This is a genomic window from Mycobacterium sp. NGS61 (assembly GCF_059812325.1).
In genome coordinates, this window is sequence record NZ_JCALCL010000004.1 from 283,255 (window position 1) to 398,597 (window position 115,343).

The following is a 115,343-nucleotide window of genomic DNA, read 5'->3' on the forward strand; positions in this document are numbered from 1 at the left end:
CGACCAGAGCGCAGGGGCTTAGCCCGCAACCTCCGGGTGCGGCTCCTCGATCAGGAAAAGTCGATCCGCAAAGCGGCGGTGCAGAAAGTCTGCTGAAGGGTTAGGTGGGTATGACGCCCAGGCGCGTCGGGCTTTACAACCCCGCATACGAACACGATTCGTGCGGGGTCGCCATGGTCGTGGACATGCACGGCCGGCGCAGCCGCGACATCGTGGACAAGGCCATCACCGCGCTGCTCAACCTCGAACACCGCGGTGCCGCCGGCGCCGAACCGCGCAGCGGTGACGGCGCGGGGATCATGATCCAGGTGCCCGATGCGTTCCTGCGGGACATGGTGGACTTCGAACTGCCGGAGGCGGGCAGCTATGCCACCGGCATCGCGTTTTTGCCGCAGTCGGCCAAGGACGCCGCCACCGCCTGCGCGGCGGTCGAGAAGATCGCCGAATCCGAGGGTCTGCAGGTGCTCGGCTGGCGCAACGTGCCCACCGACGACTCGTCGCTGGGCGCGCTGTCACGCGATGCGATGCCCACCTTCCGCCAGGTTTTCATGGCCGGCGCCTCGGGCATGACGCTCGAACGTCGCGCCTACATCGTCCGCAAGCGGGCCGAACACGAACTCGGCACCAAGGGCCCCGGCCAGGACGGACCGGGCCGGGAGACGGTGTATTTCCCGAGCCTGTCCGGCCAGACGCTGGTCTACAAGGGCATGTTGACCACCCCGCAGCTCAAGGCCTTCTATCTCGACCTGCAGGACAACCGGGTGACCAGCGCACTGGGCATCGTGCACTCCCGGTTCTCCACCAACACGTTCCCGTCGTGGCCGTTGGCGCACCCATTCCGGCGGGTGGCGCACAACGGAGAGATCAACACCGTCACCGGCAACGAAAACTGGATGCGGGCCAGAGAGGCGCTGATCAAGACCGACGTCTTCGGTTCGGAAGACGACGTGGAGAAGCTGTTCCCGATCTGCACCCCCGGGGCGTCCGACACCGCGCGCTTCGACGAGGTGGTCGAGCTGTTGCACCTGGGCGGCCGGTCGCTGCCGCACGCCGTGTTGATGATGATTCCCGAGGCCTGGGAACGCAACGAGTCGATGGATCCCGCCCGGCGGGCGTTCTACGAGTACCACGCCTCGTTGATGGAGCCGTGGGACGGCCCGGCGTCGATCACGTTCACCGACGGCACCATCGTCGGCGCCGTGCTGGACCGAAACGGTCTGCGCCCGTCGCGAATCTGGGTCACCGACGACGGCCTGGTCGTGATGGCCTCAGAGGCCGGTGTGCTGGACGTCGACCCGTCCAAGGTGGTCAAGCGGATGCGGCTGCAGCCGGGCCGGATGTTCCTGGTGGACACCACCCAGGGCCGGATCGTGGCCGACGAGGAGATCAAGGCCCAGCTGGCCGCCGAGCACCCTTATCAGGAGTGGTTGGACAAAGGTCTGGTTCCGCTCGACAAGTTGCCGGCCAACAAATACGTGCGCATGCCGCATCACCGTCTCGTCATGCGGCAGCAGGCCTTCGGCTACACCTATGAGGAACTCAACCTGCTGGTGGCGCCGATGGCCCGCACCGGCGCCGAGCCCCTGGGCTCCATGGGTACCGATACGCCGATCGCGGTGCTGTCCAAGCGTCCGAAGATGCTCTACGACTATTTCCACCAACTATTCGCCCAGGTGACCAACCCGCCCCTGGACGCGATCCGGGAAGAGGTCGTCACCAGTCTGCAGGGCACCACCGGCGGAGAGCGCGACCTGCTCACGCCGGACGAGAACTCCTGTCGCCAGATCGCGCTGCCGCAGCCGATCCTGCGCAATTACGAGCTGGCCCGGCTGATCAATCTGAACCCGGAGGACGAAGTCAACGGGCGGCCACATGGCATGCGGTCCACAGTGATTCGCTGTCTGTACCCGGTCGCCGAAGGGGGCGCCGGGTTGGCCGCCGCGCTGGACGAGGTGCGGGCGCAGGCGTCGGCGGCCATCGCCGACGGGGCACGCGTGATCATCTTGTCCGACCGCAACTCCGACGAGGCGATGGCGCCGATTCCGTCGTTGCTCGCGGTGTCGGGCGTGCACCACCACCTGGTGCGGGACCGGACCCGTACGCATGTGGGTCTCGTCGTGGAATCCGGTGACGCCCGCGAGGTGCACCACATGGCGCTGCTGATCGGGTGCGGGGCTGCGGCGATCAACCCGTATCTGGTGTTCGAGTCGATCGAGGACATGATCGACCGCGGCGTCATCGAGGGCATCGAACGCAATAAGGCGCTGAACAACTACGTGAAGGCCGCCGGCAAGGGCGTGCTCAAAGTGATGTCCAAGATGGGCATTTCGACGCTGGCGTCCTACACGGGTGCGCAACTGTTCCAGGCGGTCGGCGTCTCCGAGGATGTGCTCGACGAGTACTTCACCGGTATGGCCTGTCCGACCGGCGGTGTCACGCTGGACGACATCGCCGCCGATGTCGCGACCCGGCACGCGCTGGCCTATCTGGACCGCCCCGACGAGCGTGCGCACCGCGAACTCGAGGTGGGCGGGGAGTACCAGTGGCGCCGCGAGGGCGAGTACCACCTGTTCAACCCGGAGACCGTCTTCAAGCTGCAGCACTCCACTCGCACCGGCCAGTATTCGATCTTCAAGGAGTACACCCGGCTGGTCGACAACCAGAGCGAGCGGATGGCATCGCTGCGCGGGCTGCTCAAATTCCGTGCGGGCGTGCGTCCTTCGATACCGATCGAGGAGGTGGAACCGGCCAGTGAGATCGTCAAGCGCTTCTCGACCGGGGCCATGAGCTATGGCTCGATCTCCGCCGAGGCGCACGAGACGCTGGCCATCGCGATGAACCGGTTGGGTGCCCGGTCCAACAGCGGCGAAGGCGGTGAGGACGTCAAGCGCTTTGACCCCGACGCCAACGGGGATTGGCGACGCAGCGCGATCAAGCAGGTCGCCTCCGGGCGGTTCGGCGTCACCTCGCACTACCTGACCAACTGCACCGACATCCAGATCAAGATGGCTCAGGGCGCCAAACCCGGTGAGGGCGGCCAACTTCCGGGGCACAAGGTGTATCCGTGGGTCGCGTCGGTAAGGCACTCCACACCCGGCGTCGGCTTGATCTCGCCGCCACCGCACCACGACATCTATTCGATCGAGGATCTCGCACAGTTGATCCACGACCTGAAGAACGCCAACCCGTCGGCGCGCGTGCACGTCAAGCTGGTGTCCGAGAACGGCGTCGGCACCGTTGCGGCCGGAGTCTCCAAGGCGCACGCCGATGTGGTGCTGATCTCGGGGCACGACGGCGGTACCGGCGCGACCCCGCTGACGTCGATGAAGCATGCGGGTGCCCCGTGGGAGTTGGGTCTGGCCGAAACTCAGCAGACCCTGCTGCTCAACGGTTTACGTGACCGCATCGTGGTCCAGGTGGACGGCCAGCTCAAGACCGGACGCGACGTGATGATCGCGACGCTCCTCGGCGCCGAGGAGTTCGGCTTCGCCACAGCGCCTTTGGTGGTGGCGGGCTGCATCATGATGCGTGTCTGCCATCTGGACACCTGCCCGGTGGGGGTGGCCACCCAGAACCCGCTGCTGCGGGAGCGGTTCGCCGGGAAGCCGGAATTCGTGGAGAACTTCTTCATGTTCATCGCCGAAGAAGTGCGGGAGTACATGGCTCAGTTGGGTTTCCGCACCATCAACGAGGCCGTCGGTCAGGCCGGGGCGTTGGACACCACCCTGGCGCGCGCGCTGTGGAAGGCGCACCGACTGGACCTGACCCCGGTGCTGCACGAGCCCGAGTCGGCGTTCATGAATCAGGATCTGTATTGCAGTTCGCGCCAGGACCACGGCCTGGACAAGGCGCTGGACCAGCAGTTGATCGTGATGAGCCGCGAGGCGCTGGATTCGCAGAAGCCGGTCCGGTTCTCCACCAACATCAGCAACGTGAACCGCACGGTGGGTACCATGCTCGGCCACGAGGTGACCAAAGCCTATGGCGGCCAAGGGTTACCGGACGGCACCATCGACATCACCTTCGAAGGGTCCGCCGGCAACAGCTTCGGCGCGTTCGTGCCCAGGGGCATCACGTTGCGCATCTACGGTGACGCCAACGACTACGTGGGCAAGGGACTTTCCGGCGGCCGGATCGTGGTGCGGCCGTCGGACAACGCGCCCGAGGGCTATGTGGCCGAGGACAACATCATCGGGGGCAACGTGATTCTGTTCGGTGCCACCAGCGGCGAGGTCTACCTGCGCGGTGTGGTCGGCGAGCGGTTCGCTGTCCGCAACTCCGGTGCGCACGCCGTGGTGGAGGGTGTGGGCGACCACGGCTGCGAATACATGACCGGTGGGCGGGTGGTCATCCTGGGCCGTACCGGCCGCAACTTCGCCGCCGGCATGTCCGGTGGTGTGGCCTATGTCTACGATCCCGACGAGGAATTGCCGAACAACTTGAACATCGAGATGGTGGACCCGGAAACACTGGACGACGAGGACGCCGAGTTCGTGAAGGGCATCATCGAGGCGCACGTCGATGCCACCGATTCCGCTGTGGGCCAACGCATTCTGGCTGACTGGCGGGGCCAGCAGCGCCACTTCGTGAAGGTGATGCCGCGGGACTACAAGAAGGTGCTGTCGGCGATCGCCGAAGCAGAACGCGACGGTGTGGACGTGGACAAGGCGATCATGGCGGCGGCTCATGGCTGACCCGACCGGCTTCCTGAAGTACACGCACCGCGAGCTGCCCAAGCGGCGGCCGGTCCCGTTGCGGTTGAAGGACTGGCACGAGGTGTACGAGGAGTTCGACGTCGACACCTTGCGGCATCAGGCGACTCGCTGCATGGACTGCGGAATTCCGTTCTGTCACCACGGTTGTCCGTTGGGCAACCTGATCCCGGAATGGAACGACCTGGTACGACGGGGCCACTTCCGCGATGCCATCGAGCGCCTGCACGCGACGAACAACTTCCCCGACTTCACCGGTCGGCTGTGCCCGGCGCCATGCGAACCGGCGTGCGTGCTCGGCATCAATCAGGAGCCGGTGACGATCAAGCAGATCGAGCTGGAGATCATCGACCGGGCCTTCGACGAGGGCTGGGTGAAACCGCTGCTGCCGCACTGCGATACCGGCAAAACCGTTGCGGTGGTGGGTTCGGGCCCCGCCGGTTTGGCGGCGGCTCAGCAGCTGACGCGGGCCGGGCATCATGTCACGGTGTTCGAGCGGGAGGACCGGATCGGCGGGTTGCTGCGTTACGGCATCCCCGAGTTCAAGATGGAAAAGCGTGTGCTGGACCGGCGGCTGGAGCAGATGGCGGCCGAGGGCACCGAGTTCAAGGCCGGCGTGAACGTCGGGGAGGACCTCACCGCCGAGCAGTTGCTGGCCGATTTCGATGCGGTCGTGCTGGCCGGGGGCGCCACCGCCTGGCGCGACCTGCCGGTGCCGGGCCGGGACCTGGACGGCATCCACCAGGCGATGGAGTATCTGCCGTGGGGCAATCGGGTCCAGGAGGGGGACGACGTACTAGGCCCCGACGGCGAGCCGCCGATCACCGCCAAGGGCAAGAAGGTGGTGATCATCGGCGGCGGCGACACCGGTGCCGACTGTCTGGGCACCGCCCACCGTCAGGGCGCGGCCAGCATCCACCAGTTCGAGATCATGCCGCGTCCGCCGGAGACCCGCGCCGAGTCGACGCCCTGGCCCACCTATCCGTTGATGTACCGGATCGCCTCAGCCCATGAAGAGGGCGGCGAACGGGTGTTCTCGGTCAACACCGAAGAGTTCATCGGCAAGGACGGGCACGTCACCGCGCTCAAGGTGCACGAGGTGACGATGCAGGACGGCAAGTTCGTCAAGGTCGAGGACTCCGACTTCGTGCTCGAAGCGGACCTGGTGTTGCTGGCGATGGGTTTCGTCGGCCCCGAGCAGCCGGGGTTGCTGACCGACCTCGGGGTCAAGCTCACCGAGCGTGGCAACGTTGCCCGCGGCGACGATTTCGACACTTCGGTGCCGGGTGTGTTCGTGGCCGGCGACATGGGCAGGGGTCAGTCCCTGATCGTCTGGGCGATCGCCGAGGGTCGTGCCGCAGCGGCCGGGGTGGACCGTTTCCTGATGGGATCCACCGCCCTGCCGGCGCCCATCAAGCCGACCGCTGCGCCACTGCGCTAACCACACCAGTCACATCTGAAACATTTGATAAATCGTCGGCGTGCCTTCCGGCGTTTGCCAGAGCCTCAGGTGTCTAATAACTGACTGTGGGCCGCATCACACAGTCCCAATACATAAGGCACATTTCGGGTCGCCTTGAGCCCCTATCGCGTTAACCCGATCGCAGGAGTAGTTATCGTGCACATGAACCCAGTTCCCAGGTCAAAGATGGGTCGAATCGCGTGGTCGCTGTTTCGCCACCCCGTCAAGAGCCGCGAGTTTCCGGCGCGCAGTGAGCGGCTGGTGACTACCGAGGACCTGCTGCGCTTCGCTGTCTAGCCGCCGAGTGTTTGCTCAGCTCAGCAGCCCGGACTCCCGGATAGCTTGGGCGAGCGGCTCGATCACGGCGGGGTCGTGCGGCGGAGCGATGTAGACGATGCCGAGATCCAACCCCTCGGCACCCAGCGCGGCCGCCGTCTCGATCACCTGGTGGTAGTCGCGGTCGGACCCCAATCCCAGGTGCGCCGAGAGCGTGATTTCTGTCGGGTCCCGTCCGATGTCGGCACAGCGCGCATGCAGCACGTCGCGTTTGCGGGCGAACTCCTCGGCGGTGCCGCCGGCGAAGTTCCAGTGCTGCGCATAGCGCGCAGTGATCGGCAGGGTCCGCTTCTCTCCGCTGCCCCCGATGGCGATCGGCGGGTGCGGCCGCTGCGGTCCCTTCGGCTCGTTGCGGGCGTCCCTGAGTTGGTAGAACTTGCCGTCGAAGGTGGTCGTCTCCTGACTGAGCAGGCTGACCAGCACCTGGCAGGCCTCCTCGAACCGGTCGAAACGCTCTTTGAGACCGCCCAGTTCGATCCCGTACGCGCCCGACTCCTCTTCGTTCCAGCCGGCGCCGATACCCAACTCGAGCCGCCCACCGGAGATGACGTCGAGAGTGGCGGCCATGTTGGCCAGCACCGCGGGGTGGCGGTAGTGGATACCGGTGACCAGGGTGCCCAGCCGTAGCCGCGTGGTGGCCTGGGCCAGCGCCGTCAGCGTGGTCCACCCTTCCAGGCACGGACCGGTGGAGTCGGAGAAGATCGGATAGAAGTGGTCGAAGGTCCAGCCGGACTCGAAGACGTCGATGTCGTCGGCGGCCTGCCAGACAGCCAGCATGTCCGACCAGGTGGTGTTCTGCGGTGAGGTCTTGAAGGCGAATCGCATGAGTCCGAAGGTAGTCCGGCAACTAGACTCGTCCGAACGATGACCCTCGGACTCGACACCACACTCACCCTGCTAGCGGCGGGCCTGATCTTCCTGTTGGCACTGGGCCTCGGAGTGTGGAAGTACCAGCAGGTCATGGTGTCCGAAGAGCACCGCGCGCACCCGTACGTCGACATCGCGCACCGCGCGGCGCTGCTGTACAGCTTCGCCACGCTGTTGTTCGCGGTGTTCGTCGAACTCAGCGCGTGGCCGGCCTGGGTGAACCTTGCCGCGACCGGCGTGGCGGTGTTCTTCTTCGTGGCCGCCATAGCCAGCTACATCCTGCACGGCGCGCGACGCGACACGGAGAACCAGTTCGAGCCGCCCGTGCCGGGTACACGATTGGCGATGACCCTGCTGATCGTCGGGGAGATGGGCGGTTTCGCCGTGGTACTCGCCGGCTTTGTGGTGAAGCAACTGCTCTGATGGACCCGGTGGCCGCGCTGCGCGAGATCGCGTACTACAAGGACCGAAGCCGTCAGGATTCCCGACGGGTCATGGCCTACCGCAATGCCGCCGACATTCTGGAGAAGCTCGACGAGGCCACGCTGGAGCGCCACGGCCAGGACAACAGCTGGCAGTCGATCCCGGGAATCGGGCCCAAAACCGCCAAGGTGATCGCGCAGGCCTGGGCCGGCGATGTACCCGAACAACTCGTCGAATTGCGTTCTAGCGCAGAGGATCTCGGCGGTGGCGAGATACGTGCGGCGCTCCGGGGAGATCTGCATCTGCATTCGAACTGGTCGGACGGTTCCGCGCCGATCGAGGAGATGATGGCGGCCGCCGCGGCGCTGGGCCACGAATACTGTGCGCTGACCGATCATTCGCCGCGGCTGACGATCGCCAACGGGCTGTCCCCGGACCGGTTGCGTAAGCAGCTCGATGTGATCGACGAGCTGCGGGACCGGTTCGCGCCGATGCGAATCCTGACCGGCATCGAGGTCGACATCCTTGACGACGGCAGCCTGGACCAGGAGCCCGAATTGCTCGACCGCCTGGACATCGTGGTGGCCAGCGTGCACTCGAAGCTGTCCATGGATGCCGGCGCGATGACCCGGCGCATGGTGCGTGCCGTGTCCGACGGTCACGCCGACGTACTGGGCCACTGCACAGGGCGACTGGTCTCCGGCGGGCGCGGGATCCGGCCGGAATCGAAGTTCGACGCAGAGAAGGTGTTCACTGCCTGTCTCGAGCACGGCACCGCCGTTGAGATCAACTCGCGACCCGAACGGCGGGATCCACCGACGCGGCTGCTCGAGCTGGCCCGGGACATGGGCTGTGTGTTCAGCATCGACACCGACGCGCACGCACCCGGCCAGTTGGACTTCCTCGGCTACGGCGCGCAGCGGGCCTTGGACGCCGGTATCGACGCCGAGCGCATCGTCAACACCTGGCCAGTGGAACGATTACTGGAGTGGACTAGGTCCTGAAGCTGGTCCTCAGCATCGCCAATAGCCGTTCACGTGAGTCCCGTTCTTCTTCGTGTAACCGTTGACCCAGGTGCAACCGACTCCGGGTGCATTCGGCGGATTAGGCAGATTGACATCGGTCGGCGGCAATGGAACCGCGGGTGGCGTGGCGGCGGGTGACGGACTGGCCGATGTCGACGAGGACGGAGTGGACGACGGGGTGCGCGACGCCGCCGGACAATACTGCGACTGTGGATAGTCGACGCAAAGTTGCCGGTCCACATGCGTCCATTGACCCCCGGAGCAGAGCGAATACGTGCCGCCCGATGCCGGCGTGACCGCACCGTCCTGACAGTCGGCGTGGGCAGCCGGGACCGCGAACCACACCGCGACACTGCCGGCGAGAACCACGCCGACCTGAAGAATCGAAGTAATGCGCATGCCTGGCAACTTACCGGCGACGGGTGACATGGCCGGAACGAATACAAACGCCGGCGCCCGGCCGTCAATCCGGGAGGTGCGGCATTTCCAGCCCAGGGTCGCGGCCGACCAGCACCGCGCGGGTGAGTGCGGACCTGCCGTAGCGACGGTGGACTTCGTCCACCGCGGCATCGACTGACACAGAATGGCCGGCGAAGGGCAAGGCCAGCTGTTCGGTGCCGTTGCGGTCGATGCCCGAAACGGCGAAACCGATGAGCGTCAAACCCTTTTCGGCAATCAACGGATCCGCTGCCGTCACGAGTCGCCGCGCTGTGGCCAGGATCGGCTGCGTGGCGGCGGTAGCCCACGGCATGGTCTGGGACCGTGTCACCCGACCGAAGTCGTCGAACCGCAGTCGCAGCACCACCGTGCGTCCGGTGCGTCCGGCGGCGCGCATCCGGCCGGTGATCCGGTCGATCAGATTGACCACCACAGCATCGACCTCGGCGGGTGACATGGTGGCACCGGCGCGGCCCAGCGCGCGTTGGGCGCCGACCGATCGCCGCCGCACCCCGGTGTTCACCCGGCGGCGGTCGATGTTGCGGGACAGCGCGTAGAGCTGGCGGCCCATCGCGTGCCCGACCATGGACCCGAGCATCGATTCGCTGAGCTCGGACACTTGGGCCACCGTGGTGATGCCGTGCGCGCGCAGCTTGTCCGCGGTCACCGCGCCCACACCCCACAGTCGCCGCACCGGCAGCGGATGCAGGAAGGCCAGCTCCTGATCGGGTGCCACCAGGAGCAGCCCGTCCGGTTTGGCTTCCTGACTGGCCACCTTGGCCAGGAATTTGGTGCGCGCGATCCCGACGGTGATGGGCAGACCCACCCGCTCGCGCACATCGGCGCGCAGTCGCGCCGCGATCTGCACCGGGGTCCCACTGACCCGGCCGAGCCCGTGGACGTCGAGGAAGGCCTCGTCCACCGACAACGGCTCCACGATCGGGCTGCAATCGCCGAACACTCGGAACACGTCGTCGCTGGCCTGGGAGTAGGCGCGCATCCGCGGCGGCACCACCACGGCGTGTGGGCACAGCCGCCGGGCTTGCGCCCCGCCCATCGCGGTGCGCACTCCGTAGGCCTTGGCCTCATAGCTGGCGGCCAGCACCACGCCGCCCCCGACGATCACCGGGCGGCCCCGCAGTGCCGGGTCGTCGCGCTGCTCGACGGACGCATAGAACGAATCCAGGTCCGCATGCAGGATGGACGCCTCACACCGCACGAACATATGTTCGCACGGGGCACCGACAGGGTGGTGAGCCCGCGCGCCGGCGGAGCCGGGCTACCGGCGCTCGCCGTAGATACTGCTGACCCAGATGTGGACCAGCGTGTCCAGCACATTCTCTTCCGGCACCGACGGCGCCTCGGCGGCGAACGACGCGAACAATGTCCGCTCGTTCATCAGGTTGAGCGCGGTAGCCAGTTGGTCACTGGGCAGAGTTCGGGGCGCCGCTCCGCGATCGCGTTCGGCCTCGATGCCCAGCGCGGTGAAGGTGATCCACTTCTGCATGAACGTCGACCACAGTTCCCGGATCTCAGGACTGGTGTCGCGGGCGGCCATGCTGGCGCGCGTCACCGCTTTGTGCGCACCGAACGTCTCGAAGAACACGGCGACGCCGGTCCGCCACCGGTTGTCCCCGTCCTCGGCCAACTTGTCGGAGAGTCCCTGCAGCGCGGTATCGGCCTTCTTGACCACGCGGTCCAGCAGTGTCAGCAGGACAGCTTCTTTGGACGGGAAGTAGAAATAGAACGTCGGGCGGGAGATTCCGGCGCCTTTGGCCAGATCGTCGACAGAGATGTCCGCCAGCGACCTGCCCTTCAGCAGTCCCTCGGCGGTGGTCAGGATGGCCAGTTCGCGGTCGTCTCCCGAGGGTCGTGCACCGCGCCGGCCGCGGGGGAGCGCAGTCTTGGTGCCGGAGAAGGTCGCCACGCGGGCAGCTTACACCGCGTTGAGATAGTCGACAGCATGTCGACGCAGCGGATTCCGGCCGGCCGCACACCTGGCGACGGCCTCAACCCGGCAGCGGATGTTCTCCTGCTGCGACGACGACGATGCCGTCGTCGTCGCTGTAGGCCAGGTGACCTGGCGCGAAAGTCACCCCGCCCAACGTCACCTCGACATCGCGCTCACCGGTGCCGTTCTTGCTGCTCTTGCGGGGGTTGGTGCCCAGCGCTTTGATGCCGATGTCGATCCCGCGTAGCGCGGCGGAATCGCGCACTGCGCCGTTGACGATCAGCCCCGCCCAGCCGTTGGATCGGGCCAGCTCCGCGATCAGATCACCCACCAGCGCGGTATGCAGGGAACCGTCGCCGTCGACCACCAGCACCCCGCCCGCGCCCGGCTGCGACAGCACCGACTTCAACAGCGCGTTGTCCTGGAAGCAGCGCACGGTACTGATCGGACCGACGAACTGCGTCCGGCCACCGAACTGGCGGAATTGCAGGTCGCAGCTACGCACATCGGGACCGATGTCGTCCACCAGATCGGCCGTCGGCTGAAAGGACACGGGCGCTGTCAACGGCGGCGCAATTGGCGGACCAACAACAGCGCCAGCAGGCTCAGGGCGAGCGCCACCGCATACGGGACGGGCGACTGCAGCGAAGACGGTGCGGGCTCGTCGGCGGGCAGCGGGTTACGGGCCCGCTCGACAGTCGACTTTGCCTGCGCCGCAACATCTTTCGCAGCGGCCAGCTGTCCGTTGGTTTCGGCGTGCTGCGGCAGGTCCACGGGCGGCGCCGCCGGTGCCTCGACCGGTTCCGGCGCGGGTGCGATCTTCTTGGCGGCCGCCTTCTTGACCGGGGCTTTCTTGGCGGGCGCCTTCTTGGCGGGCGCCTTGGTGGCCTTGGCCGGTGCCTTCTTGGCGGGCGCCTTCTTGGCCGGCTGCTTCTTGGCCGGTGGCGTGGCGGCGGCTTCGCCCTCGGGTCGGTCCTGCGGATCTGCCATGCGGCCGCTCCTTTGCAGCATTTCGTTGCGTACGCGTACGGGGTCGCTCAGGGTCCCATCATGCCAGCCGGGCCGGGACCGGCTACGGCCTGCGCCGCGTCGCCCAGATGGCGGCGACGCCGACGGCCGCGACCGTCCCGGCCGCAAATGGCCAGATCGGCATGTCGGCGTCGGGGTCACGGGCGGACACCCAACTCGGGTCGGTAGCGGTGGCCGTGGTCAGAGCGGGCTGGGCCGCCGCACCGCCGGCCGTCAACATCGCGATGGCCGCCAGCACGGCGCACAGCAGACTCAGCCGCGACAATATCGACACCACCGGTGTCAGCCCAGCCCGAGACGGGCCAGGACGTCGGACTCGATGCCGTCGAGTTGCGAGGAGATGGCAGCGTGCGCAGCGCGGCGCCGCTGCGTCGGCATGTGCTCTGCGGCGGTGACTGCCGACGACAATTCGGCGAGCCGTTCACTGATCGCCGCGACGAACTGTTTGGTCTCCGGGTCTTTCGGCTTCTTAGCCTGCACGCTGCGCAGCGATTGCTCGGCGCCCGCGATGCGCGCCGACAACCGGGCACCGTGGCCGGAGAACTGCCCGATCTGCGCCAGCGGGACCCCGAGCCGGTCGGCACGCCGCTGATCGATCAACCCGCGGGCCGCGACGGCCGCGCGGTAGATCAGCGGCATTAATATCGGGGCCAGTAGGCGAGACACCGTCAACGTGCGGCGAATCCGGGTGGGCGACAACAGCTTGCCTTCGCGCACTGCCTTCAACTCGGTTTCGGCGACCTTCAACGCCGCCCGGTCGCTGTCCTTCTGGGCCTTCAGTTGGGCCTTGAACGCTTTGTCAGCGGACTTCTGGGCCGTCTTGATGCGGCGTCTTTCGTTCTTGGCCGCCAACCTGGCTTCCAGCTTGGCGCGGGCCTTGATGGCGCGGGCTTCGGCGCGACGTGTCGCGCGGCTCTTTCGCTTGCCGAACAGGCCCATTCCCGGCCGCCTCCCGCTATCTCTCGTGGGCTATCGCGTGTGCGCGCGAGCTCTGGGCCAACCCTAATCCGAGCAGGCTGCCGGCGGTCCGCCAGGTCAGCTAGGAGCCGAGGCCTTCGGCGCGGCGGAGCTCCTCGATCCGGTCCAGCACCTTTTGTTGAGCCTCCACCGGCAGGCCGTGCGCGCGAATCGCGATACGGCGAACACCGTCGTCCCGCACCGACGCGTAGAACTGCAACTCCTTATCGAGCTTTTCGTAGTAGTCGTCGTCGGTGAAGTAGGCCGGCTTGATGCGGAAGAAGTTGGCCAGCGCTGTCATGGTCGCGGACGACGGGTTCGTGCGGTTGCCGGAACGTAGCTGCGAGAGGTAGGGAGCCGACATCGTGATGCCCTCCGCCTTGAGCGCGGCGATCACCTCCGCGGAGGTGTGCGGCCCCCTGCCAGGTGGATACACCGTGTCGAACAGGCGGTTCAGGCGGGCAGCGAACGTCGTGCTCATCGATATGACCTCCACCGGGGCAATCGGACCAATCGGTTATCACTAGGTATTTGCTGATCATGGTAGCGACGTTGTCAGCCAACAACCAAGTGCAAACGTGGGCGTATTCGGAACCAGCACTCCGGGCGACCATGCAGGACACCCCCGACGAGCATCCAAACGATTGGGTCAGGTGTCCATGAATTGACCGGATTTCACAGGTTATCCGCAGAATACACGCTCAGAACGGGCGCAGCGCTGCCGTCCGCGCGCGCGCGAAGTACAGCGCGATCAGTCCTGCAGCGACGCGCCCCGCCGATCTCGGGCAACCAGCGGCCGGCGCGAACGTTTCGGCTGATCACTTTGCTGCCCGGTGCCGCGCAGGGGCGTGGGGCGCCCGGTACACACCTGCTGGCAGGGCCGCGGGACGCCGCGGCAAGACCACCGGTGCGGTCCGCGCCCGGGCCTCGACGCACCGGACCCGGGTGGTCGGCGTGCGCGTCTGTTCGGGGAACCGCCGGGACGGGTGCGGTCAGCGCCGCAGAGTTTGCGCCGCGGTCCCGCGACGCCGGGGCCGCGCCGTCAGGCGGCGAGCAGCATGGCCAGGATGGCGGTGTCCGGGTGGCTGATCGGGTCGACCCCGACCCGGCTCACCATCGAGGTGACGGTGCCGTCGGCCTCCGCCTCGACCCATGCCGCCCGGTGTTCCAACCCCAGGTAAGGCAGCCCGGGCAGCAGCACACAGCCGGACGCGGCGCCTTTGCACTCCGGCAACGACGGCATGGTCTCCGAGGGCGGGTGCAACATCAGCAGGGCGGGCGGCTGGTGTTCCGCGAAATAGCCCGGCTGGATGGCCTTGTCGCCGAAAACCGTACCCTCGGCCAGGACCAAGCCGACGGTGCCCGGTTCGGGTTCGTCGGGCAATTCTTCGCGTGCGCCGAAAACGGTTGTGGTGGACAGCAACCCGGGCAATGACGCGACCCGGACCGCGACCATCAGCAGCTGCGCCCATTCCTTGGTGGAATCGGGCCATCGCCCTGAGATCACGAACCCCTTCAGGTCGCCACGAGAATGAAAGGGGGCAACCCCGATAGGTGAACCGGACCCAGCGTCCATCTTGTCCTCCGAACCGCCTCCACCCGAAGTAACCACGTTGGTAGCTCGAAAAATCGCAACAGCACCGCAGCTGAAATGTAGCTCGAATATCCAAGGATGCGCGGGGTTTTGACGCCGTGCAACTCGACACGGCGCGCAACTGCGCAGCCGCAACGACAAGGGCGCCGCGCGTTGCCGCGCGACGCCCTGCCGTGGTGTCAGCCGATCAGGGGAAGATCAGCCCCGAACTCTTCGAGGTGGCAGCGGCGTACCGGTCCTGAACGTCGGCCCAGTTCACGACGTTCCAGAACGCCTTGACGTAGTCCGCTTTGACGTTCTTGTACTGCAGGTAGAACGCGTGCTCCCACATATCGACCTGCAGCAGCGGGATGATGCCGAGCGGCACGTTGGCCTGCTGGTCGTACAACTGGAAGGTCAGCAGCCGGCCACCCAGAGTGTCGTAGCCCAGCACCGCCCAGCCGGATCCCTGCAGACCGTTGGCTGCTGCACTGAACTGGGCGCGGAACTTGTCGAACGATCCGAACTGGTCGTCGATGGCCGCGGCGAGGTCACCGGTCGGCTTGTCACCGCCGTTGGGGGACAGGTTCTTCCACCAGATGGAGTGGTTGACGTGACCGCCCAGGTGGAAGGCGAGGTTCTTCTCGTTCAGGAAGATCGCGGAGTGGTCGTCCTTGGCGCGGGCCTCCTCGAGCTTGGCGACCGCGTCATTGAGACCTTTGACGTATGTGGCGTGGTGCTTGCTGTGGTGGATCTCGTTGATCTGACCCGAGATGTGCGGTTCCAGTGCTGCGTAGTCCCAGTCCAAGTCGGGCAGGGTGTATTCAGCCACGGCATTCCTTCCTCGATGAGCGACTCATCTGACGTGTAGTTCGCGCGATCCCGCCGCGCGGCGGCCTCACCCATTCAACCCTGCTCCAAGACTGCGGATGCCGCAAGGATGCCCGAACGGTTTCTGCGGATCCCGGGCTCAGGACAGCGCGATCAGCGCCAAGATGCTGAGCAGCGCCAGCGCGATCAAACCGGCACGCAGGGCAGCGACGACGTAGGCGTGATTCCACACGGGTGACCCCGAGTACGAACTCGACTGGGTAGAGCCCGGGCCGAACGAATGTGTCGCCATCGAACGCCTTCCAAACTGCATGTTCACCTCGCGTTGCCGGAACCGTCAGTGAGGTGAGTCACAATCATTGTCGCGCTCGCGATCATACGCCACGCGCACAGGTAGCAAAACCTACGCGAATGCGAAGAGGCACGTTTGGACCGTCGCGCATCCGGGTACCAGTACTCGTCGGTGTATTCGCTCTGACCACTTCCGGGCCTGTCTATCGCGCCCGTTGTTATCGCAATGTTATCCACAGTCACGGCCAATGCTGGCCGATAGAAGCGCCCGCTGCCGGTCCGCCCAGCTGGGGATAAACCTGTGGAAACTGTGGATAGCCATTTTTAGCTGTGGCCTGCGTCACTCACCGGGCGGCGACCCCGCAGCCCCCCGGTTACGCTGGTGCGGTGATTCAGGTGTGCTCCCAGTGCGGCACCCGGTGGAACGTGCGCGAACGCCAGCGCATGTGGTGCCCCCGTTGTCGAGGTGCCCTGATGGCGCCGCTGCCGGACGCGGCAGCCGCGGATTCCGGGTGGCGTCCGCCGGTCGCACCGCAGCTGCCCGCCGCTCCCGTCGCGCCGCGCACTCCACCCCGCCTCCCACCCGGTTTCCGCTGGATAGCGGTGCGTCCGGGCGCCGCGCCCCCGATGCGCAGGGGCCGCCGCCCGCTCGGTCCCACCCCGCGCTATACCGCGGTTCCCCGTTGGGGCCTGACCGACCGGGTGCCGCAGCTGGTCCCGGCTACGTCCGAGGCCCCGGCCAAGGCGGGCCCGAAGGCGGACGTGGTGCGCGTGGTCATGTTCGCCACGCAACTGGTGCTCGCCGGCGCGGCGCTGATGTACGCGGTGCGCTACGGGTTGCTGATCTACAACCGCAACGCGCTGCTCAACTCCCTGGTGGCCGGTGCCGCGGACTGGCTGGGCATCGCCGCCAGCGTGGCCGCCCTGGTCGCGCTGTCGGGCTGCTTCGCGGTGCTGGTCCGCTGGCTGATCGCCCGCCGGGCTGCGGCGTTCGCCCACCACGGGTTGACCGAGCACCGCTCGCCGCGCCGGATCTGGGCCGGCTGCCTGCTGCCGTTCGCCAACCTGGTGCTGGCGCCGGTGTACGTCATCGAACTCGCCCTGGTCGAGGATCACTACGACCGGGTGCGCAAGCCGCTCACCTTCTGGTGGCTGGCCTGGGTCGTCAGTTACGCCGTCTCGGTGTTCACCATCGCGACATCGCTCTCCAGCGACGCCCAGGGCATCGCGAACAACAACATCATGGTGGTGGTCGGCTACCTCGTCGCGGCGATCACGGTGGCCGCGGTGGCGCGGGTGTTCGAAGGTTTCGAGCGCAAGCCGGTCGAGCGACCGATCCACCGCTGGCTGATCGTCGAACCCGATCCGCCGCACCAGCCCGCAGCGGTCGAGCCAGAGGGACAGGAACCGGCGGCATAAGCGCATGACGCGGGCGGATGAGGTCCTCGCCGGGCACCCCTTCGTGGTGGCCCACCGCGGTGCATCATTTGTCCGTCCGGAGCACACGCTGGCCGCTTACGATCAGGCCCTCAGAGAGGGCGCCGACGGCGTGGAATGCGACGTGCGGCTGACCCGCGACGGTCACCTGGTCTGCGTGCACGACCGCCGTCTGGACCGCACCTCCTCGGGGGAGGGCCCGGTGAGTACTGCGACGCTGGCCGAAATGCGCGAGCTCGACTACGGCGCCTGGCACGACAGCTGGCGCTCGGACGGCGCGCACGGCGACACCAGCCTGCTGACCCTGGACGCGCTGGTGGGGCTGGTGCTGGACTGGCACCGGCCGGTGAAGATCTTCATCGAGACCAAGCATCCGGTGCGCTACGGCTCGCTGGTGGAGAGCAAGCTGCTGGCGCTGCTGCACCGCTTCGGCATCGCCGCCCCAGCCTCCGCGGACCGGTCCCGGGCGGTGGTGATGTCGTTCTCTGCCGCCGCGGTGTGGCGGATCCGGCGCGCCGCACCGATGTTGCCGACGGTGCTACTGGGCAAGACGGGTCGCTACCTGACGAGCAGCGCGGCCACCGCGGTGGGTGCGACGGCGGTCGGACCGTCGCTGGCGGCGTTGCGCGACTACCCCCAGCTGGTCGACCGGTCGGCCGCGCAAGGCCGCTCGGTGTATTGCTGGACCGTCGACGAGCGTGCCGACGTCGAGTTCTGCCGGGAGGTCGGGGTGGCCTGGATCGCCACCAACCATCCCGGGCGCACCAAGGCGTGGCTGGACACCGCGGCCGACAACGGCGGCTGAACCGCGGTTCGGCCGGACGGATTCACGGCTGCGGGTCCAGCGCGGACGTCGGCACCGGTGCATCGGTGGACAGCGCGTCGAACAGGGCGCGGGCCGCGTCGCGATTCCACACCACCACCGAGCCGGCACCGCTGTCGCTGAACTCGCCGATCGGCACGGTCGTGGCCGTGGTGCGGCCGTGCAGCGCCCAGCCGAGTCGGGCCAGGTCCCAGGCGTGGTCGCCGCGGTCCACCGTCAGGGCGGCGGCTGCGGCGCGCGGCACCGAGTACCAGCGCCAGGGGTTGAGCCACACCGCCGGGCTACCGGCGCGTTGCAGCACCGCGGACATGAACTGCCGTTGATGGACCATTCGATCCAGATCCGCCCGCGGGGTGGCCCGGGACCGCACGTAGCCCAGCGCGCTGCGGCCGTGCAGTTGTTGGCACCCGGCCGGCAGGTCCAGGCCGGCCAGTGGATCGCTGATCGGCTCGGCGGGGCACACAGTCACGCCACCGAGCGCGTCGACCAGTTCGGCGAATCCGCCGAAACCCACTTCCGCGTAGTGGTCGAGGCGCAGGCCGGTGGCCTGTTCGACCGTCTGCGCCAGCAACGCCGCACCGCCCATCGCGAATGCGGCATTGATCTTGTCGCGGCCGTGGCCGGGAATCGGCACATAGGAATCGCGCGGGATGGAGATCAGCGTGGCCGGACTCCCGGACCCGAAGCCGGGGAGGTGGACCAGCATGATCGTGTCGGTGCGGCCGGAGCCCACGTCGCCTCCGGTGGCGAGGTCCTGCTGCTGTTCGGCGGTCAGGTCCTGGCGGCTGTCGGAGCCGACGAGCAACCAGTTGGTGCCGCGGCCGGGAGTCGGCCGCTCCTGGTAGTCGACCAGCACGGTCGCGCGGTGCACTGCGGAGTCGAACCAGAGGGTCAGGCCCAGCACACCGGCAACCACCAGCAGCGACACGATCAGCAGGACCAGCGCCAGCGTCCGGAACCAGCGGCGTCCGGATGTGCGGCGTGGTCGCGGGGGGCTGGGCGCGGCCGGCGGGGGCCGTCGCGGCGCGGCCGGCGGGGGCGGCGTCACCGCGGGCGGCAGGGGTCGGCGGCGCAACACCGGGGCAGCTTCCGGCTGAATCGGTCGCTGCGCTGGTCGATCCCCGTTCACCCGGGACAACTTACGGGGCGGGCACCCGCGGGGGTAGCGAACCGGCGGCGTTATTGGCGCGCGCGCAACCCGTTGACGAACGGACAGCCCATCAGGACGCGGATTGCCTGGCTGAGACCGCTCATGTCGTCCACCGGCTTGTGAAACGGCAACCGGATGTCGCGGTCCCCGTCGGTGCCTTCGACGCGGAACCGTACGCCGTAACGGTCCAGTCCCAGCGGACGGACATGTCCGCGCCGCAATGGCGCCGGTAGCCGCGACACCAGCCGCGCGACGACGTCGTTGTGGGCGGTGGCCAGATGCCACAGCAGCGTGGACTCGATCTCGCAGAACGGGTCGGGGCGTGCCGTCAGCAGATCGGCGACGCTCACGGGCTCGGCGCCGGTCGCGTCGGTGACCACCACCGAATCGATCTCCAGGCGCAGCAGGGTGTAGCTGACATCGTCCGCACTGGGCGGAGCGGATTTCGGCGTCTGGACCTGCAGCAGCGCGGGGTTCGGATTTTCGGTGGCGATCAGGTCCAACAGTTTGGCCACCGCGCCGGGGGGGATCCGGTGCAGCCGGCCACGCACCCAGACCAGCGACCGGACCGGCTCCCGCACCGGCAACGGCGCGTAGTCGGTCAGTTCCAGCAGTGCCTGCGACCCGGACTCCACCTGGCATTCCGGCATGCTGCTGGGAACTGCGACGGCGAACGTGCCGTCGTACAGCAGGTGGTGCATGGGCGTGGACACCGGATCGGCATCCTCGACCGCCAACAGCGCGCCCCCGGCCCGGACGCAGGCGCTGCGAATGCGCTCTGCCGTGGTGGGCGTAGGGTGTGTGACCGGTAGCACAGTTACCTCCGTAGTTTTAGGTAAGCCTAAGGTAACTTAGGGTCGGGTAACTCGCAAGAGTCGGTGACCCACGCCGACGCGCCGTTAGGGTTGTCTCTGTGGCCCGCATCGCTTACCTCGGACCGGAAGGAACTTTCACCGAGGCTGCGCTGCTCCGAATCGCCGACACCGGGTTGATCCCCGGGTCTGACAGGGCAACGAGGCTGCCGGTCGAGAGCACCCCGGCCGCGCTGGACGCGGTGCGCGACGGCACCGCCGACTATGCGTGCGCCCCGATCGAGAACTCGATCGACGGATCCCTGGCGCCCACCCTGGACAGCCTGGCCATTGGATCGCCGCTGCAGATCTTCGCCGAGACCACGCTGGAGGTGGCCTTCTCCATCGTGGTCCGGCCGGGCCTCGACGCGGCCGACGTCCGGACGTTGGCGGCGTTCCCGGTCGCCGCGGCGCAGGTGCGGCGATGGCTCACCGCGCAGCTGCCCGGCGTCGACCAGCGACCCGCGTATTCGAACGCTGACGCCGCCCGGCAGGTGGCCGAAGGCCGGGTCGACGCCGCGGTGACCTCACCGCTGGCTGCCGCGCACTGGTCACTGCCGACCCTGGCGGACGGGGTGGTCGACGAGTCCGGTGCGCGCACCCGGTTCGTGCTGATCGGACCGCCGGGGCCGCCGCCGGCCCGTACCGGGGCCGACCGGACGTCGGTGGTGTTGCGGGTGCAGAACGCGCCGGGCGCCCTGCTGATGGCGCTGACCGAGTTCGGGATTCGCGGCATCGACCTGACCCGCATCGAATCCCGGCCCACCCGTACCGGGCTGGGCACCTACATGTTCTTCGTCGACTGTGTGGGTCACCTCGAAGACGACGCCGTCGCCGAGGCACTCAAGGCGCTGCACCGCCGTTGTGCTGATGTGCGCTATCTGGGTTCCTGGCCGACGGGCCAGCCTGCGGGGGTGCTGCCACCGGTGTCGGACGAGGCGTCGCGCTGGCTCGCGCGATTGCGCGCCGGCCGAGGCGAGGGAGCACCATGAGTGGCCGGCTGGTGTTGGTGCGCCACGGCCAGTCCTTCGGCAATGTCGAGCGCCGGCTGGACACGCTGCCCCCGGGGGCGGCGTTGACCCCGCTGGGCCGCGACCAGGCGCGCGCATTCGCGCGCAGCGGCTGGGCCGCGCGGCGCCCCCCGGCCATCCTGGCGCACTCGGTCGCCGTCCGGGCGTCGGAAACAGCCGCGGTGATCGGTGCTGAACTCGACCTGGCCACGCTCGAGCTGACCGGCATCCACGAGGTACAGGTCGGCGAACTGGAGAATCGCAGCGACGACGAGGCGATCGCCGAATTCAACGCCACCTACCGGCGCTGGCACCGGGGCGAGCTGAACGTGGCGCTGCCCGGCGGCGAGACCGCCCACGACGTGCTGGACCGGTATGTGCCGGTGCTCACCGATCTGCGAATGCGTTATCTGGACGACGACGCCTGGGACGGCGACATCGTGGTGGTCAGCCACGGCGCGGCGATCCGGCTGGCCGCGGCTGTGCTGGCCGGCGTGGACGGCTCGTTCGTGCTGGACAATCCGCTCAACAACGCCGAGTCGGTGGTATTGACTCCGATCACCGACGGGCGGTGGAGCTGTGTTCAGTGGGGTGTGAGCACCCCGCCGTTCTACCCGGAGACGCCGGACACGCCCGTCGGGCAGGCCTGCCAGGCCAGTACCGCGTCAGGCCCCGATCCAATGGGCTGATCTGCCGACATCGTCGGCCTGCGCGCAGGCGCAGCCGACCGCATCGCAGTCGACCACGAAGGCGTGCGTGAACAACTCGGGTATCGCACAGTCGTTCTCGGTGCATTCCGAGCGGGCCAGTGAGTGGACGATCAAGGTGCCGTGGCAGTGGTCCAAGCCTGCCCGGCAGTCGCGGCAGCCAGCGGTCATACGTCGTTCATAACACCGGGTGCCGACAAACGTCGGACACCCCGCCGAATCAACGGCCAGAAAGTCAAGCCCAGCCCAGCTCGTCGAGCCGGTCGTCATCGATCCCGAAGTGGTGGGCGATCTCGTGGATCACCGTGATCGCGACCTGGTCGACCACGTCGTCGTCGGATTCGCAGACGTCCAGCAGCGCGTCGCGGTAGATCGTGATGGTGTCCGGCAGCGCACCGGCGTAGTCCGAATCCCGCTCGGTCAGCGCCACCCCTTCATAGAGGCCGAGCAAGTCGTCGTCGTCGGGATGGCGGTCGGCGACCAGGACGACGACGTTGTCCATCGCCGCCGTCAGCTCGGCGGGAATCAGGTCGAGGGCGTCGGAGACCAGTTCGTCGAATCGCTGCGGGTCCATCCGGACGGCCACGTCGGTCAGCTCGGGGGCGGCTCGGCGGGCGCCGGACCGTCGGGTGCCGGGGCCGGCGGCGGTCCGCCTCCGTCCACCGGCGGGGGAGCCTGGGCCGGCGGAGCCTGGGTGGCCGGTGAGGAGGGGGCCCGGGTGGGCGTCACCACGGGCTGCTGGTTGGGCAGGTGCTGATTGCCCGGCGGGGCGGTGGGTGCCTGCTGTTGTTGCGTGGGTGCCGACGACGGTTGGCTGGGCACCTGCACGGGGATCTGCGGGAGGGTGAGTCGCTCCTGCGGGATGTCGGGTGGCGGCACCGGTTGCTGGCCGTTGATCAGCAGCGGGCCCTTGGCGCTGTTGAGCAGCGTCGCCCAGCCGCCGTTGCCCAGCGTGGCGCCGATGCTGCAGGCGACCTCGCGGCTGCCGGCCGCCCAGCTGGGCAACGACACGGTCGGATAGATCAGGGTCAACGTGGTGGTGCGCAACTTGACCGGCGCCAGGTAGGCGTCGGTCATCCGGGTGCAGGTGTCCTTGATGAACCCGTCCTGGTCGGCCTCGGCGGGAAACGCGTCGGGGAACCTCTCGGCGAGGTTCACGGTGCCGGTGACTTCCATGGCATGCGGCGCCGTGCAGTCGACCGGAACGTCGACCGGTTGGTTAGTGGCCGAGTCGATGCCCACACAGGTGCCAGCGGGCCAGACCTTGGACTGGTCGATGTCGGCGACCTTGCCCTTGAACGCGACCTGCAGGTTGTTCGGGCCGGGCAATTGCAGTCCACACAGCATGCGGCGTTCGCCCGCCTGACGCCAGGCCCGGTCACCCGACCACAGCATGCTCACGGTGAACTTGCTGTTCGGGTCGAACTTGGGGCCCAGGTAGCGGCGCACCGCCGGCTCGCACTGCTCGGTGTTGATCTGCTGGATCCGCGCCGGGGACGGGGGAGCGGCGCTGGGCCCGTATTCCGATCCGGGGAAGGTGCGCAGGTCCACGGCTTCGGCGACCTCGAAACGGTGGTCCTGGGCGCAGCTGACGATGGACGCGGATTCCGGAGTGCCGTCCGGCCAGTTCAGGCAGTCGCCACTGTCGGCCCGGCTGAACGCCCCGTTGCTCTTGGAGCCGGTGCTGGGGGCGGGATCGCTGTTGAGGTAACCGGCGAGGCGTCCCCCGCTGCCCACCGACGGAAGTACGGTCACCAGTCCGGCGATCAGCAGGGCGCCCAGCGCGGTGAGCAGCAGGGCCCGCCGGGTCGCGGTCGCCTGCAAGCCGCGCGGCCAGCGGAAGCCCCTGGACGACTCCGGCGACTCGCTGGCGGGTGCCGCTTCCTCGGAGTCCTCGACGGCCACCGGTTCGTCGGCCGGCGACTCCTCGAGCCCGTCGGCGGGTGGCGGTTGTTTCTTTCGCAGATCGAGCATCGGCTCCATTCTGACAGGACCGCGCTGGGACTGTTACCGATGTTGCAGATGTGAGACCCGGGGCGAACTGCGACGATCTGCTGCGACCGCGGTGTGCCGGCAAAAGTAGTCTTGCGGCCGTGATCGACCTGAAGCTGCTCCGGGAAGACCCTGACGTCGTGCGCCGTTCCCAACTCAGCCGGGGTGAAGACCCCGCGCTGGTGGACGCTCTGGCGAATGCCGACGCGGCCCGCCGGGCGGCGATCTCGACCGCGGACGCGTTGCGCGCCGAACAGAAGCTCGCCAGCAAATCGGTGGGCAAGGCGTCACCGGAGGAACGCCCCGCCTTCTTGCAGCGTGCCAAGGAGATCGCCGAGCAGGTCAAGGCCGCCGAGGCGGACCAGGTCGCGGCCGAGGCGGCGTTCACCGCGGCCCACATGGCCATCTCGAATGTCGTCATCGACGGTGTCCCGGCCGGTGGCGAGGCCGACTTCGCCGTCCTCGACGTCGTCGGCGAAACCCCGGCGTTGGACAGCCCCAGGGATCATCTGGAACTCGGCGAGTCGTTGGGCCTGATCGACATGCAACGCGGCGCCAAGGTCGCCGGGTCCAGGTTCTACTTTTTGACCGGTCGCGGGGCGCTGCTGCAACTGGGTCTGCTGCAACTCGCACTGCGGGTGGCGGTGGAGAACGGCTTCATCCCGATGATCCCGCCAGTGCTGGTTCGTCCGGAGGTGATGAGCGGCACCGGATTCCTGGGTGCCCACGCCGACGAGGTGTACCGGCTCGAAGCCGACGACCTCTACCTGGTGGGGACCTCGGAGGTGCCGCTGGCCGGGTACCACGCCGGCGAGATCCTCGACCTGAGCGCCGGTCCGTTGCGCTATGCGGGGTGGTCGTCGTGTTTCCGTCGGGAGGCAGGCAGCTACGGCAAGGACACCCGCGGCATCATCCGGGTACATCAGTTCGACAAGGTCGAAGGCTTCGTCTATTGCCGGCCCGAGGAGGCCGAGGCCGAGCACCAGCGCCTGCTGGGCTGGCAGCGCGAGATGCTGGCGCACATCGAGGTGCCGTACCGGGTGATCGACGTGGCCGCCGGCGACCTGGGCTCCTCGGCCGCGCGCAAGTTCGACTGCGAGGCGTGGGTACCGACCCAGGGCACCTACCGCGAACTGACGTCGACGTCCAACTGCACCACCTTTCAGGCGCGGCGGTTGGCGACTCGGTACCGGGACGCGAACGGCAAACCCCAGGTGGCCGCCACCCTCAATGGCACGTTGGGCACCACCCGGTGGTTGGTTGCGGTGCTGGAGAACCACCAGCAGCCGGACGGCAGCGTGCGGGTGCCGGCGGCGCTGGTGCCCTACGTCGGGGTCGAGCTGCTGGAGCCTGCCTAAACTGCGCAAACCCCTCAGCTAGCTGCGGATATGTCGTTATGATCCGCGGGGAGGTGAGCGGCATGGGCTGGTTGACTGCGTGGTGGCGGCAGCCGGATCACTACGACCAGCTCGGACTCCTTCTGCAGGTGCGCGGGATGGCTGGCCGTACCCGGGCCGCGATCGCGGCGATCGGATTGGCGCTGGTCGCCGCGATTTTCGTGACCTTCTTCAGCACGACTGGACCGCGCGGGCCAGTTCAGACAACCTGTGCGCTGGTCGCGGCCGCCGCCGCCGCCACGGGGGCGCTGCTCTGGGTGTGGCGATGGCCTACCCGCACCCAGGCGGTGTGTTTCACCTTGGTGGCCAATGCCAGTATCGCGCTGGCCGTGCTGGCCCAGAGCGAGCCCCTCGGCGCCATGCTGGCCTGCACCACCTTCGTCACGATGGCCGGCTACATCGCGCTGTTCCATGCAGCGCCGCTGATGGTCTACAACTTCGTGGTCGCCGCTGCCACCGGGATCGTCGAGGCGTGGCTGATGGTCCCGATCTACGGCGTTGTCTCGGCTGCGGGCGCGTTCTCGTTGGTGATCATGCTCAACCTCGGGGTGCCGTTCGGCATCCAGGCCGTCGCGCATGTGCTCGGCATCGATGCGATGCGGGCCGAGCACGACCAGCTCACCGGGCTGTTGAATCGCCGCGCTTTTCATCGGCGCACCCGGCGACACTTGGAAGGGGGCCGTCCGTTGCCCGGCCAGCTGGTGATCACGGTGATCGATCTGGATCGCTTCAAACAGCTCAACGATCGGTTCGGGCACAGTACCGGCGACGCCGCACTGGTCGCGGTGGCACATGCGTTGCGGGCGCACACCGACGACACCGCCGTCATCGCACGGGTGGGCGGTGAAGAATTTGTCATCGCCGATATCTGGCGGCCGGCCGAAGTGGACCGGCGAGCGCAGCGGTTGTGCGACGCCATCGCCGCGCTGCCCTTCGGCATCACCGCCAGCCTCGGTACGGCTGCGGTCGACACCGCACGGCGGGTACCCGCCGCCCTGGACATTCCGGCCCGGATCAACGAGCTGATCTGTGCGGCCGACGCCGCCATGTATGTCGCGAAACGCCGTGGGGGTAATCAGATCTGTCACCACGGCACCCAATACCGCAGCGACGAACTCAGTGCCTAGACCGCTACTTTTTCCGCGGCGCGCTGGTGGCGGTGCTGGCGCTCGATGGTGGCGAAGTAGAACGCGAAGGCGAACGCGAAGCTGGTGAACAGGCTGCTGACGAAATACAACCACGGCCGCTTGAGGCCGCGCCGGTAACCGTCGATGATCGAAAACAGCGGCAGCAGAATGACATTGGCGATCGTGTAGTCCTGCCCGGCCGAACCCGCGGCGGGGTTGACGAACATCAACTGGATGTACTGGGTCCAGCTGCCGGGACCCCAGAGGGGGTTGTGCACTCCGGTGATCCCGTGCGGGGCGTAACCCTGGACGAAGCGGAAGTTGAAGTACCAGCCCAGCGCGATCGAGGCGATACCGACGACGTAGTACACGATTTCGAGGGGCGAGAAGGACGGCCCGGCGGCCGGTCTGGCGTAGACCGCAGGATTCGATCTGACGATCCACCAGATGACGGCGATACCGAGGACAGCGTGGGCGAGGAGCGACACCATGGGCGCAGTCTCACCCCGCCGTCAAAGTTTTGTCAATATTGACAGAACCAATTCAGGTATCTTGCTCAAATGGTGAGACCCGCGCAGACGGTGCGCAGCGAGCGCACCCGCGAAGCGTTGCGCCAGGCCGCAATGGTGCGTTTCCTGGCCCAGGGCGTGCAGGACACCTCCGCCGAACAGATCGCCGCGGACGCCGGTGTCTCGCTACGCACCTTCTACCGACATTTCAGTTCCAAGCACGACCTGCTGTTCGCCGACTACACCGGCCTGAACTGGTTCCGCTCGGCCCTGGACGCCCGGCCCGTCGACGAACCCGTCATCGACTCCGTGCAGGCAGCCATCTTCGCGTTCCCTTACGACGTGGAAGCGGTGACCAAAATCGCCGCGCTGCGCGGTGGCGAGATCGACCCCGGCCGCATCGTGCGCCACATCCGCGAGGTCCAGGCCGACTTCGCCGACGCCATCCAGGTGCAGCTACAGCGCCGCAGCCGAGCCGCCGACCAGCCGCGTGATTTTCAACTGCGGACCACCGTGACCGCCCGCTGCATCGCCGCCGCGGTGTTCGGCGCGATGGAAGCCTGGATGGTCGGGGACGACCGGTCGCTCGGCGAACTCGCCAGGATGAGCCAACTGGCGCTGGCGACGGTGCGCGCCGGCCTCGACGACACCTGGGCGTCCTGGTTACCGTCTGTTTCGTCATAATTGACAAAACTTTGTCCGCGTGACAGCCTCCGGTGCGGGAGGTCGCCATGTCTGACACGGGTAGTGACTACGACGCGATCGTGATCGGCGCCGGGCATAACGGGCTGACAGCGGCGGTGCTGCTGCAGCGGGCCGGGCTGCGGACGGTCTGCCTGGACGGCAAGCTCTACGCCGGCGGGATGGCCGCCACCGTGGAACTGTTCGACGGGTATCAGTTCGAGATCGCCGGTTCGGTGCAGTTCCCCACCTCGGCGCAGGTGATCAGCGAACTGGGGCTGGATGCCCTCCCGACCGTCGACCTGGAAGTCATGTCGGTCGCGCTGCGTGGCATCGGCGACGATCCGCTGGTCCAGTATTCCGACCCGATGAAGATGTTCGCCCACCTCAACGAGGTGCACGGCGCCGACGCCGTCGCCGGGATGGGGGGACTGCTGATGTGGGCCCAGGCGCCGACGCGGGCGCTGGGCCGGTTCGAGGCGGGCACCCTGCCCAAGACCTTCGACGAGATGTATGCCTGCGCCACAAACGAATTCGAGCGGTCCGCGATCGACGACATGTTGTTCGGTTCGGTGACCGAGGTGCTGGACCGTTACTTCCCGGATCGCGAAAAGCACGGCGCGATCAGGGGTTCGATGACCATGCTGGCGGTCAACACCCTGTATCGCGGCCCGTCCACCCCGGGCAGCGCCGCCGCGCTGGCCTTCGGGCTCGGCATCCCCGAGGGCGACTTCGTGCAGATGAAGAAGCTGCGTGGCGGCATCGGCGCGCTCACCGCGCATCTGACCCACGTGCTGGAGGCGGCCGGCGGTGAAGTGCGGTTGCGGACCAAGGTCACCGAGATCCTCATCGCAGCCGGCCGGGTGACCGGCGTGCGCACCGAGTCCGGCGATACGCTGTCCGCCCCGATCGTCGTCTCGGCCATCGCACCCGACGCCACGGTCAACGACCTGATCGACCCCGCACTGCTGCCCGCCGACATCCGGGACCGGTATGCGCGCATCGACCACCGGGGCAGTTATCTGCAGATGCACTTCGCGCTGGACGAGGCGCCACAGTTCGCGACGCCGTACGAGGCGCTCAACGACCCGAGCCTGCAGGCATCGATCGGCATCTTCTGTACGCCGGAAGAGGTTCAGCAGCAATGGGAGGACTGCCGTCGCGGGATCGTGCCGGCCGATCCCACGCTGGTGCTGCAGATACCGTCGGTGCACGATCCCGACCTGGCGCCGGACGGCAAGCACGCGGCGTCGGCGTTCGCGCTGTGGTTCCCGATCGAGGGCGGCGTCGATTACGGGCAGGCCAAGGTCGAGATGGGGCAGCGAGTGATCGACAAGATCACCCGGCTGGCGCCCAATTTCGAACGCAGCATCATCCGGCACACCACCTTCACGCCCAGGCACATGGGAGTGATGTTCTCCGCACCCGGCGGCGACTACTGTCACGGGCTGCTGCACTCGGATCAGGTGGGGCAGAACCGGCCCGGACCCAGAGGATTCATCGGGCAACCCATTCCGGTCGAGGGGCTGTACCTGGGTAGCGCCGGCTGCCACGGCGGACCGGGCATCACCTTCACCCCCGGCTACAACGCCGGTCGGGCAGCCCTGGCCGATCGCTAGCCGCGAGCGTTCAGCAGTTCCTCGAAGCAGGCCAGGAACTCCTCAGGACGCGCCGGGGTGAAAGCCGGCTTCGAGCCCGGTATGTCCAGCGTGATCAACACCGACTTCAGCGGCCGGTACAGATCCAACGGCAACCAGCGGCGAAAGTCCGGACTGCCCCACACGTTGAAGCGCACCGTGAACAGGCCCAGCGACTCGACCTTGTAGGACCGGATCTGGTCGAGGCTGATCACCTTGGCGGTGCCGGACGGAAAATGGTAGCGGCGCAACGCGATCGCCATTTCGTCCAGTTGCACCACGCCGTCGTCGTAGCACAGGTCCGCCATCGTGCTCATGCCGGAGAACTCCTCAGCTCGTGACCGCGCGTGGTCAGACAACGACCGTCGTCCAGCCGCCACTGCCACCCGTGCAGGTTGCAGGTCAGCGTATTGCCTTCTATCACACCGAATTTGGACAAGTCTGCCTTCAGGTGCGGGCAGCGGCGCTGAAACTCCCAGCCGTCCACGGTGATCGAAGCGGAGTCGTCATGCGACTCGGCGAACCAGCCGTCGGCGTAGGCGATCCGCTCCTCGGTCAGGCACTTGAAGAACGTGTACAGGTATTCGTTGTAGCCGCCGACCCGCCAGGCCCGGAACCGGGTGGACAAAAAGATGGTGTTCACCCAGTCGGGTTCGTTGTCGCGCAGCACGGTGCGTACCAGTTCGGGCGCGATGGCAAAGCCGTAGCGCACCTTCTCGTCGGGAATGCGTTCTCGCACCGCACGTTTCGGGAAATCCAGCACCACGGTCTCGGGGCCGATCACCAGCTCCACCGGATAGCCGATACCGTCGCAGATCTCGTTGCTGGCCAACATGATCGGTTCGAACAGCGCCCGTAGCGGCTCCAGCAGTGGCTCACCCGTCGGCGGCGCCCAGGTGGCCTTCTCGGCGGCCAGCACCGGCGCCATGCGCTCGGCGAAGTCGGCGATGTAGGCCGCCTTGCCGGTGGTGAAGATCGCCTCGACCTGCTCGGTGGGCAGCGGATGAGTCAGCGAATCGAGGGTCGCGCCGGTGAAATCCGCGACCGACCCGGGCATCATCAACAGACCACCGTCGTGCCCGTGGCGGCGCATCTGGTCCAGGAACACCATCTGATCCGGGAAGATGTTGGCCGGATCGTCGCGGTCGTCGTTGAGGTGACGCAGTTCCGGATCCAGGAAGCATGGCGGGCCGGCCGACGGCACCACCCAGGTCGCTCCCACCTGGGCGATGTACTGGCGCGCCCGGTCCATCTGCCGCTGCCGCTTCTGGGTGCCGAACGCCTCCTTAGCGCGCGCCGGCATGTCGTAGACCATCGGGTACCAGATCGCGCCGGAATACTGCAGCAGGTGCACGTCGATGTCGCCGAAGTCAGCGGCCAGCACGTCCAGATCGACCGGGCGTGCGTCGTTCATGTTGAACACGGTGGTGTCGCCGTCGGAGACCACCAGTGCCGAGTCGCCGATCGGACCGTCGGCGGGGGCCCGCAGGGCGATGATCATGATGTCGAGGTCACCCTTGGGCCCGGACAATCGGTGTTGCACGGAGTCGGTGGTCTCGAAGAACCGGCGGAAGCCCAGCTTCTCCAACTCGTTGCGCAGGTCCGGCACCGGGAAGTCGGGCAGCAACACCACCGCGTCCTTGTTGACGTGGGCGGTCAGCAGCTTGGCGTCGAAGTGGTCTTTGTGCAGGTGCGACACGTACAGGTAGTCGCAGTCGCCGAGGGCGTCCCAGTCCAGCCCGCTGTTGTCCGGGAACGGCACCCACGACGCGAAGTACGCCGGGTTGACCCACGGGTCGCACAGAATGCTGCCCGCGCGGGTCTGGATCCGAAAGCCGGCGTGGCCGACGCTTGTGACCTGCACAGATACCTCTCGGGGGGCGGTTTCTTTCGTCACGAGCTTACGTGAATCACCGGGTCGGGTCCTGCCACAGCCGTTAGTGGTAGTGGATGCGCAGCGGGTCGGCGGCACCGCCGTGGCCGGTCAGGAGTGCGCGTCCCAAGTCAGGGCTCGCCACCTCTGTGCCAGCTCGGCGCACTAGGCTGGATTGCTGTGGAACCGGCTTACGGCACTGCCATCACGATTGCCCGCCTGATATTCCGAGTGCAGGGACTGAAGATCACTGTCACCGGGGTGGAGAATCTACCGACCACCGGGGGTGCCGTCGTTGCGATCAACCACACCGGGTACCTGGACTTCACGCTGGCGGGCCTCCCGGCCTATCGGCAGAAGCTCGGCCGCAAGGTGCGGTTCATGGCCAAGCAGGAAGTGTTCGACCACAAGTTCACCGGGCCACTCATGCGTGCCTTCCGCCACATTCCGGTGGACCGGGAAAGCGGGGCCGCCTCCTATGCCGCGGCCGTCGAGAACCTGAAAGCCGGCGAGCTGGTCGGGGTGTATCCCGAGGCGACCATCAGCCGCAGTTTCGAGATCAAGGAGTTCAAGTCCGGAGCGGCCCGCATGGCGGTGGAAGCGGGGGTGCCCATCGTTCCGCACGTCATCTGGGGCGCCCAGCGGATCTGGACCAAAGACCACCCGAAGAAGCTGTTCCGGCCCAAGGTGCCGATCCAGGTCATCGTCGGTGAACCGATCGAACCCACCCTGCCCACCGCCGAATTGACCGCCCTGCTGCATTCCCGGATGCAGCATCTGCTCATGCAGGCCCAGGAGCAGTACGGGCCGCACCCGGCGGGTGAGTTCTGGGTGCCGCATCGGCTCGGCGGTGGCGCCCCTTCGATGGCCGAGGCGGCGCAGCTGGATGCCGAAGAAGCGGCGATGAAGGCGGCGCGCCGGGAAGAGCGAGCTCATCCCACCGGTTCCGCAGAGCACTGACCCGTGGCCGAACCCGTCTACCGCGCCAGCGAATTCGTAGCCAGGACGTTCCTCCGGCTCACCGGAAGCCGCGTCACCTACCTCGGCGACGAGAACGTGCCGGCCCAGGGCGGGTGTGTGGTGGCGATCAACCACACCAGCTACATCGACTGGGCGCTGGCCGCGCTGGCTTTCCGCAGGCCCGGGGGGCGGCGGGTGCGGCCCATGGTCAAGATCGAACTGCAGCAGGTCAAGATTGTCGGCTTCATGATGAAGCACAACAAAGCCATCCCGGTGGACCGCAGCGCCGGGGCCGACGCCTACGCGGCCGCGGTGGAACGGTTGCGCGAGGGTGAGGCGGTTGCCGTCTTCCCGGAGGCCACCATCAGCCGCAGCTTCGAGCTCAAGGACTTCAAGAGCGGCGCCGCCCGGATGGCCATCGAGGCCGACGTGCCGATCGTCCCGATCGTCGTCTGGGGCTCCCAGCGCATCTGGACCAAAGGCCTGCCGAGGCAGATCGGCCGCAAGAAGGTGCCTATCACCGTGGCGATCGGCCCGCAGTTGCAGCCGTTGCCGGACGTCACCGGAACCACCGAACTGTTGCACGAGGCGATGACGTCACTGTTGCACCAGGTGCAGCAGAACTATTCTCATCCAACTGGCGAAAATTGGGTGCCACACCGCCTCGGCGGTACGGCGCCGACCTTGCAGGAGGCTGCGCAGATGGATGCTGACGACGCGGCGCGTGCCGCCGGGCGCAAGTCCCAGCGGCCGCGCTCGGGGTGAAGGGAGAAGTCGATCATGGCTGAGCCAGTCTTCCGGTTTCTTGAGTATCTCGTGCCGTCGGCCATGGCGCTGAACGGCAACAAGATCACCTACTACGGCCTGGAGAACATTCCCGAACGCGGCGGTGCGATCATCGCCCTCAATCACACCAGCTACGTGGACTGGATACCCGCGTCGTTGGCCGCCAAAGAGCGCAAACGTCGGCTGCGGTTCATGATCAAGGCCGAAATGGCCGAAGTGAAGGCAGTCAACTACGTGATCAAGCACATCCACCTGATCCCGGTGGACCGTAGCCAGGGCTCTGAGGCGTACGCGGTGGCGGTGCAGCGGTTGCGAGAAGGCGAACTGGTGGGGGTGCACCCCGAGGCGACCATCAGCCGCAGTTTCGAACTGCGCCAGTTCAAGACCGGCGCGGTGCGGATGGCGATGGAGGCGAACGTGCCGATCATCCCGATGATCGTGTGGGGCGCCCACCGGATCTGGCCCAAGGACCACCCCAAGAAACTGGTGCGCAGTAAGGTCCCGATCACCGCGGCGATCGGCCCGCCGCTGTGGCCAATGGGCAGTGTCGATGAATACAACGCCACGCTGCGGCAGGCGATGGAGTCGATGCTGTACTGGGTGCAAGAGCAGTATCCGCACCCCGAAGGCGAGTACTGGGTGCCGCGGCGCCTCGGCGGCAGTGCGCCGACCCCGGACGAATCGAAAGAATTCCGCATCGCCGAACTGGCCGAGCGCGCACAGAAGCGCGAACAGAGCGGTGCGGCGTCGAAGAAGCGCAAAGAAGGCGGACCACGCTGACGACACCCGGATCCCCTTGCTGAACCCACCCCGGCTCATCGGGTGCGACGTCGACGGCACCCTGTTCAACGAGGACGAGACCCTCACCCCCCGCACCCGTGCCGCGGTGCAGGCCGCAGTTGCCGGCGGCGCCCACTTCGTGTTGGCGACAGGTCGTCCCCCGCGCTGGATCAGGCCGGTCGTCGAGGCCCTCGGTTTCGCGCCGACCGCCGTGTGCGCCAACGGCGCCGTCATCTACGACCCCGAACACGATCGGGTTATCTCGGCACGCACGCTGTCCGTCGAGACGCTGGCGGCGCTGGCCGACATCACCCGACGGGTGATACCCGGAGCCGGGCTCGCGGTCGAGCGGATCGGCGAACGCGCACACGACTCCGCGACCCCGCAGTTCATCAGCTCACCGGGTTACGAGCACGCGTGGCTCAACCCGGACAACACCGAGGTCTCGTTCGAGGACCTGCTCAGCGCGCCCGCGGTCAAGCTGCTGATCCGCAAGGCCGGCGCGTCCAGCGCGGAGATGGCGGCCGCGCTGGCCGGGCACGTCGGCGACGAAGGTGACCTGACGTATTCCACCAACAACGGTCTGCTCGAGGTGGTGCCGCGCGGCATCAGCAAGGCCACCGGCCTGGCCGCGGTGGCCGAGCCGCTGGGAATCAGCGTCGCGGACGCGATCGCCTTCGGCGACATGCCCAACGACGTACCGATGCTGCTGCGGGCAGGCCGGGGTATCGCCATGGGAAACGCGCATCCGGAAGCGCTGGCCGCGGCCGACGAAGTCACCGCGCCCAACACCGACGACGGTGTCGCCCGCGTGCTGGAACGTTGGTGGTCTTGATTTCCGCTGCGATGTGGGAGACTGCCCGCGTGGTCGCGATTCGGGGACCGGAGGGCAGCTAGTGGGGTCAGAGGCAGACCCACCGGACGGCGGTGGGTCCGAAGAACGCGAATCCGGTCCGCTCGGACCCGACGAGCCGAACCCGCAGCCGCCGCCAAAGCTGCTGCCGCACGGGAAGATTGATCCGCCTGCGGCGGGTAAGCCGCCAGGGCCGCCGAAGTTGATGCCGAATACCCCGCCGAGCCCCCCGGACGGGCCGCGCAAGAGCGCCTTCGGTGCGAACCGTCCGGCCAAGCCGCCGCGGGAGCGGCCCGCCATGCCGCCGAAACCCGTCGGCGGCATGCACTTCCAGGACGCGGCCACCGCGAAGCCCCGACCACCGACCCCGGCGGAACTGCGGGCCCGCCAGAAATACGAAGACCAGCAGCGCGACGCGGAACAGGCACGGCTGGCGGCCGAGGCTAAGCGCAAGCGGCAGAAGCGCATTCTGATGGGTTCCGCGGCCGCCGTCGGGGTGGTGGGACTCGTCGCGGGTGTCGGTTACTGGCTACTGACGCCGGATCACGTTACAGCTCAATGTGTTCAGGACGATCCGAGCGGTCAGCCCGTGATCGTCCCGGACAGTTATTGCACCGGTCACACCGCCGGCCTGAACGGCTTCTTCTTCTGGGGTGGCCACCAGTACCGCTACTACTACGGCAGCTCGGGTTCGGTCGGCCAGCGGCCCACCGGTGGGACCACCAGCATTCCGAAGGGGGCGCACGTCACCACCAAGTCGGGCAGCACAATTCAGCGTGGCGGAATCGGTGGCAGCGGCGGCAAGGCCGGGAGCGGTGGTTCGTGAAGCGCGGCAGGACGCAGCCGCGCCCGAACTGGCAGCAGACCGTGCAATCGCAGGGCCTGGTCTATGGGACGCCGGCGCGGGACGCGGGAGGTGCCGACCGGCCGTACTGGGACGAGTCGGTCTACTACGAATTCGAGATGGACGAGATCCTGGCACTGGAAGCCGATGTCGAACTGCTGCATTCGATGTGCCTGAATGCCGTCGAGCAAGTGGTGCTGATGGAGCGGTACTCGGATTTCGGCCTGCCGGAATGGAGTTGGCCGCATGTGGCCGAGTCGTGGCGTCGTTCCGACCCACATGTCTACGGCCGCTTCGATTTACGATACGACGGACGACGGCCGGCGGTGCTGCTCGAATACAACGCCGATACGCCCACCACGCTGCTCGAAGCGGCGATCGTGCAATGGTATTGGCTCAAAGACAAATTCCCCCAGGATGACCAGTGGAATTCCTTGCATGAACAACTGGTCGACCGCTGGAAGACAGTCCGGGATCTGTTGCCCAGCAACGAATTACACTTCGCCTGGTCCGGTGTCGAGGCCACCGGAGAGGACCAGATCACCACAACCTACATGATGGAGACAGCGGCCGAAGCCGGCTTCCAGGCGGTCGGGCTGCTGGTTGAGGACGTGGGCTGGGATTCGGCGCTGGAACGGTTCGTGGACTTGGCGGAGGATCCGATCCGGGCCATCTTCAAGCTGCATCCCTGGGAGTGGGTGCTCGACGACCAATTCGGCAAGCACGTGGTGTCCAGCCTGCCGCAGACGATGTGGATAGAGCCGTTGTGGAAGACCCTGTTGTCGAACAAGGCGATTCTGGCGGTGCTGTGGGAAATGTATCCGGGGCACCCGAACCTGTTGCCCGCCTACCTCGATGATCCGCACGAGCTCACCGAGTATGTGCGCAAGCCCAAGCTGGGTCGGGAGGGCGCCAACGTCACCGTCGTCGGCGCCGGGATGGAGACCGCCACCGGCGGCTTCTACGGCGAAGAGGGCTTCGTCTACCAGTTGCTGGACCCGCTACCGGAATTCGACGACATGCGGCCCGCGCTGGGCGCGTGGGTCGTCGGTGACACCTCGGCGGGGCTCGGCATCCGGGAGACCGCCGGCCTGATCACCGACGACGGCGCGGCCTTCGTCCCCCACCGAATCCCTCTGAAGTGAACGGAGATCACCGATGACGACAAGCGTTGTGGCGTTGCCGCATTCGGACTACTGGAGCTGGCTCGGTAGTGGTGCCGCGGCCATCATCCTGTACTCGATCCTCGGGTTGGTGCTGATGATCATCGGGTTCTACGCGATCGATCTGACCACGCCGGGGCCGCTGCGCAAGATGGTCAATGCGGGAAAGCCCAACGCGATCATCGTGTCGGCGGCCGGCATGGTCAGCATGGCATTCATTGTGGTGGTGGCGATCTACTCGTCGTCGGGCAATCTGGCGGGAGGTCTGCTCGCCTCGGCGGTCTTCGGGCTCGTCGGAATCACGGCGCAGGTGGTGATGATGCGCATCGCGGCCCTGGTGATCGGCATCGACATGCACGGCTTGTTCTACGACGACGCGTTCAGTTACGACGCGTTGATGGTCGCCGCCGCGCAGTTCGCACTCGGCATTGTGGTGTCGGTGGCGATTATCTAGGACGGTGTGATGGCCAGGGCGAGTTGCTGGGGCGCGTAGTTCACCAGCAGCGGTATGAGGCCGGAGAACGGTGTGCCGAAAATGGTGACTGGAATGGTGGTCCCCGGAATGGTCAGCAGAGGCGTCGGGATATCGGGCACATTGATGGACGCAGTGACCGGATGGGGCGGAACGAGTAGCCCGTCGGACGGCAAGTGCAGCACGACGCTCACGTCGATGCCGAGCAGCGGTATCGGGACGTTGATCGTTGTATCAATAGCCGTGTGGCCGTTGAGGAAGCCGTTCAAGGCCGTTGCCGGCGCATCGAACAGCGTGGCTGCCGCCCCGAGATAATCGCCCGCTGCCAGTGCCTGCGCGAAAGTCTCTGCGCTGGTCGCTACCGCATTCAGCGTCGCCAGCGGTGCACCTGCCGCGGCGTAGGTAGCGACGAGCGGCAATCCGAAGAATGCTTCAAGCGTTGATGCGGGCAGGTTCAGTAGATGCAACTCCGCTTCGGCCGAGATGCTCGGGACGGTCAGCGTATTGATCACGTTGGTGATGTTCTGCGCCACTTGCCGCGGAATGGACGGCGGGATCAGATCGGTCAGGTACTGCGCCTCTTGTCCGGGAATGTTCATGATGGTGAACAGATCCCCGAGCGGACCGAGCAGCGTGGGATGCAACGTCGCAGTGATGTCGGGAACAGTGCCGCCGATCACGACCTGGCCGGGGGCGACACCCGTGACCAGTAGCCCCAAGGCGGCCTTGCCGAAGTCGCTCACCGCACCGGTGAAGTTGCCTGCCAACAAACTCTGCGTCGCAACCCCCAAGCCCGATACGAAGTTCGGCAAGCCCGTGACGAGCCCGGTGATCCCGCTGATGCCCGCACTGACGAACGTCTGAGCGAACCCGGTCTGTACCGCGATGAACTGCTGGAGGAAGGCCGCCGGGTTGAACGACAGTGCCTGCCGAATGGCGGCCTCGATGGCCGCCGGCAGATTCGGCAGGTTGGCCGGGAAGTTCGCAATGGCAGCCGCGATCTGCTGGGCATAGCCCTGCTGGTTGGCGAGGAACTGCCGCAGGAACGGGAACGGGTTCGCGGCCCATGCACTACCCAGGGACTGCAGGTTGGTGACCGTATTGGTGAACAGTTGCGCATAGGCCCCGCCCGGAGCTGCAGCGGCACCACCGGCCAGCAGCGACTGGAACGGCACATTGACCGCACCGGCCAAAGTCTGTTCGGCATTGGCGATTTCGGCGCTGAGGTATGCGGCCGAGCTGGTGTTCAGCAACCGCACGAAGTCCGCATGGAAGGCCGCCGCCTGGCTGTGGACGGCCTGGAACTCTTGGCCGAAGCTGCCGAACAGGGCCGAGACGGCGGCCGAAATCTCGTCGGACGCCGCGGCGGCAACCTCGGCAGTGGGGCCGGCGGCGGCCGCGGTTGCTGCCTGCAGACTGGAGCGGAGGTCAGCAAGACTGTCGGACGCTGCGACCATCAAGTCCGGCACTGTGTACACGACTGACATCAGGCTTCCTCCCGCAGACCACTCGCGCTCGTTGAACGGAGCCTATGTCGCGGCGCCTGCCTACGGTGCGAATTCGCGATACCTCAGCGTTGTAGGCGCAACGGCACCGACACCGGACCTCGAAGCGACGGGGTGGTGCACCACCGCACCGGTCCGGCCAACTCCAGCCCGTCGACCTCGTCGAGCAGGCAGTCGATGGCGGTGACGGCTTCGAGCCGGGCGAGATGTGCGCCCAGGCAGAAGTGCAGACCGTGGCCGAATGCCAGATGCCCCGTCGTGTTGCGATGAAGGTCGAATCGGTCGGGGTCCGCGAACTTCTCCGGATCCCGATTGGCTGAAGCGTAGAACAGCAATGTCCTTGCGCCTCTGGGTATTAACGTGTCGCCCACCTGATAGTCGACGGTGGCGGTTCTGGTCACCCACTGCACCGGCGATCCCCACCGCGCTGTCTCCTCCACGGCGGCTGGTAGCAGGCTGCGATCTGCTTTCAATTCGGCGAACAGGTCTGGTTCTTCGGCCAGCCTCACGAGCAGCATGCCGAGCAGGTTGGTCGTCGTTTCGTTGCCGGCCACCAGCAGGACCAGCACGTAGAGGAACGCCTCCTGTTCGGACAGCTGACCGGCGGCCGTCGCCGCCTGCAGGAGGGTCATCAAATCTTCAGCGGGTTGCGTTGCCCGACTGCGCATTTCGGTGGCAGAGAAGCAGCGCAGCCGCAGATAGGCCTGCATCGCCGATCCCATCAAGCGCACGATCTCCGACAGACTCTGGGGACCGAAGATCTGTGCGAACTTTTCCGAGACCGCCCGAAATCCGGGCCATTGCTCCCGCGGGATGCCCAGGATTCTGGCGATCACGTTGATCGGCATCGGAACCGTCAGTGCCGGAACCAGATTGACGGTTCGTCCCGCATTCAGGCCGGCGACCGCCTCATTCGCCAACGCACGGATCTCGGCCGTCCAGGTCTGAACGGCACGTTTGCTGAATAAGGGCGCGACGACGTGCCGCAGTCGGGTGTGATCCGGGGGGTTGCTGAAGATCACCATGTTGGCTACGAACGAGCGCAACATGATGCCATCCCGCGACGAGAAGATGTCACTGCGCCGCACCGCGGAGTGCACGTCGTCATAACGCCCGAGCATCCAGACGCCGAGCCGCTCGTTGACGACAACAGGATGCTCGCGCAGACGCGCCAGTGCAGGGTACGGGTCGGCGATGTTCGCCGGCAGGGTTGGATCGAACGAGGTGCGCGGCACCGCGGCAGGCGCTGAATTCGGCCGCGGTCGCCGCAGGTCCCGGTATCCACCGGTGGCGACGGGACGCCACAGATCGCCGACGGAACTGTACGCAGCCGACACGAGGGCGCGCGGGCTAGGTCTGAGGAGATCGGTTGCCACAACGACGACGTTATGCCCAGCTCAACAGTGCGGGAAGGCCCGAACCGGACAAGTATTTGATATTTTCAGACACGTGGCGACCTCGTCGGCGAACTGGGATGTCGCCCTGGCCTCCGCTACGGGGCGGCACGTTCTGGAAACCGCACGACGGCACGGACTTGTCCCGGCCGTCTGTCTGGCGGGTACCGGACTCACCGCTGCGGACCTCGCCGATCCGGCAGCCGAGGTGTACGCCTCCCAGGAGCTGACGATGATCCGCAATCTGATTGCGCGATTGGGTGACCAACCCGGTCTCGGCATGGAAACCGGAATGCAGTACAACTTGGCCGACACCGGCATCTTCGGCTTTGCGTTGATGGCCAGTCCGACCTTCGGGGACGCGATCGACGTCGCGTGCCGCTACGCCGCCCTCACGGATACCTATCTGCGCCTGGTTGCCCCGGCGGTCGATGACGTCGAGGCGGTCCTCGTCTTCGATGACGCGCGGGTGCCCCGGGACGTTCGGCGATTCATGCTGGAGCGGGACTTCGCGATCATGTTGCGGCTGTTGCCACTTCTGCTGGGCGTCAACCACCCGCCCTTCACCGTGCGAGTGGAGTTCGCGGACCTGCAGTTGCCGGTCGAGACGGTGCAACTCGACAAGCTGACCGTAATGGTGGAGAACACCTCGCGCAGTGCCTTGGTGATGCCGGCGGCCCTCATCGATCTGCCGATGCCAGCGGCCGACGCGCAGACCGCGGCGATCTGCATCCGGCAGTGTGAGGACCTGCTGAACCGGCGTCGTGTCCGCACCGGGGTTTCCGCGGCCGTCCGCACGCGAATCATTCAGGACTCCAGGGCAATTCCGCCGATGAGTGCCGTCGCGAAGGATCTGTGCATCACCGAGCGAACCCTGCATCGTCGGTTGGCCGCGGAAGGTACGAGTTACCGCGCGCTGCTCGACGAGGTCCGTGCCGCGTTGTCGACTGAATTGCTCCGGTCTGGGCTGACGGTCGGGGAGACCGCACGCCGCCTCGGCTATGCCGAGACGGCCGCATTCACCCGCGCCCATACCCGGTGGTGTGGGCATCCGCCTAGTCGGCATAGGTGAAATCGGCTGCGCTGCTTGCTCTTGGCCAGTTGTTGTCGGTGCCCCTCCATAGAATGCGGGGTATGTCGGGCAGTACGTGTACGGAGATCGTCGAGGCTCTCGACGGTCTCGAATCGTTCGCGGATCGACTGTGTGAGTTGACCTTTGAGGCGCCAGGTACCACGGAGCTGTTGGTGACCCGGGAGCGCCTGGAGCGCATCACCCGAAAGTTGCGGGTGCCCGGGCATGCCGTCATCAACCAGTTGGCGGTGGTGGCCACCAACGCTGAACTCGGCGGCACGCTGGGTCAGGCGTTGTCCAACCGGCTGCGGGTCAGCAAGTCTGAAGCCAATCGGATGATCAACCAAGCTGCGGATCTGGGTCCGCGCCGGGCGCTGACCGGTGAACCCTTGGGGCCGGCGCTGCCCGAGGTTGCCACCGCCGAACGTAAAGGGCTGATCGGGACCGAACAGGTGGAGATCATTCAGAAGTTCTTCACCAAACTGCCCACTAGCGTCGATGCCGCCGCGCGCACCGAAGCCGAATACAAACTGGTGGTGATCGCCACGGGGTTTCGCCCCGACCAACTGACCGACTACGCCCGCGTCTACAAAGACTGCCTCAAACCCGACGGCGACTTCATGCCCGACGAGCCCGAACGCGCTCGCAAACGCGGCATCACTCTCGGCCGCCAACAAGCCGATGGAATGTCGAAGATCAGCGGCATGATCACCCCGGAATGCCGTGCCACCCTGGAACCGGTTTTGGCCAAACTCGGCGCTCCGGGAATGTGCAACCCCGACGACGCGTCCCCGATCATCGAAGGCCGAGCCTCTGAAGAGGCGGTGGGCCGCGACGCCCGCAACCGCGACCAGCGCTACCACGACGCCCTGCAGACCGCGGCGCGGATCTTGCTGGAGTCCAAGACCTTAGGTCAACATCACGGTCTGCCGACCAGCATCGTGATCACCACCACGCTGGCCGAGTTGGAGGCCGGCGCCGGACGCGCCCTGACCGCCGGGGGCACCCTGCTACCGATGGCCGACGTGATCCGCTTGGCCTCGCACGCACACAACTATCTCGCGGTGTTCGATAAGGACAAGACCCTGGCGCTCTACCACGGCAAGCGCCTGGCCTCCCCGGAACAACGCCTGGTGCTGCTCGCTAAAGACCGCGGCTGCACCGCACCCGGCTGCACCGTGCCCGGATATTGGACCCAAGTCCACCATGTCGAATCATGGCTGGAAACCCGACGCACCGAAATCGACAATCTCACGCTGGCCTGTGGGCCGCACAACAGGATGGTCGAACTACTCAACTACTACACCTGCAAAAACAAACTCGGCGACACCGAATGGCACCCACCCGAACACCTCGACTACGGCCAACCCCGCACCAACTGCATGCATCATGCCGAACGAAAACCTGACCCTGAAGACGCGGAAAAACCTACCCGCGCAGAGACTTCGGCGGAATCGTGGAAGTCACCAAGGAGGCTGCATCGATGGTAAGCGGTCGGTAACCCAGCGTCGGCAACCGCGCTGTCATCGTCGCGACAAGATCGTCCTGAACGGGCCCGGACAAGCCGGTCAGGAATGCCCACTCGTGTTCGACGCTGCCGAAATAGACCACTGTGCCGAACGTTTCGTGGAACCGCCGCCAGGACTGCCGCAGCGTCTCGTCGCGCCACAGCGTCGGACAGCCGGCCTGACCGACGACGACACGGCCGATCTCGCGACACCGCTGCAGGAAGCTCTGCTCGTACAACCGATTGTGCTGGGCGGGTTCGGCGTGCTCGTCCGGAAGGTCGATCACCACAATGTCGTACGGCTCGGTGACGTGCTCCACGAAGTCCCAGCCGTCCCGGTAGTAAACGGCGATCGGGCCCAGTCCTCGCTCTGCCCTGCGCAATTCGTCCACCGAGTAGCCGTAGGGTAGGTGCTGCGCGCATAGCCGGACCGCCGCACGGTCGATATCGACGTGGTCGACCTGGGTAGCACCGGCGGCGACGGCCAGCTGGCTCACCACCCCCTCGCCGGAACCCACGACAAGCACCCGATCGATCTTGTCGGCCAGCAACAGCGCCGGCACCAGGAGCGCCTCGTGATAGACCAGCTGACTGAATTCGGTGCTCTGCCGGTCACCGTCGCTGAACAACGCGATGCCCTGCCGGGTGCGGCCGATCACCAGATGCTGATAGTCGGTGTGTACGTCGCAGACGACGCCGGACAGCTGCCAGTGGCGAGTCAGCCCGGGCGCCAGTGGCTCCACGATCGTCTGGCCCACCTCAGTAGCGGCGCCGAAATAGGTTGGCAACGGCGAGAATCCGTTGAAGTTCACCGATGCATAACTGGCGGTGTACGCACCGGCGTGCTCGATGCGGACCCGATCACCCGGCTCGAGCGTGACCGGTAGCGGACAGCGCTGGTAGAGCACGTCGTCGCCGTCGCACGTCGGGCCCGCGACCACGGCATCCTCGACCGGGTCGCCGTCACGCACGGTGCGGAACCGGTAGCGGATGTACTCGTTCTCGGTTTCGGCGAGTCCGCCGTAGCGGCCGACGTCCAGATACACCCAGCGCCGTCCGTCGGTACCGGTGCGCACCGACACCACCTCGCATTCGAGGGTGCCGGCGGTGCCGACGATTCCACGCCCCGGTTCCACGACGAGTTGTACTGCACGCGAACCGAAGTGTCGTTGCACCGCCGATCTGATGCCGAGCGCGACAGCCTCGAGCGAGGGTGCCTGCGCCAGGTAACCGATGGGAAACCCGCCGCCCACATTGATTGTCGTGAGACCGGGGACTTCATCGAATAACTGAGCAGCACAAGCAATCCCAAGTTCCCACGCGCCGACGTCGAGTTGTTGTGAACCAACATGGAAGCAGACACCCCGAGCCGCCAACCCCAGTTCACCGGCGCGATGCAGCAAGTCAGACGCGGCATCCGGCGCACACCCGAACTTGTCACCGAATGGCGTCACTGACGGCGGAAAGACCGGCGCGATACGGCATTCCACCTCCGCGCCGGGCGCGTGCTCGGCGATCGTCACCAGATCGGTTGCGGTGTCGAACGCGAACCGACGGACCCCGCGCGCGTGTGCGCGGGCCACCGCGGCCGACTTCTTGATCGTGTTCCCGAACGCCAGCCGCGCACCCTCGATTCCGGCTGTGATGCAGGCGTCGATCTCCCCCGTGGAGGCGACGTCGAACCCGGCGCCCTGGCCGGCCAGTGCCCGCAGAATCGGTGCGGCGGGATTGGCTTTGACGGCGTAGCGAATCTGCGCATCGGGCAACGCCACCCGAAGCGCCCGGAAGTTGTCGCGTACCCGATCCAGATCGATCGTCAGGTACGGGGTCTCGGGCACCCGGTCAGACTAGTTGGGCGGATGGGCGGGCAGGGAGAAGTGTTCCGGTGGAACGTTCGGACCGCTCGGCGGTTGCGTCGAGAGCGGCGTGGTGATCCCGTCCATCACTTGGGTGATGTTGCCGGTGAGGCGCTCGAAGTTGAGCGTTCCGTGCTGGAAGTTCTGCGTGATCTGCAGCGGTTCGTGAATCTCGGCGCTGGTGGGCAGACCGAGCGGCCCGCGCTCGTAACTCTGCGCCGCCCATGCGTCGTAGAGGGCGCCGGTGACCGGCTGCACGCCGGTGGCGGCCGACCAGTACATCGCGCCCTTGACGAAGGTGGCGAACCGCGATCCGCCGGCCCCGTCGTCCTCCGGTGATGTCGGGGCGCCCAGCACGCTGCTCGTGCCGCCCATCTGCTGCCAGCGCTGGTAGATCGCGCCACCCTCCAGAGCCTTGATCAACTCCTCGGGCGGATCGTTGAAATGTGCTGCAATGTCGCGGATCTCGTCCATCAATGCATACGCCGCATTGCCGGGGCAGTCGGTATTCCCGACGTCGCGATGGGTGAAGACGGCAGGCAGTTTCGCCACCGCGCCGGCCGGAAAGACGGTGTAGGAGCCGCCTTCTGATTCGAGGTCCACCGTGCCCTTGGGGTCGACTTCAGCCATGCTCAACCGCCAGCCGAGCAGTCGGCCCACGGTGCGCAGCTGGATCGGGGTGGGTGCCACGTCGTCGAAGTTGCCGATCATCGCCACGCCCCAGGTCTCGCGATTGAAACCGCCGGTGTGGAATCCTTCGACCGCCTTGGTGAGGCCGCCGGCACTGCCCTCGAACACCTGACCGTACTTGTCGACGAGTGCGTTGTACGCGATGTCGCACCAGCCCAGGGTTTTGCTGTGGTAGGTGTAGATCGCCTTGACGATGCCGGCCGATTCCAGCGGCGAATAGTCGTTGCTACCGGCGGTGTGGTGCACTACTCCGGCCCGGACCGCGCGGTCGTATTGCGGGCTGCCGCAGCGCAACGATTCGTCGGCGCCCCACTGGGCACGGCTGATGATGGGCGGCGCCTGGCCCGGCATCAGCACTCCCGCCGGGGGATTCCAGTGCTGCTCGGCGGGCGCCTGCGGCGGCGAGATGAGGACCGCGGTGATGTTCTGCCCGAACGGTTGTTCCTTGGTGACCGGCCGGTAGCCCAGCCCGGTTCGGTCGGCGGGCGCCGGCGGCGCCTGAGTCACCGGTGCGTCGACCGGCCTGGTGACGGCGATCTGCACGGCGGTGGTGGTGCCGACGAAGACCGGGTCGGTGCTGCGCGGGTCGTCGGCCGAACCCGATCCGGCGGGCGCCGCAGTCTGGTACTCCGTTTGATACCACGGCCCCCAGGACCCGTCGGCTCGCCTCGCCCGCACCCGGGCGGACGTGCCCGCCAGGTCGCCGGTGAAGGCGACCATGGCGAACGGCACGTCCTGGGTGAGTTCGCGGACCGTCACCCCGCCGCCGAGCCCGATCAACGGTTGCTCGGCCAGCCGGGTGTCCGCGGCGGGTGGTTCGACGGGAGATCGGGTGGGCATCCCGAGCAAGACCCAGGACACGATGACGACCGTCGCCGCGAATGCGGTGACAAGCATGGTCGGTGCGTGACTGCGGGCCACCAGGCGATGTTACGTGTGTGACGAATGTTTCTACTGAGGCGACACGGCTTTACCCGCCAGAAACTGTCGACGACACCGCAGAGGATTGGGTGGGACTCTGCGGTGTCGTCTGGTGACAGGTTCGGACGGTTGTTACACCGGTGGTACGGCGGCGGCCGCTGCCGGGATGGCGCCGGGCACCGCTGCTACCGCGCCAGGCACGGCAGCCGCTGCACCGGGCACGGCCGCCGCGGCACCGGGTATCGCGGATGCGGCGCCTGGTATCGCCGATGCCGCCCCCGGAATCGCAGACGCGGCACCGGGAATAGCGGCAGCGGCGGGAATGCCGGGAATCGAGGGAAGTGCGGGTGTGGCGCCGGCGGCCGCCGGCGCGCCAGCGGCGCCGCCCTGAACACCCTGCATGATGGCCGGCATGATCAGGCCCTTGAGCAGGTCGATGGCTTGGCTGGCACCCAGCTGGTTGGCCGCCTGCATCAGGTCGCTGACCAGTCCGCCGCCTCCGCTGCTGCCGGTGGCCGCCGGGCTGACCGGCGAGAGGCCGGTCCCACCGCCGCCGCCGCCGAGGCCCGAGGTGTCGCCCAGGATCGGATAGGTGCCGTCGGCGCCGGGGTCCAACCCGACCGGTGCCGCGATCGGCACCTCACCGGTGCCGGCGGCGGTGGCCGGGCTCAGACCGGTCGTGCCGGACAGTCCCGGTGCCACCCCGGTCGGGCTGGTCAGCCCCGGGTCACTCAGTGCCGGGTTGGCGCCCGCTCCGGTTGCACCGAGGGTCGGTGCCAAACCGGTGGCCGGTGACAACGAGGTGCCCGGCAATCCGGGTGTGGTCGGTGACAGGCCCGGGCTCAGGCCGGTGCCACCGAGGCTGGGACTGGCCAGACCGGGCGTGGTGCCCAGCCCGCTGCTGGCGGAGGTGCCGCCCAGCGCAGGAACCGGCGGCAGGTTGACCCCGAACTGCGAGAGTCCCTGCGACAGCGCCGATATCAGCTCGCTGGGCAGGTCGGCGACGCTGGCTGCGCGCTTGAACTCGTGGTGTTCCACCGGTGTGGTGGTGGCGGTCGATTCGTAGACAAGGAAGTACGCGCACGGACTCGCGACCGCCAGGGCGGCGACTGCGCTCATGGCTGTCGAGAGCTTGCGTCGGCGTCGGTTCGGCACGGAAGTCTCCTCAATGTGATCGGGGTGCAGGCATGAAACCCGCACCACTGATGGTACGAGTGAGATTGATGTGACTCGTGTGACGAGACCTAATCGTGAGGTGAGTGGTTCACAGGTGTGACGTTCAACCGACGGCTCGCCGTGCGGCGCGGCCGTACCTGGGAAAACCCGCGCCTGCAGGACCCGCCAAAGCAAGTTTCGGCGGCACGGTCGGATACCCTAGGCAACCGATGACTTCTCCTTTCGGTCGCTACGACCTCTTCGTCGTCGGCTCCGGATTTTTCGGCCTGACGATCGCCGAGCGCGTGGCCACCCAACTCGACAAGCGGGTTCTCGTCGTTGAGCGGCGCTCGCACATCGGCGGCAACGCCTATTCCGAACCCGAGCCGCAGACCGGAATCGAGGTGCACAAATACGGTGCGCACCTGTTCCACACCTCCAACAAGAAGGTGTGGGACTACGTGCGGCAGTTCACCGAGTTCACCGACTACCGGCACCGGGTGTTCGCGATGCACAACGGGCAGGCCTATCAGTTCCCGATGGGGCTCGGCCTGGTCTCGCAGTTCTTCGGGCGTTACTTCACCCCGCAGCAAGCGCGTGAGCTGATCGCCGAGCAGGCGTCCGAGATAGCCACCGCCGACGCGCAGAACCTGGAAGAGAAGGCCATCTCGCTGATCGGCCGGCCGCTCTACGAGGCGTTCGTCAAGGGCTACACCGCAAAGCAGTGGCAGACCGACCCCAAAGAGCTGCCAGCGGCCAACATCACCCGGCTGCCGGTGCGCTACACCTTCGACAACCGGTACTTCAGCGATACCTACGAAGGTCTGCCGGTCCACGGTTACACCGCATGGCTGCAGAACATGGCCGTCGACGAGCGGGTCGAGGTGGGGCTGGACACCGACTGGTTCGACGTGCGCGACGAGTTGCGCGCGGCCAGCCCCGACGCGCCCGTGGTCTACACCGGGCCGCTGGACCGCTACTTCGACTATGCCGAGGGCCGGTTGGGCTGGCGCACCCTGGATTTCGAGCTGGAAGTGCTGCCGATCGGCGACTTCCAGGGCACCCCGGTGATGAATTACAACGACCCCGAAGTTCCCTACACCCGCATCCACGAGTTCCGCCACTTCCACGCCGAGCGCGATTACCCGACCGACAAGACGGTGATCATGCGGGAGTACTCCAGGTTCGCCGAAGACGACGACGAGCCCTACTATCCGATCAACACCGAGGCCGACCGCGCCCTGTTGGCCGCCTATCGGACCAGGGCGAAGTCCGAGACCGCAGCAGCGAAGGTGCTGTTCGGCGGACGCTTGGGCACCTACCAGTATCTGGATATGCATATGGCCATCGCCAGCGCTCTGAGCATGTACGACAACGTCCTCGCGCCGCACCTGCGCGACGGCGCACCCCTGGAGGGAGCGTCGGTATGAGTGCCGCCAGCCTGCTGTCCCGCATCATCCTGCCGCGCCCGGGGGAGCCCCTCGACGTGCGCAAGCTGTACCTGGAGGAATCCACCACCAACGCGCGGCGCGCCCACGCGACCAGCCGCACCTCGCTGCAGATCGGCCCGGAGTCCGAGGTGTCGTTCGCGACCTACTTCAACGCCTTTCCGGCCAGCTACTGGCGGCGCTGGTCTGTCTGCGAAACCGTGGTGCTGCGCGTCGAACTGACCGGCGCCGGCCGCGTCGACCTCTACCGCACCAAGGCCACCGGGGCGCGCATCTTCATCGAAGGACACCCGTTCGCCGGCACTGAGGACACCCCCGCGCTGCTGGAGATCGAGGTGGCGCTCAAGCCGTTCGAGGACGGCGGCTGGATCTGGTTCGACATCACCACCGACACCGCGGTGACGCTATTGAGCGGCGGTTGGCACGCCGCGACGCAGGCGCCGGGAATCGCCAACGTCGCCGTCGGGATCCCGACGTTCAACCGGCCCTCCGACTGTGTCAACGCGCTGCGCGAACTCACCTCTGATCCGTTGGTGGACGAGGTGATCGGCGCGGTGATCGTGCCGGATCAGGGCACCCGCAAAGTCCGTGACCACCCGGACTTCCCCGCCGCCGCGCAGCGCCTCGGCAGCCGGCTGTCCATCCACGATCAGCCGAACCTGGGCGGCTCCGGCGGTTACAGCCGGGTGATGTACGAGGCACTGAAAAACACCGACTGCCAACAGATCCTGTTCATGGACGACGACATCCGCATCGAGCCGGACTCGATCCTACGGATCCTGGCGATGAACCGGTTCGCCAAGGCGCCGATGCTGGTGGGCGGTCAGATGCTCAACCTGCAGGAGCCCTCACACCTGCACATCATGGGCGAGGTGGTGGATCGGACGAACTTCATGTGGACCGCCGCGCCGCACACCGAGTACGACCACGACTTCGCCGAATACCCGCTCAACGACGACGAGGACAAGAGCAAACTGCTGCACCGTCGCATCGACGTCGACTACAACGGCTGGTGGACGTGCATGATCCCGCGTCAGGTCGCTGAGGAACTGGGTCAGCCGCTGCCGCTGTTCATCAAATGGGACGACGCCGACTACGGGCTGCGTGCCGCCGAGCACGGCTATCCCACCGTCACGCTGCCCGGTGCGGCGATCTGGCACATGGCGTGGAGCGACAAGGACGACGCCATCGACTGGCAGGCCTACTTCCATCTGCGCAACCGGCTGGTGGTCGCCGCGATGCACTGGGACGGCGACGTGTCCGGTCTGATCCGCAGCCACCTCAAGGCGACGCTGAAACATCTTGCCTGCCTTGAATATTCGACGGTCGCGATCCAGAACAGGGCCATCGACGACTTCCTGGCCGGGCCCGAACACATCTTCTCCATCCTGGAATCCGGGCTGCCGGAAGTGCATCGCCTGCGCAAGGAGTATCCCGACGCGGTGGTGCTGCCGGCGGCCACCGAGTTGCCCCCGGCGATGTACCGCACCGCGGCGATGAAGCCGCCGGTGAACCCGGTGACCATCGGCTACCGGCTGACCCGCGGGATCCTGCACAACCTGAAAGCCGCCGACCCCCAGACCCATCGGCGTCCGCAGTACAACGTGCCCACCCAGGACGCGCGCTGGTTCCGGTTGTGCACGGTCGACGGGGTCACCGTCACCACCGCGGACGGGTGCGGCGTGGTCTACCGGCAGCGGGACCGGGCCAAGATGTTCTCGCTGCTGCGGCAGTCGCTGCGCCGCCAACGTCGGTTGGCTCGCCGGTTCGACGAGATGCGGCGGGTGTACCGGGACGCGTTGCCGGTGCTGTCCAGCAAGCAGAAGTGGGAGTCGGTGCTGTTCCCGATGTCGGACGCGGCCGCGCACCATGGCTGAAGCCCTGCCGCCAGGGGAGCCGCCGTCCGGCGAGATCGCCGCCATGGTGGCCGTCCAGTCGATGCTGGCGCAGCGACCCGGAGTGCTCGGCACGGCGCGCGCGCTGTCGTATTTCGGTGAACACAGCCTGGGTTGGCTGATCGTGTCGGTGCTCGGCGCTTTCCTGTCGCCGCGCCGGCGCCGGGAGTGGCTGGTTGCCGGGGCAGGCGCATTCGCCGCACATGCGGCGGCCGTAGTGGTCAAGCGGGTGGTGCGGCGTCAACGACCGCGGCATCCGGCCGTCGCGGTCAACGTCGGCACCCCCAGCAACCTCAGCTTCCCGTCGGCGCACGCCACCTCGACGACGGCGGCGGCAATCCTGCTGGCCCGGGCCGCGGGTCTGCCGGCGGCGGTGGTGAGCGTGGCCCTGGTGGCGCCCATGGCGCTGTCCCGAATACTGCTGGGCGTGCACTATCCCAGCGACGTGGCCGTCGGCGTGGCACTGGGCGCCGGCGTTGCCGCGACGGCCGTCCGGCTGGACAGCGCGGCGCAACAGAGGTGGCTGTGATGAGCAAAGACGTAGCCGACGAAACCAGCGAGCAGACCAAGGTGGCCGGACCGCCGGGCAACCTGGTCACCGGAGTGATCAAGGCGATCCGCCCGCGGCAGTGGGTGAAGAACGTGCTGGTGCTCGCGGCGCCGCTGGCGGCGGCGGGCCGGGGCCAGCGCTACGACTGGGCGGACATCGGCAGCAAGGTCGGGGTGGCCTTCGTGGTGTTCAGCCTGGCCGCTTCGGCGGTGTACCTGGTCAACGACGTGCGCGACGTCGAAGCCGACCGCGAACACCCCACTAAGCGGTACCGGCCGATCGCGGCCGGGGTGGTGCCCGAATGGCTGGCCTACGCGTTGGCGGTGGTGTTGGGCGCCGCATCCCTGGGCATCTCGTACTGGTTGACCCCGAACCTCGCTGTGGTGATGGCGATCTACCTCGCCATGCAGCTGGCCTACTGCTTCGGCCTCAAACACCAGGCGGTGCTCGACGTCTGCATCGTGTCGTCGGCGTACCTGATCCGGGCCATCGCCGGGGGCGCGGCCACCAACACCCATCTGTCGCAATGGTTTCTGCTGACCGCCGCCTTCGGGTCGCTGTTCATGGTGGCCGGCAAGCGTTACGCCGAACTGCAACTGGCCGAACGCACCGGGGCGCAGATCCGCAAGTCGCTGGAGAGGTACACCAGTACCTACCTGCGGTTCGTCTGGACGCTCTCGGCCACCGCAGTGGTGCTCTGCTACGGCTTGTGGGCGTTCGAGCGGGACGGCGACAAGGGCTCCTGGTACGCGGTGTCGATGATCCCGTTCACGATCGCGATCCTGCGTTACGCCGTGGACGTCGACGGCGGTCTGGCCGGGGAACCCGAGGACATCGCGTTGCGCGACCGGGTGCTGCAACTGCTGGCGCTGGCGTGGATCGCAACAGTGGGTGCTGCTGTTGCTTTCGGCTAGTCAACGTTTCCGGGCCATCCAGGCCGCAGCGCGGCAGACGGGAGAGCTCCGTCGGCCTGCGGTCCGTCGGGTCAGGTGGCCGGTGTTCCCCTACACCGTCACGGTGCGGGTCAGCCTGTGGATCAGCGTCGCGGTCGTCGCGGTGTTGTTCGGTTGGGGGGCCTGGCAGCGCCGCTGGATCGCCGATGACGGGCTCATCGTGTTGCGCACGGTGCGAAACCTGTTGGCCGGCAACGGGCCGGTGTTCAACATGGGCGAGCGGGTGGAGGCCAACACCTCCACGGTCTGGACCTACCTGCTCTACCTGCTGAGCTGGGTGGGCGGGCCGCTGCGGTTGGAGTACGTCGCGCTGGCCGCGGCGCTGACCCTGTCGGTGCTCGGGGTGGTGCTGCTGATGCTGGGGACGGCCCGGTTGTACGCGCCGAGCCTGCGGGGTCGCCAGGCGATCCTGCTGCCGGCCGGGGCGCTGGTCTACATCGCGGTGCCACCGGCCCGTGACTTCGCCACCTCCGGTCTGGAGAACGGGCTGGTGCTGGCATACCTGGGCCTGCTGTGGTGGATGATGGTTTGCTGGGCTCAACCGCTGCGGGTCCGCCCGCAGAGCCGGGCCTTCATCCTGGCGCTGGCCGTGGTCGCGGGGTGCAGCGTGCTGGTGCGACCGGAGTTGGCACTGATCGGCGGGGCGGCGCTGATCATGATGCTGATCGCGGCCCGCAACTGGCGTCGCCGGGCCCTGATCGTCATCGCCGGCGGCCTGCTGCCGGTGGGCTACCAGATCTTCCGGATGGGGTACTACGCACTACTGGTGCCCGGGACCGCGCTCGCCAAGGATGCCGGCGGCGACAAATGGTCCCAGGGCATGATCTATCTGGACAATTTCAACCAGCCCTACCTGCTCTGGCTGCCGCTGCTGCTGCTGGTCCCGCTCGCTGTCGTGCTGGCGGCCGCGCGCCGGCGGCCGTCGTTCTTGCGGCCCACGCTGGCGCCGGACTACGGCCGGGTCGCCCGGGCGGTGCAGAGCCCGACGGCTGTGGTGATCTTCATCGTCGTCAGCGGCCTGCTGCAGGGGTTCTACTGGATCCGCCAGGGTGGCGACTTCATGCACGCCAGAGTGCTGCTGACGCCGTTGTTCTGTTTGCTGGCTCCGGTCGCGGTGATACCGGTGGTGATCCCGGACGGCAAGGATTACAGCCGGGAGACCGGGTACTGGCTGGCCGGGGTGGTCAGCGTGCTGTGGCTGGGCGTGGCGGGATGGTCGCTGTGGGCGGCGAACTCGCCGGGCATGGGCGACGACGCCACCCACGTGACCTACTCCGGCATCGTCGACGAGCGTCGCTTCTACGCCCAGGCCACCGGTCGTGCGCACCCGTTGACCGCGGCCGACTACCTGGACTACCCGCGGATGGCCGCCGTGCTGGTGGCGCTGAACAACACCCCGGAGGGGGCATTGCTGCTGCCGTCGGGCAACTACACGCAGTGGGACCTGGTGCCGATGATTCCGCCGGGCAGCGCCCCGGGCATCCCGGCGACCCAGAAACCGCAGCACGCGGTGTTCTTCACCAACCTGGGCATGCTGGGCATGAACGTGGGACTCGACGTCCGGGTGCTCGACCAGATCGGACTGGCGAACCCGTTGGCCGCGCACACCGAGCGGTTGAAGCACGGCAGGATCGGTCACGACAAGAATTTGTTCCCCGATTGGGTGGTGGCCGACGGGCCGTGGGTGAAGTGGCCGCCGGGGATCCCGGGCTACCTCAGCCGGCAGTGGGTGGCCGAGGCGGAGGCGGCGCTGCGCTGTCCGGCCACCCAGGCGGTGTTGAACTCGGTCCGCGCACCGATGAGTGTGCGCCGGTTCGCGTCCAACGTGCTGCACGCCTACGAGTTCACCAAGTACCGCATCGATCGGATCCCGCTGAACGAACTGATCAAGTGCGGGCTCGAGGTGCCGCAGGTGCCGCCCGATCCACCCCGTGATTGACCGCGGTAGTAGAGGTCACCGAGAATTTTTTTCGCCCACCCCCACTCCGGCGGCCGGCGCCCCGGGCCCGAACCCGACAGCTAAATCGAATCAGAGCCGTTACCAGCACGCACTCGACAGTTGGCACACGGGTGAACCCCGCTGTCCGACGCGGATTCAGTGGCGTCAAGGAGGTCAAAACCGCACCGAAAGGGGCCGGCGGCGGCGTCCCGGAGGAGAGCGTCTCCCGCAACGTGTGGTTGACTACAGAAGCACTGCAGCGCCGCGTGCGTGCAGTCTGACCCAATTCGGGACGCGCCCCCAAGCACATCGATGCGTAAGGACGTGCCACAAGGATGAGGATGAGGAAAGCAAGGATGAAGCTTGTTGACAAGTTTCGTGGCGCCGTGACAGGTATGCCGCGCCGACTCGCGGTGGGTGCTGTCGGCGCCGCCATGCTGGCGAGTCTGGTCGGTTTCGTTGGCGGCTCGGCGACTGCGAGTGCGTTCTCGCGGCCCGGCCTGCCGGTGGAATACCTGCAGGTGCCCTCGGCGGCCATGGGCCGCGACGTCAAGATCCAGTTCCAGAGCGGTGGCGCCAACGCCCCGGCGCTGTACCTGCTCGACGGCATGCGCGCCCAGGAAGACTTCAACGGCTGGGACATCAACACCCCGGCGTTCGAGTGGTACCTGCAGTCCGGCCTGGCGGTCGTCATGCCGGTCGGCGGACAGTCCAGCTTCTACTCAGACTGGTACAAGCCGGCCTGCGGTAAGGCCGGTTGCACCACCTACAAGTGGGAGACCTTCCTGACCAGCGAGCTGCCCGCTTACCTCGCCGCCAACAAGCAGGTCAAGCCGACCGGTAGCGCTGCGGTGGGTCTGTCGATGGCTGGTTCGTCCGCGTTGATCCTGGCCGCCTACCACCCGAACCAGTTCATCTACGCCGGCTCGCTGTCGGCGCTGCTGGACCCGTCGCAGGGGATGGGCCCGTCGCTGATCGGCCTGGCCATGGGTGACGCCGGTGGCTACAAGAAGGACGACATGTGGGGTCCCACGAGCGACCCGGCCTGGGCGCGCAACGACCCGACGCTGCAGGTGGGCAAGCTGGTGGCCAACAACACCCGCATCTGGATCTACTGCGGTAACGGCAAGCCGTCCGAGCTGGGTGGCGACAACCTGCCCGCCAAGTTCCTCGAGGGCTTCGTCCGCGACAGCAACATCAAATTCCAGACGGCCTACAACGGCGCCGGCGGTCACAACGCGGTGTTCAACTTCGACGCCAACGGCACGCACGACTGGCCGTACTGGGGTGCGCAGCTGAACGCGATGAAGGGCGACCTCCAGTCGACGCTGGGGGCCACCCCCGGAGCGGGTCCGGCCACTGCGGCCCCCGCCCCCACCGCGGGCACCTAAACCGCGCTGATCGAAACGCAACTGACGGCGGCGACCCACCCGGGTCGCCGCCGTTGGTCGTTGGCCAGTCAGCGCCCCTTTATCCGATCGATACCGGTGTGGTTAGCTACCTTGCGGGCTGTCTGGCTGTCGCGTACTCGATGGAGGTGGACATGAGGGGTCTGTCGGTGCTGCTGAGGCTGCTCTGCGTTGCCGTGTTGGCAATCGCATTCGGCGGTCTGACGGCAGGAGGGGCACTGGGCCCGGTGGGCCCGGCCACGGCTGCCCCCTACGAGACCCTGATGGTGCCGTCGGCGGCGATGGGCCGCGACATCCCGGTGGCGTTCCTGGCCGGTGGACCGCACGCGGTGTACCTGCTGGACGCCGCCGACGCCCACCCCGACGTCAGCAACTGGGTCACCGCGGGCAACGCGATGAACACCCTGGCCGGCAAGGGCATCTCGGTGGCGGCCCCGGCCGGTGGCGCGTTCAGCATGTACACCAACTGGGAGCAGGACGGCAGCAAGCAGTGGGACACCTTCCTGTCCAGTGAGCTGCCGGACTGGCTGGCCGCCAACAAAGGCCTGGCGCCCGGCGGACACGGCGTGGTGGGCGCGTCTCAGGGCGGGTACGCCGCGATGGCGCTGGCGGCCTTCCACCCCGATCGCTTCGGCTTCGCCGGCTCGCTGTCCGGGTTCCTCTACCCGTCGGAGACCTTCACCAACGGCGCGATCCTGGCCGGGTTGCAGCAATTCGGTGGCGTGGACGGCAACGGCATGTGGGGAGCCCCGCAGCTGGGTCGGTGGAAGTGGCACGACCCGTGGGTGCACGAGGCGCTGCTCGCCGCGAACAACACCCGCGTGTGGGTCTGGAGTCCGACCATGGGCGGCGCCAGCAACCCCGCAGCTATGCTCGGCGCCCAGGATGCAGCGATGGGCAACAGCCGGTCTTTCTACCAGCACTACCGCGAGGTCGGCGGCCACAACGGGCACTTCGACTTCCCGGGCGGCGGCGACAACGGATGGGGCTCCTGGGCGGGCCAGCTGGGCGCCATGTCCGGCGACATCGTCGGCGCCATTCGCTGACGATCTTCGGGCCGTAGGGCAGCCGGTACCGTGTAGGGAGCGCGGCGGAGGGCGGTCGTTCCGCACGCCGCGCGGGTGACTGGTAGGGCGCGACGCTGCGCATGCCGCGCGCAGACTCACCCAGCCCCGACCCGGACTCTGTTAGCAGGAGAACATGGCCAAGAACGCTGCCCGCCGCCGCCGACACCGCCGCCTTGCCTGGTTGGCGGCGGGTTCGATGGCATTGGTGGTGGCGCTGGTCATCGTGGCCGGGGTGATGCTGCTGCGTCATCGGGACACCGCGCCCAGCGCCGTCCCGCCCGGCGTGCTGCCGACCGGTCCGACGACCTCCCAGCACCGCAAACCCCGGCCCGCCACGCAGGACGCGTCGTGCCCCGACGTGCAGCTGGTGTCGGTGCCGGGCACCTGGGAATCGTGGCCGACCGATGACCCGCTGAACCCGGTGCAGTTTCCGCGGGCGTTGCTGCTCAACGTGACCGGCCCGATCAGCCAGCAGCTCCCGGCCGGCCGGGTGCAGGCGTACACCGTCCCGTACACGGCGCAGTTCCGCAATCCGCTCAGCAACGACGGTCAGATGACCTACAACGACAGCCGCGCCGAAGGCACCCGCGCGACGGTCAAGGCGCTGACCGACATGAACAACAGATGCCCGCTGACCAGTTATGTGTTGATCGGCTTCTCGCAGGGCGCGGTGATTGCCGGCGACGTGGCCGGCGACATCGGCAACGGGCTGGGACCCGTCGACGAGGACCTGGTCCTGGGTGTGACGTTGATCGCCGACGGCCGGCGTCAGGGTGATGTTGGCAACAACATTCCGCCCACCCCACCGGGGGTGGGCGCCGAGGTCACCCTGCACGAGGTCCCGGTGCTGGCCGGGCTCGGCCTGACCATGACCGGTGCGCGGCCCGGCGGCTTCGGTGCACTCAACGCCCGGACCAATGAGATCTGCGCTCAGGGCGATCTGATCTGCGCGGCGCCGAAGGAGGCGTTCAGCCCGGCCAACCTCCCGACCACGCTGAATACGCTGGCTGGCGGCGCCGGGCAGCCCGTCCACGCGATGTACGCCACCACCGATTTCTGGAGTTCCGACGGTCTGTCGGCCACCCAGTGGACGTTGAATTGGGCGCAGGGTGTGCTGGACAAAGCACCCCATCCCAAGCACGGCTGACCGGTCCCGCACGGCGGGCAGTTAGACACACTCTCTAGTGCGGCGGCACCGAGCAGGATAAGGCGTACCTTGTGATTTGGTCAGCTGTGCGCCGCCCCTTAACATTAAGAGAAAATTAAGAGCATGTGGTTGACCCGATCGGGTCAGAGTTGGCAACGACGAGCGCCCAAGCGCCAGTCGGTGCCGGCCCGCGCGCGTAGCGATAGTCGGCGTAGTTGGCCGAGAACAGTTCGTCGGCTTGGCCGACCTTAGAAGGTTTTCGACAGGAGAGTGCGGCATGGCGTACCACAACCCCTTCGTGGTGAACGGCAAGATCAGGTTCCCCCAGAACACCAACCTGGTTCGGCACGTCGAGAAGTGGGCCAAAGTGCGCGGCGACAAGCTCGCGTACCGCTTCCTGGACTACTCCACCGAGCGCGACGGCGTCGAACGCGACATCTTGTGGTCGGAGTTCAGTGCCCGTAACCGTGCCGTCGGGGCCCGGCTGCAACAGGTCACCCAGCCCGGTGACCGCATCGCCATCCTCTGCCCGCAGAACCTGGACTATCTGATCGCGTTCTTCGGCGCGCTGTACTCGGGCCGCATCGCGGTACCGCTGTTCGACCCGGCCGAGCCCGGGCACGTCGGCCGGTTGCACGCGGTGCTGGACGACTGCACCCCCTCGACCATCCTCACCACCACCGACGCCGCCGAAGGAGTGCGCAAGTTCATTCGGGCCCGGTCGGCCAAGGAACGGCCCCGCGTCATCGCCGTCGATGCGGTGCCGAACGAGGTCGCCGCCACCTGGCAGGAGACCGAGGCCGACGAGACCACCATCGCGTACCTGCAGTACACCTCCGGTTCCACCCGCACCCCGACCGGTGTGCAGATCACCCACCTGAACCTGCCGACCAACGTGCTGCAGACGCTGGTCGCCCTGGAAGGCGAAGAAGGCGACCGCGGTCTGAGCTGGCTGCCGTTCTTCCACGACATGGGCTTGATCACCGCGCTGTGCGCGCCGGTGCTGGGGCAGAGCTTCACCTTCATGACGCCGGCCGCATTCGTGCGGCGTCCCGGCCGCTGGATCCGCGAACTCGCCCGCAAGCCCGGTGAGACCGGCGGTGTTTTCTCGGCCGCACCGAACTTCGCGTTCGAGCACGCCGCGGTCCGCGGGCTGCCGAAGGAAGGCGAACCGCCGCTGGACCTGAGCAACGTCAAGGCGATCCTGAACGGCAGCGAACCGGTGTCGCCGGCGTCGATGCGCAAGTTCTACGACGCCTTCCGGCCGTACGGATTGCCCGAGACCGCCGTCAAACCCTCCTACGGCCTGGCCGAGGCGACGCTGTTCGTCTCCACCACCCCCAGCGACGAGCCGCCGACGATCATCCACGTCGACCGTGACGAGCTGAACAACCAGCGCTTCGTCGAGGTGTCTCCCGACGCTCCCAGCGCCGTCGCCCAGGTGTCCGCGGGCAAGGTCGGCGTCGACGAGTGGGCGGTGATCGTCGACACCGACACCGCCAGTGAGCTGCCGGACGGCCAGATCGGCGAGATCTGGCTGCACGGCCAGAACCTGGGCATCGGCTACTGGAACAAGGAAGCCGAGACCACCGAGACGTTCAAGAACATCCTGAAGTCGCGGATCAGCCAGTCCCACGCCGAGGGCGCCGCCGACGACGGGCTCTGGGTACGCACCGGTGACTACGGCACCTACCACAACGGGCACCTCTATATCGCGGGCCGGATCAAGGACCTGGTCATCATCGACGGCCGCAACCACTACCCGCAGGACCTCGAGTACTCCGCGCAGGAGGCCAGCAAGGCGTTGCGGACCGGCTACGTGGCCGCGTTCTCCGTCCCCGCCAACCAGCTGCCACAGAAAGTGTTCGACGACCCGCACACCGGCCTGACCGCCGACCCCGAGGACACCTCCGAGCAGCTGGTGATCGTCGCGGAGCGTGCCGCCGGGACGCACAAGCTCGACTACCAGCCCATCGCCGACGACATCCGGGCGGCCATCGCGGTGCGCCACGGCGTGACCGTGCGTGACCTGCTGCTGGTATCGGCCGGAACCATCCCCCGAACCTCGAGCGGCAAGATCGGTCGCCGCGCGTGCCGCACCGCCTACCTGGACGGCAGCCTGCGCAGCGGCGTCGGATCGCCGACGGCGTTCGCCACCTCCGACTGAAGGTAGCCATGTCTGATCTGAACGAGTCTCAGGAGAACACGCCTGCCGCAGGAATGACCGTCCCCGAAATGCGCCGCTGGTTGCGCGAATGGGTGGGCAGGGCCGTCGGGAAGTCTCCCGACGACATCGACGAGTCGGTGCCGATGGTGGAGCTGGGGCTGGCCTCGCGCGACGCCGTGGCCATGGCCGCCGACATCGAAGACCTGACCGGTGTCACTTTGTCGGTCGCGGTCGCATTCCAGCACCCCACTATCGAGTCGCTGGCGACCCGGATCATCGAAGGCGAGCCCGAGACCGCTGACCAGGGCGGCGACGACGCGGACTGGACGCGTAACGGACCCGCCGAGCGCGTCGACATCGCGATCGTGGGTCTGGCCACCCGGCTGCCCGGCGACATGAACTCGCCCGACGAGACCTGGGCGGCGCTGATGGAGGGCCGCGACGCCATCACCGACCTGCCCGAGGGCCGCTGGTCGGAGTTCCTGGAGGAGCCTCGGCTGGCCGAGCGCATCGGCAAGGCGCGCACCCGCGGCGGCTACCTCAAGGACATCAAGGGCTTTGACTCCGAATTCTTCGCCGTCGCCAAGACCGAAGCCGACAACATCGACCCGCAGCAGCGGATGGCGCTGGAACTGACCTGGGAGGCGCTCGAGCACGCCCGCATCCCGGCGTCCAGCCTGCGCGGCGAGTCCGTCGGCGTGTACGTCGGCGTCTCCAACAACGACTACGGCTTCCTGGCCATCTCGGACCCGACCGTCGCCCACCCCTACGCGATCACCGGTAACTCGAGTGCGATCATCGCCAACCGGGTGTCGTACTTCTACGACTTCCGCGGCCCCTCGGTCAGCGTCGACACCGCCTGCTCGAGTTCGCTGGTGGCCATGCACCAGGGCGTGCAGGCGCTGCGCAACGGTGAAGCGGACGTCGTCGTCGCCGGAGGCGTCAACGCACTGATCACCCCGGCGGTGACGCTCGGCTTCGACGAGATCGGCGCGGTGCTGGCGCCCGACGGCAAGATCAAGTCGTTCTCCGCCGACGCCGACGGTTACACCCGGTCCGAGGGCGGCGGCATGCTGGTGCTCAAGCGGGTCGACGACGCCCGCCGCGACGGTGACCAGATCCTGGCCGTCATCGCCGGCAGCGCGGTCAACCACGACGGCCGGTCCAACGGTCTGATCGCGCCGAACCAGGACGCGCAGGCAGACGTGCTGCGCCGCGCATACAAGGACGCGGGCATCGATCCGCGCACCGTCGACTACATCGAGGCGCACGGCACCGGCACCATCCTGGGCGACCCCATCGAGGCCGAGGCGCTGGGCCGGATCGTCGGCCGGGGACGTCCGGCGGACCGTCCGGCCCTGTTGGGTGCGATCAAAACCAATGTGGGACACCTGGAGTCGGCGGCCGGTGCGGCCAGCATGGCCAAGGTCGTGCTCGCGTTGCAGCACGACAAACTGCCGCCGTCGATCAACTTCGCCGGTCCCAGCCCGTACATCGACTTCGACGGGATGCGGTTGAAGTTCGTCGACACCGCGACCGACTGGCCGCGGTACGGCGGGTATGCCCTGGCCGGGGTGTCCAGCTTCGGCTTCGGCGGCGCCAACGCGCACCTGGTGGTGCGCGAAGTCCTGCCCCGCGACGTGATGGAACGGGAGTCGCGCGAGCCGGAGCCGGCCGCGCCCCAGGTTCCCGTCGTCTCCGCCGGCGGCGACCTCGCCGAAGGTGAGGGTCACGCGCTGCGTTTCGACGAGTTCGGCGAGATCATCTCCGACGAAACGTCGGCCGCCGAGGTGGAGTACGAACTGCCGGGCATCACCGAGGAAGCGCTGGCGCTCAAGGCGGCCGCGCTGGAAGAGCTTGCGGCACAAGACCTTCCGGAGCCGCTCTATCCACTGGTGGTGTCGGCGTTCCTGACCTCGCGCAAGAAGGCGGCCGCCGCCGAACTGGCCGACTGGATGGAATCGCCCGAGGGCCAGGCGTCGTCGCTGGAGTCCATCGGTCGTGCGCTGTCGCGGCGCAACCACGGGCGGTCCCGGGCTGTGGTGCTGGCCCGCAACCACGACGAGGCGATCCAGGGCATGCGCGCGGTCGCCGAAGGCAAACAGAAGCCGAATGTGTTCAGCGCCGACGGGCCGGTGACCAACGGTCCGGTGTGGGCGATGGCCGGTTTCGGTGCGCAGCACCGCAAGATGGCCAAGAGCCTGTACCTGCGCAACGAGGTGTTCGCCCAGTGGATCGAGAAGGTCGACGCACTGATCCAGGACGAGCGGGGTTACTCGGTGCTCGAGTTGATCCTGGACGACTCGCACGAGTACGGCATCGAGACCAGCAACGTCACCATCTTCGCGATCCAGATCGCGCTGGGTGAGCTGCTCAAGCACCACGGCGCCAAGCCCGCCGCAGTGGTGGGCCAGTCGCTGGGCGAGCCCGCGTCGGCCTACTTCGCCGGCGGTCTGTCGCTGGCGGATGCCACCCGGGTGATCTGTTCGCGCTCGCATCTGATGGGCGAGGGCGAGGCGATGCTGTTCGGCGAGTACATCCGGTTCATGGCGATCGTCGAATACTCCGCCGACGAGCTCAAGACGGTGTTTGCCGACTTCCCCGGCCTGGAGGTGTGCGTCTACGCCGCCCCCAGCCAGACCGTGATCGGCGGCCCGCCCGAGCAGATCGACGAGATCGTCGCCCGGGCGGAAGCCGAGGGCCGGTTCGCCCGCAAGCTGCAGACCAAGGGTGCGGGCCATACCTCCCAGATGGATCCGCTGCTCGGTGAGTTCGCCGCGGAGCTGCAGGGCATCACGCCGATGTCGCCGACCGTCGGCATCTTCTCCACCGTGCACGAGGGCACCTTCCTCAAGCCCGGCGGTGAACCCGTGCACGACGTCGCGTACTGGATGAAGGGGATGCGGCACTCGGTGTACTTCACCCACGGTATCCGCAACGCCGTGGACAGCGGGTTCACCACCTTCCTGGAACTGGCCCCCAACCCGGTCGCGCTGATGCAGATCGGGCTGACCACCGCCGCGGCGGGTCTGCACGACGCCCAGCTGATCGCGACGCTGGCCCGCAAGCAGGACGAGGTCGAGTCGATGATCTCGGCCATGGCCCAGCTCTACGTGTACGGCCACGACCTGGACGTGCGCACCCTGTTCCCGCGGCCGGCCGGGCCCGCCGGACCCGACGACTTCGCCAACATCCCCCCGACGCGGTTCAAGCGCAAGGAACACTGGCTGGACGCGCACTTCGCCGGCGACAGTTCGGTGCTGATGCCGGGCAACCACGTCGCGCTGCCCGACGGTCGGCACGTCTGGGAGTACGCGCCGCGCGACACGACGGATCTGGCCGCGCTGGTGCGATCCGCCGCGACGGCGGTGCTGCCGGATGCGCAACTGACCGCCTCGGAGCAGCGTGCGGTACCCGGTCCGGGTGCCCGGTTGGTGACGACGTTGACCCGCCATCCCGGCGGTGCCGCGGTGCAGGTGCACGCCCGGATCGACGAGTCGTTCACGCTGGTCTACGACGCGTTGGTGACCCGCGGCGGTGCGCAGTCGGTACTGCCCGCGGCGGTCGGCGCGGGCACGGCCGTGGTGGCCGCCGAGACCGCGGTCCCGGAGGCGCCGGCCGACGAGGACGCCGAGACGCTGACGGACAGCCTGACCAACCGGTACCTGCCGTCGACCGTGGGCCGGTGGTCGCCGGATTCCGGGGAGACCATCGCCGAACGCCTGGGCACCATCGTGGCGGCGGCCATGGGTTACGAGCCCGAGGACCTGCCGTGGGAGGTGCCGCTGATCGAGCTCGGCCTGGACTCGCTGATGGCGGTGCGGATCAAGAACCGCGTCGAGTACGACTTCGACCTGCCGCCGATCCAGCTGACGGCGGTGCGCGACGCCAACCTGTACAACGTCGAGAAGCTGATCGAGTACGCGATCGAGCACCGCGAAGAGGTCGCGGCGCTGCACGAGCATCAGAAGTCGCAGACGGCCGAGGAGATCGCCCGGGCGCAGGCCGAGATGCTCAGCGGCGCGACGCCGATGTCGGTGACGGCGCCCGCGCCGGATCCGCAGGCCGAGCCCGAGACGCAGGCCGAGCCCGCAACCCCGGCCGAGCCCGCGCCCCAGGCCGAGCCCGCGACCCAGGCCGAGGCCGCATCGGTCCCGCCGCCGTCGGATGTGCCCATCCCGCCGCCCCCGACCGACCCATCGGGACCGAAGGGTGCGAACGTGGCCGCGGTGTCGGAGGCGCTGAGCCAGGAAGCCGTCGCCAAAGCACTGAACTCCGACGTGCCGCCGCGCGACGCCGCCGAGCGGGTCACCTTCGCCACGTGGGCGATCGTCACCGGCAAGTCCGCGGGCGGCATCTTCAACCCGCTGCCCAAGCTCGACGAGGACAAAGCGGCCAAGATGGCGCAGCGACTGTCCGAGCGGGCCGAAGGCCCGATCACCGTCGAGGACGTGCTGAGCTCGGCGAACATCGAAGAGCTCGCCGACAAGGTGCGTAACTACCTCGAGGCCGGGGTCATCGACGGCTTCGTGCGCACCCTGCGCGCGCGGCCCGAGGGCAGCTCCACCCCGCCGGTGTTCGTCTTCCACCCGGCCGGAGGTTCCACCGTGGTCTACGAGCCGCTGCTGAACCGGCTACCTCCCGACACCCCCATGTACGGGTTCGAGCGCGTCGAAGGGTCCATCGAAGAGCGTGCCGCGCAGTACGTGCCGAAGCTGATCGAGATGCAGGGCGACGGGCCCTACATTCTGGTCGGCTGGTCGCTGGGCGGGGTGCTGGCCTACGCGTGCGCGATCGGGCTCAAACGGGCGGGCAAGGACGTCCGGTTCGTGGGCCTGATCGACGCGGTGCGCGCCGGTGAGGAGATCCCGCAGACCAAGGAAGAGGTCCGCAAGCGCTGGGACCGCTACGCCAAATTCGCCGAGAAGACGTTCAACGTCACCATCCCGGCGATCCCTTACGAGCACCTCGAGGAACTCGACGACGACGGCCAGGTGCGGTTCGTGCTCGAAGCCATCAGCCAGAGCGGCGTGCAGATCCCGGCCGGGATCATCGAGCACCAGCGCACGTCGTACCTGGACAACCGCGCGATCGACACCGCGGAGATCCAGCCTTTCGACGGCCACGTCACGCTCTACATGGCCGATCGTTACCATGACGACGCGATCATGTTCGAGCCGCGGTATGCCGTCCGCAAACCAGACGGCGGCTGGGGCGAGTTCGTTTCCGACCTCGAGGTCGTGCCGATCGGTGGCGAGCACATTCAGGCCATCGACGAACCGATCATCGCCAAGGTGGGCGAGCACATGAGTCGCGCCCTGAAAGAGATCTGACGAGATCCAGCCGGACGAGCAAGGTAGGCGCGTAGTGACGGGTACAGAACCGACTCCGGTGATACACACGACCGCAGAGAAGTTGGCGGAACTGCACCAACGGCTGGAGCTGGCCAAGGAACCCGGCGGCGAGCAGGCCGTGGCCAAGCGGGACAAGAAGGGCATCCCCAGCGCCCGCGCCCGGGTGCATGCCCTGGTCGATCCGGGGACGTTCTTCGAGATCGGCGCGCTGTGCAAGACCCCGGGCGATCCCAACGCCCTGTACGGCGACGGTGTGGTCACCGGACACGCGCTGATCGACGGTCGCCCGGTCGGGGTGTTCTCGCACGACCAGACCGTGTTCCAGGGCACGGTCGGGGAGATGTTCGGCCGCAAGGTCGCCCGGCTGATGGAGTGGTGCGCGATGGTCGGCTGCCCGATCATCGGGATCCAGGACTCCGGCGGCGCCCGGATCCAGGATGCGGTCACCTCGCTGGCCTGGTACGCCGAGCTCGGCCAGCGGCATGAGGCGCTGTCCGGGGTGGTGCCGCAGATCTCCCTCATCTTCGGCAAATGCGCTGGGGGAGCGGTCTATTCGCCCATCCAGGACGACCTGCTGGTCTCGGTGCGCGACCAGGGCTACTTCTTCGTGACCGGGCCGGACGTGATCCGCGAAGTGACCGGGGAGGACGTCACCCTCGACGAGCTCGGCGGCTCCGACGCGCAGGCCCGGTACGGCAACATTCACCAGGTCGTGAACTCCGAGGCCGAGGCGTTCCAGTATGTGCGGGAGTTCCTGTCGTTCCTGCCGTCCAACTGCTTCGACAATCCTCCGGTGATCAATCCCGGGCTGGAACCGGAGGTCACCTCGACCGACCTCGAGCTCGACGCGATCGTGCCGGACTCGGACAACATGGCCTACGACATGCACGAGATCCTGCTGCGGATCTTCGACGACGGCGACTTCCTGGACGTCGCGGCCCAGCACGGGCCGGCCATCATCACCGGGTTCGCCCGGGTGGACGGTCGCCCGATCGGCGTGATCGCCAACCAGCCCATGCACCTGTCCGGCGCGATCGACAACGAGGCCTCGGACAAGGCGGCGCGGTTCATCCGGTTCTGTGACTCCTTCCAGCTGCCGCTGGTGTTCGTGGTGGACACCCCCGGTTTCCTGCCCGGCGCCGAGGAGGAGAAGCGGGGCATCATCAAGCGCGGCGGCCGGTTCCTGTACTCCGTGGTGGAGGCCGACGTGCCGAAGGTGACCATCACGATCCGCAAGTCCTACGGCGGCGCGTACGCGGTGATGGGCTCGCGGCAGCTGACCGCCGACTTCAACTACGCCTGGCCCACCGCGCGCATCGCGGTGATCGGCGCCGAGGGCGCCGCGCAGTTGCTGATGAAGCGCTTCCCCGACCCCACCACGCCCGAGGCGCAGCAGATCAAGAAGGACTTCATCGAGGGCTACAACCTCAACATGGCGATTCCGTGGACGGCGGCCGAACGCGGCTTCATCGATGCGGTGATCGACCCGCACCAGACGCGGCTGTTGCTGCGCCGGTCGCTACATCTGTTGCGGGACAAGCAGAATTGGGCGCGGCTGGCGCGCAAGCACGGCCTGATCCCGATCTAGTGGGTCGATCAGCCCGATGAACGCGCGCCGTTGATGTGCAGCGACACCCAGTCGACAACCTCGCGCACTGTCTCGATGGGGGCATCGGGTTCTTCCAGCGGGGTCTGCAGGTGGTTCTCCAGCGTGGCAACGAGTTCCATCTTGCGGGGCGAGTCGTAGCCCAGATCGTCGACGAGGTGCGAATCGATCGTCACCGGCGCCAGGCGGTCCGGGGCCAGCGATGCCACCACCGAAATGATCTGTTGTTCCAGCACACTCATAGCGGTACGACCTCTCCGAACATTTCCCGGGCGGCGACGTGGCGGATCTTGCCCGACGGTGTCTTGGGTACCCGGCCCTTGCCGACCAGCAGCACCGTGGGGCTCAAACCCGTTGCGCCGCGCACTCGTTGAGTGATCTGCCGACGAATGTTCTGACAGATGTCCTCGGGGTAGTCCGCGACGGTCTCGGCGACGATCCGGATCTCCTCCCGCCGGTCGGGCAGCGTCACGCCGAACGCGACGACGCCGCCGCGCCGGACGCCGTCGGCCGATGCGGTGAGACGCTCGATGTCGGCGGGAAAGATGTTGCGTCCGGCGACGATGATGACGTTCTTGAGCCGGCCGCACACCACGATCTGACCGTCCTCGGTCAGGTAGCCGAGATCACCGGTGTGGAACCAGCCGTCGTCGTCCACCGCGGCGACTTCACCGGCCACGGTGAGATAGTGCCGCGTGACGGACTCGCTGCGGATCGCGATCTCGCCCATCTCGCGCGGTTGCCGCGCGGTCCCGGCCGCGCCGGCGATCCGGACCTCCATACCGCTGATCGGTGGTCCCAGCACCGCCAGTCGCTTGGTCGCGGTGTCACCGGCATCCGCCGGTACGGCCAGCCCACGATTCTCCAGCTCTTCGGAGGACACCGTGTCGTAGGACAGCGGTTCGTCGACCGGCGAAAATGACACCGCCACTGTGGCTTCGGCGAGCCCGTAGGCTGCTCCGACCGCCGAGGCGGGCATGCCGAAGCGTCCCGCTTGCCGCGCGAACTCCACCATGGTCTCGGGGTCGATCGGTTCCGCCCCGGTGACGACGCAGCGCAGGCTGCTCAAATCGTAGGTACCGTCCGGAACGGCGTTCAGTCGGCGACTGGCGATGAGGTAGGCGAAGTTCGGTGCCGCAGTGACGGTGGCCCGCTGCTCGCTCGCGACCCGTAGCCAGTTCAACGGCGATCTCACAAACTCGGTCGGCGGCAGGATGACGGCGTGGGTGCCGAAGAACATCGGCGCCAGCAGGTAGGCGATCAGACCCATGTCGTGCGACAGCGGCAGCCAGCTCACGGTGGTGTCGGACTGTGCATCCAACTTCACCTCAGCCACCATCGACGCGATATTCGCGTACAGGTTGCGATGGGTGATGGCAACAGCTTTCGGTTCACCGGTGGAACCGGAGGTGAGCTGGTAGAGGCCGATGTCGTCCTCGCCGGGTAGGCCGTCTTCGTCGCGGAATTCGAAATCCGGCCATTGCGGCGGTATCTCGACCACCCGGAAGCCCGCCGCACGCAGCGTCGCGGCAGCCATGCCGAAAGGTTCGCCGACGAGCACGCACTGGGAGTCGAGCATGCTCAAGGCACGTTCCATACCGGCGTGCCAGTCGGCGAGGCCGGCTTGGGAAGTCGGCTGCTGCAGCATGGTCACCGCTGCGCCGAGTCGCCAGACGCCCTGCAGGATGGCGGCGACGTCGAGCGGGTCGGCAGCCAGCACGCTGACCCTGCTGCCGTGCGTCACCCCTGCGGCGGCCAGCATGCCCGCCACGTTGCCTGCCGTGCGATGGATATCGCGCCAGCTCGTGAACCTCAGATCGGTCACGGTGCCGGAACGCAATCCAGTTGTGGAATGTGCTGCCACCACACCGATCTGGTCGGTGAATCTGCTCATGTCGGCTCCAGGTTCCTAACTCGTGGCGCCGAGTACCGCCGCGGCGATGACAGCTACCGCCTGGTCGATCTGAGCGGGCGAGTGCGCCGCCGACACGCTGCAGCGCAGCAGGCTGTCGTTTTCGCCCACGGCCGGGGCGACCGCGAGCGCACAGAAGAGGCCGTTGTCGTACACCTCGTTCCACGCCGCGATGGCGTGGTCCTCGCGACCGATCCAGACCGAGACGTGTGGCGCCACCGCCTGCGACCCGTCCGACAACGTGATGCTGCTGCCCGCCGACAGGCCGTGCGACATCAGGCCGTCGCGCAGCCGACGGGCGTTGGCCAGGACAGCCTCGGCGCGCTGGGCGCCTTCCGGGCTGCGAATGATCTCCACTGCGGCCAGGCTCGCCGCCAGTGCAGCCGGGGCGGCTGTGGCGGTGAATGTGTGTGAGCTGGAGTGCAATCGGAGGAAATCGATCAGGTCGCGTGAGCCGGCAATGAAACCACCGGTGGACGAGATCGCCTTCGACATGCTGCCCATCACCACGTCGACGTCTGCCAGGCAGCCGTACTCCTCGGCGATGCCGGTGCGCCGTGGCCCGAAGACACCGAGGCTGTGCGCTTCGTCGACGAAAAGTCCGACGTTGTACCGGTCGGCCAGGGCGACGAGTTCTGCCATCGGCGCCACATCGCCACGCATGGAGTACAAGCCGTCGATCGCGATCATCTTCGTTCCGCCGCGGTCCGCGGTGCGAATGAGGTTCTTCTCCAGCGAACCCAGGTCGTTGTGGTCGAAGAACCGGGAACTGGCTCCGGACAAGCGGATACCGGCATGAATAGAGGTGTGCGCCTCACTGTCCGGATACACCAGATCGGTGGCACCGACCAGCGCGGTGATCGCACCGACGTTGGCCAGAAAGCCGCTGTTGTAGACAAGCGCCGCTTCGGTGCCGTACCAGTCGGCCAGCACTTCTTCCAGCTCGACCTTGACGCCCAGCGTGCCGCAGAAGGGCGGGGCACCGCCGCACGAGGAGCCGTACTTCACCGTCGCCCGATTCGCGGCTTCGATCAAGCGGGGGTCACCGCCCAGGCCCAGCGCATTGTTCGAGCCGAGCATGATCCGGGACTTTCCCCCGATGGTGGACGTGGCACCCGGGGTGGATTCCATCAGCCGAAAGAACGGCAGCCTATTACCTGCTTCGTAGGACCGCATACTGGCCAATCGGCTATCTCGTTCGGCGCGCGGATGAATACCGAGTCGCGAACTCTGACGCTCGTGGCCGGCACGCAAGCGGTCCGGGGCCGCGGCGGCAGACCCGACGTTGCCGGTCACGACCAGTGCCCGGTGTCGGGCAGCCGTCCACCGCCGAAACCCGCACCGTCGAAGCCGGTTTGGGGGAAACCGAACCTGAGACGCCTACTCCTGTATGCCACTCACCCATCCAATCTGGTCGGTTGGATTGCCGTCCGTGCAAGCATGAAGGACTGTACGAGCTTCAGCATGGATTCGTATCTCTTTCGCCGAGAAACAAATGATTTAGGTCCCTGCGCCAATGCGCAACATTTCACGGTTGTTTTGCGTATAAAGGATCGTCCGGAGTCGTGATTCGTCCGCGCAGCGCACGAGTGGTTACGTGTAGTTATCGATAGGGGCCTCGATGATCCGCTTCCTCCGACGCATGTGGATACCGATCGTTGTGGTGCTGGTGGCGGTCGCCGGGACGGCCACGGTCCTTCGGTTGCACGGTGTTTTCGGGTCGCAGCACCGCGTCTCGAAAGCCGGCGACGTCGACGCAATCGTCGAGTTCAACCAGAAGCACGTGCTGTATGAAATCCTCGGCCCGACAGGGCGAACCGTGACGGTCAACTATCTGGATGCCAGCGGCCACTCACATGAGGTCGACGACGCGACGCTGCCGTGGTCGTTGCCGATCGTGACCACCTTGACCGCGGTGGTGGCCAATGTGGTTGCGCAGGGGGACAGTGACAACCTCGGTTGTCGCATCACGGTCAATGGTCAGATTCGAGATCAACAGATGGTCTCCGCTCATCACGCTCAGGCCAGTTGCCTGGTGAAATCGGCGTGAGCGACGACGGTTCGCCCGCCCGACTGGATGCCTTCGCGCGGATCCTTCGCCGGTTTGCCGTGCCGGTGGTGTTGTTCTGGATCGCCCTGACCGCTGTCGCCAACGTCGTGGCACCCGAGTTGCAGGAGCTGTCCAAGACGGAGTCGGTGTCGCTGAATCCCCCCGACGCACCGTCGATGATCGCCATGAAGCGCATCGGCAGGGATTTCCGCCAATTCGATTCCGACGCAACCGCTATGGTCGTGATCGAGGGCCAGCAGAAGCTGGGCGACGAAGCGCACCGGTTCTACGACCGGTTGATTGCCAGACTGTCGCAGGACCGTGTTCACGTCGAGCACATCGACAACTTCTGGGCCGACCGGCTGACTGCCGCGGGTTCGCAGAGCGTCGACGGCAAAGCCGCCTATGCGCAGCTGTATCTGGCCGGCGATATCGGTGGATCGCGGGCCCGGGATTCCATCCTGGCCGTCCGCGAAATCGTGGACGGCCTACCGCCGCCGCCGGGGCTGCGGGCTTACGTGACAGGTCCGGCTCCGCTGTCGGTCGATCTGGACGCGTACGGAGACCGCAGCCTGCAGAAGATCACCATCGCGACCGTCGTGGTCATCGCGATCATGCTGCTGCTGGTCTACCGTTCCATTTCCACCGTCGTGCTGATACTCGCGACGGTCGGCATCGAACTGGCGGCGGTCACCGGCGTCATTGCTGTGCTGGCCAGCAATAAATTCTTCGCCCTCACCACGTTCGCGACCAGTCTGCTCATCCCGGTGGCGATCGCCGCCGCCACCGACTACGTCATCTTCCTGGTCGGGCGCTATCAGGAGGCCAGGGCTGCCGGCGCGGACCGAGAAGCGGCCTATCACAGCATGTTTCGCGGGACTGTCTACGTGATCTTGGGATCGGGCACCACGGTCGCCGGAGCACTGTTCTGCCTGAGCCTGGCCAGGCTGCCCTACTTTCAGAGCCTCGGATGGCCTTGCTCGATCGGGCTGCTGGTAGCGGTGGTGGCGTCGTTGACGCTGGCTCCCGCCGTGGTCTGGATAGCCAGCCGCTTCGGGGCATTCGAATCCAGAACGACGAACCGGACCCGCTGGTGGCGCCGGGTGGGCACCATCGTGGTCCGCTGGCCCGGGCCGGTTCTGGTGGCGACGGTGCTGATGTTGATGGTCGGACTGCTCGCGCTGCCGAAATACGAGACCAACTACAACGACCGCTATTACATCCCCGGGGCGGCGCCGTCCAGTGTCGGCTACCGCGCGGCGGACCGCCATTTCGCGCAGGCACGCATGGAACCGGAGGTCCTCATGATCGAAGCCGATCACGACCTCCGGAATCCCACTGACATGCTGATTTTGGACAGGATCGCCAAGAACGTCTTTCACCTGCCCGGTATCGCTCGCGTGCAAAGCATCACCCGGCCGCTGGGCGGACCGATCGACCACACCTCGATCCCGTTCCAGATCGGCATGGAAAGCGCGATGACGCAGCAGAACCTGAAGGGGCTCAAAGACCGGGTGGCCGACATGACCAAGTTGACCGATGCGATGCAGCAGATGATCGAGATCACTGAGCGCACCGAAAGCTTGCAGCGCCAGCTTGCCGACACCACCCACGAGATGAACCTGCGCAGCCAGCGGATGCGGGCAACCGCCAACGAATTGCGCGACCGGCTCGCCGATTTCGATGACGTATGGCGGCCGGTGCGCAACTATTTCTATTGGGACCGACACTGTTTCAACATCCCGGTGTGCTCGTCGCTGCGCTCTCTCTACGACGCCACCGACGGCGTCGACAAGCTCACCGAAGACCTCGGGAGCTTCGCCGACAGTCTCGCGCAATTCGACACTCTCCAGCCGCAGCTGCTGAGCCAGGTCGCTCCGATGATCGCGACCATGCGACTGGTCAAAGGCCTTGCGCAAACTCTGACGAGCAGCTTCTCCGGGATGGTCACCCAGATGGAGAAGATGGCGCGAAACGGAACCGTGATGGGCGAGGCATTCGATAACGCCAAGAACGACGACTCGTTCTATCTGCCGCCGGAGGCCTTCGAAAACCCGGACTTCCAGCGCGGTCTGACCCTGTTCCTGTCGCCCGACGGTGACGCGGCGCGGTTCGTCATCACCCACCAGGGTGACCCCGCAACGGCTGTGGGCATCTCACACATCGACCCGATCATGCAGGCCGCGACCGAAGCTGTGAAGGGAACTCCCTTGGCCGAGGCCGACTTCTACCTGGCCGGCACCGCCTCCACCTACAAGGACATCCGGGACGGCTCGACCTACGACCTGCTCATCGTCGTGGTGGCGTCGCTGTGCCTGATCTTCATCATCATGCTGGCCATCACCAAGAGCGTCGTGGCCGCCGCGGTCATCATCGGCACGGTCACGCTCTCGCTGGCCTCATCGTGTGGACTTTCTGTCCTTGTCTGGCAACACATCCTGCACATGCCGCTCAACTGGTTCGTTCTTGCGATGGCCGTGATCGTCATGCTCGCGGTCGGCTCCGATTACAACCTGTTACTGGTGGCGCGCTTCCAGGAAGAAATCGGTGCCGGCATCAACACGGGCATCATCAGATCGATGGCCGGCACCGGCCGGGTCGTCACCACCGCCGGACTGGTGTTCGCGGTGACCATGGGCGCGATGGTGAGCAGCGATCTGCGCGTCATCGGGCAGATCGGCACCACAATCATGATCGGGCTGCTGTCGGACATCCTCATCGTCCGGTCGTTCATGACGCCGGCTATCGCGGCGCTGCTGGGCCGGTGGTTCTGGTGGCCGCAGGTGGTCCGCTCCCGAGCGGTTCAGACCCGGCGCGCGCCCTCGCCCTCGCCTTCGCCCTCGCCCGAGCAGCAGCCAGTGGGTGCTGTGCTGCCCAGCTGAGCGACATGCCGGACCCGGCAACGGCTCAGCGTGCCAGGGCGCCGTCCACCAGTTCGTCGAAGCGGTCCTGCGCTTCGTCGGTGTCGGCGTCGAGGCCACGCAGCGGCCCTCGATCGGCCAGGTAGCGCTGCGCGTACAACCGCGCCACCAGTGCCTTGCGCTCGGCGCCGCGGGTCTCCCGTTCCCAGGCCGCCTGCTCGGTGAGCAGCGCACCCGCGTACACGTCACCCATGAACTGCGCGAGCGGGAACAGTCGCGCCTCGGCCACCGGCGCGTCCAACTTCTCCCACGCCGTGATCGCGCCGTCCAGGTCGTCGATCCGCTCGGCAACCAGACCGGTCGTCGCATCGTCGTCGGACACCCTCACCGCGTCGCGCAGCCGCGTCAGCAGGGCTTCGTGGGCGCGGGTCTGCACGATCCCGCGCCGCACGTCCAGGCACAGGATGTTGTCCGGGCCCTCCCAGATGGTGTTGACCTGCGCGTCGCGCAAAAGCCTTGCCACCGGCCAGGTTTCGATGTAGCCGTTGCCGCCGTGGATTTCGATGGCATCCGAGGCGGCGGTGATGCCCAGCCGACTGACTTTCAGTTTGGTGACCGGTACCGCGATGCGCTGCCGGATGCGGCGGGGCTGGCGGTGATTGGCGGCGCCGATGCCGTCGAACACCAGCGCCTGAGCGGCTTCGACATCGACGATCAGTTCGGCGAGTTTGCGGCGCATCAGCGGCTTGTCGATCAGCGGGCCGCCGAAGGCGTGGCGCTGCGTGGCGTAGCACAGGGATTCGACCAGGGCGCGACGCGCGTTGCCGAGCGCGAACAGTGCGATGCCGAGGCGGGCCGCGTTGGTCAACTCCATCATCCGGCCGAGGCCCCTGCCGTCGGACGGGCCGGCGTGGTCGGCGGGTTCCCCGGACAGGAGGAAGGCCTCGGCGTCGACGAACTCGACCTCGCCCGAAGCCACCGACCGGGTGCCGAGTTTGTCCTTCAGTCGCCGCACCCGGACCCCGTTGCGGGAACCGTCCCGACGGGTGCGCAGCACCAGGAAGTTGGCGACGCCCCGGCTGGAGTCGGGTGCGCCGTCGGGCTTGGCCAGCACCACGAACGCCTCGCCGGCACAGTTCGACGCGAACCACTTGAAACCGTTCAGCAGCCAGGCGTCACCGGCCCGGCGGGCGGTGGCCTCCAGCGCGCCCAGATCCGAGCCGCCGGTGCGTTCGGTGAGCAGCTGCGCGGTTTCGCCGGCCCACTCACCGGAGTCGAACTTGGCCAGCACATGATCGCGCACATCCGGTGGCGCGTAGGCGGCCACCAACGACTGCACCATCCCGCCGCCGGTGCCCAGCGCGCAACCCATGCCGATGTCGGCCTGGTCGAGCAAGTAGTTGGCGGCAAACATCGGCAGCGACGAATTGAACCCCGCCCCACGCGAGGCCGTGCGCAGTGCCCGTTGGGCATCCAGCACCGCCCGCTTGGACTGCAGGAACGATTCGGGCATGACCACCCGGCTGACGTCGTGGCCCCACCGGTCGTAACGTTCCAGCCGCGGCGGGTTGCGGTCGGTTTCGTCGGCCCAGCGGGTCACCGGGCCGCCCATCAGCGCGCCGATGCTCGCCAGGTGTGGCTCGGCGATCGCCAGTTCGTCCGGCGTGAGGTAGTACGCCATGGTGAACTGCAGCGTGGGGTCGGTCAGATACCAGTTGAGTCCGGTTGCCCCGCTGTAGTTTTCGGTCCGATACCGCTGCGACTTCTCCGGTGTCCAGAACGGCAGCCGGTCCACGGCCTCGAGGTCGTATTCGGTCATGCCGCGACCGTATTACAGAAACTCGCCGGCGCCGCCTACACGGGTGACACGAACTCGCTGGTGTAGAACTCGCCTGGTATCTGATCGTGCGGATTCGCCGTCTCGACGATGACCCACACGCCGGTGGTGCCGGGTCGCAGGGGAGCGGTGATGGTCACGTGCCCCTGACCCGATGCGTCGGTGTCCAGACCGGCGAATGTGGTGCCGGGGTCGCCCGGACCGCAGGTAGCCGACGACGGTCTCGGCGCCTGGATCAGGCCGACGTCGAAATGTGTGCCCGGAGCGGTCGCGATCACCATGTCGATATCGGCGACCGTGGTGGACCCGGAGGTTTTGAAGTTGGCGACGCCGTGCCCGAGTATTGTCTTCGGCCTGATCAAGGCGGTCGAGATGAGGCTGAAATCGCAATTACGCAGGTCAGGGTTAAGTGGTACGCGTGAGGCGGCCGACGCCGTTCCTGTCCCCAGCGACACGAGCGAAGCGCCCAGAATCGTTATTGTCGCGGCGGAAAAACCCAACCGGTTCAGTATGCGCAATTTGCCACCACCATGTCGTACCCGATGAGCCCGATCCAGGACTTATCTATTGACCAGATTCGTCCAGTTCAATCCTGCAATTTCTGGCGGTTCGGCGCAATTGTGGCAGCGGTCCTGATTTTCCGGCGTCGCACATATCCAATTCAGTGGGATCTCAACGTTTTTCGAGCAAAATCAGGGCGCTGAACTGCGGCTTCGATAGGTAAACGGTCCCTGGAATTTGCTTTACAAAACTAACTTAATGTGGCTTTTTTGCCGGGTCCGTCAATTTAACGATTTTCGGACAGGACCAGATAATCGGTAAGGACATTCCCCACCGTCATGGCGCCCAGGGCGGTGGGATGTAGCGGCACCGCCCGATTCCGGGTCACGTAACCCTCGACGTATCGTTCGGCCGGCACTGCGCACATGTCGTGCCCGGCCGAAAGTTGACGGGTGTCGAAATATTCAATTCTTTTCTCCGCCGCGAGGCGTCGTTGCCGGTCGCCGAGTTCGTCGATTTTGGCCTGCAGATAGTTGGCGTCGTGCGGCAGGATGGGCTGTTCGGGATAACAACCACCGGCCCGCATCAACAGCCCGTATCCGACGAGGATGATCCGCGCTCGGGGCGCCTGGGTCCGCACCGCGTCGATCATCGCCGCCCATACCGGTATCTGGGCGTTGATCAGACCGGAGATGCGGTCGACGTCGCCGACGACGAACTTGCCGGTACACGGACTCGGATTCGCGCCGGTCGCCTCGCAGGATTCCGCGTCGCCCGCCAGTCCGACGTCGTTGGCGCCCACCGTGATCGTGATCAGTTCCGTATCGGGGGCGACGGCATCGAGCTGACGGTCGACCGGACCCTGGGCGGTCTGCTGGGACCGGCTGTAGATGTCGTCGGTCGTCGCCCCGCTGCAGGTGACGTCGCGAAATGTGGCGGCACGCAGCCGTCGCGCCAACACGGCTGGGTAATTGTTGGTCGATTTGTGGCAGCGCAGCGGTGCGGCCTGCTCCGGCACGCCGGGCGCCGCCGCGAACGAGTCGCCCAAAGCCACGTACCGCGACCGTGCGGCCGAACCGGGGCCGGCCGGCGGCGGCGGGGCGCAACCCAGGCACACGCAGCCCACCAGTGCGGCGATGACCAGGCGAGCGGACCACATGCAGCCCAGTGTTACATCCGGACCCGATCAACACCCCTGGTGTAATGACCGGGTGCGCTACGGGATATCGAGGCGGCGGTTCGGTGTCGCGGCGGGCGTCATGGCCGCCGGCAGCGTCGCAGCGTGCGGGTCCGATCAGGACGAGCCGACGGCCACACCGTCCACGCCACCGCCGCCCGGCGGCGCCGAGGTCTCGGCCCGATCATTGGGTTACACCGTCACCGTGAACAAGCCCGGCGGCGCACCCGGCTACCTGTTCTTCGTCGCCGGCACCACGGCCGCTGACCCGGGCGCCCGAGCCGGCCGCACCGTGGTGCTCGTCGTCGCCGATCGCAGCGGGAAGGTGGTCTGGCACCGTGAACTGCCGCCCGACCAGACCGCGGGCAACCTACGGGTGCAGACCTGGCGGGGGCGGCCGGTGCTCACCTGGTGGCAGGGCACCCGAGTCGGCAGCCACGGTGCCGGCGTCAACTACATCGCCGACGAGCACTACAACGTAATCGACACTCTCACCCCCGGCGGAGACCTCGCGTCGGACATTCACGAATTTCGGCTCACCCCGGACGGCCATGCCCTGATCAGCTGCTACCAGGAGGTGACCACCGACCTCACCGCCATCGGCGGTCCCAAAGACGGCAGGATCTACAACTGCGTCGCCGCAGTGGTCGACGTGGCGTCCAAGCGGACGCTGTTCCGGTGGGACGCGCTCAGCCGCGTGCCGGTGGCCGATTCACCCGCCAAATACACCGCCGGCCAAGTGCTGGACCCCTACCACCTGAACTCGATCGCGCTGGATCCCGCGGGCAACCTGCTGCTCAGCATGCGGGCGCTGTCCACCGTATTCAACGTCGACCCGCGCACCGGGGCGATCAACTGGCAACTCGGCGGCAAGCACTCGAGTTTCGAACTCGGCGACGGTGTCGAGTTCGCCTTCCAGCACGACGCCGAGATGCCGGACGCGGAGACGCTGACCTTGTTCGACAACCACTTCGAAGGTAGCCGCGCCCAACCCGGCGGGGGATCGGTCCCGAGCAGCCTCAAGTGGATCCACCTGGACTTCACCGCGCGCAAAGCCAGCCTGATCCGCGCCCAGCCACACCCCGGCAACCTCAGCGCCGGCGCCATGGGCAACCTGCAGCAACTGCCCGGCGGCAACACCTTCTCCGGTTGGGGTACCGCCGGACACCTCGCCGAGTTCGGGCCGACCGGGGAGCTGATCTACGACGCCACGCTGCTGGATGGCACCTATCGCGCCTTCCTCGACGTCTGGGTGGGCGACCCCGTCGGCCCGCCGCAGTTGATCTTCACCGACAGCGGCGTCCGCGCCAGCTGGAACGGCGCCACCGGGGTGGCGCGGTGGCGACTGCTGCACGGGCGGCTGAGTGACGCGATGATGGAGGTGGCCACCGTGGACTGGACCGGCTACGACACACCGATTCCAATAGGCGCCAAGGCTGACGGGTATTACCGGCTGCAGGCGCTGGACGCGGCCGGCGCCGTCGTCGGCGAGTCGCCGCCGCTCCCGCGGGGACGTTAGGCGCGTTGGTCTGGCGCTGAGCCTGAATGCACGGCGCCGAGCCTGAATTCACGGTGCCGACACGCGGACGGCGCATGACCTGAGTACAGGGCTCGGTGGATCAGTCCGGGCTACGGCTTGATCCGGATCTGTCCCGGCGACCACAACCCGCTGCGCGTCGCCTCCCCCAGATCCAGCCGTGCCGGCGGCGCGTCGACCAAAGTGTCGAACTTGCGCAGCGACCCCCAGTCCCGCGCCCAGTCCCGGGACAGGTACGTAGCCATCACGTGCGCGTTGAGCAGCAGGTCGGTGATGCCGAGCAGGCCGCCGTTGGTGCCGTCCTCCCAGGTGTCGGTGTCCAGCTTCTTGGCGTTGTAGTCCGGGGTGATGCGGAACCGCGGGATCTCGGTGACGCCGTTGGTGTGCAGCATCGGCTGCTGGCAGGGGAACGCCAGCCCGACCGCCCAGTCCAGCAGCACCGGCTGCGTTGAGCCGACGTATTCCTGCAGGGAGCGCAGTTCGGGCACCCGCGGCGGAGTGATGGCGATCCAGTCCTCCGGGGTCAGTGACAGGTCCTCGGCCACCACCCGCACCGCGATGGCGTCGGCGGGCATCTTGTCGCGGGCGAACCGCAGGTTGCGCCACGCCTTGGGCTGCTCCCCGTACAGGTCGTCGGGCACCAGTCGCCCGGCCGGGACCAGCGGGCCGGCGCCGGGACGGGCGTACTCCAGCACCACCGTCTGGCCGGTGGTGTAGTGGTGCAGCACGCTGTTGCCGGTGATCTTGCCCGCCGCGGTGATCACCACCAGCGGATGACCATCATCGGGTCTGGGTAGCGAGTACCACGCCGAAGCGAGTTTGCTCTGCTGTTGGGCGCCGGTGGTGTAGGTGCCGGCCAGCGGCACCTGCGCCGGATTGAGTTGGTAGGGCAACGGCACCGTCGAACCATTGATGCCGGGGGTCTTGAGCTTGGTGGGCGCGTCCCAGTCATGGTCGGTGCCGGGCTGGTTGGGCTTCATCACCACCGCCTCGGCGACGGTGTGTTCAGGCACCCCGTTCGGCGAGAAGCCGACGGGATCGGTGCCACCCAGCGGACCCAACGGTCCGTAGTCGCCGGGTAGCGGCGTCATGAAACCGTCGTTGGGATTCGGCTCGACGAGTACGTCGTCGGCCAGTCCGCAGCCGCCGGTGAAGGCACGCAGGTTGGACCAGCCGTTGGAGTACGTGGGGTACTGGCGCACGATCCCGATGCCCATCGACGCGACGAACACCAGCACCATGAAGCCGGCTGCCAGGGACACCGGAGCGGTGGTGAGCAACCGGGCCAGCTTGCCCTCGCCGCTGCTGCGGGGCGCGAAATGCAGCCAAGCCGCGTACACCGCGGCCAGCGCGAACAGCACGAAAAACATTGTGCTGACGGTGATTCCGGCGATCTTGGGCATGGTGCTGTTGAACGGCACGCCGTAGCTGGACACATACCACCACCCGTTGGTGGTGGCGAAGGACAGGGCCACCACAAACAACACCGCAGCCAGGAAAGCCATCCGGTTACGCGACCAGCGCAGCACCGTTGGCGACACCAGCACCGTCGTCAACCCGGCCATCGCGGCACCCACCGCAGCGAACAGGCCGAAGTGATGCACCCACTTGGTGGGGGCGAACATCAGGAAGAACATGGTGCCGAAAATGACGCCCATCAGCCGCCAGGCCGGCCCGCGGGCCACACCGGGAATCCGCTTGCGGCGCAACATGATAAATACCCCGGTGAACAGACACAGCGCGGCGATCAGGAACCCGAACCGACGCGACAGCGACCCGTCCACCGTCGGCAGGAACAGGTAGTAGTAGCGCAGGTTTTCGGTGTACCAGGCCTGGCTCGGTCCGATCTTGCTGCGAACCCTGGTGGCTTCCAACACCGTTGACAGCGTCTGGTCGGCGAACACCACCGTCAGGATGATGGTGCCGGCGGCCAGCATCGGCGCCAGCAGCGGCAGGGTGCCGCCGACCATGCGCCGGCGTTTGGCCAGGATCCGCAGGATCGGCCGGCCACCGGCCACCAGTGCGGCTACCGCGATCAGCCCGGTGGGTTGCACACCCAGGGTGAACGCCGCGGTGATGATGGCCAGCGCCGCCGGGGTCAACCGGCTGTAGCGCATCGACCGCTCGATCAGCACATAGGTGACCAGCGAGCCGAGTGCGATGATGCCCTCCGGCCGCAGGCCGTTGTTGAACGGCATCCACGCGGTCAGCAGCACCATCGCTGCGGCCCAGTTGGCGGGTTTGCTGGCCGCCACCGCCGGACCGAGCCTGGGCAGCACTTCGCGGGACAGCAGCAGCCAGCACACCAGCCCGGCGAACAGGTCGGGCAGCCGCATCCAGATGCTGGCGTCGCTGACGTGGGTCATCAGCGCCAACAGGTTGTAGTACCAGCCGAACGGGTCTTCCGGACTGCCGAACCAGCGGAAGTAGTTGGACATGTAACCGGCCCGGTCGGCGACGCGGGCCATGCCCAGGATGTAGCCGTCGTCCGAGGAGTTGGCCCCGATCACGTGCCACAGCAGGAACGCGAAGATCATCACGCCGTCGAGCAGAGTGAACGTGCGCCAGCTCGCCGGTATCCAGCGCCGCATCCGGTGGCCGTCCAGCTGGTCGAGGCGCCACAGCGCGATCAGCGCGACCATGGTGGCCACGATGGCGCCGACCATCGCCAGCAGCTTCAAGGTGGTCGGGGTGGTGGAGAACCGGGTGTCGATGGTCGCCGAGAGTTTCAGCTGCGGCGGCGCCGGCCCGATGAGGTCGGTGAACACCCCGACGATCTGCGGGCGCAGGTTCGGGTCGGGGAAACCGCCGCGCAGCGGCCCGCCACCGGGATCTTTGAGCCCGATGAACTGGGCGAAGGTGCCGGCGTGCGTGGAGGAGATGTCGATGCGCTCGCAGTTGGGGGAACGCATCAGCTCGCGCGGCACCGACAGGATCACCACGTTGCGGTCGGTGACGTCCACCCGCTTGGCGCTGACCACCACGAACAGCGCGTTGAGGTTGGCGTCCTTACCCTGCTTGGGCGCGGTGCCCAGGATCACGCCGCCCTCAGCTGGCATGTCGCGTTCGATGCTGCACGGCACCGAGGCTTTGAAGTCGACCGGTGTCAGTGAGATCAGCGGTGCGGTGACGCTGTTCAGTTGACCGTTCTGCGGCCAGTTGAGCATCGCGGTGGTCTGCACCACCGGCAGCAGCGGTGTCGCGACGGACAACACGAACCCGATCAGCCCGGCGATGGTCGCCACCCACCGGGTCGCTTTCACGTGGCTCGCGCCCGGGTCTGCGCCGGGGTTCGCGGCGGTCATGGCAGCGCCCTGATGGGTCCCTGCCGGCTCCAGCCGGGGACGGTGACCACACCTTGGTCGACGACGGCATCCGGCGCCCGGTCCGGCGGGACCAGCCGGTGGAACTGCTCCACCGATCCCCAGTCGCGATACCAGTCACCGCTCAGGTACGTCGAGATCGTCGACGTCCACTGCAGCGCCTGGGTGAACATGAACGGCCCGCCGGTCTGGGCGGACTGCCACAGGTTCGACGACACCGCGGTCTGTTTGTGGTCGGGCAGGATCCGGTAATCCGGGAGTTCGGCGATGCCGAGATGTTCGGAGAACGGCCGCTGGCAGGGGAAGTTGGCGGCGGTCGCGATGTCCATCAGCACCGGCCGCTGCGAACCGATCAGCTGCTGTAGGGGCTGCAGTTCCGGCACCCGGGGCGGGGTGAACGCGAACCACTGTTCGGAGCTCAGGTTCGGGTCGTAGGCCACGATGCGCGCCAGGTTCGCCTCCGGCGGGGCCCAGGCGAACGGGAAGCGCAGGTTACGCCAGGCCGGTTGCGGCCCGAGATCGATGGGGAACACCTCACCGAGTGGAGCGATGTTGCCGTCGGGTTTGGCCACACCCCACTGCAGTTTCAGCGACTGGCCGTACATGAAGTCGCCGTCCTCCTTGTAAGACCAGATGGCCCCGGCGGCCGAGACCACCACCAGCGGCCGGTCCGGCCTGCGTGCCGGCAGCTGGTACCAGGCTGAGGTGGCGCGCGCGGCCAGGTTGTTCTCGCCGTAGCTGCCCATCACCGGGGTGGTCGCGGGGTTCAGCCCGAACGGGAGCGCGGCGTGGGAGCCGTTGACGCCGACGGGTCCCTTGCCGCCGGCGGTGCCCGCCAAGTCGGTGATGGCCGCGTTGGGTTTGTTGGGGGAGGCGTCGGAATTGACCACCCCGGGCTTGCTGACCACGGGGTCGGATTGCAGATTCTCGCCCACGCCGTCGGGTTTGAAGCCGAACGGGTTGAGCCCGCCCAGCGGACCGTCCGGCCCGAACTGCTGGTTCGGCGCGGGCTGCAGCATGCCGGCGTTGGAGTCGGGTTCGGCCAGCACGTCGTCGGCCATCGCGCAGCTGCTGCTCGACTCCAAGGCCCGCAGGTTGGCTTTGGCCGTGGTGTAGAGCGGATAGCGGAACACCGCGCCCTTGGCCATCGAACCGACCTCACCCAGCACCATGATCACCGCCACCACCAGCAGCGGTGTGGAGGCCAGCACCCGGTTGCGCCGGTTGTTCTTGACCTCGGTGTGTCCGGCTGAGACTTTCCGGAAGTCCATCCGGAAGTGGTACCAGGCGCCCAGCAGGCCGGTGAGAATCGACAACGTCAGGAACATCGACGTCACCGGGTGGCTGGCCACGACCGGTTGAATGTCGTACCACGGCACGCCGTAGTTGCCGACGTAGAACCAGCCGTTGATGCCCGACGTAGCCCACGCCAGCACGAACAGCAGCGCGGTGACGTACAGGGCCAGGTTGCGGCGGCTGTGCAGGCCGATCCGGGCCACGCTGAAGCTGGTGACCGCACCCAGCGCGCCGGCCAGCCCGGCGAAGACGCCGAATTGGATCGCCCACTTGGTCGGGGTGAACGTCAGCAGCAGCAGGCCGATCGCCGTGCTGCCGATCAGTCGCCAGGCCGGTCCGGAGGCCAGTCCGGGCACCCGGCCGCGCCGCAGCAGCACGAACAACATCCCGAACATGCACAGCAGCAGGATCAACGCGGCGAACCGGCGCGCCATCGAACCGTCGGCGTTGCTCTCCACGGTGAGGAAGTAGTAGCGCAGGAAGTCCTGGTACCAGGCGATCGTCGGCCCGACCGTGTACTTGATCCGGGCGGACTCGGCCACCGTGGCCAACGTCTGCGACCGGAACACCAGCACGGTGATCAGCGACAACGCCGCCGCCAGCACTGCCAGCGGGGCCAGCACGCCGTCGACGGCGCGGCGCCGGCGAATGGTCTGCGCGATGGCGCGGGCTCCGGTCAGCAGCGGTGCGACCGCGATCAACCCCTGGGGGGCCAGCGTCACCGTGAACACCGCGACGATGATGGCCACCGCGGCCGCCGCCAGGCGGGCCAGGCCGATCGACCGTTCCACCATCATCCAGGTGATCAGCACACCCAGGGCGATCAGCGGCTCGGGCCGCAAGCCGTTGTTGAACGGCAACCACGCGGCGATGAACACCGCGCCCGCGGTCCACACCGCGACCCGGTTGGCGGCTAGTCCGCCGGCGCCCGGCCCGAGCCGGCGCAACACGCAGTGGCTGATGATCAGCCAGCAGGCGATGCCGGCCAGGGTGGCGGGCAGCCGCATCCAGACCCCCGCCGTGCTCACCTGCGTCATCGTGGACAGCACGCTCAGATACCAGTCGAACGGCGCGTCCGTCGTCCCGAAGTAGCGGTAGTAGTTGGCGACGTAACCGGCCTTCGGCGCCACCCGGGCCAGGGTCAGGTTGTAGCCGTCGTCGGAGGTGATGGCACCGATCAGATGCCAGCCGAGCAGCGTCGCGATCACCCCGGCATCGGCGATCCAGGTGGCCAGCCCGACCCGCCCGGTCCGGGGCCGCTGCCCGCGTGGGCGGTAGCGCGCCAACCAGGCGACCGACGAGCGCCAATGCCGTACCGAATCGCCGCGGCCGAGCCGGTCCAGCGCGCCCAGCGCGCCGATGGCTACCAGGACGGCCAGCACTCCCAACACCATCGCGACGGTTTTCAGCGCGGTGGGCGCCAGGATGAACCGGGTGTCGACGTCCACTCGGGCCGACAAACCGGGCTGGGGCGGCACTTTCAGGTCGGTGAAGATACCGCCCACCTGCGGCTTCTTCTCCGGGGGCAGCTTGCCCGCCGCGTTGGGGATTCCGACGAAGTCCGCGCCCGCGCCGCCGGCGTCGGCCCAGACATGCAGCACTTGGCAGCCGCCGGCGGCGATGGCCGCCCGCGGCGCCACGGCGGCCACGGTGTCGCGAAACGCGACGACGACGGTGTCCTTGTTGGCCCGGACGAACAGGCCGTGCTTGCCGGTCTGGAAGCCGTCCGCCGGCAAGGTGGACAACACCAGCCCGCCGTCAGCGGGCAGGGTGGCCATCGCCGAGCAGGGGATGGAGATGTCGAGTGCCCGAGGTGCGCCGGAGACCAGCGGCGCCGTGATCTGGCTGATGTTGCCGTCCTGGGTGCCCTGCGGCCACCGGATGGTCGCGGTGGTCTGCCGCACCGGCAGCAGCGGGACCAGCAGGCACAACAGCAGACCGGTGACCCCGGCGACGACGGCGATCAACCTGGCGATCCGGTGGGATCGCTCATTACCGTCGGGGGACACGAGGCTCGATCGTAGGCGACGCCGGTCAGTGCGTTGAGGATGCAGGGCCGCTGGGGGGCTCTGTGCCTGACGCCAATGCGGCCTCGTCGTCGACGGCTAACCGCTAGTCTTCGGTTACCGGCAGAGCACCCTGGGGGACGACGTGGGCAGGAGCGAATACCGTTTCGCCACGCGTGCGCTGCGTGAAGGACGCTTGATGAGGCCGTTCCGAGCGGCCGCCGCGGCGTGCTGCTTCTGTCTGGCCGGTCTGGTCGTGGCGGTTCAGTTCGTGCCGAGCGGTCCCGCGGGGCCGCTCGCCAGCTGGGTGCAACTCGGTATCGCCTGCACCGGTGTCGCCTACGGCGTGGTGTGGCTGCTCGGCCACTGGCCGAGATACCGGCAGGCGCTGGCCTTCGCGATGTGGGGGGACGTGGCGATTGCCGTTGCGGCCGCGACCATGGCGACGCCCGAATCGCGCCTGTGCGCCACGCTGTATCTGGGTCTGATCGCTGTCTTCGCCGCGTTCCTGCTGGGTACGGCTGCGCTCTTATGGCATTGCGGATTCGCCACCGGGGTGATCGGGGGGATCACCGTTTGGGCGGTGATCGTCGACGACGCCGACGCCTTCGGCCTGTTCGTCTACTACATGCCCGCGCTGACCTGGGTGGTCGTTGTGCCCCTGACCGGCGTGGTGTTGATCGAAGGTGGTCGCCGGGCGATCCGCCGCACGGCGCGCTCAGCGCACTACGATCCGCTGACCAGGCTGCGCAACAGACGCGGACTGAATGCCTCGTTCGAGGTCGCGGTTCGACGACAGCCGCCGGGCGCCACGGTGGCCGTCGCGGTGTGTGACATCGACCGGTTCAAAGCCCTCAACGACGCGCACGGCCACTCGGTCGGCGATGCCGCCCTGATCGCGTTGGCTCTGAAGCTGCGGTCGATCGCACGAGCCGAGGAGATCACCGCACGGATCGGCGGCGACGAGCTGGTACTCGTCGTTTTCGGAAACGAGACCGACGACATGGCTGCGCTGTTGCACCGGCTCGACGCTATGACGTTCACCCGGATCGACGCGGTCTCCCTGAGCGCGAGCGTCGGCGTCGCGGCGCACGCGGCCGCCCAGGATCCGTACTTCTCCCTCGATGATCTGCTGCGGAAAGCCGACGCAGCCATGTACGAAGCGAAGCGGTCCGGCGGCGGAAGCCTGCACCTGCACCGTGCGGACCAGCCGAAGCCGTCCGACGCCGCCGACAGCGCGAGGGCGTGACCGCGGTCAGCTCTTGCGCAGCGGCGCCGGATCCCACAGGCCGCTGCGGGTGACCGTGCCGAGTTCGAGGCGGGCGGGCACGGCGTCGGGGTAGAACGGCGACAGCCGCTGCAGCGCGCCCCAGTCCCGGAACCAGTCGTCCTTGAGATAGCTGGCCACCGTGGTCGCGCGGGCCAGCAGTTCGGTGATTCCCAGCGGGCCGCCGCCGAGGTGATCCATCACCGGGGAGTTGGCTTCGGCGCCGAACCGGTCGGGCAGGATGCGCCACTTGGGCGCCTCGACGACGCCGTTCTGGTGGCCGAACGGCCGCTGGCACGGGAACGCCAGCCCGACCAGCCAGTCCAGGAACACCGGATCGTTGGGGCCCACCACGTCCTGCAGCGTGCGCAGCTTCGGGACCCGGGGTGGGGTCAGGCCGATCCAGTGCTGCGGGGCCAGGTCGTCGTCGTCGGCCACCAGGCGGATCTGCGTGGCGGAGTCGGGGATCGCGGACAACGGCGTACGCAGGTTGCGCCAGGCCGGGACCGCGCCCACATCCGCGAATCCCATTGAGCCACCGTGCTTTCCGGCGGCAGCCTGTTCATCGGTGGCCCACTGCACCTGGACCTCGCGCGGGTCGAACCGGCCGGCCGCCGTGACCACCAGCAGCGGCGTCTTGCTGCGCTGATCCTTCGGTGGCAGCCGGTACCAGCCCGAGCGCAACGTGGCGGGCACCTGGATTCCGGAGCGCCAACTGCCCAGCACCGGGACGCGGGCCGGTTCCAAGTTGAACGGCAGGCTCGCCCGGGAACCGTTGATGCCCGGCGCGGCGGTGGTGCCGCCCTCGGTGCCGGGGTCGCTGCCGGTGACCACACCGTCGTCGCTGGCGAAATTACGGTCGCCCGGCCGTTCCATCACCGGGTCGGCAGAGACGTCGGCGGGAATTCCGTTGGGCGTGAAGGCTTCCGACAGACCCGCACCCAGCGCGTCGGCGACCGGCGCACTCACCGGTTCCAGCATCCCGGCCACGGGGTCCAGTTCCACCAGTACGTCTTCGGCCAATCCGCAGGTGCGGCCGGTCAGCGCCTGCAGATTGGAGCGGCCCACCGTCCAGGCCGGGTACTGCGAGATCATCGCCGAGGTGAGCGAGGCGACTTCCATCAACACCAGCAACCACGTCGCAACTGCCAACGGGGACTGCAGGATTCGCGAAATCGGAGCGCCGACGCGGGTCTGCTGGAATTTGCCGGGCCGGTCGTCGTCGGTGGTTTTGAAGTGGAACCACGCGGCGATGAGCAACACCACCACGGTGAGTTCCAGCAGCGCGGTGGTCAGCGACCAGCGCCACTTCGGGAACGAATTCGACCACGGCACACCGAAGTTCGACACATACCACCAGCCGTTGACGCTGGCGAACGACATGGCCATCACGAAGATCACCACGGCCGCGAACATGGTGCGGTTACGCCGAGACCGCATCGCCGCGCCGGTCACCGCCACCGCGGCCAGCGCGCCCAGCGAACCGGCCAGCCCGGCGAACACCCCGAAGTGGTGTGTCCACTTGGTGGGGGTGAACATCATCGCCAGGAACGAGATGATGGTGATGCCGATGATGCGGCGGCTCGGGCCGGCCGCGGTGCCGGGGATGCGGCCCTTGCGCAGCGACATCGCCACCGCGATCGCCAGCGCGACCAGCAGCGCCAGCACCGCGAAACGGCGCGCCACCGAACCGTCCGGGCTGGGCATGAACAACCGCTCGTAGCGGATGTGCTCGTCGAACCATTTCAGGCTCGGCCCCACCGCCTGCTTGAGCAGGCTGGCCTGCATCTCGCTGGCCAGCGTCTGATCGCGGAAGATCAGGATCACGGTGACGGTGGTGGCGGCCAGGATCGGCGTCACCAGCGGCAGGATCCCGAACTGCTTGGAGCGCCGGTGCAGGATGGTGCGCAGCGGGCCGATCGCCACCAGCAGCGCACCGATGGAGGCGATACCGGTCGGTCCGGAGAACAACGTCAACGCGCCGATGATGCACGCCATCGCCACCGGCAGCAGCCGGCTGGTCGCCACCGCGCGTTCCACCGAGCACCAGGTCAGCAGGATGCCCAGGGCGATGATCGGCTCGGGCCGCAGGCCGTTGTCCAGCGGCAGCCACACCACCAGGAACATCCCGGCCGCCGTCCACGCCGCGGCCCGGCTCTTCTTGACGGCGTGACCCAGTCGGGGGATGACTTCCCGGCTGATCACCCACCAGCAGGTCAGCGCCATCACCAGGACCGGCAGCCGCATCCAGATGCTGGCCGTGGTGACGTGCGCCCAGATCGCCAGCAGGTCGTAGTACCAGCCGAACGGCGCCTCGGGCGTGCCGAACCAGCGGTAGTAGTTCGCCATGTAGCCGGCGTGTTCGGACACCCGGGCCATGGTCAGGATGTAGCCGTCGTCGGAGGTGTTCGCGCCGACGAAGTGCCACCACCCCAGCACCGCGATGACCAGCACGTCCAGCCCGCCGACCGACCACCACCGCGACGGCAGGAACCGGCGGTGGCGGGTGCCGTCGGCGGTGTCCAGAATGTGCAGCGCGATCAGCGAGGCCGCGGTCATCAGCAGCCCCAGGACCATCGCGGCCATCTTCAGCGTCGTCGGGCTGGTGCTGTAGCGGCTGTCGACGGTCGCCGAGAAGCTCAGACCCGGTGGCGCCGGCCCGGACAGGTCGGTGAACACCCCCACGATCTGCGGCCGGAAGTCGTACCCGCTCTTCTCGCCGCGCAGCGGCTGGCCGGGATGCTCGGTCGTCGGACCCTGCTTGAGTCCCACGAATTCGCCGATGACCCGGTCCGCGTGCGCGGTGAACGTCATGCGCTGGCAGGACGGTCCCAGCACCTCGCTCATCGGGGCGGTGACCACCGGCACGTTGCGCACGATCAGCACCAGGTCGTCGTTGACGCGTTGCAGCAGCAGCCCCCGGTCGATGGCTTTGGGGGCCTGTTTGGGCACTGTGGACAGCAGGACCGTCTTGCCGGCGTTCTGCGGACCGGCCAGCCCGGCGGCGGCCTGGCAGGGCACGGTGATGTTCAGGTCGGTGGCCACGTAACTGATCAGCGGCGCATCGACGCTGCCGAAGGTGCCGTTCTGCGGCCAGTTGAGCTGGGCGGTGGTCTGCTTGACCGGTAGCAGCGGCGTTGCCAGGGCCAGGGCGGTTCCCAGCAGACCCGCGACGACGGCGACGAGCCGAGCGATTCGGTAGTTTGCTCCCGGTTCGCTCACGGAGGTAGATGCTAGTTGTTGAGCGGCGGTGGGTGCCGTGTCGGTCGCCATCAGCCGCTCGGCCTGCGGACGGCCACCACGAACGGGCCGATGGTCTCGACGGCGAAGCGCGGGTCGCTGAACAGCGCCGCTTTGAAGTCCACGGTGTAGCGACGGACGTTGGGCTGGTTGGGGTAGACGTCCTCGGCCAGGCGAAGCGTGTAGGTGTTGCCGGCGCCGCGGCGCATCAGGAAGACGGTCGGTGGTGGCCAGGGCAGCGTGTCCAGTGCCCGGATCAACTCGTCCGCAGTCTTGAGCTGGGACCAGCTTTCGATCGCGCCGGCCCGCTTGTCGAACTGCGCCAGCGGATTCGCATAGTGCGACGTCAGACCCTGGAAGCCCCAGTAGGGATAGAACGACAGGAAGCTGTAATCGGCGGTGAGCACCACGGTCTGATCGCGCGGTTTGCCGGTCACGTGCTGGATGGCGGCGTCGACGGCCGCGTAGTACTTCTCCGCGCCGGGCGGGCGCCGGTCGCCGCGCTGGCCGTCGCCGCCGGTGTCGGTGTAGGCGATGGTCAGGTCGGGCCGCAGCACGTCGGGAATGTCCTGGCTGAAGGCGATGGCCCCGGTGAGCCCGATCGCCGCGGCGACCGGGAACCACGCGCGACGGCGCCTGGTCAGCGCGTGCACGCCGTCGATGAATCCGAAGACTCCGGCCGCGACCAACAGCACCGACAGGGTGGGCTGCAGCCGGAACGAGAGCAGGGTGGTCCGCGCCAGGGTGGTCAGCATCGACAGCAGCGACCACAGGTAAACCGCCAGCACGCCGATGGCCAGCCCGCCGGCCCGCACCGAGCTGCGGGCCCGGATCACCAGCCACAGCGTGCCCAGCAGGCACATCGCGCCCAGCAGCGAGAACTGCAGCATCGGGAAGGTCAGCTGGGCGCCGTCGGCCGGCAGGTAGTGCTGGGCGCTGCCGGTGTTGCTGACCGGGTCGCGCAGCGCGCGCGACAGGAAGGGCAGCCAGGTGATGGATCCGATCACCGCCGCGATCACCGCCATGACGGCCAGTCGGTACAGCGGGTCCAGGGCGGCTCTCTTGTCGGTGCGCCATCGCGCAGCGGCCAGGCCGAGCGCCATCAGCGTTACCGCGAATGCGGTGTAGCCGAACAGCAGGGTGTACCAGGTGGCGGTGAAGCCGAGGAACAATCCGGCGCCGACGACCGCCGCCCAGCCCGCTGTCCCGCCGAGCGTCACGCCAGCGTGGCTTTCGCCGTCGAGCGTCACGCCAGCGTGGCTCCCGTCGACTGTCCCGCCGGCTGTCCCGCCGAGCGTCACGCCAGCGTGGCTTTCGTCGTCGAGCGTCACGCCAGCGTGGCTCCCGTCGACTGTCCCGCCGGCTGTCCCGCTGAGCGTCACGCCAGCGTGGCTGTCGTCGTCGAACGTCACGCCAGCGTGACGCTCGACCGAGGGGCGGGCAGCCGCCCGCAATCCCGACCAGGTCAACACCAGCACCGGCGGCAGCAGCACGGTGATCATCGCGGCGTAGGGCTCCGGGGAGCTGTAGGCCAGCGTCACCGCCGCGGCGGCGGTGGTGACCAGCAGCGCGTACTCGAAGCGGATCATCCGCCACCACAACACCAGCGCGACAGCAACCGCGACAGTGATCGAGGTGATCGCCCACGGCTTGAACGCTTCCCAGCCCGGCGTCCCGGTGAGTGCCGCCGCCCGTCCGCCGATCCAGAACCAGCCCGGCGGGTAGAACGGCGGCAACCCGAGGTAGGTCATGTCGCGCAGCTGCGGACTGTCCGTCAGCCGGGTCAGGTATTCGGTGCGGAACTGCTGGTCGACGGAGATCCCGAACAGGTACAGCTTGGTGGCTCCCAACGGCATGCCGAGCGTGACAACGGTGAACGCCGAGACGAACACCAATCCGCCCAACCGGGCCAGCCGGCGGAACCGGCCGTGCCGCCACACCAGCCCGACGGCAAGCAGCCCGGCCAGGCAGCCGACCTGGCCGACGGTGGTCAACGCGTGCAGCTGGTTGGACGACGGGAACGCCGGCCACTGCACCCGCGAAATGGCCGACAGCGCTACGACCGCTATCACAATCGCCACGAAGGCCGCAGCGGCCATCTGGCCCACGGTGGCCAGCGCATTGCGCATAGTCAGATGGGCAGCTTGCGGAAGATGCTCCGCGGGACGTGCCGCAACACCATCATCACGTAGCGGAATGTTGCCGGCGCCCAAACCAATTCCTTACCTTTAGCGGCAGCGGTGACCGCGAGGTCGGCGACGTACTCCTTGTCGACGGTCAGCGGCGCTTCTTTGGCGCCGGTCGCCTGCCAGTATGCGATCGTCGTGGTGGTGCGAACCTGGCCGGGACGGATCACCAGCACCCGAACGCCGAACTCGCGCAGTGCTTCTCCGAGCCCGAGATAGAAACCGTCCAGGCCGGCCTTGGTGGAGCCGTAGACGAAGTTCGACCGCCGCACCCGCTCCCCGGCGGCGCTGCTCATCGCGATGATCTGGCCGAAGCCCTGGGCCTTCATCTTCTCGCCCAGCAGTACACCCACCGAAACCGCTGCGGTGTAGTTGACTTCGGCGATCTGAACCGCCTTGCGCTGGTTCTGCCACAGCTCCTCCGCGTCGCCGAGCAGGCCGAACGCCACGATGGCGACGTCGACGTCGCCGCCGGCGAAGGCTCGGTCGATGACTCCGGGATGGCTGTCGGTGCTGGTGGCGTCGAAGTCGATCCATTCGACGGATTTGGCGCCGGCCGCCGTCATCGCGGCAGTGGCTTCCGCCTTGCGGGGATGGTCGGGCAAGTCCGCCAATATGATTCGCGCGGCAGCGTTGCGCAGATAGCGTTCGCAGATGGCCAACCCGATCTCGGAGGTGCCTCCGAGCAGCAGGATGGTCTGCGGATTACCGACAGCGTCCAGCACCATCTAGAGCAGCTCCAAACGTCGGGCCATGTCAGAGGCGAACACCCCTGACGGGTCAACCTTGCGGCGCACCGCAATCCATTCGTCGATGCGCGGATACATGGCGTGGAACGTCTCGGCGCTCACGCGGGAATCCTTGGCGGTGTAGACGCGGCCACCGAATTGCAGTACCCGGCGGTCGAGTTCGTTGAGGAACTCATTGATGCCGGGCTTGTTGGGGAAGTCCATCGCGACGTTCCAGCCGGCCATCGGGAAGCTCAGCGGTGCGCGATTGCCGGGGCCGAACAGCTTGAACACGTTGAGCGCCGAGTAGTGGCCCTGGGTCTGGATCCAGCGGATGATCGCTTTGAACTCGTCCATCGCATCAGGTGGGACCAGAAACTGATGCTGCGCGAAACCCATTGGCCCGTAAGCATTGTTCCAGCCACTGACCAGGTCCAGCATGTGGTAGAACTGCGACAGGTTCATGATCTTGCCGCTGTAGGTGCCACCCAGCCGGTAATACACCTCGCCGATCGCCATGAAGGACAGCTTGTTCATCGCACTGACCGGAAACACGTTCGGCACCGTAAGCAGTTGCGGTGCATCGAATTTCAGCGGATTCTTGGCCAGCTTCGGGGGCAGTTGATCCAGCGTCGCCAGACTGCCGCGGCTGACCGCAGCCCGGCCGAGCTTCGGCGGCGGACTGATCAGGTCGAACCAGGCGCTGGAATAGGTGTACTTGTTCTCGCTGCCGTCGAGGTGCACGGCGACGGTCTCGTCGAGGTCCTTGGTCGCCACGCCGTCGGCGATGAAGTACGCCGTCTCGGTCGGTGTCATCTCGATGGTGGCCCGCAGGATGATGCCGGTCAGGCCGTTGCCGCCGACGGTCGCCCAGAACAGCTCGGCCTGCTCGCCGTCGGGAGTGAGGTGGCGGATCTGCCCGTCGGCGGTGAGCAGGTCCATCGACCGCACATGGTCGCCGAAGCTGCCCGCGCTGTGGTGGTTCTTGCCGTGGATGTCGCAACCGATCGCCCCGCCGACGGTGACCTGTCGGGTTCCGGGCAGTACCGGGACCCAGAGCCCGAACGGCAGCGCCGCCTTCATCAGCTGATCGAGGCTTACGCCGGCCTCCACGTCGACGATCCGAGTGTCGGCGCTGATCGAGTGGATGCGGTTGAGCCCCGTCATGTCGATCACCAGGCCGCCGCCGTTTTGTGCGTTGTCGCCGTAGGACCGACCCAGGCCGCGGGCGATCACGCCGCGGCCGCCGGCTTCGGCGACGCGGGCGACTGCCTTGGCTACCACTTCGGGATCACGGGTCGAGAGCACATCGGCCACCGATGGCGCGGTGCGGCCGAACCCGGTCAGCCGGGTCGGGGTGGTCGGTATATCAGCGCTGAACATCGTCCAAGAGGGTACCGCGAGCCCGGGTGACGACGATGCGGGACGCGAGCGTCCGGGTGCGGCGGCGAATCGAACGCTGAAGCCGGCTCAGCGAACGCGGAAGATCACGGTGCGCTGCACCACGAAGTTGATGACCGTCGCGACACCCTGGGCGATCACGAACGCGACCGGGATCGCCCAGCTGCGGTAGTGCAGCAGCGCCAGGCACAGGTGGTTCAGACCGACCTGCACGGCGAAGGTGACTCCGTACAAGGCCATGACGGCGGCGAACCGGGAACGGCTCGGCGCGGCCTGGAACGTCCACCGCCGGTTGATCAGATAGGCGGTGATGGTGCCGATCACCACGCTGATGAACTTGGACAGGTCAACTTGCAGACCCACACCCTTGTAGAGCGCCACGTAGACGCTGAAGTCGACGATGGCCGCGAACACGCCGGTGATGACGAAGCGCAGCGCCTGGGTGGTCAGGTGCAGATATTTGTGCTGGTCCTCACCGGCCGGCACGGCGTCAGGTTCGGGCGGGAGCGTCGTCAACTGGGCAACTTCACCGAGATGAGCTCCACCTGGGTGGGGCCCTGCGGGGTGGAATAAGTCACCGTGTCGCCGGCTTGGTGGCCGGCCAGTGCCTGGCCCAGCGGGCTGCGGGCGGTCAACGTCTCGGCTTCGTGACCCACCGGCGTCTCCTCGACGATCGAGATGACGTGCATCGTCACCACCTCACCGTCGGCGAACCGCAGGGTCACCTCGGTTCCGGCCGGCAACGCATCCGACGGATCGGTGTCGGCCGGCCCGGCCTTCAACCGTCGGTCCAGTTCGTTGATCCGATCCGCGAGCACGGCCAGTTCGTCGGCACGCTGGATGGCCTCGGCGGCGTCGCCGTGGTCACCGACCATGCCGCGGTCATTCTTGACCTCGACCTCCAGCCGGTCGCGCCGCTGCCTGAGCCGGTCCAGTTCGGCAGCGAGGTTGTCGCGCGCCGCTGCTGCCAGGTCAGTTGACTGGGCTTCCTCGCTCACCTGCGCCGCCTTTTCGCCCTGTGAAGTGCCGTCGGAGATTTGTGGCTTTCAGTGATACACCACAACTATCCCGGCCGTCACTGGTATTCCGCGCGGCAGGGACCCCGTTGGCTAGCGCTGAGCGTTCTGAGCAGGCAGCGCCGTCAGCGTGATCACCTCGTTGCCGCTCTCCTGGGCGGCGATGCGCGACACCCAGGTCCGGCCGCCGGTGGCGTGCGCGAGGGTCCGCTCCACCGTGTCGAACGTCCAGGCTGCCGAGGCTTCGGTGGCGGTGCTTTCCACGATCCGGATGTCGACCACACCGCGGTCGGCCAGCAATTCGAACAAGTCGCGTTGCGGGTCGTTGGCGGCGATCAGGGTGGTGTGGCCGAACTGCCGTCGCAGCGCGGCGCCTGCCAGTCAAGTGCCGGTTCGGTTCCAGCGCAAGCGAATTCGATGTCGAACGCGAGCTCGAAACCGTGCAGGAACAGGTGCTTGCCGTCGTCGGACCAGGAACGACGGCAGCACGACAAGGCACCGAACCGCTTCCGCAGATGAGACCGCGCCACCCGGCCGATCGGGGCGTCGTCACGATGCATCGTGGCGGTATGGACGGTTTCAGCAACAGCTAGATCGGTCATGGTCATTCGGCCGCTAATTTGACGAGCTCTTGTCTGGTGCGGGTGAGGAAGTCGCGCTGGCGCTCGGCGCTGTGCCGCAATGCGCCGTAAAACGCCAGGGTGGTGGTGTCGGCGTGCGGCGCGGCGCACGCGTAGGCGCCCTCGACCAACACGCCCACCCCGTACGGGGCGAGTTCGTGGTGCACCCACAGGCCGATCCGCGTCGCCATGCGCTGCTGGACCTGGATCCCACTCGAGCACGCATCGACGATCCGGGTGAATTCCGGATGCTTCAACGGCTTTCCGCTGCGCAGGTAGCCGATGTGCACGGCACCGTGGAACGGCAGCAGGTGCTCTTCGCACAGGGAATGAAACGGGATCGGGCGCACCAGTTCGAGATCGACTTCGGCGGGTGGTGCGACGTCACCACCGATCGGATAGTGCAACAAGGTGTCGACGGCGAGCGAGGTGCCGTGGTCATGACGCAGCATGCGGCATAGCCTCGGACCGCATCCTTGGCGGATCCTCAAAGGATTCTTGGCGACGGCGGCCCTTGGCTAGCCGTTGTTGCCAGGCGAGCCATTCTGTCCGTCGCCGCCGACCTGACCCGGCCCACCCGTGCCGCCCGTCGCGCCGGTGCTGCCGCTCAAGGCGCTACCGGCTCCGCCGCTGCCGCCGCTGCCGGCCGCACCCGCCGCGCCACCGCGACCGCCCGCGCCGAAATCGCCGCCACTTCCGGCGGTTGCGCCGGTGCCGTTGCTGCCGATGGCACCACCGTTGCCGCCGTCGCCACCCACCCCGCCGGTTCCTCCATTACCGCCAACGCCCCCGATTCCGCCCGCGCCGCCGCTGCCGGCGAGCAGTCCGGCGCCGCCGCCCTGACCTCCCGCTCCGCCGGCACCGCCGTCGCCGCCCGCTCCACCGGCGCCGCCGTCACCACCATCGCCGCCGTCACCTGCCACCGGGTTGCCGGTGGTGCTGATTTGGGCGGCACCGCCGTTGCCACCGTTGCCGCCGTTGCCGCCGAAGTCGCCACCACCTCCGCTACCGCCGAGGCCGCCCGCACCCCCGTTGCCGCCGTTGCCGATCAACAGTCCGCCGCGACCGCCACTGCCTCCGGTGCCGCCGACGCCGCCGGCGCTGCCGGACATGCCCGTCCCGCCGAAACCGCCGTCACCGCCGTCGCCGCCGGTCGGCCGCGTGAAGTAATTCGCCGTAGCCGTCGCGTCGCCGCCGGCCCCGCCGTCACCACCTTGGCCGCCGTATACCCCGCCCGGTGCGCCGAATCCGCCCCGACCGCCGGTCGCCAAGGCGAGACCCGACGTGCCGGCGTTGTCATTCATGAAGCCAAGGCCACCGTCGCCCCCCGCACCGCCAGCTGCACCGGCGCCAGCCTCGCCACCGTTACCACCGGCGCCGCCTAGCCCGATCATGACCTTTCCACTGCCTGAACTGCTCGTGGCGATGCCTCGACCACCCTCTCCGCCGGTGCCGCCGCCGACTCCGGGGCCTCCCGCTGCGCCGGTGCCGCCGGTGCCGCCGCCGCTGATGATGGTCGTTCCGCCGTCGGTTGAATTGAAGGTGCCGAAGGCGCCGGTCGCTGCCGTCTGTCCGGTGGGCGTGGGGTTCACGCCACTGGTTCCGGCCAGTCCCTGGCCGCCCTGACCACCGTGACCCCCGCTGCCGAACACCGCGGCGTTGCCGCCGCTGCCGCCCATCCCGGCCAGACCGCCGTTGAAACCGGCAACCGCGGCCCCACCGGTGCCGCCGGCGCCACCGTTGCCGTAGAGCAAGCCGCCGGCGCCGCCGGCGCCGCCCACAGCACCCAGCCCGCCCCGGCCGCCGGCTCCGCCGTTGCCCAGCAGACCTGCGCTGCCACCCGAGCCCCCGGCCACTCCGGTGGCAGTGCTGTCTCCGCCGGCGCCGCCGTTGCCGAACAGCAAGCCACCGGCACCGCCGGCCTGCCCGACCCCGTTGACCGTTCCGCCGGCGGCGCCGTCACCGATCAGCGGACGGCCGAGCAGTAACTGGGTGGGTGCGTTGATCACCCCGAAGACCGCCTGTCCGGCGGCGTCCAGCGGCGCGGCGCTAGCGGCTTCGGCTAATGCATAAGACCCGCCGGCCGCATTGAGTGCCTGCATGAACTGGCTATGGAAAACCGCGGCCTGTTCGCTCAACGACAGGTAGCCCTGGGCGTGTGCGCCGAATAACACCGCGACCGCTTCAGACACCTCGTCGGCGGCCGCGGCCAGTACGCGGGTGGTGGGGCCGGCCGCTGCCGCGTTGGCGGACTGGAGTGCCGATCCGATGTCGGCCAGTCCGGTGACGGCCGAGGAAAACGCTTCCGGGACAGCGACCAAGTAGGACACCGCATCTCCAATCCGATGTGTTCTGCCCACCCCGCAACAACGTGGCGGATCGTAACCGGTGCAGCGACACCATGTCCGGCGTTTTGGCGAAGCCGATCTGACGCTCAGACCCAGTAGGGCACCCGGGCGCGGTACTGCCGCATCGCGATCGCCGCGAGCGCCCAGCCGACGATCGTCAGGACCACGACCACCGCCCAGTGTCGCAACTCCTGGTGTGCGCCCAGCAACGGTGCCCGCACGATGTCCAGATAGTGCAGCAGCGGATTGAGTTCGACGATCTTGGACCAGTTGCCGGCACCCTGGTGGCGCAGCGTGTCGTCGTTCCAGATGATCGGCGTCATGAAGAACAGCAACTGCACAAGCGAGTTCAGCAGCGGGCCGATATCGCGGTAGCGGGTCGCCAGAATGCCGAAGCACAGCGACACCCACACCGCGTTGAGCATGATCAACGCCAGCGCCGGAAAGACCGAGAGGTCCGCCCACGACCACGGCTTCGGAAAGATGATCGCGACCACGACATAGATCACGATGTTGTGTGCGAACAGGATCATCTGCCGCCACACCAGCCGGTACACGTGCACGCTCAGCGGCGTCGGCAACTGCTTGATCAGCCCTTCATTGGCGACGAACACGTCGGCGCCCTCCAAGATGGCGGCATTGATCAGGTTCCAGATGATCAGGCCGAGCGTGACGTACGGCAGGTGCACCGACAGGTCCAGATGGAACAGCTTGGAATACAGCCCGCCCATGGCGACTGCGGTGGTGCCGGTGGCGATGGTGATCCAGAACGGTCCCAGCACCGAGCGGCGGTAGCGCTGTTTGATGTCCTGCCAGCCCAGGTGCAACCAGAGTTCGCGGCGGTGGAAGCCGGCGGCCAGATCGCCGCGGGCCCGGGCGAACGTCTTGGACTGCGCCGCCGCGTCGATGAACGTCATGCCGAACCTCCGGGCCGTCCGAACTGTTCGCGCCGCCCCAGGCGGCGCAGCCGACACCATTCCAGCAAACCCTCAGGGTCGCGTCGGGTCACCAGGAAGAACCAAGCGAACCGCACCCATTCCTGGGGCAGCAACTTGCGCAGACCCGGCTGGGACAACACATAGCCGCGGTTGCGGTAGGTGAAGTACCGCTTGCTCGGGTTGTCCGGGTACTGGGTGTGCATGCGCCCGCCCAGGATCGGTTTGAACTCGTCGGATCCACACGGGTGCAGATAGGTCGCATCCAGACAGGTGCCGAACGGCAGGCCGGAGCGGACCAGCCGACGGTGCATCTCCACCTCGTCGCCGCGGATGAACAACCGCAGGTCCGGCACCCCGACCGCTTCCAACGTCGAGGCCCGGAACAGGGCGCCGTTGAACAGCGACGCGATACCGGGCAGCAGGTCCTGACCCGGCGCGGTGCGCAATTCGCTTGTCCGCCTGCGCCATACCAGACCGCGGCGCAGCGGAAAGGCCAGCTGGTCGGGGTCGTCGATATTGCATACCATCGGTGACACTTCGGCCAGCCGGTACTTTTCCGCGCAGGCCAACAGGGTCTGCAGCACGTCGGGTCCGTGCGGGTACCCATCGTCGTCGGCCAACCACACCCAGTCCGCGCCGTGCGCCAACGCAAGGAGCATGCCGAGTGCGAAACCGCCTGCGCCACCGAGGTTTCGGGCAGAGTTGAGGTAAAGCTGCGGAATCCGCTGACTGTCCACCAGGCGGCGCACCCGGCTGTCTGCGGAGTCGTCGTTGTCGATGACGATCAGCTTGTCGGGTTGCCGGGTCTGACCGCTCAGGGCGTTCAGCGAGCGAGCGAGTTCCTCAGGGCGCCGATGGGTGACGACCACGGCGAAGACGGAATCACTCACCGCCAGAGGCTCTTTGGGTCAGGTCATCGCGGCGGGTCTCGGCCAGGACCTCGCGCACGTGCCGCGCCGCGTCCTCGCCTTCGTAGGCGCGCACCACATCTTCGATTTCACCCTGCTGCTTGATGACGCCGTGGTCTATCCACATCGCGGTCTTGCACAACCGAGCCAGGAACTCGTTGGAATGGCTTGCGAATACCAGGATTCCGGAGCGTTCCACCAGGCTCTGCAGCCGTGACTGCGCTTTCTTGAGGAACTCGGCGTCCACCGCGCCGATGCCTTCGTCGAGCAGCAGGATCTCCGGGTCGATGCTGGTGACCACGCCCATCGCCAGCCGGACCCGCATCCCGGTGGAATAGGTGCGCAGCGGCATCGACAGGTAATCGCCCAATTCGGTGAATTCGGCGATCTCGTTCACCTTGGCCAGCATCTGCCTGCGGGTCTGCCCGAGGAACAGGCCGCGGATGATGATGTTCTCGTAGCCGGAGATCTCCGGGTCCATCCCGATGCCCAGGTCGAACACCGGCGCCACCCGACCGGTCACCTTCGCCCAGCCACGGGTCGGTTCGTAGATGCCCGAAAGTAGGCGCAGCAGAGTCGATTTCCCGGCACCGTTGTGGCCGACCAGGCCGACGCGGTCGCCGAGTTCCAGCGACATGGTGATATCCCGCAACGCCTCGATGACCACCACGTTGGAGCTGTTGCGGCCGATCGTGCCGCCCGCCTTACCCAGGAAGGCCTTCTTCAACGATCGCGACTTCGCGTCGAAGATGGGAAATTCGACCCACGCGTCGCGTGTCTCGATGTGCGGCCCGCTCGACACGGCTTACAGATACTGTCCGGTGCCGTGCGCCCCGCCGGGGTGGCCCTGTTTGCCCATCCCGGGCGGCAGCGCACCCTGGCGCATCTGCTCCAGTTGTGCGCGCGCTGCCATCTGTTGGGCGAACAGCGCGGTCTGAATGCCGTGGAAGAGCCCTTCCAGCCAACCGACCAACTGCGCCTGGGCGATCCGCAACTCGGCGTCGGACGGGGGCGTGTCCTCGTTGAACGGCAGCGTCAGCCGTTCCAGCTCTTCGCGCAGTTCCGGGGCCAGACCCTCCTCGAGTTCACGGATGCTGGTGGCGTGGATGTCGCGCAACCGGGTGCGGCTGGCGTCGTCGAGCGGTGCGGCCCGCACCTCTTCGAGTAGCTGCTTGATCATCGTGCCGATCCGCATGACTTTCGCCGGCTGCTCGACCAGGTCGGTCAGCGAGCGTTCGTCGGAGTCGTCGGCGTCCTCAGCCTGACGCAGTGCCATCAACCGCGGATCGACACCGCCGATGACCTCGATACCGTCGTCCTCCGGGCCCGTGCTCACCCCATCACCGTCCTTCACGCGTGCTGTCAGCGGTGCGTCGCCGCGTAGTCATGCCATTCGTAGATCTGGGCGCCGCCGTTGTCGTAGATCAGTGTCCAGTACGGCGACTTGTCCAGTGAGATTAGCCCTTCGGGAATCTTGAACCCGCGCACCGTGGGGCCGCTGGCCAGCACATAACGGATGTTGAGGGCTTTGATGGCTTTGGGGACCCGCTCGTCGCTGTCGCCTTTTCGGGCGTAGGCCCAGATGATGTAGCGGTTGGGCCCCGGGCCCATCTGCACCGGGTAGTCGTAGTGGGTCCACAGCGGATGCAATCCGGCCACCGCGTACATCCAGGCGGTGCCGTCGACGTTGGAATCGGCGATCAGGGTGTCCCGCGCGCCCGGCAGCGTCGCCAGGTACGCCATGGCGTCGAGGTCCTGTTGATTGACCATGATCTGGTCGTACTTGTCGCCGAACAGGAACCGGTGCCGTGGGAAGTAGTGCCAGGCACCGGCCACGCAGATGCCCACGATCACCACCGCGGCGGCCGCCCGCCACAGTTCCGGCGGCATGGCTTGGGGAACGCGACGCCGGACCAGCGTGACGACTCCGCCGACGATCGCGACCAGCGCGACGGCCGCCATCAGGGTGAACAGCGGGGTCGTCGCGGCCGCTATCCGGCGCGGGTCTTTGTAGAAGAACTCACCGAACGCGCCGGCGACCCGGCCGAATGGGCCCCAGAGCGGGGTGCCCGCGTCGACGTTGATCACGATCAGCAGCAGCCAGACCGCCAGCGGCCACGGCACCTTCAGCAGTGCCAGCCGCCAGGGGAGTTTGAGGACCCGGCGGTTCCGCCTGATCCCGTCGACCAGGATGATCAGCCCGCCCACAGCGCACAGGAAGCTCAGCGCCCACTGGTAGGGGAAGTCGTTGAGGTGCCGGGAATGCATGAACACCGCGTCGAACAGACCGTGCCGCATGCTCAGGTAGGTGAGGAACGAGTGCCCGGCGATGATGTCTTCCTGCTGCGACACGCTCAGGAACTGCGGCAACAGGATCAGCCCGGCCAGCACGCCGACGCCCAGCAGCGTCAGTAGGTCGGCGAGCCGGCCCCGAACCGGACGCCAGAGCAGCTCGAACAGATACCAGCCACCCAGCAGCAACAGCACGATGATGCCGCCGGTGATGTGCACCGAGAAGACGCCGACCAGGGCCAGCACCGCCACCGGGATGCGGTCCCGGTGGCCGGGGGTCGAGGTGATCAGCGCCATGACCGGGATGGCGACGCCGTAGGCCGCCAGGTTCGGCATCGCCGCGGTGTCGAACTCCACGTAGGGCACCGCGGTGAAGGACGCCGACAGCGCGGCGGCCGTCGCGGAGATCGCCGCGGTGCGCCACTCGGTGGTGTGGCTGCGCAACACTTTCCAGGCGAGCACCGCGGCGCTGACCGGGAACAGCCAGATGGCCGCGGCCAATGAGCTCAACGTGTAGCCGGTGGTGGCGGCCGCTCCGGTCAGCTGGCAGAACACCGCGGCCAGCGCGTGGAACACCGACGGGTAGTACAGCAGCGCGTGTGTTTCGACGTTGCGCAGTTCGCCCATGTGGGTGGACGACGCCTGGCCGGTGTCCAGGATCCAGCGGACTTCGTTGGCGTGCCAGACCGCGTCCCAGGTGCTGGGGATCGTCTGCCAGTGCGGAATGCCGCTGAACGCCGCCCAGCCGATCAACACGACCCCCAGCAGCACTCCGGCCGCGACCAGCAGGCCGGGGCCGGGTTGGACCGCGCACGCCTCGGCCGGTTTGTCCCGGAAACGGGCCAGCAGCAGCGTCAGAATCGTCGCCGCTACGCAGACGACCGCTAGCGCCGCCAGGCCCGTCCAACCGTTCCAGGGGATGCCGAGGGCGCCGTAGGGGATGATCGCCAGCGCCACCACGCCGTACGTCAGCGCCGGTCCGACCGCGATCGCGATCGGCCAGTTCAACTGCGCGATACGTGCGACGATGGCACCCGGCGCGATCAGCAGGATCAATGCGATCAGCGTTCCGAACCACAAGCTCACTCGACTAGTATGGCTGGCCGGGTGTCCTCACTCGGGAAGCCGTAACGGCTGGAACGTCAATGGCGCACCCGCTACCGACAATCCGTTCGCAAAACGGCGAATGTTCTTGAGGACTTTAAGGTGGCTGGCATGGCCTACGACGTCGCCCGGGTGCGTGGGTTGCACCCGTCGCTCGGTGACGGGTGGGTGCACTTCGACGCGCCGGGCGGCATGCTGATCCCTGATTCCGTCGCGACCACCGTGTCGACAGCCTTCCGCCGGTCCGGTGCGACTGCGGTCGGGGCGCACCCGTCGGCCCGGCGCAGCGCCGCGGTGCTGGAGGCGGCCCGCGAGGCGGTCGCCGACCTGGTCAACGCCGATCCGAGCGGAGTGGTGCTGGGCGCCGACCGCGCGGTGCTGTTGTCGTCTCTGGCGGAAGCGTCGTCGGCGCGGTCCGGCCTGGGTTACGAGGTGATCGTCAGCCGCCTGGACGACGAGGCCAACATCGCGCCGTGGTTGCGTGCGGCGCACCGGTACGGCGCCAAGGTCAAATGGGCCGAGGTCGACATCGAGACCGGTGAGCTGCCGACGTGGCAGTGGGAGAGCCTGATCGGCAAATCGACCCGGCTGGTCGCTGTGACGTCGGCGTCCGGCACGTTGGGCACGGCCACCGACCTGCGCGCGATGACCAAGTTGGCGCACGATGTGGGTGCCCTGGTGGTGGTCGATCACTCGGCGGCCGCGCCGTACCGGCTGTTCGACATCAAGGAAACCGACGCCGATGTGGTGACGGTGAACGCGGTGGGCTGGGGTGGGCCGCCGATCGGTGCCATGGTTTTCCGCGACGCGTCGCTGATGAACACCTTCGGTTCGGTCTCAACCAATCCGCACGCCACCGGCCCGGCGCGCCTGGAGGTGGGTGCCCACCAGTTCGGTTTGCTGGCCGGCGTCGTCGCCAGCATCGAATATCTGGCGTCACTGGACGAGGCGGCCCGGGGCAGCCGACGCGAGCGGCTCTCGGTGTCGATGCACTCCGCGGCCGCCTACCTGAACCGGGTCTACGACTATCTGATGGCTTCGCTGCGGTCGCTGCCGCTGGTGATCCTGCTCGGTGTTCCCGAGGCGCGGATCCCGGTGGTGAGCTTCGCCGTCAACGAGGTGCCCGCAGACCGGGTGGTTCAGCGGTTGGCGGACAACGGCATCCTGGCGATGGCCAACGCCAACTCGCGGGTGCTCGATGCGCTCGGCGTCAACGACATCGGCGGCGCGGTCACCGTGGGACTGGCGCATTACTCCACGATGGCTGAAGTCGATCAGCTGGTGCGGGCTCTGGCGTCGCTGGGCTGATTCCGAACGTGTTGTCTGACAATAGGTTCGGTGCGCCGACGGGGCCGGGGTCCGATGAACCGTTGGGGCACTTGACCGTTATCGATGCAACCGGCGCCGAGCGTCGCGTGCCCATCTTCGATCAGCTGTTCGTCGGGCGGGAATGCGCCGGGATCAGGGCTTCCCGCCGGCTGGTCATACCCGACCCGGAGATCTCCCGCACCCATCTCGAGATCCGCCTCGACCCCGAGTCCGACCAGGCGTTCCTGATCGACACCAGCAGCAACGGCACGTCGCTCAACGGTGTCCGGGTGGAACGAGCGGTGGCGCTGCTGATCAGGCCGGCCGATGAGATCCAGATCGGCGATGTGCTGCTGACATTTCACGCTGAGCGGTTCAACGGGGTGCCCCAGCGGGTGGTGAAGAGCACGCTGGCGCGGATCGGCAAGTCCGCCATGGTGATGGTGGTCGGTGACATCGTCAACTATTCGACGATCTCGCAGGTCACCGACGAGGAATTGATGGCGCGCAGCCTGTACACACTGTGGCGCCAGGTGGGCGGTGTGCTGCGCGCGCACAAGGGCACGCTGAGCCATTACGCCGGTGACGCCCTGTTCGCGGTCTGGGAGGTGCGCCGATTTCCCGACGCCGCCGAGTTGGCCATCGATTTCGCGCTCGCCGCGAACCGGCTCGTCGACGATCTCGCGCCCGAGTGGCCGTTACGCACGCCGGATGGATCTCCGATTCGCATGGGCTGGGGTGTGGTGCAGGGGGTGGCCGCCACGGCCGCGATGACCAGGTCGACCGACGCGGTCATCGGCGATGCGACCAACGTCGCCTTCCGGTTGGCCTCGATGGCGGGGCGCGAGGGTCGGGCACCGGTGTTGGCGGCCAGCGGTGTGCAAGCTGCTGTCGTAGACCAGTTCAGTTGGGGCCCAAGTGAAATCGTGCAGATCAAGGGGCGGCACGGGACGGCGACGGTGTACCCGGTGACCGCGCGCAAGGAGCCGGCGGGCTCGTAGTGTCAGACGGTCAGGACGATCTTCCCGGTCACCTTGCCCGACACCATCAGCTGATGGGCCTCGCCGGCCTGCTGGACGGGCAACCGGGCGCCGATGATCGGGCGGACCGCGCCGTTGGCGAACATCGGCCAGACCGATTCGGTGACCGCGTCGACGACCGCGCTCTTGCTGTTCGGGCCGGTCACCGGACGGGCGCGCAGCGTGGTGCCGACGACGCGGGCGCGCTTGGCCAGGAGTTTGCCGATGTTGAGTTCGGCCTTCACCCCGCCCTGCATGCCGATCACGATCAACCATCCGTCGGTGGCCAGCGCGTCGATGTTGCGGTCCAGGTAGGCCGCACCCATGATGTCCAGGATCACGTTGACCCCGGCACCCTCGGTCTCTTGGGCCAGACGCGCGACGAAGTCCTCGTCCTGGTAATTGATCATGATCTGGGCACCCAGTTCCCGGCAGAAGTCCAGCTTCTCGGTTGAGCCGGCGGTGACCGCCACCCGGGCGCCCAGGGCGCGTGCCACCTGGATGCCGTGGGTGCCGATGCCGCTGCCGCCGCCGTGCAGCAGCGCGAGCTGACCGGGACCCAGCCGGGCGGTCATCACCAGGTTCGACCACACCGTGCAGGCGACCTCCGGTATCCCGGCGGCGTCGATGAGGTCAACGCGCGCTGGAATCGGCAGCACCTGCCCGGCCGGTACGGCGACGTACTCGGCGTAACCGCCGCCGGCGAGCAACGCGCAAACCTCTTGCCCGACAGACCACTTGGAGACACCCGCACCGACATCGGCGATGGTGCCGCTGACCTCCATCCCGATGGTCTCGCTGGCGCCCGGTGGGGGCGGGTACTTGCCGGCGGCCTGCAGCACGTCGGCGCGGTTGACGCCGGCCGCGGCGACCTTGATCAGCACTTCACCCGGTCCGGCGGTGACGTCGGGGACGTCCCGCCAGGTCAGTTGTTCGGCGGATTCGGCGACGATGGCACGCATGTGGCCACGCTACCGCCCGCTACCCTTATCGACGGTGGCGTGGCAGAGCGGCCTAATGCACTCGCCTTGAAAGCGAGAGACGGCTAACACCGTCCGGGGGTTCAAATCCCTCCGCCACCGCTCGTCCGCCGGCACCGGTGGAACCTTGCGCGGCTACCGGACCGGCTAAAAAATTCTGGCTCCATCACTTGCCAGACACTCCATCCCGAGTTATATAAAAAGTGTGTCTACGGACACAGATTTCCTGTCCACAACAATGATGATTGGAGTGTTGGAGGTGGCGACCATGTTGGTACGTAGCGATCCGTTCCGCGATCTCGATCGCTTCACTCAGCAGGCGCTGGGCACCGCAGCGCGTCCGACGGTGATGCCGATGGACGCTTGGCGCGCGGGCGAAAAGTTCATCGTCGAACTCGACCTGCCAGGCATCGACGCCGACTCGTTGGACCTGGACATCGAGCGCAACGTGGTGACCGTCCGCGCCGAACGCCCGGATGTGGAGTCGAGCAAGGAGATGCTGGCTGCCGAACGGCCCCGCGGGGTGTTCTCCCGGCAGCTGGTGCTCGGCGACAATCTCGACACCGACCGCATCGAGGCCTCCTACGACGCCGGCGTGCTGCGTCTGCAGATCCCGGTGGCGGAGAAGGCCAAGCCGCGCAAGATCACGGTCAACCGGACAAACGGTCAGCACGCTCTCAGCGCCTGAGTGGCCGGTCGTATTGCTGACGGAAAGTGGGTCAGTGATGTCGCAGTGCAGCACATGGGCCGCGCGGGAGACACCGCGCGCAACCGCGCCGGCGCCACCGACCGTGGCGCCGGTCCCGGACGACTCGTCGCTGATCGCGCTGATCGCCGAGGTCGACGCCATTCTGTGCGCAGCCGAGCGACGCCTGCTCTGTCAGCCACCGGCACCACCAGCCGTCGGATGCGCCATCGACGAGCCCCGACGTGCTGGTCGGTCTTGGCCGCTGACGGCCTCCGCGCGGCGCGGGGCCGAGCGTCGAATCGATGCCGTGCAGCGCAGTCCTCCGGGCGCCGAATCAGGCATTACCCGGTGAACCGCATCCACAGGGAAGGGAGGTGATGCCATCACCGCGCATACCAGCGGGCCTGCCCGCGACCCGGGCCACATCATGGGCGTAGCCGGCACCCACCGGTAACCAGCACGCCGATGCCCAGGTCGGGCGACGCATACCGGGGCGGGCGGCCCGTCCACCACAACTGTCACACCCGCGACGTTCGAGGAGTTCGAGGAGGAGGCCAGAACATGATCGATGTGATGACGCTGGAAGCCGACCCGGTCGACTGGGCGGAACAACATGACCTGGTGACGCTGCCCGATGACGACTACCCGCGCGTCGGCGACCACAGTCCCATGACGAGCTGGTACGCCAATCCTCAGCTACTCGGAGCGTGACTCAGCGCAGCTCCGCGGCGATGGTGTCCATCAGCGCGGTGTAGCGCTTGAGTTCGGGGTCGCGGCCGGGCTTGCCGCTGCTGATCAGGCCGGCAGCAAGTCCGCGCTGCGGGTCCGCCCAGATCGCGATGTTGGCCAGGCCCAGATTGCCGAACGCCGCCGGCGCGTGGCGCCCGAACGGTCCGAACCGGTCGGTGCCCAACATGTAGCCGGTGCCCCAGCGGGCTGGCATCAACCCGACGGCGAAGTCCGGCCGCAGCCGCCGGGATTGCTGCACCGCGCCGTACATCCGTTCCGGACTCATGATCCGCACGCCGTCGAGTTCGCCACCGCGCCGCCAGATCTCAGCGAAGCGTGACAGTTCGTCGGCAGTGGAGATGGTGTTGGACGACGGCACCACAGTGGTCAGGAACGCCGGGGTGTTGGTGTACGGGATGATCTCGTGCACGGTGCCGCCGATCGCCTTGCGGAAGATCGCCGCGATCAGCGGCGGCAGCGGCCGGCCGGTCGGGTGACTGGGCGCGACCAGCGGGACGTCCTGCGCGGCGACGCCGAAGTTGGTCCACCGGAAGCCCAGCGGGTCGAGGATCTCGGCGGCCAGGATGTCGCGGATGTCCTTGCCGGTGGCTGCGTAGACGATTTCGCGCATCAGCGGACCCCAGGTCAGCGCGTGATAGATGTGCACCAGTCCCGGTCGGTACAGCGGGCGCAGTTTGCCCAACTGTTCCTGTGCGTACTCGTGGTCGTCGGCGCGTTTGAGGTCCGGTCGCGGGCCGGTGGGGAACGGGACGCCCGCACTGTGGGTCAGTACGTGCCGGATCGTGGTGCGGTCCTTGCCGTGGCTGGTGTAGCTGGGGATGTACTTGCAGACGCGATCGTCGAGGGCGAAGACCCCCTGCTCGACCAGCATGTGGATCACGGTCGCGGTGATGCCCTTGGCCGCCGAGTACACGCAATACGGTGTCGTGGTGGTGACCGGGATCTTCTCCGCGTCCGGGTCGTCCGTCGGCGCGTTGCCCCAGCCGTGACCGATTGCGCGGTTGAGCACCACCTGCCCGTTGCGCCGGATGCACAACTGGATGGCCGGGTGCATGCCGCCCTGATACCAGTGCCGTGCGGCCCGCCAGATCCGTTCCACGGCGGCCCTGTCGACGCCGGAGTGGTCTTCGTCGCCGACGGCGGTCACTGCGTCCAAATCGGCGGGGACACGGATCTTGCCGTCGGGGGTCTCGGTGGTCGCCACCTTCGTGAGGGTACGTGAAGCGCGCCTAGCCTCAGGGTCATGCGCACACGCTATGTCGAGGTGATTCTGCTCGTTTTCGGCTTCTATTCGGTGGCTCTGGGGTTGTTCATGGCGTTGGCGCCCGGCATCTTCTTCGACACCCTGGGCGCCTTCGGCATCCGCAACACGCACTACATCCTCGACAACGCGTCGTTCGAGTTCCCGCTGGGACTACTGCTGCTGGGCGCGTTGCGGTGGACGTCCTGGCGGGTGCCGGCGCTGGCCTTCGCCACCACGCACTGGGTGCTGCATGCCGTCAGCCACCTCGTCGACACCAGGCACCGCGCCGGCGACATGATCGGCTGGCTGGAGTTCGCCGGGCTGGCGGTGTCGAGCGCATGGCTGGCTGCGGCCCTATGGCTGTGTGTTACTCGCCGGTGAACTGCGGGGGCCGCTTGGCGAACGTCGCGGAAATGCCCTCGGTCAGGTCCTTCGACGGCAGGAACGCCGCGTTCCAAGCGGCGACGTACCGCAGGCTCTCCGAGACCGCCGACGTGCGCTGCTGGTCCAGCACATCCTTGATTCCGTGCACGGTCAGCGGCGGGTTGGCCGCGATCTCGGCGGCGGTGGCATGTGCTGCGGCCAGCGTCGCGTCGGCGTCGGCATACACGTCGTTGACCAGGCCGATCTTCTCGGCGCGGGCAGCGTCGATGTCCTTGCCGGTCAGCGCGAGTTCGCGCAGGTGCCCGTCGTTGAGGATGAGCGGCAGCCGCGCCAGGCTGCCGACGTCGGCCACGATCGCCAGCTTGACCTCGCGCACCGAGAACTTGGCGTCGGCGCTGGCGTAGCGGATATCCACGGCCGAGATGAGGTCGACGCCGCCGCCGATGCACCAGCCGTGCACCGCCGCGATGGTGGGGGTGCGGCAGTCGGCGACAGCCGTGATCGCGTTCTGCATCCGCTTCACTTCACGGTGGAACACCGCGCGCGGCCCGGCCAGCGCATCACCGGACAGCAGTGGGGTGAACGAGCCGCCCATCGCCGGCACGTCCAGGCCGTAGCTGAAGTTTCGGCCCGACCCGGTCAGGACGATTGCCCGCACGTCGGGGTCGTCGTCCAGCGCCGGAAACAGTTCGGGCAGCTCAGCCCAGAATGCCGGTCCCATGGCGTTGCCCTTGCCGGGACCGATCAGCGTCACCCGCGCGACGTGGTCCTTGATCTCGACGGACACGGATTCGTATGTTTCGGCCATAGCGAGACCGTAGCGTGGCGCTCATGCCCTCAGATTTGCGACCCGGACCGGATTCGCCGCCCACCGACGAACTGGACAGCGCCGAAGCCACCCTCGCGGTGCTGCTACAGGTGCTGCACACCATCAGCCGCGACGACAGCACCAAGCAGACCCCGTGCGGGGAGTACGACGTCAAAGCGCTGACCAAGCATCTACTGAACTCGATCACCACGCTCGGCGGCATGGCCGGCGCTCAGATCAACGTGCCCGCCGACACCGATTCGGTGGAGAGTCTGGTCGTCGCCGCCGCCCGGCCGGCCCTGGACGCGTGGCACACACGCGGGATGGCCGGCGATGTCGCGCTCGGTGAGAACGCGATGCCCGCCCAGGTCGCGGTCGCGGTGTTCTCGATCGAATTCCTGGTGCACGGCTGGGATTACGCGATCGCGGTGGGGCACGACGTGCATGCGCCGGACTCGCTGTCCGAGTATGTGCTGGGGTTGGCGCAGCGGATCATCCGCCCCGAACAGCGCCGCCAGGCCGGTTTCGCCGACCCGGTACAGGTGCCCGACGACGCGCCCGCGCTGGACCGGCTGGTCGCCTTCACGGGGCGTGATCCCATCCGGGATCAGTCGCGCTCGAGGTAGAAGTAGTAGTAGCGGCCGTCGTCCACGACGCCTTTGCCGTTCATGATGCCCATCACCGCGTCGTCGTCGATCTTCTTGAAATGGTCGTGCACGGGCGCCCCGTCGTAGACCATCGTGGCCGTCACTTCGCCGCGGAACTCCTCCAGCCACAGGCTGGCTTCGCCCTTCATCCGCTCGGTGTTGGAGTATTTGTTGCCGTCGGCGTCCAGGCAGACGAGCGGCTGCACGTCCTGCACCGATTTGAACGTCTTGCCGTACCAGTTGATCTTGGCCAGCGTGCCGACGGCGCGGTGGGCGGTGACGAACTCGCCTCCCTTCCACTCGCCGAGCATGCCGTCCAGCGTGGCGGGCTCCAGTGTTGCCCAGAAGTCGTCGAGTTCGGCGTCGGGGATCGGATCGGTACGTTCCTTGAACTCGGTGAACTGCTTGCGCGCCTGACTCATGGGTGTCCTCCTCTGATCCAGCTGCGGGCGAACCGCAGCATCGCGTCGTTCTCCTCGGGGTCGGCGGTCACCGTGACCCGGACACCGTCGCTGCCGTACGGACGGACCACGAGCAGCGCATTGGCGGCCTGCTGCACGAAGTCCCCGGTGCGGGAGCCCAGCGGCAACCAGACGAAGTTGGCCTGCGACGGCGGCAACGTGAACCCGGCGGCGCGGAGTTCGGCGCTGACCCGCACCCGTTCGGCGACGACGGCGTCGGTGCGCGCCAGCAGTTCGTCGGCGGCTTCCAGCGAGGCGATCGCCGCGGCCTGCGAGACGCTGGTGGCGGTGAACGGCACGTAGACCTGGTCCAGCGCGGTGATCACGTCGGGATGGCCGATCGCGTAACCCACCCGCAGGCCCGCCAACCCGTAGGCCTTGGAGAACGTGCGCAACACCACGACGTTCTCGTGCGCGCGGACCAGGCCCAGGCTGTCCGGGGCCATGCCGTCGCGGATGTACTCCACGTAGGCCTCGTCGATGACGATCAGGATGTCCGGCGGCACGGCCTTCACGAAGCGGGACAGCGCGTCGGGGTCGACGACGGTCGACGTCGGGTTGTTCGGGTTGCACACGAAGATCAGCCGGGTGCGATCGGTGATGGCAGCCAGCATGGCGTCCAGGTCGAAGGTGTGGTCGGTCAGCGGGATCTGGATCGGCGTGGCGCCGGCGATCTGCACTTGAGGTGGGTACAGCTCGAAGCTGCGCCAGCCGAAGACCACCTCGTCGCCCACCGAGGAGGTGATCTGCACCAACTGCTGGCACAGGCTGACCGAACCGCAGCCGACAGCCACGTGTTCGGGGGCGAAGTCGGGGCCCAGATGACGCGCCAGCGCGGCTTTGAGCTGCACGCAGCCGTTGTCGGGATAGCGGTTGATGTGCGCGGTCGCGTGCTCGATGGCGGCCCGGACGCTGGGCAGCGGGCCGAACACCGTTTCGTTGCTGGCCAGCTTGATCGCCCCGGGCACGGTCTTGCCGGGAACGTAAACGGGCAGCCCGGCCAGCGCGGGCCGCAGGCGGGCGGTCATTTCGACAGCATATGACGCGGCTGTGTACGCTATGCCTCCGGCGGCTCCGGGTTTCCGGGGTCGGGTACCCTTTGGAAGGCCATGGAGGCGTGCCAGAGCGGCCGAATGGGGCTCACTGCTAATGAGTTGTTCCCCTCAAAGGGAACCGGAGGTTCAAATCCTCTCGCCTCCGCCACGCAGGACCAGCTGGACAACTGAATAACGCAGGCGCCCGTAGCTCAACGGATAGAGCATCTGACTACGGATCAGAAGGTTAGGGGTTCGAATCCCTTCGGGCGCGCTCTCTTTGGCTGATTCATCCGTCACCGTCCATGTAGCACCATCGCCCCGCCCGCCGCTGGAAGCGGCTGCGTTCGCGCATTTCCTCGACCCGTCCCGCGGATTCGAAACGGGCGGTGAACGCCACCACCGCGTGCTCGTCGTCTTCGTGGAGGCTTTCGGTCACCTGCAGGCCGATCCAGGTGACCCCGGGATCGAGGACGAGATCGGGCGGCCGGGTCCGCGGGTGCCAGGTCCGGAACAGGTAATCGGCGTCGCCGTGGGCGTAGGCCGAGTACCTGGACCGCATCAATTCCTCGGCCGACCGGGCCTGCCGCTCACCGTGGTGTAGCGGCCCGCAGCACACCAGATAACCCTCGCCGCCGCCGCATGGACACGGCGGACCGAGCAGTTCGCTCACCCGTCCAAAGTAGTCAGCGCTGCCGGCCGCCGATATCTGATACCGGAATTACCTGTTCTGATGCCTGACGGACACCTAATATCCGACGAGTGTTCACTGACGACGCGCGCCGGGTGCCACTGTGGGCCCGGTGGACCCACAGTTGGGTCCCGGCCGTCGTCGCGGTGGGGGTATCGCTGCTGGTAGTCCTGCAGATCGTGGCCGGCACGGCTGGGTTCCAAGGGCCGTTGCACAGCTTGATCAGCGACTATGTCGCCACCCCGAAGTCGACGACGGTGTCGTGGGTCGGCCTGTGCATCGGCGTCGTCGGGGTGTCGATGCGCTGCCGGATCTGGGCGCTATCGCTGGCCGCGGGGCTCGACGTGGTGTTCGCCGCCGAACGTGCGGTGCGCGGCGCCGCGGTGACGTTCGGCAACGGACCGATGATCGTGCTCACCGGGCTGGTCCTGGTGGCTTGGCAGCGCTGGACCGGCGCCCAGCGGGCGACCGCGCTGCGTGGGATCGCGCTGGGATTCCTGGTCATCATCGCGACCAAAGTGGGCGACACCTGGCTGCGCATCACGGCGATGGTCCGGCCGACCGTCCTCGACGAGTACGCCTACCTGGCCGATCACGCGCTCGGGCAACCGTCGTGGGTGATGGGCTGGCTGTTCGAGGCGGGCGGGCCGATCCTCACCGCCGTGCTGCACTGGGTCTACATCGAGTTGCCGCTGGCCGCGATGGTGGTCGTGGTCTACCAACTACGCCACGTGAACTCCGCGGGCTGGCCGCGGCACTTCCTGGTGCGAACGTTCCTGGTGCTCGGCCTGGTCGGACCGTTGATCTACGTGTTGTTCCCGGTGGTCGGCCCGGAATTCGCGTTCAGCCCGGCCGGCCAGGGCTTTCAAGTGGGCGACTACTGGCCGCATGCACTGCCGCAGATCCGCACGCCGCGGGCGATCGCGTTCGACGACCTGACCGCACGCAACTGCATGCCGTCGATGCACACCAGTTGGGCGCTGGCGACCTTCATCCACTCCCGCCGCGGGCCGCGCTGGCTACGGTGGGGCGGCACCACCTGGCTGTTGGGGACCATCGCGGCCACGCTGGGCTTCGGCTATCACTACGGCGTGGACCTGGTGGCCGGTGCCCTGCTGTGCCTGACGGTGGAGTCGGCGATGCGTGCGCAGGGCAACCGTTGGTCCCGCACCGGGCTGGTGGCGTCCGGGTCGGCGCTGCTGGCGGCGCTGCTGTTGTGTTGCCGGTTCCTGGCGCCGGTGATGGCGCAGTATCCACTGGTGTTCGGCTCGCTGATCGGCGGGGCGACGGTGGCTTTCAGTGTCGGGTTCTACGCCGCTTTCTTTGCCGCCGGCGACGCAACCCGGTCAGGGCCGGGTTGCGATCATCCCCAGCGCACGTTCGAACAGGTGCACCGTCCCGGCATGCAGCTGGTCGCCCACCGCCTTCTCGGCTTTGCCGGCACAGGCCCGCGCCAGCGTGCCCTCGATCACGATGCCGAGCTTGAAACACGCGAGCACCGTGTACCAGGTGAGGTGCGACAGGTCGCGGGTGGTGTTGGCGGCATAGCGCCGCACCAGGTCGTCGGTGCTGGCCAAGCCGTCACTCTGGCCGAGGGCATGACCGAAAACCGATGAGCCGTCGTCCTGCTGCCAGGTGGCCAGCAGCCAGCCGAGGTCCAGCAGCGGGTCGCCGATCGTGGACATCTCCCAGTCGCAGATGGCCACCACGTCGGGGCCGGTGAGGGAGAACATCACGTTGGCGGCGTGATAGTCACCGTGCATGATGCCGGGCTGCCAGGTGGTCGGGCGGTTGGCTTCCAGCCAGCGGGCGACGTCGTCGATGCCTGGGATGTCCGGTCCCGGGTAGCCGTCGTATTCCTGGTAGGACGCCAATTCCGAAAGCCAGCGTGGCACTTGCCGTTCCAGAAAACCGTCCGGCTTGCCGAAATCCGCCAGCCCGGCGGCGACGTGGTCGACCGCGCCGAGCTTGGCCAGGGCATCCGCCATCGACAGGCCCATCCCGTAGCGCACCGCGGGATCCCCGGCGTGCAACGGCGGCAAACCCTCACCGGCGTTGAAGCCCTCGATCGGTTCCATCAGGTAGAACACCGCGTCCCCCAGCACGCTGGTGTCCGCGCACGTCGCGATCAGGTGCGGATGGGGCACGTCCGAGCCGGCCAGCGCGGCAAGCACCCGGGTTTCGCGCAGAATCACGCTGT

Annotated in this window: 97 protein-coding genes, 3 tRNA genes and 1 pseudogene (1 of these 101 running past the window's edge); 47 read left to right on the plus strand and 54 right to left on the minus strand. The window is 67.4% G+C overall.

Annotation, left to right across the window (positions count from 1 at the left end; all coding sequences use genetic code 11):
• Positions 1-110: 110 nt before the first annotated feature.
• Together gltB and AC5Y3Z_RS11420 are read left to right on the plus strand one after the other, a co-directional pair.
• A complete protein-coding gene (gltB, locus tag AC5Y3Z_RS11415) occupies positions 111-4,694 on the plus strand; it encodes a glutamate synthase large subunit (protein ID WP_463826232.1) in 4,584 nt (1,527 codons plus the stop codon).
• Positions 4,687-6,153, plus strand: coding sequence for a glutamate synthase subunit beta (locus AC5Y3Z_RS11420; protein WP_463826231.1), 1,467 nt, complete (start codon positions 4,687-4,689; stop codon positions 6,151-6,153). The genes gltB and AC5Y3Z_RS11420 overlap by 8 nt, the downstream gene beginning before the upstream one ends.
• A gap of 333 nt (positions 6,154-6,486) precedes the next feature.
• Here the strand turns inward: AC5Y3Z_RS11420 and AC5Y3Z_RS11425 are convergent, their stop codons facing one another.
• The gene (locus AC5Y3Z_RS11425; RefSeq protein ID WP_473138669.1) at positions 6,487-7,335 is read right to left on the minus strand and encodes an LLM class F420-dependent oxidoreductase; all 849 of its coding nucleotides are present in this window, start codon (positions 7,333-7,335) and stop codon (positions 6,487-6,489) included.
• A gap of 39 nt (positions 7,336-7,374) precedes the next feature.
• On the opposite strand from AC5Y3Z_RS11425, the gene AC5Y3Z_RS11430 reads away from it, so the two are divergent.
• The 3 genes from AC5Y3Z_RS11430 (at position 7,375) to AC5Y3Z_RS11440 (ending at position 9,042) form a co-directional block, all read left to right on the plus strand.
• The gene (locus AC5Y3Z_RS11430; RefSeq protein ID WP_473138668.1) at positions 7,375-7,800 is read left to right on the plus strand and encodes a hypothetical protein; all 426 of its coding nucleotides are present in this window, start codon (positions 7,375-7,377) and stop codon (positions 7,798-7,800) included.
• Positions 7,800-8,804 (plus strand): PHP domain-containing protein, encoded by a 1,005-nt coding sequence (locus AC5Y3Z_RS11435; RefSeq protein WP_473138667.1) that lies wholly within the window; start codon positions 7,800-7,802, stop codon positions 8,802-8,804. Before AC5Y3Z_RS11430 ends, AC5Y3Z_RS11435 begins: the two co-directional genes overlap by 1 nt.
• A gap of 109 nt (positions 8,805-8,913) precedes the next feature.
• Positions 8,914-9,042, plus strand: a complete 129-nt coding sequence (locus tag AC5Y3Z_RS11440; RefSeq protein ID WP_463826227.1) for a hypothetical protein — start codon at positions 8,914-8,916, stop codon at positions 9,040-9,042.
• Between the two features lie 246 nt (positions 9,043-9,288).
• Here the strand turns inward: AC5Y3Z_RS11440 and dinB are convergent, their stop codons facing one another.
• The 10 genes from dinB to AC5Y3Z_RS11490 form a co-directional block, all read right to left on the minus strand.
• On the minus strand, positions 9,289-10,488 hold the full coding sequence (gene dinB / locus AC5Y3Z_RS11445; protein ID WP_473138666.1) for a DNA polymerase IV: 1,200 nt from the start codon (positions 10,486-10,488) through the stop codon (positions 9,289-9,291).
• Positions 10,489-10,542: 54 nt separating this feature from the next.
• Positions 10,543-11,190: a TetR/AcrR family transcriptional regulator gene (locus AC5Y3Z_RS11450; RefSeq protein WP_463826225.1), complete on the minus strand. Its 648-nt coding sequence runs from the start codon at positions 11,188-11,190 to the stop codon at positions 10,543-10,545.
• Between the two features lie 82 nt (positions 11,191-11,272).
• Positions 11,273-11,767: a ribonuclease E activity regulator RraA gene (gene rraA / locus AC5Y3Z_RS11455; protein ID WP_463826224.1), complete on the minus strand. Its 495-nt coding sequence runs from the start codon at positions 11,765-11,767 to the stop codon at positions 11,273-11,275.
• A gap of 8 nt (positions 11,768-11,775) precedes the next feature.
• Positions 11,776-12,204, minus strand: coding sequence for an Rv3852 family protein (locus AC5Y3Z_RS11460; RefSeq protein ID WP_463826223.1), 429 nt, complete (start codon positions 12,202-12,204; stop codon positions 11,776-11,778).
• Positions 12,205-12,286: 82 nt separating this feature from the next.
• Complete coding sequence (locus AC5Y3Z_RS11465) at positions 12,287-12,520, minus strand: hypothetical protein (protein WP_463826222.1); 234 nt, start codon at positions 12,518-12,520, stop codon at positions 12,287-12,289.
• Positions 12,521-12,525: 5 nt separating this feature from the next.
• The gene (locus AC5Y3Z_RS11470) at positions 12,526-13,182 is read right to left on the minus strand and encodes a DUF6474 family protein (protein ID WP_463826221.1); all 657 of its coding nucleotides are present in this window, start codon (positions 13,180-13,182) and stop codon (positions 12,526-12,528) included.
• Between the two features lie 100 nt (positions 13,183-13,282).
• A complete protein-coding gene (locus AC5Y3Z_RS11475; RefSeq protein ID WP_463826220.1) occupies positions 13,283-13,681 on the minus strand; it encodes a transcriptional regulator in 399 nt (132 codons plus the stop codon).
• A gap of 561 nt (positions 13,682-14,242) precedes the next feature.
• Entirely contained in the window at positions 14,243-14,776 is a 534-nt protein-coding gene (locus AC5Y3Z_RS11480; protein ID WP_463826219.1) for a peptidase, read from the minus strand.
• Positions 14,777-14,981: 205 nt separating this feature from the next.
• Positions 14,982-15,605: a superoxide dismutase gene (locus AC5Y3Z_RS11485; RefSeq protein ID WP_463826218.1), complete on the minus strand. Its 624-nt coding sequence runs from the start codon at positions 15,603-15,605 to the stop codon at positions 14,982-14,984.
• Positions 15,606-15,743: 138 nt separating this feature from the next.
• On the minus strand, positions 15,744-15,896 hold the full coding sequence (locus tag AC5Y3Z_RS11490; protein ID WP_463826217.1) for a hypothetical protein: 153 nt from the start codon (positions 15,894-15,896) through the stop codon (positions 15,744-15,746).
• A 386-nt stretch (positions 15,897-16,282) separates the two neighbouring features.
• Between AC5Y3Z_RS11490 and AC5Y3Z_RS11495 the strand changes: the two genes are divergently transcribed.
• Together AC5Y3Z_RS11495 and AC5Y3Z_RS11500 are read left to right on the plus strand one after the other, a co-directional pair.
• Positions 16,283-17,314, plus strand: coding sequence for a DUF4328 domain-containing protein (locus AC5Y3Z_RS11495; RefSeq protein ID WP_473138664.1), 1,032 nt, complete (start codon positions 16,283-16,285; stop codon positions 17,312-17,314).
• 4 nt (positions 17,315-17,318) lie between these two features.
• Entirely contained in the window at positions 17,319-18,137 is an 819-nt protein-coding gene (locus AC5Y3Z_RS11500) for a glycerophosphodiester phosphodiesterase (RefSeq protein ID WP_463826215.1), read from the plus strand.
• A 22-nt stretch (positions 18,138-18,159) separates the two neighbouring features.
• On the opposite strand, the gene AC5Y3Z_RS11505 is transcribed toward AC5Y3Z_RS11500, so the two are convergent.
• Positions 18,160-19,284 (minus strand): LCP family protein, encoded by a 1,125-nt coding sequence (locus AC5Y3Z_RS11505; RefSeq protein ID WP_473138663.1) that lies wholly within the window; start codon positions 19,282-19,284, stop codon positions 18,160-18,162.
• A 50-nt stretch (positions 19,285-19,334) separates the two neighbouring features.
• Entirely contained in the window at positions 19,335-20,120 is a 786-nt protein-coding gene (locus AC5Y3Z_RS11510) for a DUF2470 domain-containing protein (protein WP_463826214.1), read from the minus strand.
• A gap of 98 nt (positions 20,121-20,218) precedes the next feature.
• Here AC5Y3Z_RS11510 and pheA point away from each other — a divergent pair, with 98 nt between their 5' ends.
• Together pheA and AC5Y3Z_RS11520 are read left to right on the plus strand one after the other, a co-directional pair.
• The gene (gene pheA / locus AC5Y3Z_RS11515) at positions 20,219-21,148 is read left to right on the plus strand and encodes a prephenate dehydratase (RefSeq protein ID WP_473138662.1); all 930 of its coding nucleotides are present in this window, start codon (positions 20,219-20,221) and stop codon (positions 21,146-21,148) included.
• Positions 21,145-21,855 (plus strand): histidine phosphatase family protein, encoded by a 711-nt coding sequence (locus tag AC5Y3Z_RS11520; RefSeq protein WP_473138661.1) that lies wholly within the window; start codon positions 21,145-21,147, stop codon positions 21,853-21,855. Before pheA ends, AC5Y3Z_RS11520 begins: the two co-directional genes overlap by 4 nt.
• On the opposite strand, the gene AC5Y3Z_RS11525 is transcribed toward AC5Y3Z_RS11520, so the two are convergent.
• From AC5Y3Z_RS11525 to AC5Y3Z_RS11535, 3 genes are all read right to left on the minus strand, one after another.
• The gene (locus tag AC5Y3Z_RS11525) at positions 21,832-22,044 is read right to left on the minus strand and encodes a hypothetical protein (protein ID WP_473138660.1); all 213 of its coding nucleotides are present in this window, start codon (positions 22,042-22,044) and stop codon (positions 21,832-21,834) included. The two genes, AC5Y3Z_RS11520 and AC5Y3Z_RS11525, sit on opposite strands and share 24 nt — an antisense overlap.
• 64 nt (positions 22,045-22,108) lie before the next feature.
• Complete coding sequence (locus AC5Y3Z_RS11530) at positions 22,109-22,459, minus strand: metallopeptidase family protein (RefSeq protein ID WP_463826210.1); 351 nt, start codon at positions 22,457-22,459, stop codon at positions 22,109-22,111.
• Between the two features lie 5 nt (positions 22,460-22,464).
• Positions 22,465-23,856, minus strand: coding sequence for a septum formation family protein (locus tag AC5Y3Z_RS11535; protein ID WP_463826209.1), 1,392 nt, complete (start codon positions 23,854-23,856; stop codon positions 22,465-22,467).
• Between the two features lie 110 nt (positions 23,857-23,966).
• Between AC5Y3Z_RS11535 and serS the strand changes: the two genes are divergently transcribed.
• Both serS and AC5Y3Z_RS11545 read left to right on the plus strand, forming a co-directional pair.
• The gene (gene serS, locus AC5Y3Z_RS11540) at positions 23,967-25,223 is read left to right on the plus strand and encodes a serine--tRNA ligase (RefSeq protein ID WP_463826208.1); all 1,257 of its coding nucleotides are present in this window, start codon (positions 23,967-23,969) and stop codon (positions 25,221-25,223) included.
• A 62-nt stretch (positions 25,224-25,285) separates the two neighbouring features.
• Complete coding sequence (locus AC5Y3Z_RS11545) at positions 25,286-26,389, plus strand: GGDEF domain-containing protein (RefSeq protein ID WP_473138659.1); 1,104 nt, start codon at positions 25,286-25,288, stop codon at positions 26,387-26,389.
• Here the strand turns inward: AC5Y3Z_RS11545 and AC5Y3Z_RS11550 are convergent.
• Positions 26,386-26,880 carry a DUF2834 domain-containing protein gene (locus tag AC5Y3Z_RS11550; protein WP_473138658.1) on the minus strand — a complete coding sequence of 165 codons (495 nt, stop codon included), beginning with the start codon at positions 26,878-26,880 and terminating at the stop codon, positions 26,386-26,388. The genes AC5Y3Z_RS11545 and AC5Y3Z_RS11550 overlap by 4 nt on opposite strands.
• Before the next feature lie 69 nt (positions 26,881-26,949).
• Here AC5Y3Z_RS11550 and AC5Y3Z_RS11555 point away from each other — a divergent pair, with 69 nt between their 5' ends.
• Both AC5Y3Z_RS11555 and AC5Y3Z_RS11560 read left to right on the plus strand, forming a co-directional pair.
• Positions 26,950-27,582 carry a TetR/AcrR family transcriptional regulator gene (locus AC5Y3Z_RS11555; protein ID WP_463826205.1) on the plus strand — a complete coding sequence of 211 codons (633 nt, stop codon included), beginning with the start codon at positions 26,950-26,952 and terminating at the stop codon, positions 27,580-27,582.
• Between the two features lie 47 nt (positions 27,583-27,629).
• Complete coding sequence (locus AC5Y3Z_RS11560) at positions 27,630-29,198, plus strand: phytoene desaturase family protein (RefSeq protein ID WP_473138657.1); 1,569 nt, start codon at positions 27,630-27,632, stop codon at positions 29,196-29,198.
• On the opposite strand, the gene AC5Y3Z_RS11565 is transcribed toward AC5Y3Z_RS11560, so the two are convergent.
• Both AC5Y3Z_RS11565 and AC5Y3Z_RS11570 read right to left on the minus strand, forming a co-directional pair.
• Positions 29,195-29,524: a hypothetical protein gene (locus tag AC5Y3Z_RS11565; RefSeq protein WP_463826425.1), complete on the minus strand. Its 330-nt coding sequence runs from the start codon at positions 29,522-29,524 to the stop codon at positions 29,195-29,197. The genes AC5Y3Z_RS11560 and AC5Y3Z_RS11565 overlap by 4 nt on opposite strands.
• Before the next feature lie 5 nt (positions 29,525-29,529).
• Entirely contained in the window at positions 29,530-31,080 is a 1,551-nt protein-coding gene (locus AC5Y3Z_RS11570) for a Rieske 2Fe-2S domain-containing protein (RefSeq protein WP_473138656.1), read from the minus strand.
• Between the two features lie 189 nt (positions 31,081-31,269).
• On the opposite strand from AC5Y3Z_RS11570, the gene AC5Y3Z_RS11575 reads away from it, so the two are divergent.
• The 7 genes from AC5Y3Z_RS11575 to AC5Y3Z_RS11605 all read left to right on the plus strand — a co-directional run bounded on the left by AC5Y3Z_RS11575 (position 31,270) and on the right by AC5Y3Z_RS11605 (position 36,929).
• Positions 31,270-32,049: a lysophospholipid acyltransferase family protein gene (locus AC5Y3Z_RS11575; protein ID WP_463826202.1), complete on the plus strand. Its 780-nt coding sequence runs from the start codon at positions 31,270-31,272 to the stop codon at positions 32,047-32,049.
• Positions 32,050-32,052: 3 nt separating this feature from the next.
• Complete coding sequence (locus AC5Y3Z_RS11580) at positions 32,053-32,814, plus strand: lysophospholipid acyltransferase family protein (protein WP_473138655.1); 762 nt, start codon at positions 32,053-32,055, stop codon at positions 32,812-32,814.
• A 15-nt stretch (positions 32,815-32,829) separates the two neighbouring features.
• Entirely contained in the window at positions 32,830-33,615 is a 786-nt protein-coding gene (locus AC5Y3Z_RS11585) for a lysophospholipid acyltransferase family protein (RefSeq protein ID WP_463826200.1), read from the plus strand.
• A 16-nt stretch (positions 33,616-33,631) separates the two neighbouring features.
• On the plus strand, positions 33,632-34,450 hold the full coding sequence (locus AC5Y3Z_RS11590) for an HAD family hydrolase (RefSeq protein WP_473138654.1): 819 nt from the start codon (positions 33,632-33,634) through the stop codon (positions 34,448-34,450).
• Positions 34,451-34,511: 61 nt separating this feature from the next.
• Complete coding sequence (locus AC5Y3Z_RS11595; RefSeq protein WP_473138653.1) at positions 34,512-35,294, plus strand: hypothetical protein; 783 nt, start codon at positions 34,512-34,514, stop codon at positions 35,292-35,294.
• Complete coding sequence (locus AC5Y3Z_RS11600) at positions 35,291-36,457, plus strand: glutathionylspermidine synthase family protein (RefSeq protein WP_463826197.1); 1,167 nt, start codon at positions 35,291-35,293, stop codon at positions 36,455-36,457. Before AC5Y3Z_RS11595 ends, AC5Y3Z_RS11600 begins: the two co-directional genes overlap by 4 nt.
• A gap of 13 nt (positions 36,458-36,470) precedes the next feature.
• Positions 36,471-36,929: a DUF350 domain-containing protein gene (locus tag AC5Y3Z_RS11605; RefSeq protein ID WP_463826196.1), complete on the plus strand. Its 459-nt coding sequence runs from the start codon at positions 36,471-36,473 to the stop codon at positions 36,927-36,929.
• On the opposite strand, the gene AC5Y3Z_RS11610 is transcribed toward AC5Y3Z_RS11605, so the two are convergent.
• Both AC5Y3Z_RS11610 and AC5Y3Z_RS11615 read right to left on the minus strand, forming a co-directional pair.
• Positions 36,926-38,434, minus strand: coding sequence for a PE family protein (locus AC5Y3Z_RS11610; RefSeq protein ID WP_473138652.1), 1,509 nt, complete (start codon positions 38,432-38,434; stop codon positions 36,926-36,928). The two genes, AC5Y3Z_RS11605 and AC5Y3Z_RS11610, sit on opposite strands and share 4 nt — an antisense overlap.
• Before the next feature lie 83 nt (positions 38,435-38,517).
• A complete protein-coding gene (locus AC5Y3Z_RS11615) occupies positions 38,518-39,789 on the minus strand; it encodes a cytochrome P450 (protein ID WP_473138651.1) in 1,272 nt (423 codons plus the stop codon).
• Positions 39,790-39,901: 112 nt separating this feature from the next.
• Between AC5Y3Z_RS11615 and AC5Y3Z_RS11620 the strand changes: the two genes are divergently transcribed.
• Positions 39,902-40,918, plus strand: coding sequence for an AraC family transcriptional regulator (locus tag AC5Y3Z_RS11620; RefSeq protein WP_473138650.1), 1,017 nt, complete (start codon positions 39,902-39,904; stop codon positions 40,916-40,918).
• Positions 40,919-40,980: 62 nt separating this feature from the next.
• Positions 40,981-42,408 carry an HNH endonuclease signature motif containing protein gene (locus AC5Y3Z_RS11625; protein ID WP_473138649.1) on the plus strand — a complete coding sequence of 476 codons (1,428 nt, stop codon included), beginning with the start codon at positions 40,981-40,983 and terminating at the stop codon, positions 42,406-42,408.
• Here the strand turns inward: AC5Y3Z_RS11625 and AC5Y3Z_RS11630 are convergent.
• From AC5Y3Z_RS11630 to AC5Y3Z_RS11640, 3 genes are all read right to left on the minus strand, one after another.
• Positions 42,347-44,263: a spermine/spermidine synthase domain-containing protein gene (locus AC5Y3Z_RS11630; protein ID WP_473138648.1), complete on the minus strand. Its 1,917-nt coding sequence runs from the start codon at positions 44,261-44,263 to the stop codon at positions 42,347-42,349. The genes AC5Y3Z_RS11625 and AC5Y3Z_RS11630 overlap by 62 nt on opposite strands.
• Before the next feature lie 9 nt (positions 44,264-44,272).
• On the minus strand, positions 44,273-45,868 hold the full coding sequence (locus tag AC5Y3Z_RS11635) for an N-acetylmuramoyl-L-alanine amidase (RefSeq protein ID WP_473138926.1): 1,596 nt from the start codon (positions 45,866-45,868) through the stop codon (positions 44,273-44,275).
• Positions 45,869-46,024: 156 nt separating this feature from the next.
• A complete protein-coding gene (locus AC5Y3Z_RS11640) occupies positions 46,025-47,047 on the minus strand; it encodes a hypothetical protein (RefSeq protein WP_473138647.1) in 1,023 nt (340 codons plus the stop codon).
• A gap of 230 nt (positions 47,048-47,277) precedes the next feature.
• Here AC5Y3Z_RS11640 and glf point away from each other — a divergent pair, with 230 nt between their 5' ends.
• The 11 genes from glf (at position 47,278) to AC5Y3Z_RS11695 (ending at position 66,564) form a co-directional block, all read left to right on the plus strand.
• The gene (gene glf / locus AC5Y3Z_RS11645; RefSeq protein ID WP_473138646.1) at positions 47,278-48,477 is read left to right on the plus strand and encodes a UDP-galactopyranose mutase; all 1,200 of its coding nucleotides are present in this window, start codon (positions 47,278-47,280) and stop codon (positions 48,475-48,477) included.
• Positions 48,474-50,372, plus strand: coding sequence for a glycosyltransferase (locus AC5Y3Z_RS11650; protein ID WP_463826189.1), 1,899 nt, complete (start codon positions 48,474-48,476; stop codon positions 50,370-50,372). Before glf ends, AC5Y3Z_RS11650 begins: the two co-directional genes overlap by 4 nt.
• A complete protein-coding gene (locus AC5Y3Z_RS11655; RefSeq protein ID WP_473138645.1) occupies positions 50,365-50,919 on the plus strand; it encodes a phosphatase PAP2 family protein in 555 nt (184 codons plus the stop codon). Before AC5Y3Z_RS11650 ends, AC5Y3Z_RS11655 begins: the two co-directional genes overlap by 8 nt.
• Positions 50,919-51,854: a decaprenyl-phosphate phosphoribosyltransferase gene (locus AC5Y3Z_RS11660; protein ID WP_463826187.1), complete on the plus strand. Its 936-nt coding sequence runs from the start codon at positions 50,919-50,921 to the stop codon at positions 51,852-51,854. The genes AC5Y3Z_RS11655 and AC5Y3Z_RS11660 overlap by 1 nt, the downstream gene beginning before the upstream one ends.
• Positions 51,841-53,832 carry a terminal beta-(1->2)-arabinofuranosyltransferase gene (aftB, locus tag AC5Y3Z_RS11665; RefSeq protein ID WP_473138644.1) on the plus strand — a complete coding sequence of 664 codons (1,992 nt, stop codon included), beginning with the start codon at positions 51,841-51,843 and terminating at the stop codon, positions 53,830-53,832. Before AC5Y3Z_RS11660 ends, aftB begins: the two co-directional genes overlap by 14 nt.
• A gap of 356 nt (positions 53,833-54,188) precedes the next feature.
• The gene (locus AC5Y3Z_RS11670) at positions 54,189-55,223 is read left to right on the plus strand and encodes an esterase family protein (protein ID WP_463826185.1); all 1,035 of its coding nucleotides are present in this window, start codon (positions 54,189-54,191) and stop codon (positions 55,221-55,223) included.
• Positions 55,224-55,375: 152 nt separating this feature from the next.
• The gene (locus AC5Y3Z_RS11675; protein ID WP_463826184.1) at positions 55,376-56,287 is read left to right on the plus strand and encodes an esterase family protein; all 912 of its coding nucleotides are present in this window, start codon (positions 55,376-55,378) and stop codon (positions 56,285-56,287) included.
• 154 nt (positions 56,288-56,441) lie between these two features.
• Positions 56,442-57,455 (plus strand): carboxylesterase Culp6, encoded by a 1,014-nt coding sequence (gene culp6 / locus AC5Y3Z_RS11680; protein ID WP_473138643.1) that lies wholly within the window; start codon positions 56,442-56,444, stop codon positions 57,453-57,455.
• 277 nt (positions 57,456-57,732) lie between these two features.
• Positions 57,733-59,622 (plus strand): long-chain-fatty-acid--AMP ligase FadD32, encoded by a 1,890-nt coding sequence (gene fadD32, locus AC5Y3Z_RS11685; RefSeq protein WP_463826182.1) that lies wholly within the window; start codon positions 57,733-57,735, stop codon positions 59,620-59,622.
• A gap of 8 nt (positions 59,623-59,630) precedes the next feature.
• Positions 59,631-64,955 (plus strand): polyketide synthase Pks13, encoded by a 5,325-nt coding sequence (gene pks13, locus AC5Y3Z_RS11690; RefSeq protein WP_473138642.1) that lies wholly within the window; start codon positions 59,631-59,633, stop codon positions 64,953-64,955.
• A 34-nt stretch (positions 64,956-64,989) separates the two neighbouring features.
• Entirely contained in the window at positions 64,990-66,564 is a 1,575-nt protein-coding gene (locus AC5Y3Z_RS11695; RefSeq protein ID WP_463826180.1) for an acyl-CoA carboxylase subunit beta, read from the plus strand.
• Positions 66,565-66,572: 8 nt separating this feature from the next.
• On the opposite strand, the gene AC5Y3Z_RS11700 is transcribed toward AC5Y3Z_RS11695, so the two are convergent.
• Genes AC5Y3Z_RS11700 through AC5Y3Z_RS11710 form a run of 3 tightly spaced genes read right to left on the minus strand, consistent with a single transcriptional unit; the run spans position 66,573 to position 69,790 of the window.
• Positions 66,573-66,824: an acyl carrier protein gene (locus AC5Y3Z_RS11700; protein ID WP_463826179.1), complete on the minus strand. Its 252-nt coding sequence runs from the start codon at positions 66,822-66,824 to the stop codon at positions 66,573-66,575.
• Positions 66,821-68,476, minus strand: coding sequence for a fatty acyl-AMP ligase (locus tag AC5Y3Z_RS11705; protein ID WP_473138641.1), 1,656 nt, complete (start codon positions 68,474-68,476; stop codon positions 66,821-66,823). The genes AC5Y3Z_RS11700 and AC5Y3Z_RS11705 overlap by 4 nt, the downstream gene beginning before the upstream one ends.
• Before the next feature lie 15 nt (positions 68,477-68,491).
• Positions 68,492-69,790: an aminotransferase class I/II-fold pyridoxal phosphate-dependent enzyme gene (locus AC5Y3Z_RS11710; RefSeq protein WP_473138640.1), complete on the minus strand. Its 1,299-nt coding sequence runs from the start codon at positions 69,788-69,790 to the stop codon at positions 68,492-68,494.
• A 325-nt stretch (positions 69,791-70,115) separates the two neighbouring features.
• Between AC5Y3Z_RS11710 and AC5Y3Z_RS11715 the strand changes: the two genes are divergently transcribed.
• Positions 70,116-70,544, plus strand: coding sequence for an MmpS family transport accessory protein (locus AC5Y3Z_RS11715; protein WP_473138639.1), 429 nt, complete (start codon positions 70,116-70,118; stop codon positions 70,542-70,544).
• Positions 70,541-73,426 carry an MMPL/RND family transporter gene (locus AC5Y3Z_RS11720; protein WP_473138638.1) on the plus strand — a complete coding sequence of 962 codons (2,886 nt, stop codon included), beginning with the start codon at positions 70,541-70,543 and terminating at the stop codon, positions 73,424-73,426. The genes AC5Y3Z_RS11715 and AC5Y3Z_RS11720 overlap by 4 nt, the downstream gene beginning before the upstream one ends.
• Positions 73,427-73,451: 25 nt before the next feature.
• On the opposite strand, the gene AC5Y3Z_RS11725 is transcribed toward AC5Y3Z_RS11720, so the two are convergent.
• The 3 genes from AC5Y3Z_RS11725 to AC5Y3Z_RS11735 form a co-directional block, all read right to left on the minus strand.
• Positions 73,452-75,224 carry an acyl-CoA dehydrogenase family protein gene (locus AC5Y3Z_RS11725; protein WP_473138637.1) on the minus strand — a complete coding sequence of 591 codons (1,773 nt, stop codon included), beginning with the start codon at positions 75,222-75,224 and terminating at the stop codon, positions 73,452-73,454.
• Between the two features lie 35 nt (positions 75,225-75,259).
• Positions 75,260-75,604 (minus strand): hypothetical protein, encoded by a 345-nt coding sequence (locus AC5Y3Z_RS11730; RefSeq protein WP_463826174.1) that lies wholly within the window; start codon positions 75,602-75,604, stop codon positions 75,260-75,262.
• A 425-nt stretch (positions 75,605-76,029) separates the two neighbouring features.
• Complete coding sequence (locus tag AC5Y3Z_RS11735) at positions 76,030-76,902, minus strand: SGNH/GDSL hydrolase family protein (protein ID WP_463826173.1); 873 nt, start codon at positions 76,900-76,902, stop codon at positions 76,030-76,032.
• Positions 76,903-77,002: 100 nt separating this feature from the next.
• Here AC5Y3Z_RS11735 and AC5Y3Z_RS11740 point away from each other — a divergent pair, with 100 nt between their 5' ends.
• Positions 77,003-78,439, plus strand: coding sequence for an arylsulfotransferase family protein (locus tag AC5Y3Z_RS11740; RefSeq protein ID WP_473138636.1), 1,437 nt, complete (start codon positions 77,003-77,005; stop codon positions 78,437-78,439).
• 110 nt (positions 78,440-78,549) lie between these two features.
• On the opposite strand, the gene embB is transcribed toward AC5Y3Z_RS11740, so the two are convergent.
• Positions 78,550-81,762, minus strand: coding sequence for an arabinosyltransferase EmbB (embB, locus tag AC5Y3Z_RS11745; RefSeq protein ID WP_473138635.1), 3,213 nt, complete (start codon positions 81,760-81,762; stop codon positions 78,550-78,552).
• The gene (locus AC5Y3Z_RS11750) at positions 81,759-85,085 is read right to left on the minus strand and encodes an arabinosyltransferase domain-containing protein (RefSeq protein WP_463826170.1); all 3,327 of its coding nucleotides are present in this window, start codon (positions 85,083-85,085) and stop codon (positions 81,759-81,761) included. The genes embB and AC5Y3Z_RS11750 overlap by 4 nt, the downstream gene beginning before the upstream one ends.
• A gap of 196 nt (positions 85,086-85,281) precedes the next feature.
• Between AC5Y3Z_RS11750 and AC5Y3Z_RS11755 the strand changes: the two genes are divergently transcribed.
• On the plus strand, positions 85,282-86,331 hold the full coding sequence (locus AC5Y3Z_RS11755) for a GGDEF domain-containing protein (RefSeq protein WP_463826169.1): 1,050 nt from the start codon (positions 85,282-85,284) through the stop codon (positions 86,329-86,331).
• Positions 86,332-86,337: 6 nt separating this feature from the next.
• On the opposite strand, the gene AC5Y3Z_RS11760 is transcribed toward AC5Y3Z_RS11755, so the two are convergent.
• The 15 genes from AC5Y3Z_RS11760 to AC5Y3Z_RS11830 all read right to left on the minus strand — a co-directional run bounded on the left by AC5Y3Z_RS11760 (position 86,338) and on the right by AC5Y3Z_RS11830 (position 103,112).
• Complete coding sequence (locus AC5Y3Z_RS11760) at positions 86,338-89,622, minus strand: arabinosyltransferase domain-containing protein (protein ID WP_473138634.1); 3,285 nt, start codon at positions 89,620-89,622, stop codon at positions 86,338-86,340.
• Positions 89,622-91,718 (minus strand): galactan 5-O-arabinofuranosyltransferase, encoded by a 2,097-nt coding sequence (locus AC5Y3Z_RS11765; protein ID WP_473138633.1) that lies wholly within the window; start codon positions 91,716-91,718, stop codon positions 89,622-89,624. Before AC5Y3Z_RS11765 ends, AC5Y3Z_RS11760 begins: the two co-directional genes overlap by 1 nt.
• A gap of 2 nt (positions 91,719-91,720) precedes the next feature.
• Positions 91,721-92,503 (minus strand): decaprenylphospho-beta-D-erythro-pentofuranosid-2-ulose 2-reductase, encoded by a 783-nt coding sequence (gene dprE2, locus AC5Y3Z_RS11770; protein ID WP_463826166.1) that lies wholly within the window; start codon positions 92,501-92,503, stop codon positions 91,721-91,723.
• On the minus strand, positions 92,504-93,886 hold the full coding sequence (gene dprE1 / locus AC5Y3Z_RS11775) for a decaprenylphosphoryl-beta-D-ribose oxidase (protein WP_473138632.1): 1,383 nt from the start codon (positions 93,884-93,886) through the stop codon (positions 92,504-92,506).
• An 87-nt stretch (positions 93,887-93,973) separates the two neighbouring features.
• Positions 93,974-94,339, minus strand: a complete 366-nt coding sequence (locus AC5Y3Z_RS11780) for a GtrA family protein (protein ID WP_463826422.1) — start codon at positions 94,337-94,339, stop codon at positions 93,974-93,976.
• Between the two features lie 77 nt (positions 94,340-94,416).
• A complete protein-coding gene (locus AC5Y3Z_RS11785) occupies positions 94,417-94,902 on the minus strand; it encodes a GreA/GreB family elongation factor (protein WP_473138631.1) in 486 nt (161 codons plus the stop codon).
• Between the two features lie 111 nt (positions 94,903-95,013).
• A complete protein-coding gene (locus AC5Y3Z_RS11790; protein WP_473138630.1) occupies positions 95,014-95,229 on the minus strand; it encodes a hypothetical protein in 216 nt (71 codons plus the stop codon).
• Positions 95,230-95,255: 26 nt separating this feature from the next.
• Positions 95,256-95,528 carry a hypothetical protein gene (locus AC5Y3Z_RS11795; protein ID WP_473138629.1) on the minus strand — a complete coding sequence of 91 codons (273 nt, stop codon included), beginning with the start codon at positions 95,526-95,528 and terminating at the stop codon, positions 95,256-95,258.
• Positions 95,525-95,992 carry a GTP cyclohydrolase I gene (locus tag AC5Y3Z_RS11800; RefSeq protein ID WP_473138628.1) on the minus strand — a complete coding sequence of 156 codons (468 nt, stop codon included), beginning with the start codon at positions 95,990-95,992 and terminating at the stop codon, positions 95,525-95,527. The genes AC5Y3Z_RS11795 and AC5Y3Z_RS11800 overlap by 4 nt, the downstream gene beginning before the upstream one ends.
• A 66-nt stretch (positions 95,993-96,058) precedes the next feature.
• Complete coding sequence (locus AC5Y3Z_RS11805; RefSeq protein WP_473138627.1) at positions 96,059-97,870, minus strand: PE family protein; 1,812 nt, start codon at positions 97,868-97,870, stop codon at positions 96,059-96,061.
• Positions 97,871-97,974: 104 nt separating this feature from the next.
• A complete protein-coding gene (gene wzm, locus AC5Y3Z_RS11810) occupies positions 97,975-98,805 on the minus strand; it encodes a galactan export ABC transporter permease subunit Wzm/RfbD (RefSeq protein ID WP_463826160.1) in 831 nt (276 codons plus the stop codon).
• Positions 98,802-99,716, minus strand: coding sequence for a galactofuranosyltransferase GlfT1 (glfT1, locus tag AC5Y3Z_RS11815; RefSeq protein ID WP_463826159.1), 915 nt, complete (start codon positions 99,714-99,716; stop codon positions 98,802-98,804). The genes wzm and glfT1 overlap by 4 nt, the downstream gene beginning before the upstream one ends.
• Complete coding sequence (wzt, locus tag AC5Y3Z_RS11820; protein ID WP_473138626.1) at positions 99,709-100,536, minus strand: galactan export ABC transporter ATP-binding subunit Wzt/RfbE; 828 nt, start codon at positions 100,534-100,536, stop codon at positions 99,709-99,711. Before wzt ends, glfT1 begins: the two co-directional genes overlap by 8 nt.
• Positions 100,537-100,539: 3 nt before the next feature.
• The gene (locus AC5Y3Z_RS11825; RefSeq protein ID WP_473138925.1) at positions 100,540-101,010 is read right to left on the minus strand and encodes a bacterial proteasome activator family protein; all 471 of its coding nucleotides are present in this window, start codon (positions 101,008-101,010) and stop codon (positions 100,540-100,542) included.
• Between the two features lie 86 nt (positions 101,011-101,096).
• On the minus strand, positions 101,097-103,112 hold the full coding sequence (locus AC5Y3Z_RS11830) for a DUF6541 family protein (protein ID WP_463826157.1): 2,016 nt from the start codon (positions 103,110-103,112) through the stop codon (positions 101,097-101,099).
• 129 nt (positions 103,113-103,241) lie between these two features.
• Between AC5Y3Z_RS11830 and AC5Y3Z_RS11835 the strand changes: the two genes are divergently transcribed.
• Both AC5Y3Z_RS11835 and AC5Y3Z_RS11840 read left to right on the plus strand, forming a co-directional pair.
• The gene (locus tag AC5Y3Z_RS11835) at positions 103,242-104,438 is read left to right on the plus strand and encodes a cysteine desulfurase-like protein (RefSeq protein WP_463826156.1); all 1,197 of its coding nucleotides are present in this window, start codon (positions 103,242-103,244) and stop codon (positions 104,436-104,438) included.
• A gap of 71 nt (positions 104,439-104,509) precedes the next feature.
• Positions 104,510-105,439 (plus strand): FHA domain-containing protein, encoded by a 930-nt coding sequence (locus AC5Y3Z_RS11840; protein ID WP_473138625.1) that lies wholly within the window; start codon positions 104,510-104,512, stop codon positions 105,437-105,439.
• Positions 105,440-105,441: 2 nt separating this feature from the next.
• Here AC5Y3Z_RS11840 and AC5Y3Z_RS11845 read toward each other — a convergent pair whose 3' ends face one another.
• Positions 105,442-106,419, minus strand: a complete 978-nt coding sequence (locus AC5Y3Z_RS11845) for an NAD(P)H-quinone oxidoreductase (protein ID WP_473138624.1) — start codon at positions 106,417-106,419, stop codon at positions 105,442-105,444.
• A 33-nt stretch (positions 106,420-106,452) separates the two neighbouring features.
• On the opposite strand from AC5Y3Z_RS11845, the gene AC5Y3Z_RS11850 reads away from it, so the two are divergent.
• From AC5Y3Z_RS11850 to AC5Y3Z_RS11860, 3 genes are all read left to right on the plus strand, one after another.
• Positions 106,453-106,539: transfer RNA gene (locus AC5Y3Z_RS11850), tRNA-Ser, on the plus strand.
• Positions 106,540-106,705: 166 nt separating this feature from the next.
• On the plus strand, positions 106,706-107,125 hold the full coding sequence (locus tag AC5Y3Z_RS11855) for an Hsp20/alpha crystallin family protein (RefSeq protein WP_463826153.1): 420 nt from the start codon (positions 106,706-106,708) through the stop codon (positions 107,123-107,125).
• Between the two features lie 561 nt (positions 107,126-107,686).
• A complete protein-coding gene (locus AC5Y3Z_RS11860) occupies positions 107,687-107,836 on the plus strand; it encodes a hypothetical protein (RefSeq protein WP_463826152.1) in 150 nt (49 codons plus the stop codon).
• 1 nt (position 107,837) lies between these two features.
• Here AC5Y3Z_RS11860 and lipE read toward each other — a convergent pair whose 3' ends face one another.
• A complete protein-coding gene (gene lipE, locus AC5Y3Z_RS11865; RefSeq protein ID WP_473138623.1) occupies positions 107,838-109,079 on the minus strand; it encodes a lipase LipE in 1,242 nt (413 codons plus the stop codon).
• Between the two features lie 39 nt (positions 109,080-109,118).
• Here lipE and AC5Y3Z_RS11870 point away from each other — a divergent pair, with 39 nt between their 5' ends.
• A complete protein-coding gene (locus AC5Y3Z_RS11870) occupies positions 109,119-109,499 on the plus strand; it encodes a hypothetical protein (RefSeq protein ID WP_463826150.1) in 381 nt (126 codons plus the stop codon).
• Here AC5Y3Z_RS11870 and AC5Y3Z_RS11875 read toward each other — a convergent pair.
• Positions 109,486-110,310, minus strand: coding sequence for a crotonase/enoyl-CoA hydratase family protein (locus AC5Y3Z_RS11875; protein ID WP_473138622.1), 825 nt, complete (start codon positions 110,308-110,310; stop codon positions 109,486-109,488). The two genes, AC5Y3Z_RS11870 and AC5Y3Z_RS11875, sit on opposite strands and share 14 nt — an antisense overlap.
• 23 nt (positions 110,311-110,333) lie before the next feature.
• On the opposite strand from AC5Y3Z_RS11875, the gene AC5Y3Z_RS11880 reads away from it, so the two are divergent.
• Positions 110,334-110,936, plus strand: a complete 603-nt coding sequence (locus AC5Y3Z_RS11880; RefSeq protein ID WP_473138621.1) for a TIGR03086 family metal-binding protein — start codon at positions 110,334-110,336, stop codon at positions 110,934-110,936.
• Here AC5Y3Z_RS11880 and AC5Y3Z_RS11885 read toward each other — a convergent pair.
• Positions 110,918-111,379 (minus strand): DUF4334 domain-containing protein, encoded by a 462-nt coding sequence (locus tag AC5Y3Z_RS11885; protein ID WP_473138620.1) that lies wholly within the window; start codon positions 111,377-111,379, stop codon positions 110,918-110,920. The genes AC5Y3Z_RS11880 and AC5Y3Z_RS11885 overlap by 19 nt on opposite strands.
• Positions 111,376-112,446, minus strand: coding sequence for an aromatic amino acid aminotransferase (locus tag AC5Y3Z_RS11890; protein ID WP_473138619.1), 1,071 nt, complete (start codon positions 112,444-112,446; stop codon positions 111,376-111,378). The genes AC5Y3Z_RS11885 and AC5Y3Z_RS11890 overlap by 4 nt, the downstream gene beginning before the upstream one ends.
• An 83-nt stretch (positions 112,447-112,529) precedes the next feature.
• Between AC5Y3Z_RS11890 and AC5Y3Z_RS11895 the strand changes: the two genes are divergently transcribed.
• Positions 112,530-112,621 (plus strand) — tRNA-Ser (locus AC5Y3Z_RS11895).
• 32 nt (positions 112,622-112,653) lie between these two features.
• Positions 112,654-112,726 (plus strand) — tRNA-Arg (locus tag AC5Y3Z_RS11900).
• 15 nt (positions 112,727-112,741) lie between these two features.
• Here the strand turns inward: AC5Y3Z_RS11900 and AC5Y3Z_RS11905 are convergent.
• A complete protein-coding gene (locus AC5Y3Z_RS11905) occupies positions 112,742-113,125 on the minus strand; it encodes a YchJ family protein (RefSeq protein ID WP_473138618.1) in 384 nt (127 codons plus the stop codon).
• A 113-nt stretch (positions 113,126-113,238) separates the two neighbouring features.
• On the opposite strand from AC5Y3Z_RS11905, the pseudogene AC5Y3Z_RS11910 reads away from it, so the two are divergent.
• Positions 113,239-114,255: pseudogene (locus AC5Y3Z_RS11910) on the plus strand (phosphatase PAP2 family protein); the annotation flags it as partial.
• 234 nt (positions 114,256-114,489) lie between these two features.
• Here the strand turns inward: AC5Y3Z_RS11910 and AC5Y3Z_RS11915 are convergent.
• On the minus strand, positions 114,490-115,343 hold the 3' portion of the coding sequence (locus AC5Y3Z_RS11915) for a phosphotransferase family protein (RefSeq protein ID WP_473138617.1). It continues 181 nt past the right edge of the window; only the last 854 of its 1,035 coding nucleotides appear in the window; the start codon falls outside the window, past its right edge; the stop codon is at positions 114,490-114,492.

What these genes read in the sequence shown, in the direction of transcription:
- gltB (WP_463826232.1), top strand. Translation starts at nt 111, where the DNA reads ATGACGCCCAGGCGCGTCGGGCTTTACAACCCCGCATACGAACACGAT.
- AC5Y3Z_RS11420 (WP_463826231.1), top strand. Translation starts at nt 4,687, where the DNA reads ATGGCTGACCCGACCGGCTTCCTGAAGTACACGCACCGCGAGCTGCCC.
- AC5Y3Z_RS11425 (WP_473138669.1), bottom strand. Translation starts at nt 7,335, where the DNA reads ATGCGATTCGCCTTCAAGACCTCACCGCAGAACACCACCTGGTCGGAC.
- AC5Y3Z_RS11430 (WP_473138668.1), top strand. Translation starts at nt 7,375, where the DNA reads ATGACCCTCGGACTCGACACCACACTCACCCTGCTAGCGGCGGGCCTG.
- AC5Y3Z_RS11435 (WP_473138667.1), top strand. Translation starts at nt 7,800, where the DNA reads ATGGACCCGGTGGCCGCGCTGCGCGAGATCGCGTACTACAAGGACCGA.
- dinB (WP_473138666.1), bottom strand. Translation starts at nt 10,488, where the DNA reads ATGTTCGTGCGGTGTGAGGCGTCCATCCTGCATGCGGACCTGGATTCG.
- AC5Y3Z_RS11460 (WP_463826223.1), bottom strand. Translation starts at nt 12,204, where the DNA reads ATGGCAGATCCGCAGGACCGACCCGAGGGCGAAGCCGCCGCCACGCCA.
- AC5Y3Z_RS11470 (WP_463826221.1), bottom strand. Translation starts at nt 13,182, where the DNA reads ATGGGCCTGTTCGGCAAGCGAAAGAGCCGCGCGACACGTCGCGCCGAA.
- AC5Y3Z_RS11475 (WP_463826220.1), bottom strand. Translation starts at nt 13,681, where the DNA reads ATGAGCACGACGTTCGCTGCCCGCCTGAACCGCCTGTTCGACACGGTG.
- AC5Y3Z_RS11480 (WP_463826219.1), bottom strand. Translation starts at nt 14,776, where the DNA reads ATGGACGCTGGGTCCGGTTCACCTATCGGGGTTGCCCCCTTTCATTCT.
- AC5Y3Z_RS11490 (WP_463826217.1), bottom strand. Translation starts at nt 15,896, where the DNA reads ATGGCGACACATTCGTTCGGCCCGGGCTCTACCCAGTCGAGTTCGTAC.
- AC5Y3Z_RS11500 (WP_463826215.1), top strand. Translation starts at nt 17,319, where the DNA reads ATGACGCGGGCGGATGAGGTCCTCGCCGGGCACCCCTTCGTGGTGGCC.
- AC5Y3Z_RS11520 (WP_473138661.1), top strand. Translation starts at nt 21,145, where the DNA reads ATGAGTGGCCGGCTGGTGTTGGTGCGCCACGGCCAGTCCTTCGGCAAT.
- AC5Y3Z_RS11525 (WP_473138660.1), bottom strand. Translation starts at nt 22,044, where the DNA reads ATGACCGCTGGCTGCCGCGACTGCCGGGCAGGCTTGGACCACTGCCAC.
- AC5Y3Z_RS11535 (WP_463826209.1), bottom strand. Translation starts at nt 23,856, where the DNA reads ATGGAGCCGATGCTCGATCTGCGAAAGAAACAACCGCCACCCGCCGAC.
- AC5Y3Z_RS11545 (WP_473138659.1), top strand. Translation starts at nt 25,286, where the DNA reads ATGGGCTGGTTGACTGCGTGGTGGCGGCAGCCGGATCACTACGACCAG.
- AC5Y3Z_RS11550 (WP_473138658.1), bottom strand. Translation starts at nt 26,880, where the DNA reads ATGGTGTCGCTCCTCGCCCACGCTGTCCTCGGTATCGCCGTCATCTGG.
- AC5Y3Z_RS11555 (WP_463826205.1), top strand. Translation starts at nt 26,950, where the DNA reads ATGGTGAGACCCGCGCAGACGGTGCGCAGCGAGCGCACCCGCGAAGCG.
- AC5Y3Z_RS11560 (WP_473138657.1), top strand. Translation starts at nt 27,630, where the DNA reads ATGTCTGACACGGGTAGTGACTACGACGCGATCGTGATCGGCGCCGGG.
- AC5Y3Z_RS11565 (WP_463826425.1), bottom strand. Translation starts at nt 29,524, where the DNA reads ATGGCGGACCTGTGCTACGACGACGGCGTGGTGCAACTGGACGAAATG.
- AC5Y3Z_RS11585 (WP_463826200.1), top strand. Translation starts at nt 32,830, where the DNA reads ATGGCTGAGCCAGTCTTCCGGTTTCTTGAGTATCTCGTGCCGTCGGCC.
- AC5Y3Z_RS11605 (WP_463826196.1), top strand. Translation starts at nt 36,471, where the DNA reads ATGACGACAAGCGTTGTGGCGTTGCCGCATTCGGACTACTGGAGCTGG.
- AC5Y3Z_RS11610 (WP_473138652.1), bottom strand. Translation starts at nt 38,434, where the DNA reads ATGTCAGTCGTGTACACAGTGCCGGACTTGATGGTCGCAGCGTCCGAC.
- AC5Y3Z_RS11625 (WP_473138649.1), top strand. Translation starts at nt 40,981, where the DNA reads ATGTCGGGCAGTACGTGTACGGAGATCGTCGAGGCTCTCGACGGTCTC.
- AC5Y3Z_RS11635 (WP_473138926.1), bottom strand. Translation starts at nt 45,868, where the DNA reads ATGCTTGTCACCGCATTCGCGGCGACGGTCGTCATCGTGTCCTGGGTC.
- glf (WP_473138646.1), top strand. Translation starts at nt 47,278, where the DNA reads ATGACTTCTCCTTTCGGTCGCTACGACCTCTTCGTCGTCGGCTCCGGA.
- AC5Y3Z_RS11650 (WP_463826189.1), top strand. Translation starts at nt 48,474, where the DNA reads ATGAGTGCCGCCAGCCTGCTGTCCCGCATCATCCTGCCGCGCCCGGGG.
- AC5Y3Z_RS11655 (WP_473138645.1), top strand. Translation starts at nt 50,365, where the DNA reads ATGGCTGAAGCCCTGCCGCCAGGGGAGCCGCCGTCCGGCGAGATCGCC.
- AC5Y3Z_RS11660 (WP_463826187.1), top strand. Translation starts at nt 50,919, where the DNA reads ATGAGCAAAGACGTAGCCGACGAAACCAGCGAGCAGACCAAGGTGGCC.
- AC5Y3Z_RS11670 (WP_463826185.1), top strand. Translation starts at nt 54,189, where the DNA reads ATGAAGCTTGTTGACAAGTTTCGTGGCGCCGTGACAGGTATGCCGCGC.
- AC5Y3Z_RS11675 (WP_463826184.1), top strand. Translation starts at nt 55,376, where the DNA reads ATGAGGGGTCTGTCGGTGCTGCTGAGGCTGCTCTGCGTTGCCGTGTTG.
- culp6 (WP_473138643.1), top strand. Translation starts at nt 56,442, where the DNA reads ATGGCCAAGAACGCTGCCCGCCGCCGCCGACACCGCCGCCTTGCCTGG.
- fadD32 (WP_463826182.1), top strand. Translation starts at nt 57,733, where the DNA reads ATGGCGTACCACAACCCCTTCGTGGTGAACGGCAAGATCAGGTTCCCC.
- pks13 (WP_473138642.1), top strand. Translation starts at nt 59,631, where the DNA reads ATGTCTGATCTGAACGAGTCTCAGGAGAACACGCCTGCCGCAGGAATG.
- AC5Y3Z_RS11700 (WP_463826179.1), bottom strand. Translation starts at nt 66,824, where the DNA reads ATGAGTGTGCTGGAACAACAGATCATTTCGGTGGTGGCATCGCTGGCC.
- AC5Y3Z_RS11705 (WP_473138641.1), bottom strand. Translation starts at nt 68,476, where the DNA reads ATGAGCAGATTCACCGACCAGATCGGTGTGGTGGCAGCACATTCCACA.
- AC5Y3Z_RS11715 (WP_473138639.1), top strand. Translation starts at nt 70,116, where the DNA reads ATGATCCGCTTCCTCCGACGCATGTGGATACCGATCGTTGTGGTGCTG.
- AC5Y3Z_RS11725 (WP_473138637.1), bottom strand. Translation starts at nt 75,224, where the DNA reads ATGACCGAATACGACCTCGAGGCCGTGGACCGGCTGCCGTTCTGGACA.
- AC5Y3Z_RS11735 (WP_463826173.1), bottom strand. Translation starts at nt 76,902, where the DNA reads ATGTGGTCCGCTCGCCTGGTCATCGCCGCACTGGTGGGCTGCGTGTGC.
- AC5Y3Z_RS11740 (WP_473138636.1), top strand. Translation starts at nt 77,003, where the DNA reads ATGGCCGCCGGCAGCGTCGCAGCGTGCGGGTCCGATCAGGACGAGCCG.
- embB (WP_473138635.1), bottom strand. Translation starts at nt 81,762, where the DNA reads ATGACCGCCGCGAACCCCGGCGCAGACCCGGGCGCGAGCCACGTGAAA.
- AC5Y3Z_RS11755 (WP_463826169.1), top strand. Translation starts at nt 85,282, where the DNA reads ATGAGGCCGTTCCGAGCGGCCGCCGCGGCGTGCTGCTTCTGTCTGGCC.
- AC5Y3Z_RS11760 (WP_473138634.1), bottom strand. Translation starts at nt 89,622, where the DNA reads ATGGCGACCGACACGGCACCCACCGCCGCTCAACAACTAGCATCTACC.
- AC5Y3Z_RS11765 (WP_473138633.1), bottom strand. Translation starts at nt 91,718, where the DNA reads ATGCGCAATGCGCTGGCCACCGTGGGCCAGATGGCCGCTGCGGCCTTC.
- dprE2 (WP_463826166.1), bottom strand. Translation starts at nt 92,503, where the DNA reads ATGGTGCTGGACGCTGTCGGTAATCCGCAGACCATCCTGCTGCTCGGA.
- dprE1 (WP_473138632.1), bottom strand. Translation starts at nt 93,886, where the DNA reads ATGTTCAGCGCTGATATACCGACCACCCCGACCCGGCTGACCGGGTTC.
- AC5Y3Z_RS11795 (WP_473138629.1), bottom strand. Translation starts at nt 95,528, where the DNA reads ATGACCATGACCGATCTAGCTGTTGCTGAAACCGTCCATACCGCCACG.
- AC5Y3Z_RS11800 (WP_473138628.1), bottom strand. Translation starts at nt 95,992, where the DNA reads ATGCTGCGTCATGACCACGGCACCTCGCTCGCCGTCGACACCTTGTTG.
- wzm (WP_463826160.1), bottom strand. Translation starts at nt 98,805, where the DNA reads ATGACGTTCATCGACGCGGCGGCGCAGTCCAAGACGTTCGCCCGGGCC.
- AC5Y3Z_RS11825 (WP_473138925.1), bottom strand. Translation starts at nt 101,010, where the DNA reads ATGGCACTGCGTCAGGCTGAGGACGCCGACGACTCCGACGAACGCTCG.
- AC5Y3Z_RS11835 (WP_463826156.1), top strand. Translation starts at nt 103,242, where the DNA reads ATGGCCTACGACGTCGCCCGGGTGCGTGGGTTGCACCCGTCGCTCGGT.
- AC5Y3Z_RS11845 (WP_473138624.1), bottom strand. Translation starts at nt 106,419, where the DNA reads ATGCGTGCCATCGTCGCCGAATCCGCCGAACAACTGACCTGGCGGGAC.
- AC5Y3Z_RS11855 (WP_463826153.1), top strand. Translation starts at nt 106,706, where the DNA reads ATGTTGGTACGTAGCGATCCGTTCCGCGATCTCGATCGCTTCACTCAG.
- AC5Y3Z_RS11860 (WP_463826152.1), top strand. Translation starts at nt 107,687, where the DNA reads ATGATCGATGTGATGACGCTGGAAGCCGACCCGGTCGACTGGGCGGAA.
- AC5Y3Z_RS11870 (WP_463826150.1), top strand. Translation starts at nt 109,119, where the DNA reads ATGCGCACACGCTATGTCGAGGTGATTCTGCTCGTTTTCGGCTTCTAT.
- AC5Y3Z_RS11875 (WP_473138622.1), bottom strand. Translation starts at nt 110,310, where the DNA reads ATGGCCGAAACATACGAATCCGTGTCCGTCGAGATCAAGGACCACGTC.
- AC5Y3Z_RS11880 (WP_473138621.1), top strand. Translation starts at nt 110,334, where the DNA reads ATGCCCTCAGATTTGCGACCCGGACCGGATTCGCCGCCCACCGACGAA.
- AC5Y3Z_RS11885 (WP_473138620.1), bottom strand. Translation starts at nt 111,379, where the DNA reads ATGAGTCAGGCGCGCAAGCAGTTCACCGAGTTCAAGGAACGTACCGAT.
- AC5Y3Z_RS11890 (WP_473138619.1), bottom strand. Translation starts at nt 112,446, where the DNA reads ATGACCGCCCGCCTGCGGCCCGCGCTGGCCGGGCTGCCCGTTTACGTT.